This is a genomic window from Halomarina litorea, from assembly GCF_024227715.1.
GTDB classification, from domain to species: Archaea; Halobacteriota; Halobacteria; order Halobacteriales; family Haloarculaceae; genus Halomarina; species Halomarina litorea.
In genome coordinates this window covers 545,656-655,307 of the sequence record NZ_CP100448.1, presented here as the reverse complement: position 1 = coordinate 655,307, position 109,652 = coordinate 545,656, and the positions used below count along the sequence as shown (strand labels likewise).

118 protein-coding genes and 1 tRNA gene (2 of these 119 only partly in view) are annotated in these 109,652 nt (G+C 69.7%); 68 read left to right on the top strand and 51 right to left on the bottom strand.

What is annotated here, in order from left to right; translation table 11 throughout:
• Nucleotides 1–870 carry the 3' portion of a mechanosensitive ion channel family protein gene (locus NKG96_RS03605; RefSeq protein WP_254537093.1) on the top strand. The gene continues 141 nt to the left of window position 1, outside the view, so 870 of the gene's 1,011 nt are visible here — the last part of the coding sequence; the start codon falls outside the window, past its left edge; it ends in the stop codon at nt 868–870.
• Nucleotides 871–879: 9 nt separating this feature from the next.
• Here the strand turns inward: NKG96_RS03605 and NKG96_RS03600 are convergent, their stop codons facing one another.
• Nucleotides 880–1,848 (bottom strand): diacylglycerol/lipid kinase family protein, encoded by a 969-nt coding sequence (locus tag NKG96_RS03600; protein WP_254537092.1) that lies wholly within the window; start codon nt 1,846–1,848, stop codon nt 880–882.
• Nucleotides 1,849–1,951: 103 nt separating this feature from the next.
• Here NKG96_RS03600 and NKG96_RS03595 point away from each other — a divergent pair, with 103 nt between their 5' ends.
• Both NKG96_RS03595 and NKG96_RS03590 read left to right on the top strand, forming a co-directional pair.
• A complete protein-coding gene (locus tag NKG96_RS03595; protein WP_254537091.1) occupies nt 1,952–2,677 on the top strand; it encodes a profilin-fold protein in 726 nt (241 codons plus the stop codon).
• A gap of 74 nt (nt 2,678–2,751) precedes the next feature.
• Nucleotides 2,752–2,934 (top strand): hypothetical protein, encoded by a 183-nt coding sequence (locus NKG96_RS03590; protein WP_254537090.1) that lies wholly within the window; start codon nt 2,752–2,754, stop codon nt 2,932–2,934.
• Here NKG96_RS03590 and NKG96_RS03585 read toward each other — a convergent pair whose 3' ends face one another.
• Together NKG96_RS03585 and NKG96_RS03580 are read right to left on the bottom strand one after the other, a co-directional pair.
• Nucleotides 2,935–3,918: an mRNA 3'-end processing factor gene (locus NKG96_RS03585; protein WP_254537089.1), complete on the bottom strand. Its 984-nt coding sequence runs from the start codon at nt 3,916–3,918 to the stop codon at nt 2,935–2,937.
• Nucleotides 3,919–3,984: 66 nt separating this feature from the next.
• Nucleotides 3,985–5,709: an ATP-dependent DNA ligase gene (locus tag NKG96_RS03580; protein WP_254537088.1), complete on the bottom strand. Its 1,725-nt coding sequence runs from the start codon at nt 5,707–5,709 to the stop codon at nt 3,985–3,987.
• A gap of 177 nt (nt 5,710–5,886) precedes the next feature.
• On the opposite strand from NKG96_RS03580, the gene NKG96_RS03575 reads away from it, so the two are divergent.
• The 3 genes from NKG96_RS03575 to NKG96_RS03565 all read left to right on the top strand — a co-directional run bounded on the left by NKG96_RS03575 (nt 5,887) and on the right by NKG96_RS03565 (nt 7,520).
• On the top strand, nt 5,887–6,054 hold the full coding sequence (locus NKG96_RS03575) for a hypothetical protein (RefSeq protein ID WP_254537087.1): 168 nt from the start codon (nt 5,887–5,889) through the stop codon (nt 6,052–6,054).
• 225 nt (nt 6,055–6,279) lie between these two features.
• Nucleotides 6,280–7,044 carry a hypothetical protein gene (locus NKG96_RS03570; protein WP_254537086.1) on the top strand — a complete coding sequence of 255 codons (765 nt, stop codon included), beginning with the start codon at nt 6,280–6,282 and terminating at the stop codon, nt 7,042–7,044.
• Between the two features lie 71 nt (nt 7,045–7,115).
• The gene (locus NKG96_RS03565) at nt 7,116–7,520 is read left to right on the top strand and encodes a DUF2267 domain-containing protein (RefSeq protein WP_254537085.1); all 405 of its coding nucleotides are present in this window, start codon (nt 7,116–7,118) and stop codon (nt 7,518–7,520) included.
• Between the two features lie 46 nt (nt 7,521–7,566).
• Here the strand turns inward: NKG96_RS03565 and NKG96_RS03560 are convergent, their stop codons facing one another.
• Nucleotides 7,567–8,328, bottom strand: a complete 762-nt coding sequence (locus NKG96_RS03560; RefSeq protein ID WP_254537084.1) for a ferredoxin--NADP reductase — start codon at nt 8,326–8,328, stop codon at nt 7,567–7,569.
• A gap of 130 nt (nt 8,329–8,458) precedes the next feature.
• Here NKG96_RS03560 and NKG96_RS03555 point away from each other — a divergent pair, with 130 nt between their 5' ends.
• Nucleotides 8,459–9,667 carry a metal-dependent hydrolase family protein gene (locus NKG96_RS03555; protein ID WP_254537083.1) on the top strand — a complete coding sequence of 403 codons (1,209 nt, stop codon included), beginning with the start codon at nt 8,459–8,461 and terminating at the stop codon, nt 9,665–9,667.
• Between the two features lie 3 nt (nt 9,668–9,670).
• Here the strand turns inward: NKG96_RS03555 and NKG96_RS03550 are convergent, their stop codons facing one another.
• Nucleotides 9,671–10,423 carry an SDR family NAD(P)-dependent oxidoreductase gene (locus tag NKG96_RS03550; protein WP_254537082.1) on the bottom strand — a complete coding sequence of 251 codons (753 nt, stop codon included), beginning with the start codon at nt 10,421–10,423 and terminating at the stop codon, nt 9,671–9,673.
• Between the two features lie 85 nt (nt 10,424–10,508).
• On the opposite strand from NKG96_RS03550, the gene NKG96_RS03545 reads away from it, so the two are divergent.
• The gene (locus NKG96_RS03545) at nt 10,509–11,741 is read left to right on the top strand and encodes a DUF7537 family lipoprotein (RefSeq protein ID WP_254537081.1); all 1,233 of its coding nucleotides are present in this window, start codon (nt 10,509–10,511) and stop codon (nt 11,739–11,741) included.
• A gap of 12 nt (nt 11,742–11,753) precedes the next feature.
• On the opposite strand, the gene NKG96_RS03540 is transcribed toward NKG96_RS03545, so the two are convergent.
• On the bottom strand, nt 11,754–12,221 hold the full coding sequence (locus NKG96_RS03540; RefSeq protein ID WP_254537080.1) for a deoxyuridine 5'-triphosphate nucleotidohydrolase: 468 nt from the start codon (nt 12,219–12,221) through the stop codon (nt 11,754–11,756).
• A 215-nt stretch (nt 12,222–12,436) separates the two neighbouring features.
• Here NKG96_RS03540 and NKG96_RS03535 point away from each other — a divergent pair, with 215 nt between their 5' ends.
• Nucleotides 12,437–14,410, top strand: coding sequence for an aconitate hydratase (locus NKG96_RS03535; protein WP_254537079.1), 1,974 nt, complete (start codon nt 12,437–12,439; stop codon nt 14,408–14,410).
• A 63-nt stretch (nt 14,411–14,473) separates the two neighbouring features.
• The gene (locus tag NKG96_RS03530) at nt 14,474–15,019 is read left to right on the top strand and encodes a GNAT family N-acetyltransferase (protein ID WP_254537078.1); all 546 of its coding nucleotides are present in this window, start codon (nt 14,474–14,476) and stop codon (nt 15,017–15,019) included.
• Between the two features lies 1 nt (nt 15,020).
• On the opposite strand, the gene NKG96_RS03525 is transcribed toward NKG96_RS03530, so the two are convergent.
• Together NKG96_RS03525 and gdhB are read right to left on the bottom strand one after the other, a co-directional pair.
• Nucleotides 15,021–15,767, bottom strand: coding sequence for a class I SAM-dependent methyltransferase (locus NKG96_RS03525; protein WP_254537077.1), 747 nt, complete (start codon nt 15,765–15,767; stop codon nt 15,021–15,023).
• Between the two features lie 172 nt (nt 15,768–15,939).
• Nucleotides 15,940–17,235 carry a glutamate dehydrogenase GdhB gene (gene gdhB, locus NKG96_RS03520; RefSeq protein ID WP_254537076.1) on the bottom strand — a complete coding sequence of 432 codons (1,296 nt, stop codon included), beginning with the start codon at nt 17,233–17,235 and terminating at the stop codon, nt 15,940–15,942.
• A 234-nt stretch (nt 17,236–17,469) separates the two neighbouring features.
• On the opposite strand from gdhB, the gene NKG96_RS03515 reads away from it, so the two are divergent.
• From NKG96_RS03515 to NKG96_RS03485, 7 genes are all read left to right on the top strand, one after another.
• Nucleotides 17,470–17,946: a DUF5810 domain-containing protein gene (locus tag NKG96_RS03515; protein WP_254537075.1), complete on the top strand. Its 477-nt coding sequence runs from the start codon at nt 17,470–17,472 to the stop codon at nt 17,944–17,946.
• 62 nt (nt 17,947–18,008) lie between these two features.
• Nucleotides 18,009–18,431, top strand: a complete 423-nt coding sequence (locus NKG96_RS03510; protein ID WP_254537074.1) for a DUF5809 family protein — start codon at nt 18,009–18,011, stop codon at nt 18,429–18,431.
• A complete protein-coding gene (locus NKG96_RS03505; protein ID WP_254537073.1) occupies nt 18,432–18,854 on the top strand; it encodes a hypothetical protein in 423 nt (140 codons plus the stop codon).
• Nucleotides 18,844–19,425, top strand: a complete 582-nt coding sequence (locus NKG96_RS03500; protein WP_254537072.1) for an NUDIX hydrolase — start codon at nt 18,844–18,846, stop codon at nt 19,423–19,425. The genes NKG96_RS03505 and NKG96_RS03500 overlap by 11 nt, the downstream gene beginning before the upstream one ends.
• Before the next feature lie 37 nt (nt 19,426–19,462).
• Nucleotides 19,463–19,987 carry an NUDIX hydrolase gene (locus NKG96_RS03495; protein ID WP_254537071.1) on the top strand — a complete coding sequence of 175 codons (525 nt, stop codon included), beginning with the start codon at nt 19,463–19,465 and terminating at the stop codon, nt 19,985–19,987.
• Nucleotides 19,988–20,017: 30 nt separating this feature from the next.
• Nucleotides 20,018–20,548 (top strand): NUDIX hydrolase, encoded by a 531-nt coding sequence (locus NKG96_RS03490; RefSeq protein ID WP_254537070.1) that lies wholly within the window; start codon nt 20,018–20,020, stop codon nt 20,546–20,548.
• A gap of 58 nt (nt 20,549–20,606) precedes the next feature.
• On the top strand, nt 20,607–20,981 hold the full coding sequence (locus NKG96_RS03485) for a rhodanese-like domain-containing protein (protein ID WP_254537069.1): 375 nt from the start codon (nt 20,607–20,609) through the stop codon (nt 20,979–20,981).
• A 183-nt stretch (nt 20,982–21,164) separates the two neighbouring features.
• On the opposite strand, the gene yciH is transcribed toward NKG96_RS03485, so the two are convergent.
• From yciH to NKG96_RS03460, 5 genes are all read right to left on the bottom strand, one after another.
• A complete protein-coding gene (gene yciH / locus NKG96_RS03480) occupies nt 21,165–21,458 on the bottom strand; it encodes a stress response translation initiation inhibitor YciH (protein ID WP_254537068.1) in 294 nt (97 codons plus the stop codon).
• Between the two features lie 84 nt (nt 21,459–21,542).
• A complete protein-coding gene (locus NKG96_RS03475) occupies nt 21,543–23,720 on the bottom strand; it encodes a transglutaminase TgpA family protein (RefSeq protein ID WP_254537067.1) in 2,178 nt (725 codons plus the stop codon).
• The gene (locus NKG96_RS03470) at nt 23,717–24,706 is read right to left on the bottom strand and encodes a DUF58 domain-containing protein (RefSeq protein ID WP_254537066.1); all 990 of its coding nucleotides are present in this window, start codon (nt 24,704–24,706) and stop codon (nt 23,717–23,719) included. Before NKG96_RS03470 ends, NKG96_RS03475 begins: the two co-directional genes overlap by 4 nt.
• On the bottom strand, nt 24,703–25,668 hold the full coding sequence (locus NKG96_RS03465; RefSeq protein WP_254537065.1) for an AAA family ATPase: 966 nt from the start codon (nt 25,666–25,668) through the stop codon (nt 24,703–24,705). The genes NKG96_RS03470 and NKG96_RS03465 overlap by 4 nt, the downstream gene beginning before the upstream one ends.
• 144 nt (nt 25,669–25,812) lie before the next feature.
• The gene (locus NKG96_RS03460) at nt 25,813–26,121 is read right to left on the bottom strand and encodes a DUF7573 domain-containing protein (protein ID WP_254537064.1); all 309 of its coding nucleotides are present in this window, start codon (nt 26,119–26,121) and stop codon (nt 25,813–25,815) included.
• 78 nt (nt 26,122–26,199) lie between these two features.
• Here NKG96_RS03460 and NKG96_RS03455 point away from each other — a divergent pair, with 78 nt between their 5' ends.
• Nucleotides 26,200–26,442, top strand: coding sequence for a DUF8024 family protein (locus tag NKG96_RS03455; RefSeq protein ID WP_254537063.1), 243 nt, complete (start codon nt 26,200–26,202; stop codon nt 26,440–26,442).
• A gap of 10 nt (nt 26,443–26,452) precedes the next feature.
• Here NKG96_RS03455 and NKG96_RS03450 read toward each other — a convergent pair whose 3' ends face one another.
• Genes NKG96_RS03450 through NKG96_RS03440 form a run of 3 tightly spaced genes read right to left on the bottom strand, consistent with a single transcriptional unit; the run spans nt 26,453 to nt 28,804 of the window.
• Nucleotides 26,453–27,442 carry a 5,10-methylenetetrahydromethanopterin reductase gene (locus NKG96_RS03450; RefSeq protein WP_254537062.1) on the bottom strand — a complete coding sequence of 330 codons (990 nt, stop codon included), beginning with the start codon at nt 27,440–27,442 and terminating at the stop codon, nt 26,453–26,455.
• The gene (locus NKG96_RS03445) at nt 27,439–28,191 is read right to left on the bottom strand and encodes a coenzyme F420-0:L-glutamate ligase (RefSeq protein ID WP_254537061.1); all 753 of its coding nucleotides are present in this window, start codon (nt 28,189–28,191) and stop codon (nt 27,439–27,441) included. The genes NKG96_RS03450 and NKG96_RS03445 overlap by 4 nt, the downstream gene beginning before the upstream one ends.
• A gap of 55 nt (nt 28,192–28,246) precedes the next feature.
• Entirely contained in the window at nt 28,247–28,804 is a 558-nt protein-coding gene (locus NKG96_RS03440) for a metallophosphoesterase family protein (protein WP_254537060.1), read from the bottom strand.
• A 78-nt stretch (nt 28,805–28,882) separates the two neighbouring features.
• Between NKG96_RS03440 and NKG96_RS03435 the strand changes: the two genes are divergently transcribed.
• From NKG96_RS03435 to katG, 3 genes are all read left to right on the top strand, one after another.
• The gene (locus NKG96_RS03435; protein ID WP_254537059.1) at nt 28,883–30,187 is read left to right on the top strand and encodes an eIF2B alpha/beta/delta subunit family protein; all 1,305 of its coding nucleotides are present in this window, start codon (nt 28,883–28,885) and stop codon (nt 30,185–30,187) included.
• A 132-nt stretch (nt 30,188–30,319) separates the two neighbouring features.
• A complete protein-coding gene (gene ddh, locus NKG96_RS03430) occupies nt 30,320–31,243 on the top strand; it encodes a D-2-hydroxyacid dehydrogenase (protein ID WP_254537058.1) in 924 nt (307 codons plus the stop codon).
• Nucleotides 31,244–31,518: 275 nt separating this feature from the next.
• Nucleotides 31,519–33,663, top strand: coding sequence for a catalase/peroxidase HPI (gene katG, locus NKG96_RS03425; protein WP_254537057.1), 2,145 nt, complete (start codon nt 31,519–31,521; stop codon nt 33,661–33,663).
• A gap of 106 nt (nt 33,664–33,769) precedes the next feature.
• On the opposite strand, the gene NKG96_RS03420 is transcribed toward katG, so the two are convergent.
• The 5 genes from NKG96_RS03420 to NKG96_RS03400 form a co-directional block, all read right to left on the bottom strand.
• Nucleotides 33,770–34,723 carry a hypothetical protein gene (locus NKG96_RS03420; RefSeq protein WP_254537056.1) on the bottom strand — a complete coding sequence of 318 codons (954 nt, stop codon included), beginning with the start codon at nt 34,721–34,723 and terminating at the stop codon, nt 33,770–33,772.
• Between the two features lie 130 nt (nt 34,724–34,853).
• Entirely contained in the window at nt 34,854–36,353 is a 1,500-nt protein-coding gene (locus NKG96_RS03415; RefSeq protein WP_254537055.1) for a lipopolysaccharide biosynthesis protein, read from the bottom strand.
• A gap of 135 nt (nt 36,354–36,488) precedes the next feature.
• A complete protein-coding gene (locus tag NKG96_RS03410; protein ID WP_254537054.1) occupies nt 36,489–37,991 on the bottom strand; it encodes a carboxypeptidase M32 in 1,503 nt (500 codons plus the stop codon).
• Between the two features lie 180 nt (nt 37,992–38,171).
• Nucleotides 38,172–39,686 carry a carboxypeptidase M32 gene (locus NKG96_RS03405; protein ID WP_254537053.1) on the bottom strand — a complete coding sequence of 505 codons (1,515 nt, stop codon included), beginning with the start codon at nt 39,684–39,686 and terminating at the stop codon, nt 38,172–38,174.
• A 59-nt stretch (nt 39,687–39,745) separates the two neighbouring features.
• Nucleotides 39,746–40,843, bottom strand: coding sequence for a M20 family metallopeptidase (locus tag NKG96_RS03400; protein WP_254537052.1), 1,098 nt, complete (start codon nt 40,841–40,843; stop codon nt 39,746–39,748).
• Nucleotides 40,844–40,939: 96 nt separating this feature from the next.
• On the opposite strand from NKG96_RS03400, the gene NKG96_RS03395 reads away from it, so the two are divergent.
• Together NKG96_RS03395 and NKG96_RS03390 are read left to right on the top strand one after the other, a co-directional pair.
• Entirely contained in the window at nt 40,940–41,521 is a 582-nt protein-coding gene (locus NKG96_RS03395) for a cupredoxin domain-containing protein (protein ID WP_254537051.1), read from the top strand.
• 63 nt (nt 41,522–41,584) lie between these two features.
• A complete protein-coding gene (locus NKG96_RS03390; protein ID WP_254537050.1) occupies nt 41,585–43,453 on the top strand; it encodes a PINc/VapC family ATPase in 1,869 nt (622 codons plus the stop codon).
• Between the two features lie 255 nt (nt 43,454–43,708).
• On the opposite strand, the gene NKG96_RS03385 is transcribed toward NKG96_RS03390, so the two are convergent.
• The gene (locus NKG96_RS03385) at nt 43,709–44,137 is read right to left on the bottom strand and encodes a bifunctional nuclease family protein (protein WP_254537049.1); all 429 of its coding nucleotides are present in this window, start codon (nt 44,135–44,137) and stop codon (nt 43,709–43,711) included.
• A 71-nt stretch (nt 44,138–44,208) separates the two neighbouring features.
• Between NKG96_RS03385 and NKG96_RS03380 the strand changes: the two genes are divergently transcribed.
• From NKG96_RS03380 to NKG96_RS03365, 4 genes are all read left to right on the top strand, one after another.
• On the top strand, nt 44,209–44,502 hold the full coding sequence (locus tag NKG96_RS03380; protein ID WP_254537048.1) for a DUF8081 domain-containing protein: 294 nt from the start codon (nt 44,209–44,211) through the stop codon (nt 44,500–44,502).
• Between the two features lie 84 nt (nt 44,503–44,586).
• Entirely contained in the window at nt 44,587–44,874 is a 288-nt protein-coding gene (locus NKG96_RS03375) for a GYD domain-containing protein (RefSeq protein WP_254537047.1), read from the top strand.
• 51 nt (nt 44,875–44,925) lie between these two features.
• On the top strand, nt 44,926–45,159 hold the full coding sequence (locus tag NKG96_RS03370) for a DUF8142 family protein (RefSeq protein WP_254537046.1): 234 nt from the start codon (nt 44,926–44,928) through the stop codon (nt 45,157–45,159).
• 191 nt (nt 45,160–45,350) lie between these two features.
• Nucleotides 45,351–45,920 carry a GNAT family N-acetyltransferase gene (locus tag NKG96_RS03365; protein WP_254537045.1) on the top strand — a complete coding sequence of 190 codons (570 nt, stop codon included), beginning with the start codon at nt 45,351–45,353 and terminating at the stop codon, nt 45,918–45,920.
• Nucleotides 45,921–46,127: 207 nt separating this feature from the next.
• Here the strand turns inward: NKG96_RS03365 and NKG96_RS03360 are convergent.
• Nucleotides 46,128–46,212: transfer RNA gene (locus NKG96_RS03360), tRNA-Ser, on the bottom strand.
• A gap of 91 nt (nt 46,213–46,303) precedes the next feature.
• Here NKG96_RS03360 and NKG96_RS03355 point away from each other — a divergent pair.
• Nucleotides 46,304–47,251 carry an AAA family ATPase gene (locus NKG96_RS03355; RefSeq protein ID WP_254537044.1) on the top strand — a complete coding sequence of 316 codons (948 nt, stop codon included), beginning with the start codon at nt 46,304–46,306 and terminating at the stop codon, nt 47,249–47,251.
• Nucleotides 47,252–47,265: 14 nt separating this feature from the next.
• On the opposite strand, the gene NKG96_RS03350 is transcribed toward NKG96_RS03355, so the two are convergent.
• The 6 genes from NKG96_RS03350 to NKG96_RS03325 all read right to left on the bottom strand — a co-directional run bounded on the left by NKG96_RS03350 (nt 47,266) and on the right by NKG96_RS03325 (nt 51,844).
• Complete coding sequence (locus NKG96_RS03350) at nt 47,266–48,228, bottom strand: TIGR03557 family F420-dependent LLM class oxidoreductase (RefSeq protein ID WP_254537043.1); 963 nt, start codon at nt 48,226–48,228, stop codon at nt 47,266–47,268.
• A gap of 101 nt (nt 48,229–48,329) precedes the next feature.
• Nucleotides 48,330–48,851 (bottom strand): DUF7519 family protein, encoded by a 522-nt coding sequence (locus NKG96_RS03345; protein WP_254537042.1) that lies wholly within the window; start codon nt 48,849–48,851, stop codon nt 48,330–48,332.
• On the bottom strand, nt 48,848–50,125 hold the full coding sequence (locus NKG96_RS03340; RefSeq protein ID WP_254537041.1) for a DUF58 domain-containing protein: 1,278 nt from the start codon (nt 50,123–50,125) through the stop codon (nt 48,848–48,850). Before NKG96_RS03340 ends, NKG96_RS03345 begins: the two co-directional genes overlap by 4 nt.
• Nucleotides 50,125–50,676 carry a DUF7269 family protein gene (locus tag NKG96_RS03335; protein WP_254537040.1) on the bottom strand — a complete coding sequence of 184 codons (552 nt, stop codon included), beginning with the start codon at nt 50,674–50,676 and terminating at the stop codon, nt 50,125–50,127. Before NKG96_RS03335 ends, NKG96_RS03340 begins: the two co-directional genes overlap by 1 nt.
• Nucleotide 50,677: 1 nt before the next feature.
• Nucleotides 50,678–51,583, bottom strand: a complete 906-nt coding sequence (locus NKG96_RS03330) for a DUF4129 domain-containing protein (RefSeq protein WP_254537039.1) — start codon at nt 51,581–51,583, stop codon at nt 50,678–50,680.
• 42 nt (nt 51,584–51,625) lie between these two features.
• On the bottom strand, nt 51,626–51,844 hold the full coding sequence (locus tag NKG96_RS03325; RefSeq protein WP_254537038.1) for a DUF8015 family protein: 219 nt from the start codon (nt 51,842–51,844) through the stop codon (nt 51,626–51,628).
• Nucleotides 51,845–51,951: 107 nt separating this feature from the next.
• Here NKG96_RS03325 and NKG96_RS03320 point away from each other — a divergent pair, with 107 nt between their 5' ends.
• The gene (locus NKG96_RS03320) at nt 51,952–52,623 is read left to right on the top strand and encodes a metallophosphoesterase family protein (RefSeq protein ID WP_254537037.1); all 672 of its coding nucleotides are present in this window, start codon (nt 51,952–51,954) and stop codon (nt 52,621–52,623) included.
• A gap of 70 nt (nt 52,624–52,693) precedes the next feature.
• Here the strand turns inward: NKG96_RS03320 and NKG96_RS03315 are convergent, their stop codons facing one another.
• A complete protein-coding gene (locus NKG96_RS03315; RefSeq protein ID WP_254537036.1) occupies nt 52,694–53,044 on the bottom strand; it encodes a hypothetical protein in 351 nt (116 codons plus the stop codon).
• Nucleotides 53,045–53,246: 202 nt separating this feature from the next.
• Between NKG96_RS03315 and NKG96_RS03310 the strand changes: the two genes are divergently transcribed.
• Nucleotides 53,247–54,767: a helix-turn-helix transcriptional regulator gene (locus NKG96_RS03310; RefSeq protein ID WP_254537035.1), complete on the top strand. Its 1,521-nt coding sequence runs from the start codon at nt 53,247–53,249 to the stop codon at nt 54,765–54,767.
• Between the two features lie 14 nt (nt 54,768–54,781).
• On the opposite strand, the gene NKG96_RS03305 is transcribed toward NKG96_RS03310, so the two are convergent.
• Entirely contained in the window at nt 54,782–55,384 is a 603-nt protein-coding gene (locus tag NKG96_RS03305) for a DedA family protein (protein ID WP_254537034.1), read from the bottom strand.
• 238 nt (nt 55,385–55,622) lie between these two features.
• On the opposite strand from NKG96_RS03305, the gene NKG96_RS03300 reads away from it, so the two are divergent.
• The gene (locus tag NKG96_RS03300; protein ID WP_254537033.1) at nt 55,623–56,138 is read left to right on the top strand and encodes a DUF4097 family beta strand repeat-containing protein; all 516 of its coding nucleotides are present in this window, start codon (nt 55,623–55,625) and stop codon (nt 56,136–56,138) included.
• A 144-nt stretch (nt 56,139–56,282) separates the two neighbouring features.
• Here NKG96_RS03300 and NKG96_RS03295 read toward each other — a convergent pair whose 3' ends face one another.
• Nucleotides 56,283–57,770 (bottom strand): alpha,alpha-trehalose-phosphate synthase (UDP-forming), encoded by a 1,488-nt coding sequence (locus NKG96_RS03295; RefSeq protein WP_254537032.1) that lies wholly within the window; start codon nt 57,768–57,770, stop codon nt 56,283–56,285.
• 501 nt (nt 57,771–58,271) lie between these two features.
• Between NKG96_RS03295 and NKG96_RS03290 the strand changes: the two genes are divergently transcribed.
• From NKG96_RS03290 to NKG96_RS03275, 4 genes are all read left to right on the top strand, one after another.
• The gene (locus NKG96_RS03290; RefSeq protein WP_254537031.1) at nt 58,272–58,892 is read left to right on the top strand and encodes a hypothetical protein; all 621 of its coding nucleotides are present in this window, start codon (nt 58,272–58,274) and stop codon (nt 58,890–58,892) included.
• Between the two features lie 235 nt (nt 58,893–59,127).
• Entirely contained in the window at nt 59,128–59,793 is a 666-nt protein-coding gene (locus tag NKG96_RS03285; RefSeq protein WP_254537030.1) for a hypothetical protein, read from the top strand.
• Between the two features lie 273 nt (nt 59,794–60,066).
• Nucleotides 60,067–60,609 carry a hypothetical protein gene (locus NKG96_RS03280; RefSeq protein ID WP_254537029.1) on the top strand — a complete coding sequence of 181 codons (543 nt, stop codon included), beginning with the start codon at nt 60,067–60,069 and terminating at the stop codon, nt 60,607–60,609.
• A 335-nt stretch (nt 60,610–60,944) separates the two neighbouring features.
• Nucleotides 60,945–61,598 carry a helix-turn-helix domain-containing protein gene (locus tag NKG96_RS03275; RefSeq protein ID WP_254537028.1) on the top strand — a complete coding sequence of 218 codons (654 nt, stop codon included), beginning with the start codon at nt 60,945–60,947 and terminating at the stop codon, nt 61,596–61,598.
• A 10-nt stretch (nt 61,599–61,608) separates the two neighbouring features.
• Here the strand turns inward: NKG96_RS03275 and NKG96_RS03270 are convergent, their stop codons facing one another.
• Nucleotides 61,609–61,983, bottom strand: coding sequence for a hypothetical protein (locus NKG96_RS03270; protein ID WP_254537027.1), 375 nt, complete (start codon nt 61,981–61,983; stop codon nt 61,609–61,611).
• A gap of 7 nt (nt 61,984–61,990) precedes the next feature.
• A complete protein-coding gene (locus NKG96_RS03265) occupies nt 61,991–63,130 on the bottom strand; it encodes an aromatic ring-hydroxylating oxygenase subunit alpha (RefSeq protein WP_254537026.1) in 1,140 nt (379 codons plus the stop codon).
• Between the two features lie 187 nt (nt 63,131–63,317).
• On the opposite strand from NKG96_RS03265, the gene NKG96_RS03260 reads away from it, so the two are divergent.
• From NKG96_RS03260 to NKG96_RS03245, 4 genes are all read left to right on the top strand, one after another.
• Nucleotides 63,318–65,816 (top strand): GcvT family protein, encoded by a 2,499-nt coding sequence (locus NKG96_RS03260; RefSeq protein ID WP_254537025.1) that lies wholly within the window; start codon nt 63,318–63,320, stop codon nt 65,814–65,816.
• Nucleotides 65,817–65,828: 12 nt separating this feature from the next.
• Entirely contained in the window at nt 65,829–67,067 is a 1,239-nt protein-coding gene (ilvA, locus tag NKG96_RS03255; RefSeq protein ID WP_254537024.1) for a threonine ammonia-lyase, read from the top strand.
• 292 nt (nt 67,068–67,359) lie between these two features.
• Nucleotides 67,360–69,198 (top strand): BCCT family transporter, encoded by a 1,839-nt coding sequence (locus NKG96_RS03250; protein ID WP_254537023.1) that lies wholly within the window; start codon nt 67,360–67,362, stop codon nt 69,196–69,198.
• Between the two features lie 81 nt (nt 69,199–69,279).
• Nucleotides 69,280–69,543 carry a hypothetical protein gene (locus NKG96_RS03245; RefSeq protein ID WP_254537022.1) on the top strand — a complete coding sequence of 88 codons (264 nt, stop codon included), beginning with the start codon at nt 69,280–69,282 and terminating at the stop codon, nt 69,541–69,543.
• Here the strand turns inward: NKG96_RS03245 and NKG96_RS03240 are convergent.
• The 5 genes from NKG96_RS03240 to NKG96_RS03220 form a co-directional block, all read right to left on the bottom strand.
• Nucleotides 69,528–69,686: a hypothetical protein gene (locus tag NKG96_RS03240; protein WP_254537021.1), complete on the bottom strand. Its 159-nt coding sequence runs from the start codon at nt 69,684–69,686 to the stop codon at nt 69,528–69,530. The genes NKG96_RS03245 and NKG96_RS03240 overlap by 16 nt on opposite strands.
• A gap of 41 nt (nt 69,687–69,727) precedes the next feature.
• Nucleotides 69,728–70,168, bottom strand: coding sequence for a universal stress protein (locus NKG96_RS03235; protein ID WP_254537020.1), 441 nt, complete (start codon nt 70,166–70,168; stop codon nt 69,728–69,730).
• A 109-nt stretch (nt 70,169–70,277) separates the two neighbouring features.
• Entirely contained in the window at nt 70,278–71,414 is a 1,137-nt protein-coding gene (gene solA, locus NKG96_RS03230) for an N-methyl-L-tryptophan oxidase (protein ID WP_254537019.1), read from the bottom strand.
• Nucleotides 71,415–71,581: 167 nt separating this feature from the next.
• Nucleotides 71,582–71,947 carry a Cdc6/Cdc18 family protein gene (locus NKG96_RS03225; RefSeq protein WP_254537018.1) on the bottom strand — a complete coding sequence of 122 codons (366 nt, stop codon included), beginning with the start codon at nt 71,945–71,947 and terminating at the stop codon, nt 71,582–71,584.
• 46 nt (nt 71,948–71,993) lie between these two features.
• Nucleotides 71,994–72,968, bottom strand: a complete 975-nt coding sequence (locus tag NKG96_RS03220; RefSeq protein WP_254537017.1) for a terpene synthase family protein — start codon at nt 72,966–72,968, stop codon at nt 71,994–71,996.
• 176 nt (nt 72,969–73,144) lie between these two features.
• On the opposite strand from NKG96_RS03220, the gene NKG96_RS03215 reads away from it, so the two are divergent.
• The 5 genes from NKG96_RS03215 to NKG96_RS03195 all read left to right on the top strand — a co-directional run bounded on the left by NKG96_RS03215 (nt 73,145) and on the right by NKG96_RS03195 (nt 78,267).
• On the top strand, nt 73,145–75,049 hold the full coding sequence (locus tag NKG96_RS03215) for a diol dehydratase reactivase subunit alpha (RefSeq protein ID WP_254537016.1): 1,905 nt from the start codon (nt 73,145–73,147) through the stop codon (nt 75,047–75,049).
• Complete coding sequence (locus NKG96_RS03210; protein ID WP_254537015.1) at nt 75,049–75,411, top strand: glycerol dehydratase reactivase beta/small subunit family protein; 363 nt, start codon at nt 75,049–75,051, stop codon at nt 75,409–75,411. Before NKG96_RS03215 ends, NKG96_RS03210 begins: the two co-directional genes overlap by 1 nt.
• Before the next feature lie 164 nt (nt 75,412–75,575).
• A complete protein-coding gene (locus NKG96_RS03205) occupies nt 75,576–77,291 on the top strand; it encodes a propanediol/glycerol family dehydratase large subunit (protein WP_254537014.1) in 1,716 nt (571 codons plus the stop codon).
• Nucleotides 77,292–77,294: 3 nt separating this feature from the next.
• Nucleotides 77,295–77,864: a propanediol/glycerol family dehydratase medium subunit gene (locus NKG96_RS03200; protein ID WP_254537013.1), complete on the top strand. Its 570-nt coding sequence runs from the start codon at nt 77,295–77,297 to the stop codon at nt 77,862–77,864.
• 1 nt (nt 77,865) lies between these two features.
• Complete coding sequence (locus tag NKG96_RS03195) at nt 77,866–78,267, top strand: diol dehydratase small subunit (protein WP_254537012.1); 402 nt, start codon at nt 77,866–77,868, stop codon at nt 78,265–78,267.
• Here the strand turns inward: NKG96_RS03195 and NKG96_RS03190 are convergent.
• Entirely contained in the window at nt 78,264–78,560 is a 297-nt protein-coding gene (locus NKG96_RS03190) for a hypothetical protein (protein WP_254537011.1), read from the bottom strand. The genes NKG96_RS03195 and NKG96_RS03190 overlap by 4 nt on opposite strands.
• A gap of 102 nt (nt 78,561–78,662) precedes the next feature.
• Here NKG96_RS03190 and NKG96_RS03185 point away from each other — a divergent pair, with 102 nt between their 5' ends.
• From NKG96_RS03185 to NKG96_RS03175, 3 genes are all read left to right on the top strand, one after another.
• Nucleotides 78,663–79,076: a GlcG/HbpS family heme-binding protein gene (locus NKG96_RS03185; RefSeq protein ID WP_254537010.1), complete on the top strand. Its 414-nt coding sequence runs from the start codon at nt 78,663–78,665 to the stop codon at nt 79,074–79,076.
• Between the two features lie 88 nt (nt 79,077–79,164).
• Nucleotides 79,165–79,329 (top strand): C2H2-type zinc finger protein, encoded by a 165-nt coding sequence (locus NKG96_RS03180; protein WP_254537009.1) that lies wholly within the window; start codon nt 79,165–79,167, stop codon nt 79,327–79,329.
• Between the two features lie 125 nt (nt 79,330–79,454).
• Nucleotides 79,455–81,644 carry a type II/IV secretion system ATPase subunit gene (locus NKG96_RS03175; RefSeq protein WP_254537008.1) on the top strand — a complete coding sequence of 730 codons (2,190 nt, stop codon included), beginning with the start codon at nt 79,455–79,457 and terminating at the stop codon, nt 81,642–81,644.
• 4 nt (nt 81,645–81,648) lie between these two features.
• Here the strand turns inward: NKG96_RS03175 and NKG96_RS03170 are convergent, their stop codons facing one another.
• The gene (locus NKG96_RS03170; RefSeq protein ID WP_254537007.1) at nt 81,649–82,284 is read right to left on the bottom strand and encodes a DUF6517 family protein; all 636 of its coding nucleotides are present in this window, start codon (nt 82,282–82,284) and stop codon (nt 81,649–81,651) included.
• Nucleotides 82,285–82,388: 104 nt separating this feature from the next.
• On the opposite strand from NKG96_RS03170, the gene NKG96_RS03165 reads away from it, so the two are divergent.
• The 18 genes from NKG96_RS03165 to NKG96_RS03080 all read left to right on the top strand — a co-directional run bounded on the left by NKG96_RS03165 (nt 82,389) and on the right by NKG96_RS03080 (nt 98,821).
• Entirely contained in the window at nt 82,389–82,805 is a 417-nt protein-coding gene (locus NKG96_RS03165; protein ID WP_254537006.1) for an EamA family transporter, read from the top strand.
• A 290-nt stretch (nt 82,806–83,095) separates the two neighbouring features.
• Complete coding sequence (locus tag NKG96_RS03160) at nt 83,096–84,979, top strand: type II secretion system F family protein (RefSeq protein ID WP_254537005.1); 1,884 nt, start codon at nt 83,096–83,098, stop codon at nt 84,977–84,979.
• Complete coding sequence (locus tag NKG96_RS03155; protein WP_254537004.1) at nt 84,976–85,710, top strand: DUF7289 family protein; 735 nt, start codon at nt 84,976–84,978, stop codon at nt 85,708–85,710. The genes NKG96_RS03160 and NKG96_RS03155 overlap by 4 nt, the downstream gene beginning before the upstream one ends.
• Nucleotides 85,703–86,170, top strand: coding sequence for a DUF7266 family protein (locus NKG96_RS03150; protein ID WP_254537003.1), 468 nt, complete (start codon nt 85,703–85,705; stop codon nt 86,168–86,170). The genes NKG96_RS03155 and NKG96_RS03150 overlap by 8 nt, the downstream gene beginning before the upstream one ends.
• Nucleotides 86,167–86,859 carry a DUF7263 family protein gene (locus NKG96_RS03145; RefSeq protein ID WP_254537002.1) on the top strand — a complete coding sequence of 231 codons (693 nt, stop codon included), beginning with the start codon at nt 86,167–86,169 and terminating at the stop codon, nt 86,857–86,859. The genes NKG96_RS03150 and NKG96_RS03145 overlap by 4 nt, the downstream gene beginning before the upstream one ends.
• On the top strand, nt 86,852–87,307 hold the full coding sequence (locus NKG96_RS03140; RefSeq protein WP_254537001.1) for a DUF7262 family protein: 456 nt from the start codon (nt 86,852–86,854) through the stop codon (nt 87,305–87,307). Before NKG96_RS03145 ends, NKG96_RS03140 begins: the two co-directional genes overlap by 8 nt.
• Nucleotides 87,304–87,834 (top strand): DUF7261 family protein, encoded by a 531-nt coding sequence (locus NKG96_RS03135; RefSeq protein WP_254537000.1) that lies wholly within the window; start codon nt 87,304–87,306, stop codon nt 87,832–87,834. Before NKG96_RS03140 ends, NKG96_RS03135 begins: the two co-directional genes overlap by 4 nt.
• Before the next feature lie 86 nt (nt 87,835–87,920).
• The gene (locus NKG96_RS03130; RefSeq protein ID WP_254536999.1) at nt 87,921–89,183 is read left to right on the top strand and encodes a glycosyltransferase; all 1,263 of its coding nucleotides are present in this window, start codon (nt 87,921–87,923) and stop codon (nt 89,181–89,183) included.
• A gap of 97 nt (nt 89,184–89,280) precedes the next feature.
• Complete coding sequence (locus NKG96_RS03125; RefSeq protein ID WP_254536998.1) at nt 89,281–90,753, top strand: aldehyde dehydrogenase family protein; 1,473 nt, start codon at nt 89,281–89,283, stop codon at nt 90,751–90,753.
• Between the two features lie 250 nt (nt 90,754–91,003).
• Entirely contained in the window at nt 91,004–91,306 is a 303-nt protein-coding gene (locus NKG96_RS03120; protein WP_254536997.1) for a hypothetical protein, read from the top strand.
• Between the two features lie 159 nt (nt 91,307–91,465).
• Complete coding sequence (locus NKG96_RS03115; protein ID WP_254536996.1) at nt 91,466–92,221, top strand: SDR family NAD(P)-dependent oxidoreductase; 756 nt, start codon at nt 91,466–91,468, stop codon at nt 92,219–92,221.
• Between the two features lie 74 nt (nt 92,222–92,295).
• Nucleotides 92,296–93,627: an ABC transporter substrate-binding protein gene (locus NKG96_RS03110; RefSeq protein WP_254536995.1), complete on the top strand. Its 1,332-nt coding sequence runs from the start codon at nt 92,296–92,298 to the stop codon at nt 93,625–93,627.
• A gap of 33 nt (nt 93,628–93,660) precedes the next feature.
• Nucleotides 93,661–94,545, top strand: a complete 885-nt coding sequence (locus NKG96_RS03105; RefSeq protein WP_254536994.1) for a branched-chain amino acid ABC transporter permease — start codon at nt 93,661–93,663, stop codon at nt 94,543–94,545.
• Complete coding sequence (locus NKG96_RS03100) at nt 94,545–95,582, top strand: branched-chain amino acid ABC transporter permease (protein ID WP_254536993.1); 1,038 nt, start codon at nt 94,545–94,547, stop codon at nt 95,580–95,582. Before NKG96_RS03105 ends, NKG96_RS03100 begins: the two co-directional genes overlap by 1 nt.
• Nucleotides 95,579–96,409, top strand: a complete 831-nt coding sequence (locus NKG96_RS03095; RefSeq protein ID WP_254536992.1) for an ABC transporter ATP-binding protein — start codon at nt 95,579–95,581, stop codon at nt 96,407–96,409. The genes NKG96_RS03100 and NKG96_RS03095 overlap by 4 nt, the downstream gene beginning before the upstream one ends.
• Nucleotides 96,406–97,155: an ABC transporter ATP-binding protein gene (locus NKG96_RS03090; protein WP_254536991.1), complete on the top strand. Its 750-nt coding sequence runs from the start codon at nt 96,406–96,408 to the stop codon at nt 97,153–97,155. The genes NKG96_RS03095 and NKG96_RS03090 overlap by 4 nt, the downstream gene beginning before the upstream one ends.
• A 68-nt stretch (nt 97,156–97,223) precedes the next feature.
• Complete coding sequence (locus NKG96_RS03085; RefSeq protein WP_254536990.1) at nt 97,224–97,385, top strand: hypothetical protein; 162 nt, start codon at nt 97,224–97,226, stop codon at nt 97,383–97,385.
• A gap of 323 nt (nt 97,386–97,708) precedes the next feature.
• On the top strand, nt 97,709–98,821 hold the full coding sequence (locus NKG96_RS03080) for a DUF4397 domain-containing protein (protein WP_254536989.1): 1,113 nt from the start codon (nt 97,709–97,711) through the stop codon (nt 98,819–98,821).
• Between the two features lie 189 nt (nt 98,822–99,010).
• Here the strand turns inward: NKG96_RS03080 and NKG96_RS03075 are convergent, their stop codons facing one another.
• The 3 genes from NKG96_RS03075 to NKG96_RS03065 form a co-directional block, all read right to left on the bottom strand.
• Nucleotides 99,011–100,024: a TIGR04024 family LLM class F420-dependent oxidoreductase gene (locus NKG96_RS03075; protein WP_254536988.1), complete on the bottom strand. Its 1,014-nt coding sequence runs from the start codon at nt 100,022–100,024 to the stop codon at nt 99,011–99,013.
• Nucleotides 100,025–100,494: 470 nt separating this feature from the next.
• The gene (locus NKG96_RS03070) at nt 100,495–101,460 is read right to left on the bottom strand and encodes an ornithine cyclodeaminase family protein (RefSeq protein WP_254536987.1); all 966 of its coding nucleotides are present in this window, start codon (nt 101,458–101,460) and stop codon (nt 100,495–100,497) included.
• 40 nt (nt 101,461–101,500) lie between these two features.
• Nucleotides 101,501–102,202, bottom strand: a complete 702-nt coding sequence (locus NKG96_RS03065; protein ID WP_254536986.1) for a hypothetical protein — start codon at nt 102,200–102,202, stop codon at nt 101,501–101,503.
• 82 nt (nt 102,203–102,284) lie between these two features.
• Here NKG96_RS03065 and NKG96_RS03060 point away from each other — a divergent pair, with 82 nt between their 5' ends.
• The gene (locus NKG96_RS03060; RefSeq protein ID WP_254536985.1) at nt 102,285–103,433 is read left to right on the top strand and encodes an NAD(P)/FAD-dependent oxidoreductase; all 1,149 of its coding nucleotides are present in this window, start codon (nt 102,285–102,287) and stop codon (nt 103,431–103,433) included.
• A 516-nt stretch (nt 103,434–103,949) separates the two neighbouring features.
• Here NKG96_RS03060 and NKG96_RS03055 read toward each other — a convergent pair.
• The 5 genes from NKG96_RS03055 to NKG96_RS03035 form a co-directional block, all read right to left on the bottom strand.
• On the bottom strand, nt 103,950–104,930 hold the full coding sequence (locus tag NKG96_RS03055; RefSeq protein WP_254536984.1) for an oxidoreductase: 981 nt from the start codon (nt 104,928–104,930) through the stop codon (nt 103,950–103,952).
• 63 nt (nt 104,931–104,993) lie between these two features.
• Nucleotides 104,994–105,821, bottom strand: coding sequence for a hydroxyethylthiazole kinase (gene thiM, locus NKG96_RS03050; RefSeq protein ID WP_254536983.1), 828 nt, complete (start codon nt 105,819–105,821; stop codon nt 104,994–104,996).
• Nucleotides 105,811–106,458, bottom strand: a complete 648-nt coding sequence (gene thiE / locus NKG96_RS03045; RefSeq protein ID WP_254536982.1) for a thiamine phosphate synthase — start codon at nt 106,456–106,458, stop codon at nt 105,811–105,813. Before thiE ends, thiM begins: the two co-directional genes overlap by 11 nt.
• A gap of 54 nt (nt 106,459–106,512) precedes the next feature.
• Nucleotides 106,513–106,779 (bottom strand): hypothetical protein, encoded by a 267-nt coding sequence (locus NKG96_RS03040; protein WP_254536981.1) that lies wholly within the window; start codon nt 106,777–106,779, stop codon nt 106,513–106,515.
• Nucleotides 106,780–106,909: 130 nt separating this feature from the next.
• Nucleotides 106,910–107,200 (bottom strand): HalOD1 output domain-containing protein, encoded by a 291-nt coding sequence (locus tag NKG96_RS03035; protein WP_256558104.1) that lies wholly within the window; start codon nt 107,198–107,200, stop codon nt 106,910–106,912.
• Between the two features lie 209 nt (nt 107,201–107,409).
• On the opposite strand from NKG96_RS03035, the gene NKG96_RS03030 reads away from it, so the two are divergent.
• Nucleotides 107,410–108,576: a M24 family metallopeptidase gene (locus tag NKG96_RS03030; RefSeq protein ID WP_254536979.1), complete on the top strand. Its 1,167-nt coding sequence runs from the start codon at nt 107,410–107,412 to the stop codon at nt 108,574–108,576.
• Between the two features lie 28 nt (nt 108,577–108,604).
• On the opposite strand, the gene NKG96_RS03025 is transcribed toward NKG96_RS03030, so the two are convergent.
• Nucleotides 108,605–108,745, bottom strand: a complete 141-nt coding sequence (locus NKG96_RS03025; protein ID WP_254536978.1) for a hypothetical protein — start codon at nt 108,743–108,745, stop codon at nt 108,605–108,607.
• A 117-nt stretch (nt 108,746–108,862) separates the two neighbouring features.
• Here NKG96_RS03025 and NKG96_RS03020 point away from each other — a divergent pair, with 117 nt between their 5' ends.
• Nucleotides 108,863–109,000 carry a hypothetical protein gene (locus tag NKG96_RS03020; RefSeq protein ID WP_254536977.1) on the top strand — a complete coding sequence of 46 codons (138 nt, stop codon included), beginning with the start codon at nt 108,863–108,865 and terminating at the stop codon, nt 108,998–109,000.
• Nucleotides 109,001–109,003: 3 nt separating this feature from the next.
• Here the strand turns inward: NKG96_RS03020 and NKG96_RS03015 are convergent, their stop codons facing one another.
• A protein-coding gene (locus tag NKG96_RS03015; protein ID WP_254536976.1) for a manganese catalase family protein crosses the window boundary here: on the bottom strand, nt 109,004–109,652 show its 3' portion. 161 nt of this gene lie beyond the right edge of the window; the window shows 649 of its 810 coding nt (coding positions 162–810); the start codon falls outside the window, past its right edge; the stop codon is at nt 109,004–109,006.

Sequence of the window (109,652 nt, the reverse complement as noted above, 5' to 3'; positions counted from 1 at the left end):
GGCGAGTCCCTCCGTGACCTCGGCGTCCCGTACGCGGAGGCGGTCGGTGGGGTGGTCACGCTGGTCGTCGTCGCCGCCGTCGTCTACCTCCTCGGGCGGGCGGTCCTCGTCCCACTCGCCCGTCGCGGACTGGACGCCCGGGGGGTCGAGGGGGACGCCCAGCGACCCCTCCTCCGCATCCTCAGACTGGCTGTCGGCTTCCTCGCGTTCGCCGTCGGGTTCGCCGTCGGTGGGTACGGCAGCCTCCTCGCGTCGTTCACCACCGTCGGCGCGGCGGCGACGCTCGCGGTGGGCTTCGCCCTCCGGGACCTGCTGGCGAACTTCGTCGCCGGCGTGTTCATCTTCGTCGACCGCCCCTTCCGGGTGGGCCACTGGATCAAGTGGCCCGCGAGCGGTGACCTCCCGAACGAGGGCATCGTCACGGACATCTCGCTTCGCGTGACGCGCATCCGCACCTTCAACAACGAGATCATCACCGTCCCCAACTCGAAACTCACGCAGAACGAGGTGCTCAACCCCACGGCCCGCGACAAACTCCGCATCAGCTTCACCTTCGGTATCGGCTACGAGGACGACATCGAGCGGGCATCGGACATCATCGTCGAGGAGGCCATCGCGCACCCGGATATCCTCGAACACCCCGCCCCGGCGGTCCAACTGAGCGAGAACCCCCTCGCCGACTCCTACGTGGGCCTCGTCGCCCTGTTCTGGATTTCGAACCCCAACCGTCGGGACTACCTGACGGTCCAGAGCGAGTACGTCAGGGCGGTCAAGGAACGCTTCGACGAGGCGGGCATCGACATCCCCTACCCGCAGGTCGACCTCTCGGGGAGCGTGGCGACGCGACGCCTCCCCGACGAGGGTGTCTGAAAGGGACGGTCAGGTGTCGCCCACGAACGGGTCGTAGTCCGGGCCGACGCAGACGCGGAGGGCCGTGGGGTAGGTGTGCAAGTAGAGGCCGTCGTGCGAGCGCAGTTCTCCGTCGAGGCTGAAGTCGATGTCGTCGCCCTCTCGCGAGGCGATTTCGACCTGACTCGCCTGGAAGTGGTGAACGTGTTCGGTGTCCTGTCCCAGCAGTCGGTGGGCGATACCCTCGGCGACGACGTTGCTCGTCGGCATCTGCTCGATGACGACGACCTCGAACCGGCCGTCCTCGATGTTCGCCTGTCCGCCCTCGCCGGTGAACCGTCGGACGTTCCCGACGAGGGTACAGAGGGCGTCGCCGGACCACGTGCGCTCCTCGCCGTCGACGACCAGCGAGAGGTCGATGTGGAGTCCGTCGAAGGTCGCCATCTCCTGTATCCCGCTGATGACGAACGCGAGCGACCCGAAGCGCTCTTTCATCTCGTCGGTGGCGCCGACGCTCGCGTCGGCCGGGAGACCGGCGATACAGGACATCACGAACGGTTCGTCGTCGTCGGTGACACCCACGTCGAGGTAGCGGCGGGCGCCCGTCTCGACCACGCCGAAGGCCTGTTCGGCGTCGTGGATGCCGAGGTTCGACGCGAAGATGTTCTCCGTCCCGGTGGGGACGACGGCGAGCGTCGTCGTGTCGAGGGCGTCCGTCCGGGCGAGGCCCTGGACCACCTCGTGGACCGTGCCGTCGCCGCCCGCGGCGGCCACCACGTCGGCGCCCTCCTCGGCGGCGATTTCGGCGAGGTCGACGGCGTGGCCCGCCCACTCCGTCTCCTCGACGTGGTAGCCGTGTTCCTCCGCGAGCGCCCGGACGTGGTCGGTGTGGTCGGCGGTTCCGCTGGTCGGGTTGAGGACGAGCCACCGCTCGCGGTCTGCCTGCGGCGTCGTCATCGGGTCGAACAGGTCCGCCGACGGCCCGTTCGTCTCTCCCATACCCGTACTCCCACGTCGAGGGCAAAGAGTCTCGCCCTCGCCGGCGACCCGTCCGACCCCGCGTCCAGAGGCGTTATCCGCTCGCCACCCCTCGGTTCGAGGGATGACAGAGGGGACGGAGACGCCGGTGTCGGGGGCCGAGGACGCCGCCGCGGAACGCGACGAGGTGGTGGCACGGATGACCGAACACGCCGGGGAGATGGCCCGCGAACTCGCCTTGCTGGACGGCGGGGACTACGGCCAGCGGTCGTTCAGCACCGACCGGGGCAAGTGGACGCTCAAGTACGAGGCGGGGGCCGTCCAGTACCTCCGATTCGAGGGGAAGTCCGGGGGGGAGACGTACGTCGTCTCGACGCACCGCCCGCCGGACCCGGAGGCCCTCGCCCGGGCGAGGGCCGACTACGACGCGTTCGTCGAGGCGTTCAACGACTACGTCGAGTCCCTCGATGGACTCTTCGACGACGCGGCCGACGAGTTCCCCGAGGTGGCCTCCGCGGAGTCCGTCGTCGCGGAACGCGACCGCATCGCGGGTCGGATGCGCGAGGCGGCCGACGCGATGGCCGGCGAACTCCACCGCTTCGGGGGCGACGAGTACGGGACGTACGCGACGCGAGTGGGCGGGACCCGCTGGGAACTGAAGTGGGAGCGCGACCGGGCGTCGTACCTCCGGGTCGGCGGCGAGGGCGGCGTCTACCTCCTCTCGCAGTACGGCCCCGCCTCGGCCCCCGACGTGCGCGCACTCGCCGACGACTTCGCCGGGTTCGTCGACGCGTTCAACGCCCACGTCGACGCACTCGACGCGGACCTCTCGCGGGTCACCCTCGACTGAGCCGGAGCGGTGTGAGAAGACGAGGGCGTCCGAGGGGAACAGATAAGTTCTCGTACGAGAGAGTGTCACGTATCATGGGGCTCGCAGACGACATCGACGACATCCTGAGCGACGGCGCGCCCACCGGCGACGAAGGAGTGGTTGACGGGCGTCGGGTTCGGTGTACGGCCTGCGGGGCGGAGCGGACGACCACGGACCCACCCGCGGAAGTCGTCTGCGACGACTGCGGCGCGACGGCCTGCGAACCCGCAGAGTAGTCAGAAGTCGCCGAGCGAGGTCTGGTTTCGTTTGAGCGTCCGCGACGTGTACCCCTCGCGCGCCAGGTGGGTGGCGAACTCGTCGGCGAACCCGTGGTGGGTGTACACCACCTCCGGGTCGACGGCCCGGACGAGGTCGACCAGTTCGCGGAAGTCACAGTGGTCCGAGAGGACGAACGTCTCGTCGTAGTCGCCCCGGTACCGGAACGACTCCTCGACGGCCCACCCCGAGAAGCCCGCCTTCACCGCCCCCGTGTTCCGCGCGATGTGGTCGACGAAGCGCAGGTTGTTCGTCTGCGTGGGGAGGACGAGGGCGTCGCCCGGCCCCAGTTCCACGTCCTCCGTGTAGCGTTGCGCGCCGAAGTCCACGTCGAGGTGGGCCTCGACCACCTCGTTGATTCGCGCGACGGCCCGCGTGACGAACAGGCGAGACCGGTCGGAGCGCCCGACGAGCGACTGGAGTTTCTGGGCGCGCCCGAGCGAGTAGCCGAACAGGAGCACCGGGGCGTCCGTGTCGTCAAGCCAGTCGACGATTTCGGCCTCGAGCGCCGACTGCTCGGGGAAGACGTACTCCGGTTTCCCGTAGGTCGTCTCCACGACGAGGGCGTCGGCGGGGACGGGGTCGAACCCCGTCAGATAGTCCCGGTCGCGCGTGGAGACGTCGCCCGTGTAGAGCAGTCGCTCGCCCGTGGCCTCGTCGGTGACCAGCGCTGCCGTCGACCCGGCGACGTGCCCCGAGGGGAGGAGGTCGATCGCGGGGTGGCCCGCGACCGAGAACGCGGCGTCCTCGCGGCGGGCGCGCGCGAGGTCCGCCGTCAGGGGCGAACAGACCACCTCGTCGGGGGCTTCCCGGAAGAGGTGGTCGCCGTGGGCGTGGGTGAGCACGTTCACGTCGCCCGTCGGCCGGTTCGCGTCGGCCACCACCGTCTCGCCGGACGAGCGGTCGAACTGGATGCCGTCGCGGTATCGGACCGTCTCCTGCACCCGTGAACCGAGGGGCCGGAAGGGTATGGGCGTTGTCCGCGCGTCGGCGTGCCGTCCGGGGACGGCTCACGCCGACTGTGACTCGTAGCGGTCGGTGACTCGGTCGAGGGTGTCCGCGTCGGTGGGCGCGAGGTCCTCGCGCACTCGCAGGAACCGGGGGAAGCGCAGCGCGAACCCGGAGTCGTACTCGGTGGAGGCCTGTATCTCCTCGTACTCGATTTCGAGGACCACCTCGGGTCGCACGTCGAGGATGGGCCCCTCCCGCCCCTCGACCAGCGGTTCGAGGCGCGCGGTGAGGGCTTCGAGTTCCTCGTCGGTGTAGCCCGTCGAGAGGCGGCCCACCTCGCGGAAGGCGTCGGCCTCGGCGTCGTAGCACGCGAGGAAGAGGCGACCGAGGTAGTCGCTGCGCCGCCCGCTGGAACGCTGGGCGCGCGGGACGACGAGGTCCAGCGTCTCCATCGTCGGTTTCACCTTCATCATCGTCCCGACTCGCCGCCCGGGCTGGTAGGTCGCCTCCAGATTCTTGAGCATCACCCCTTCGTGGCCGGCGTCGACCGCCTCGCGGTAGAACGCCTCGGCGTCCGCCTCGCCCCCGGGCCGGACGTGGGCCGCCCGCTCGATGTCCCCCGGGACCGGGTCGAGGACCGCGTCCAGTCGGGCCAGTCGCTCGTCGAGGGGGGCGTCCAGCAGCGACTCGCCGTCGACGACGAGGCAGTCGAAACAGTAGAGCGCCACCGGTATCGCCTCGACCAGTTCCCGGACGTCGTGTTCGCGCTTGATGCGCCGGGAGAACTCCTGGAAGGGGACGGGCCGGCCGGTGTCGGGGTCGACGCCGACCGCCTCCCCGTCGAGGATGCAGGCGTCGGCGCTGACGCCCTCGCGGACCGCCGCCACGAGATCCGGGAACTGCGCGGTGACGTCGGCAAGGCGGCGGGTGAACACCCGCACCTCCTCGCCTCGCTTGTGAACCTGGACCCGCGCGCCGTCGTACTTGTGTTCGAGGAGGGCGCTCCCCGCCGGGGCGACGGCGTCGACACCCGCGGCGAGCGAGTCGGCCTTGCGCGCCAGCATCGCGCCGACGGGCCGGAACAGTTCGACGTCGAGGTCGGCGAGGCCCGTCTCGCCCGCGTCGCGGGCCGTGGTCGCGACGACGCGGAAGTCGTTGGTCACCTGGTGGGCGCGTTCGACCGACGCGACCGCCCCGTCGGGCAGGTCCGAGACCGAGTCCGGGTCCGTCGGGTCGAGGTCGGTGAGGAACGCCAGCGCGATGGCGTCGCGGACCGTCCCCTCACCGACGCCGACGCGCAGGTGGCCGAGGGTGGTGCGGACGACGTAGCGCGCCTCCTCGGGGTCGGCACGCGACAGCAGGTTGGCGACGGCGTCGACGCGCCGGCCCTGGCTCCCCGCGCCCTCGTAGCCCGCCGTCTCGCGGAACGTCTCGACCACCGACCGCACGTCAAGCGGGGTCGAGAAGAGCGTCTGCTGGGTGGCGTTCTCGGCGGCGCGGGCGGCGGCGTTCCCCAGGTCGCCGCTCGCCTCCTCCCACGCGGCGACCCGGTCCGCGTCCACGCCCGTCGCGCGCACGACGGCGTCGGTGGCCAGACTGGACGAGACGCCGAGTTCGTCCGGTTCCCACGCCGCGAACACGCTCCCGCGGACGAGCGTCACCAGCAGGGGAAGGTGGTCGGCGTCGGCGTCCGCGAACGTTCCCGCGAGGATGGCCGTCTTCTCGTTGTTCGACGCCGTCGCGTCGAGGCGGCGGTAGACGTCGACCAGCGCGGCGTACTCCATCGCCGGAGAGAGGAGCGCCACGGGGGAAAATCCCTTCCCGGCACCGTCCGGGACGACCGGGCGGAGGGCGCGCACGATCGATTCGGTGCTCGCGTGTGCGTCTTCGGCGAGGCCCGAACCGACCGTCCTGAAATACCGAACCGGGTATATCCGCTCGCGGGGCCTCATACGTACCCCATGTGGGAACGTGTCTTCGCTCGCTGTGTCGACTGTGCGCACCTCTACGTCGTGCGAGTCGACGGTGAGCGGTTCATCATCCCGACCAAAACCGGCGCGTGTGGCTGTGGCGGGCGGGCCTTCGAGCGCCTGGTCGCCCCGGTCGAGGCCGCAGCAGAGACTTCCTGAGCGGACACCGGGCCGTCCGCGGCCCGACGCCGCTCGCAATACACATAGCCGACAGCGGACGCCCGCGCTCTCAGTGTAGCTGTAATTCGGATAGTCACGTCGTCGGTACGGTAGTGCAAGCCCGGTGGCACGGGCGGTGGCACACATGGCACACGAACTGGAACACGACCGGACGGCGGACGCGGGACGCGGTCGGCTGGCACCCGACCGCGGTCGCAGTGGACGATGGCAGAGCTGACGCGGCGGTCGTTCGTCGCCTCGGTGGGCGCGCTCGGCTCGCTGGGGCTCGGCGGCGGCCGACTCCGCGGCCCCGAGACGCAGCTGAACGTCAAGGTCTGGCTGACCCCCGGGGCCGCCCGGTACGACGGCCTCTGGGACCGGGTCCGGGGCTACCTCGAACGGGCGTTCGAGGGGAGTCACGACGCGATGGTCCTCGAGTTCGGCGGGCGCGTCGACACCTCGACGGAGAACGCCTACGAACTCGTCGTCGGGGGCGAGTGGCCCCAACGGCTCCTCGAAGGGACCGTCCGCGGGTCCCCCTCGCCCAGCGACGACGTGAACCTCCTCGTGACCGACCGGAGCATGCAGGAGTTCCCGACGGGGGCCGGCGTCCCGCACGTCGCGGCCGTCGGCGGGGCGAAGGCGCTGTCGCGGCTCCCGCCGGTCGAGGAGACCGACCCGGTCGTCGAGCGCACGACGGCGACCTACGCCCTGCAGGTCCTCCTCCACGAGGTCGGACACGCCCTCGGGCTGGGCCACGACCACGGCTACATGGCGGGGGAGGGCGACTCCCTCGTCGTCAGTCCGATGGTCAGCGGCTACCCGTGGGAGACCGAGCAGGTGAAAGCCCAGGAGTTCGACCACGAGGAGAGCGTCTGTGGCTGTCGGTACGTCGAGCCGGAGGGTCGCTCCCCCCGGCTCATGCTCGTCTTCTCGGAGTGCGAGGCCGACCGCATCGCGAACTACCGGGGCGGCGTCACTCCCTGGTAGGCGGGGCGCGCCGACACCGCGCACGTGCGGGCCGAGCGCTGTTGTGGCTGACGCGAGTTCTCCCGGACGCTATGGACCACGACGAGTTCATCGGGACCGTCCAGCAGCGCGCCGACCTCGCCGGCCGTGGCGAGGCCGACAGCGCCACCCGCGCGGTCCTCACGACGCTCGGTCAGCGCATCACCGAAGAGGAAGCCGAGGACGTAGCCGCCCAGCTCCCCATGGAGATCGGGCGCTACCTGAACGACGACGTCGAACACGGCCAGCAGTTCGACTTCCCGACGTTCAAGCAGCGCGTGGCCGACACCGCCGAGGCGAGCGACGTTGAGGACGACCCCGAGACCGCCGCGCAGGCGGTCGCGAGCGTCGCCGTCGAGGCGACCGGCACGGGGCAGATACAGGACGTCGTCTCGCAGTTCCCGGAGAACGAGGGCTACGGCGGCCTGCTGGCCGGCGTCGAGGAAGCCGAGACGTAAGTCGAGGCCGGGGTCCTCCTCCGCCCGCTCTCGCTCGACAGCCGCGCTACTCCCCTTCGACGGCCCCGTCCTCCCAGCCCTCGGTGTGGACCCGGTCGTCGGGCGCGCCGAGGTCCGATAGTTCCTTCGCCGTCTCGACGACCATCTCGGGGACGCCACAGACGTAGAAGTCGCGGTCGTCGAACGTCTCGAACAGGGCGCTCAGGTGCTCCTGAACGTGGCCGGTCGGCCCGTTCCACGTGTGGTCGCTCTCCGAGAGGACGACGGTGAGGTCGAGGTTCTCGTGTTCGCTCGCCAGTTGTTCGAGCGTCTCGCGGTAGATGACGTGCTCCTCGCTCTTCTCGCCGTAGAGGAAGTGGACGTGGCCCTCGCCGCGTTCGAGGTACGCCTTCAGCATCGCCAGCATGGGCGTGATGCCCGTCCCCGTCGAGACGAAGGCGACGTCCTCCTCGAACGATTCGACGGCGAGGTTCCCCGCGAACTCGCCGAGTTCGACCTCGTCGCCCGGTCGGCGCTGGTGCATATACGCCGAGGCGAGGCCCTCGTCGTAGGCCTTGATGGCGAGGGTTATCTGGTCGGTCCCGGGCGTGTTCGTCGCCGTGTAGGGGCGGACGACGTGTTCGCCGGTCGGGTCGGCGTCGTCGTTCCCGCGGGCGGTGTCCTCCGGCCCCTGCCCCTCGAAGTCGAACTGGACGGTGGTGTGCTGGCCCGGGTCGAAGTCGAACTCGTGGCCCGGCACGCGCAGGCGGAACTGCTTGACCGTCGGGGTCAACTGGACCACGGAGACGACCTCGGCTGTGTGGGTCATGCGTTCGACGCGAGGGGCGTGAGGGGGAGAAAGGTTCGAGTGCCGGTTGGTGTCACCGCCTCCTCGGGAACCGAGCGGTCGCCGGTCACCGGTCGCGAGAGCTATGTCCCCACCACCCACAGGGGGTGACGTGACCACGTTCGACTGCGGCACGCTCATCGACGGGACCAGCGACGAACCGCGCCACGACGTCCGCCTCGTCGTCGACGAGGACGGGCGAATCGCCGAGGTGGGCGACCCCAATTCGACCGACGCCCACGACGAACACTACGAACACGATGTAGTGATCCCGGGCCTCGTCGACGCCCACGTCCACCTCTCGGGCATCCGGACGATGGACCCGATGCGCTGGGTCCGCGCCGACGAGTCGACGCTCGCAGTGCGGGCCACCGCCGACCTCCGGAAACTGCTCGCGGCGGGCTTCACGAGCGTCCGCGACGTGGGAAGTACGGCAGGACTGGCGCTCAAGCGCGGCGTCGAGGAGGGCGAGGTGCCCGGCCCCCGGGTCTACACCTCGGGGCGGAGCATCTCCCAGACGGCGGGCCACGGCGACTCCCATTTCCTCCCGCTGGAGTGGGTGGAGAACGGCACCTTCCTCTCGACGCTGGCCGACGGCGAGGACGAGTGCCGCAAGGAGGCCCGGCGACGCATCCGGCAGGGCGTCGACTGTCTGAAGATAATGACCACCGGCGGCGTCCTCTCGGAGAAGGACGCCCCCGACCAGAGCCAGTTTACGGACCGCGAGATTCGGGCGTTCACCGAGGAGGCCCACCGCGTGGGCATCCCCGTCGCCTCGCACGCGCAGGGCGCTCCGGGCATCAAGAGCGCACTGGAGAACGGCGTCGACACCATCGAACACGGCTTCTACGTGGACGACGAGGCCATCGCCCTCTTTCTGGAGACGGACGCCACCTTCGTCCCGACGCTCGCCATCATGCATCGCATCGTGGAGTACGGCGACGAGTACGACATGCCTGAGTGGGGCCTGCGGAAGGCCCGCGAGGCGCAGGCGGCGCACTTCGAGTCGGTCGAACGGGCCTACGACGCGGGCGTCCCTATCGCCCTCGGGACGGACTTCATCGGCCCAGCCCTCGTCCCGCACGGCGAGAACGCGCTGGAGGCGGAACTGCTCGTCTCCGAGGTGGGGGTGGACGAGATGGACGCGATACGGGCGGGAACGGGCGTCGCGGCCCGGACCGTCCCCGGCGACGACGTCGGCATCGTAGAGGAGGGACGGTTCGCCGACCTCGTCGCCCTTGAGTCGGACCCGCTGGCGGACATCGGGGCGCTCAGGGACGTCGAGGCGGTGTACAAGAGCGGCGAACTGGTGTCGCTGTAGGGGTCAGAACTCCTCGACGGACGGCCGGAGGTCGAGTTCCAGCGTCCACGCCGTCCGGTCCTGTTCGACGAGGTTCCAGTACTGCCTTGCCACCTCGTCCGGGTCGAGGTAGGCGTCCGCCTCGCGGTCGCCCATCGACTCGCGCGCACTCGGGGTGAGAATCTGGCCGTCGATGACGACGTGCGCGACGTGGATTCCCTCGGGGCCGAGTTCGCGGGCCATCGACTCGGCCATCCCCCGACAGGCGAACTTCGCCGCCGAGAAGGCGACGGCACCGCCACGGCCCCGGACGGAGGTGGTCGCGCCCGTGAAGACGACCGTCCCACCCTCGCTACCAGAACGCCCCGCGTTCTGGTCGCTCGCCGAGGTTTCCTCGGCGTAGTTGTCCAGCATGTCCCTGACCGCCTCCTGCGAGCAGTAGAGCGCACCCATCGGCCCGACCCGCAGGGCGTCCTCGAAGGCCTCCGGGGACACCTCCATCGTCCCCTTCCACGGGGCACCGCTCGCGTGGTTGACGAGGACGTCGACGGGGCCGAAGGCGTCGCGGACCGCCTCGAACCCGCGTCGGACCTCGGCGGGGTCGGTGAGGTCCGTCGGGACGGCGAGGGCGTCCGCGCCGAGGTCGTCCGCGAGGTCCTCCAGGTAGTCCGCCGACCGGGCGAACAACCCCACCCGACACCCCTCCTCGACGAAGCGACGGGCGAGCGACTCCCCGAGTCCCGGGCCGACGCCGGCGATGACCGCGGTTCGTGTCATGACCGGGAGACGCGGGCGACCGTCAAATGGTTTGGCGTGATAACAGCAAGAATGATAGTCTCTGAATAGATAATTTCTATCGGATATGGCACACACTCGCATCTTGTCGGTCGTCTTGCTCGCGGTCCTCGTGACGACCGCCGGCTGTTCCGGTCTGCTGGGCGACGCGTCCACCCCCGGGGAGACGCCCGCAGTCGACCGAACGACGGATACGAACGCGACGGACGCGACCGCGACGAACGACTCGACCGCGACGGCTACCCCCGCCGAGACCGACCTGTCGTCGCTCGCACCCGACGCCGTCCGCGCGCGCCACACCGAGGGGCTCCGTGAGGCGGGGTCGTTCAACGCGACCCGGTCGATAACCATCGCCTCGAACGACTCCACGAACCCGTTCAGCACGTTCTCGCTCACCAGCGAGTTCTCGGTCGACTTCGAGTCCAACCGGTCGATAGAGCGCTCCTCGTTCTTCGGGACGACGGTGACCTACACGGCCGCCAACGGGACGACCTACCGGCAGCAGATGCTCTCCGAGGACGCCTCGCCCGAGGACGCGTCGTACAGCGTGAGCGACCCCGACGACGACAGCCTGTTCGGCCTCGACCCCGTCAACGTCACGGAGGCCATCGGGACCGACGCCCTCGTCGTCGGCGAGAATGTCAGCTACGAGGCCGTCGGGACCGAGACGGTCGACGGCGTCACGGTCACGCGCTACGAGACCAGCGGCGTCGAGCAGTTGAGCGGCGAGAACCTGCTCGGCAACGGCACCATCGAGGGCGAGGACACGCGCGTCGAGAACTTCACCGCGACGCTCCTCGTGGACGGCGAGGGGATCGTCCGCCTCACCGACTGGCACATCGAGTTCGTCGACACCGCGAACGGGACGGCCTACGAACTCGGGGTGCGCCACGAGATTTCGGCGGTCGGCGAAGTCGTCGTGGAGGAACCCGGCTGGCTCCAGTACGTCGACGACAGCGGTCCCGGCTACGAGACGCCGACGAACTGCTCCGCACCGAGCGCCGAGGGCACCATCGGGCAGACGCCCGCCGGCGACGGCACGTACAACGTGACCTTCGAGGCCGCGTCCGTCGGCCAGGACACCGTCGTCCGCCTCACCTACGAGGGTGTGGGCTACGAGAACTACATCCAGCGGGCGGCGTACTTCTCGGACGACGTCGCCCGGACGAAGGGGCTCGAACCCGGCACCGTCGTGGAGGCCGTCGCGGAGAACAGCTGCGGGGGCACCGTCGTCCTCGCGACACACACCGTCGAGGCGGGCGCCGACTCGTCGGCGAACGCATCGAGTACCGCCTACTGACTGCCCGCGGACCTACTCCTCGACGTTCTCGCCCTGATAGGACCCCTCGTAGGTCCCCTCGTGGTCCGCACGCGCGAGGACCAACTGGGCGACGCGCGCGCCTGCCTCCAGTTCGACCGGGTGGTGGACCTGCAGGAGGCCCTCCCCCCGCCCCCGGTAGCCCGCGTCCCAGACGGCCGTGTTGAGCATACAGGAGTTGCGCATGAGCGACGACCGGGGGTAGATGAACCCGACGTGCTCGGCGGGGATGCCGACCGTCTCGGCGTACCGGAGGACGTACCCGCCCGACGGGAGCGTGAAGGTGTCGTCCTCGGCAGCGAGTTCGCGGCGCTCACCGATGTCTTTCCCTTCGCGGCCGATTCGACCGGGTGTGACCTGCTCGAAGACGGTGTCGAGCGTCAGGTCGAGACCGTTGGGCTGGACCTGGTCTTCGGACACCGGCGAACACTGCTCTGCGACGAACGCGCCGCTTCTGAACATGGGCAGGATGACGGGAGCGACCACATGACGCTTTCCGAACGCGCCCGCGGCACCGTCTGGCGGTTTTCCGGGGACGGAACCTTCGTTATCGTTCGTGGGGATTCGACGATTGTTCAGGGTCAGAACTGCCGAATTCAGGGGTTTTAGGCCATCCTAGCGCAAACGTGGCCGAACACGGGTGATTTATATCCGTGGGCAGTCGAGGTTCGCACGATATGGGACAGACGCTCACCGAGAAGATTCTCGCCGACCACCTCGTCGAGGGAGAACTCGAGACGGGAGAGGAGATCGGCATCGAGATCGACCAGGTGCTCACCCAGGACACGACCGGCACGCTGGTCTGGCTCCAGTTCGAGGCCCTCGGCCTCGACGAGGTCCAGACGGAACTCGCCGCGCAGTACTGTGACCACCAGACCTACCAGTTCGACTTCAAGAACACGGACGACCACCGCTTCCTCCGCTCTGCGGCCGGCACGTTCGGGGCGCACTTCTCTCGCCCCGGCAACGGTATCTGCCACAACGTCCACAAGGAGAACTTCGCCGCGCCCGGCAAGACGCTCCTCGGTTCGGACTCCCACACGCCGACGCCCGGCGGCCTCGGCCAGCTCGCCATCGGGTCCGGTGGGCTGGACGTCGCCGTCGCGATGGGCGGCGGCCCCTACTACATCGAGATGCCCGAGGTCGTCAACGTGCGACTCGAGGGCGAACTGCCCGAGTGGGCCACCGCGAAGGACGTCATCCTCGAGATGCTCCGTCGTCTCTCCGTGAAGGGCGGCGTCGGCAAGATCTTCGAGTACACCGGCCCCGGCGCGGAGAGCCTCTCCGTGCCCGAGCGGACGACCATCACGAACATGGGGACGGAACTCGGCGCGACCTCCTCGCTGTTCGGCACCGACGAGAAGACGAAGGAGTACCTCGCGAAGCAGGGCCGTGAGGACGAGTACGTCGAACTCTCGCCCGACGACGACGCCGAGTACGCCGACGAGATCACCATCGACCTCGCGGACCTCGAACCGCTCATCGCCAAGCCGTCGATGCCCGACAACGTGGTGCCCGTCCGCGAGGTCGCCGGCCAGTCCGTCGACCAGGTCATCATCGGCTCCTGTACGAACGGCGGCTACGAGGACATCCTCCCCGGCGCGAAGATGCTCGAGGGCCGCGAGATCAACAAGAAGACGGAGATGATCGTCGCGCCCGGCTCCAAGCAGGCCAGCGAACTGCTCGCCCGCGAGGGCTGGACGGCGGAGATGATGGCGGCCGGCGTCAACTTCTCCGAGGCGACGTGCGGTGCCTGCATCGGCATCGGCCACGTTCCCGCCTCCGACTCCGTCTCGCTGCGGACGTTCAACCGCAACTTCGAGGGTCGCTCCGGCATCGAGGACGACAACGTCTACCTCTGCTCGCCGGAAGTCGCGACCGCGGCCGCCCTCAAGGGCGAGATCGTCGACCCGCGCGACCTCGCCGACGAACTCGGCGACCTCGAGGCGCCCGGCCTCGAACTGCCAGAGCAGTACGACGGCTCGAAGGCGGACCTCATCGCGCCCGACGAGGCCGTCGACGACGACCTCGTCAAGGGCCCCAACATCGGCGACGTGCCGCTGAAGGACTCCCTCGAGTCCGACCTCGAGGGGCCGGCCCTCCTCAAGATGGAGGACAACATCACGACCGACCACATCATCCCTGCCACGCAGGACATCCTGATGTACCGGTCGAACATCCCCAAACTGAGCGAGTTCACGCTCTCGCGCGTCGACGACACGTTCGCGGAGCGCGCACTGGAGAGCGACGGCGGCTTCCTCGTCGCCGGCGAGAACTACGGGCAGGGCTCCTCGCGTGAGCACGCCGCCCTGTGTCCGATGTACCTCGGCATTCAGGGCGTCTTCGCCCAGAGCTTCGCCCGCATCCACAAGGCGAACCTCTTCAACTTCGGCCTGCTCCCCCTCGTCATCGACGAGGAGACCTACGAGCGCTTCGAGCAGGGCGACGACATCGAGATCGTCGACGACGTGAGCGAGGCCGTCGAGTCCGGCCAGGAGGAGTTCACCTTCCGCGTCAACGACGACTGGGAGGCCACCGGCCGGCTGGAGGCCTCCGAGCGCGAGCGCCGCATCCTCGCCGCCGGCGGCAAGCTGTCGCTGACCCGCCAGCAGTACGACGAGGAGGGCGGCGCGGCACCCGCCGACGACTGAGACCGCTCCCGATTTCTCCGATTTTTTCGCCTCACCGAGCGACCGCGCTCACCCCGACCACTCATGCCGGTCGACGTTCTACGGGGTGTCGTGACGACCACGCCCCGCGACGCGGACGCCACCCCTACGGTCCGGCAGGCGGAGCGCGGCGACCTGCTGGAGGTGTTTCGCATCGAGCGCCGGGTGTTCCCCCAGCCGTGGCCCTTCGAGGCGTTCGAGCGCTTCCTCGACGAACCGGGGTTCATGGTCGCCGAGTGCGCGGCCGACGGCGACAGCGACGGGTCGCGCGACTGGCGACGGGGCGAACGCGCCGTCGCGGGCTACGTCGTCGCGGACCTCACGCCCAACTTCGGGCGGGACATCGGCCACGTGAAGGACCTCGCGGTCGACCCCGAGTTCCAGGGGCGGGGCGTCGGGACCCTCCTCCTGAACCACGCGCTGGCGACGGTCGAAGCGCAGGGCGCCCACGCGACGAAACTCGAGGTGCGCGAGGACAACGACCCCGCGCTCGCGCTCTACCGGCGACACGGGTTCGAACACCGGCGGACCGTCCCCCGGTACTACGCCGACGGGACGAACGCGCTGGTGCTGGTCCGCACGCGCGAGTGAGTCAGGTCCGCTTCGCCAGTACCGCCTTGTAGTACGGCGCCTCCGGGTCCCTCCGCCGCACCTCCCGCACCGACCAGGGCGTCCCCACGCAGGCGTCCCGGAGGCGGGCCGGCGAGAACAGGACGAACGAGAGCGACGGCCCGACCAGTCGCTCACCCGCGCGGTCGTACTCGACGTGGAACGCCCGTCGGCAGACGCCCTCGCGGGGGTCGGGCCGGTGGCCGCCGAACTCGTCGGGGGCGTCGATGCGCGCCGGGTCGTAGCTGTCGGCGACGGCGACCCCGGACTCGTCCGTGACCCGCGCGAGGTCCGCGAGCAGTTCCGAGACGCCCGCGAGCGACCCGCCGAGGCCGAGTTGCGTCCCGTTGAGGAGGGCGGTCCGGAACGCCTCCCGCGGGAACTCCCCGGGCAGGTCGAACATGTCGGCCACGCGGGCGTCCTCGACGCCGCGTTCGCGGGCCGCCCGGACGGCGTTCGGCGAGACGTCGAAGGCCGTCACCTCCGTGCCCCGGTGCTGGAAGGTCAGGGCGTGTTGCCCCGCGCCACAGCCCACGTCGAGGACGGGACCGTCGAGCGAGTCGTACAGGACCCGGCTGTCGGGGTGCCAGTCCCTCGGGGAGCCGAAGTAGTTCTCCTCGATGTACGCCGGCCACACCTCGCCCCCGTCGCGGTGGACGGCCTCGCCGCGCAGGCCGCCGCGCTGGAAGTCGAGCATCGCCGTCCCGAGCGCGTCCTCGTCGGACTCCATACCACGACAGAGCGTATCATTTGTAATAAATTCGTAACGAATTGTGGTACCGAACCACGAACTGGGGTGCGATCCGGACCCCCGCAACCGTACGACATACTCCCGTCGGTCCCCGACCGACGACGGATGACGCTCGGCTAGCCCTGTACGAACCACACCCTCCGTCGCCCGCCTACGGCCAGAGGCCGCGGGCGGTGTGGGCGTCGACGACTCGCTGGAGGCCGACGACGTAGGCGGCGTCGCGCCACGAGAGGTCATCGCTGCGGTCGAACGTGGAGCGGACGTCGTCCCACGCGGCGAGCATCTCCGTCTCGAGTTCCTGGTTGACGCGTTCGAGCGACCACGACCGGCGGTTGATGTCCTGGAGCCACTCGAAGTAGCTCACGGTGACGCCGCCCGCGTTCGCGAGGATGTCCGGGATGACGGGGACGCCGCGGGACTCGAGAATCTCGTCGGCGGCGAACGTCGTCGGCCCGTTGGCGCCCTCCACGACCATGTCCGCCCGGACGTCGGCGACGTTCGATTCGGTGACGACGTTGCCGATGGCGGCGGGGATGAGGACGTCCACGTCGAGTTCGAGGAGCGCCTCGTTCGAGAGCGTCTCGGGGGCGTCGTAGCCCGACACCATGCCGGGGCGCTCGTCGTGGCCCATCACGTCGTTCGTGTCGAGGCCGTCGGGGTCGTAGATGGCCCCGTCGACGTCGCTCACGGCGACGACGGTGGCACCCCACTCGTCGAGGAGGCGGGCGGCGTTCGCGCCGACGCTCCCGAAGCCCTGTACGGCGACGGTGGTGTCGGTGAGGTCCCAGTCGTAGTAGTCGACGGCCTCGCGGGTGATGATGGCCACGGAGCGACCGGGGGCCTCCTCGCGGCCGTACGAGCCACCGATGACCGGCGGCTTGCCGGTGACGACGCCGGGGGTGGTCTCGCCCTCCTGCATGGAGTAGGCGTCCATAAACCAGCCCATCGTCTCGGGGTCGGTGCCCATGTCGGGGGCGGGGATGTCGGTCATGGGGCCGACGTCGGCGCGCAGTTCCTGTGCGAACCGACGGGTCAGCCGTTCCTTCTCGCCCGACGAGAGGTCCTTCGGGTCGACGACGACGCCGCCCTTCGCGCCGCCGAAGGGGAGGTCCATCACGGCGCACTTCCAGGTCATCCACATCGCGAGGCCGACGCACTCGTCCTCGCTGACCTCGGGGTGGTACCGGAGGCCGCCCTTGTAGGGGCCGCGGACGCTGTCGTGCTGTGCGCGGTAGCCCGTGTACACCGTCACGCTCCCGTCGTCGCGTTCGAGGGGCAGCGAGACGCGTGAGACGCGCCGGGGGTGTTTGAGGCGCTCGACGACGTTGCCGTCGATGTCGAGGTGCGCGGCGGCCCGCTCCAGCTGGCGGCGGGCCGTCGCGACGGCCGACTCGGGTTCCGCGTCCGGTTCCTCGGGACGCTCGGCCGTCTCTGGTGCGGTGGCCATCTCAGCGCCACCCCGCAGGTCCGTCGGTGGTCCGTCGGTTGCGATTCGCGCCCTCGCCGACCGCCCTCGCGACCCGCATCGGTGTCATGTGCACCGCTATTCCGACGATACATATAATATTAATCTATATATGCTATATTAACACAGTTGCGGGGGAGAGATGAGCACGGTTGTTCATCACAAACTCGTGCCGACAGCGCCACCGCTTTCCCGCTGGCGGCGCTCTCGGGGTGTATGGGATACGCCTGTCCGGTCTGTGGGACGCCGCAGGCGGACGCGACGCACCTCGCGAACCACCTCGCGTTCACGGCGCTCATCAGGAACGACGACCACGAGGCGTGGCTGGACGACCACGTTCCGGGATGGGGCGAACGGGGCGAGGCCGAACTCGCCGAGGCCGTCGTCGAGTACGCCGAGGAGGAGGAGTTCCCGCAGGTGTTCGAGGATACGGTGAACGAGGCCGGGGAACACCAGCACGACGACGAGCGCTCCGGGCGACTGTTCGAGGACGCCGGCCACGCCCACGACCACAGCCCCACACACGGCCACGGTACCCCGACCCCCCCGCCGGCCCCGATGGACGAGGAGACGGAGGCCATCGTGGAGGAGGCCCGCGAACTGACCGAGCGGATGCTCGCAGACGAGGAGGAAGGCGAGGAGAGCGAAGCGACGGACGCGACCACGGACGACGCCGAGCGCGACGAGGAGTAGGTCCCCCGCCCCCACGACCCGCTTTCACGACTACTAACTACCGCCCCCGCGTACCCCCGGGTATGCACACGGAGGGGTTCTTGGCCCCCGAGACGACCGAGGCGGCCCGCGAGAAGTACGACGCGATGGGCCCCGCCGCCCAGACCGTCGTCCGCGAGGTCACGAAGCGGATGGACTTCGACCGCGAGGAGTACGCCGACCGCGTCACGGGCGACGTCGTCGAGACGGCACGCGACGCCCTGTTCGCCTCCCTCCTCCGGGTCCACGTCGGCACCGACGAGGAGTTCGAGTCGTGGTGCGACTCGCATCCGGAGTACGAACGCCACGTCGAGGGGAGCGACAACGTCGAGCACGTCGTCTGGCACGCCGTCGACCACGATTCGAGCGTCGTCGCCGCGACGTTCCAGAAGCAGGAGGACGCCGCCGTCGCCACCCTGCGCCGCATCGCCTTCGGGCGGTTCTATCGGCCCGCGCTGGAGGGGTAGATGCGCGCCGTCACGCAGAATTTCCTGCTCGGCCTGCTCGCCGTCGTCGTCCTCCTGCTGGCGCTCGGGGCGCTCCCGAGCCTCCTCGCCAGTGGCGACCCGTACTACCTCGTCGCCACCGAGGTGGACGACGGCGACCGGACCGCCGTCGACGTGGGGAACTTCTCGGAGCGGCGCTTCCCGTACACGACGCGGGCCATCGAGACGGGGCGCTCGGAGGCGTACTACGACGGGCCGGTCGGCATCAAGGAGTCGTTCACCCACTCACCGTTCGACGAACTGGACGCCCTCGAACAGCGCGACCGAGACGCTGACAACCGAGACGCCGGGGCGGTGAACGGATCGACGGCGTTCGTCCGGAAGAGCGACACCGTCTACCGACTCGAACTCGTCCGTGGGGGTGAGACACCCAATGGTTCCTGAGGACTGGGAGCGCGTCGAGAGCGTCGCGGAGTACGAGACGGGGTGGTACACGGGCGGGTACGACCTGCTCAGACAGCCCGACGGCACGGAGAAGAAGTACTACTGGGCGGAACTCCCGCCCGCCGTCGTCGTCGTCGCCCGCGAGGGCGACCACCTCGTGATGGTCCAGCAGTACCGCCCGGCCATCCGCGAGTACTGTCTCGAACTGCCCGCGGGCATCGTCGAAGACGTCGACTCGCCGGACGGCGAACTGGCCGCCGGGAGCGACGTCGCACCCGAGGCCTACGAGTCGGCGGCCGCCCGCGAACTCGCCGAGGAGACGGGCCGCCACCCGGAGACGACCGTCTTCCTCTCGGACTTCTGGGTGTCGACGGGCGTCCTCCGCCACCGTCGGGGTCTCGTCTTCGCAACCGACCTCGCGGGGACCGACCGGGAACTCGACTCCAACGAGTTCATCGAGGTGACGCGCGTGCCCGTCGAGGACGCCTTCGACCGCGCCCGCGAGGACCCGGCCAACGACGCCACCATCGAGGGCGTCCTCTTCGCCGAGCGCGAGGGCCTGCTCTCCTGAGCGGGCGGGAGAGCTATGGCCCGCCCGCCCCCGCGGCATGGAGTGGCCCCACCACGAGTCCGTCACCGAGTACGAGAACCCCTTCTTCACCGTCGGCTACGACCGCGTCGAGCGACCGGACGGCGAGCGGGCGGATTACTTCTGGGTCGACCCGCCCGACGCCGTCGCGGTCGTGGCCCACGGGGACGGGGAGGTGGTCCTCGTCGAACAGTACCGGCCCCGCCAGCGCGCGCGGACCCTCGAGTGTCCGAGCGGGGCCATCGACCCCGGCGAGTCGCCCGAGGCGGCCGCCGTCCGGGAACTCGAAGAGGAGACCGGCTATCGAACCCACGAGACTCGCCGCCTCGCCAGCTACCGCCCCTCGGGGTGGGACCGCTACACCCGCCACGTCGTCTTCGCCACCGACCTCGCGCCGGGCGAGCAGTCACTCGACCCGGGGGAGGCGGGCCTCGTGGTCCACCGACTGCCCGTCGCCGAGGCGTTCGACCGCGCTCGCGAGGCGGGCGCGGTGGGGTGGCTCCTCACCCCGCTGCTCGTCGCGCGGGACGCGGACCTGCTATAGGGTTATCCGTCCCGCCCCGGTGGCTCCCACATGGACGAGTGGCCGGTCGTCGACACCCGCGTCGAGTACGAGAACCCCTACTTCCGGGTGTGTCGCGAGACGGTCCGCCGCCCCGACGGGACGGCCGGCGAGTACTACTGGCTGGACCAGACCGACGACGTCTGCGTGGTGGCGCTGACCGACGAGGGCGACCTCGCCCTCGTCGAACAGTACCGCCCGCGCCTCCGGGGGACGTTCCTCGAGTGTCCCTCGGGCAAGTGCGAGTCGGGGGAGTCCCCGGAACGGGCCGCCGCCCGCGAACTCGAAGAGGAGACGGGCTACCGGGCCGGCCGCCTCGACGTCCTCAGGAGCTACCACGTCTCCGGGTGGGAACGGAACCGCAAGCACGTCGTCTTCGCCACCGACCTCGCGCCGGGCGAGCAGTCACTCGACGCCGGCGAGGGCGACATCGCCGTCCGGCACCTCGCCCCCGAGGACGCCCTCGCACGCGCCCGCGAGTCGCCCGTCGTCGGCTGGTTGCTCACCCCGCTGCTCGTGGCGCGCGACGCGGGCCTGCTGTGATTGGTGTCGCCGGGAGGCGGGCTGGAGGGTTTATCCGTCCCGACCGGCAGGTACGAGTATGGACGACGAGATCAGCGTCGAGGAACTGAAGGCGCTCATCGACGAGGGCGAGGCGGTCCGACTGGTCGACATCCGCTCGCGGGCCGCCTTCGAGCGCGGTCACATCCCCAGCAGCGAGAACATCCCCTTCGCGGAACTCCCCCGCCGGGTCGAAGAACTCGACGGCGCGGACCGCGTCGTCACCATCTGCCCGATGGGCGAGTCCTCCATCCAGGCCGCCCGCCTCATCAAGTCCTACGAGGGGGCGGGCGAGGCGCGAGTCGAGAGCCTCCGCGAGGGTCTGCAGGGCTGGGAGTACGGCTTCGAGAGCGGGGCGGGCGGCGAACAGGCCGAGGCCGACGGCGGGAGCGAGGGCCCGGACGCGCCGTTCTGACGCGCTCGTCCATTCTCGAAGACACGACCGTTCGCAGGCGAGTGTATCCCGACCATCTCCACCGCGAACGTCGAGAACGACGGGTCGCAGATAACGCGGGAACTGTAGTCACAAGAGCCGACGGACTCGACGCCGTCGCTCGTCGGGCGAGAAAGACGGAAGGAAGTGGAGACCGACGGGAGGTCAGGCGACGTTGAAGCCCTTGTCGCGGAGGAAGTCCTCCACGCGGCCGCGGTGGTTGCCCTGTAGTTCGATGGAGCCGTCCTCGACGGTCCCGCCACAGGCGAACTTGGACTTCAGGTCCGACGACAGCGAGTCCATGTCCACGTCACGCGGGTCGAACCCGTCGATGACCGTTACCTCCTTCCCGTATCGGCGCTCGTCGATGCGGATGTGTATCTCCTGGGACTCTTTGGCGACGTCCTCGCAGACGCAGAGTTCCTGGGGCAATCCACACGTCGAGCAGACTTCCGACATTACAATGTGGGCCTACTCGATGGGCCTATTAAACATTGTCGGGAGGTGAAACCGGCACGCGCGGGCCTCGTCGCCCGCGGCCGGTCAGAACCGGGCGTACTTGTCCACCAGGTCGTCGACGAGCGCACACGCCTCGTCGGCGTCGGCGCGCGTCGCCCGCCCCGCGTAGGTCGCCCGCTCGTACAGTTCCCCCACGCGGCGGGCGTCCGGGTCCCCGAGCGACCGGAGGTACCGCCGGGGCGTCTCCCCCGGGGCGCGTGCCCTGCGGTGACGTGAGAGCAGGTACTCCATGCGGTCGAACGCCCCCTTGATGTCGGCGGCGGGGTCGTCGGTCCGCGGCTGACGGCGGAGCCACACCTCGCGGTAGGCCCGCTGGCCGGCCCCGGACCGCCTGACGACGGCCGCGACGCCGAGGAAGACGACGAATCCGAGGACCGTCTCCTCGCGCGAGGGCATCGTCAACTGGAACCCCCCGTCGCCGTCACCGCCACCGCCGCCGCCGACGGCCCCGTCACCGAGTTCGGGACCGGTCGGTGGCGTCGTCGGGTCGATGGTCCCGTCGCCGCCCGAGCCGTTGGCGTCCGTCCCGTTCGCGTCCGTCCCGTTCGCGTCCGTCCCGTTGGGCGTCGGTTCGGGCGTCGGTGTCGGCGTCGACCCCGCCACGTCCACGTCGGGGTTGCCCGCGCTTCGCGCGTCGTCGAGCGACTGCCGTTCGGCGTCCTGTCGGGGGCCGGCGGGCGTCGGGTCGAACTGCTGCCAGCCGTGGCCGGGGAAGTACACCTCGACCCACATGTGGGCGTTCAGCCCGCGAACGACCCACTCGTTGGCCCCCACCTGCTGGCCGGGGGTGTAGCCCACCGCGACGCGCGAGGGGATGCCCTGCGAGCGGAGCATCGACACCATCGTCGTCGCGAAGTAGGTGCAGTAACCGGCCTCCATCTCGAAGAGGAACGAACTGGCGATATCTCCGCTGGGTCGGTTCACGTCGAGGGAGTACTCCTTCTCCTCCTCCAGGTGGACCTCGACGATGCGCGCCACGTCGTACGCGTTGTCGGCGTTCGCGGTCAACTGGCCCGTGTACTCGCCCAACTGGTCGGGCGTGCTGGAGGGCAACTGGGTGTAGCGCTCGACGTCGATGGCCGAGTAGTCGTCCCCGGCCTCGCGCAACTGGGCGGGCCGGGCGTTCGACACCCGACTCAGCACCTCGTACTCGTCGCCCTCGGCCATCGGACTCGCCGGCAGGACGCTCCCGAACCCGGTCACACGCGTCGAGTAGCCGTCGACGCCGACGGGTTTCCACGCCGCGGGCATCACCGTCGTCCGACTCTCGACGGTGACGCGCTGTTCGACCGGGCGGCTGTCGCCGGGCGGCCCGGACTGTCCCTCGAACGACCCGGTGGACGCGGTCCGGACCCAGCCGTCGCCGCTGTAGCGGTCGTAGGACCCGACCTTCCAGTAGCGGCCCTCGTCGCTCTCGATACGGAAGCGCACCTCGGGGCTGAGGCTGATGGACCCCTGGATGGCGAGTTCGCCGTCGGTTCCCGTCAGACTCGCCTCGATGGTCTCGGCGTTCGCGGTCCCGCCGGTGTTCAACAGCGGTTCGCCCGCGCCGGTCGGCACGAGCGTCACCGACGCCGTCAGGACGACCATCGCGGCGACGACGACGGCCACCCCATCGGCGTCGACGAGTCGCCCGTCGCGCCGGTCCACGTCGCCGACGCCGACAGCGGCGGCCGCGGCGATGACGCCGAACAGCGCCGTCTGCGGGCTGACGTCGCCCGTCAGGACGAAGAAGACGAGCGCCGTCAGCCCCACGGCCGCCGCCAGCGAGTAGCGTCGGCGGGCCGCGAGGAACCACGAGAGGAAGACGGGGACCGGGGCGAACGCCGTCGCCCACACCCCCGCGTTGATGATCCGGAGGATGCTCAGCCCCGTCAGCAGGGCGACGACGTCCCCCCACAGCAGGTCGAACTGGCCGAGCAGTTCCCAGCCGTTCGGGACCGTCGGGAGGTAGAGCACCATCCCCCCCGCGGCGACGGCGAGCGTCAGCGGCAGGGAGAGGGCGTCGGGGAGGACGCGGCCGAGGACGAGGCCACCCACCAGCGCGCCGACGACGACGCCCGCGAACAGCGCCGGGTCGCCGGCCACGTCCACGACGCGGTACAGCACCGCGAGGTACGTCGCCGTGAGCGCGGCCAGCGCGCCCGCGGTGACTGCCCGCGGGCCGAGCGCCGCCGCCCCCTCGCGGAGTCGCCGCCTCATGCGGGCACCTCCCGACCGAGACGGACGCTCCCGTCGGCGACGTGGTCGAACGGGACGCGCTGGCCGCCGACGGAGACGGTCGTCTCGCCGTCGGCGACGATACGCACGTCCGCCCCCTCTAGCGTCTCGCTGTCGACGCGACCGGGGGGCGTGCGCGCGAGCAGTTCGAAGGCGGCCCGCCGCTGGCGCTCGCCGATGCCGGGGTCGAGTCGCCCGCCGGGAGCGACGAGCGACACCTCCACGCCGGCGTCCAGCAGGTGGGCGACGACGCTCGCGGCGGCCGTCGCCATCGCGTCGGCGTTGGTCCCGTCGGGACCGGGCGTCGCCTCCGCGACGACGCTCACCGCCCCCTCGTCCTCCGCGGCGAACTCGACGACGACGATGTCGTCGCGCTTCGCGCTCGACTTCCAGTGGATGTCGCGCAGGGCGTCGCCGGGGACGTACTCGCGGAGGCTGTCGAACGCCGTGCGTTCGGGCGACCCCGCCCGCTCGACGAGGCCGGCGAACACGCCGCCCGCGGTGACCGGCTGGACCGAGGGGTAGACGAGGACGTCGTCGGTGTTCCGGTAGACGTAGTCGTGCGTGAAGAGGCCGAGCGCGTCGCGGAGGGTAACGGTCGTGGGACCGACTTCGTGGACCCCCCGGCGGGCGAACTCGAGGTCGTACTCGACGCGGCCGCCCCCGCCGAGGGAGGCGACGTGGGCGGTCGGACGGAGGCCGTCGCCGAGGCGGTCACGGACGGTGACGGGGCCACTCGCGGTCACGTCGAGGCGCATCGTCCGGACGTCGCCGGGGAAGCCCGCGGTGGGGGCGATACGTTCGACGGTGGGGCGGTCGGCGCGCCAGACCTGTACGAAGCCGACCAGCAGGCCGATGAGCGCCGGGGCGGCCACCGCGTTGAGACCCGGTTGCCCGAACATCGTCCCGACGGCGAACGCGCCGACGGCCGCGAGGGCGACGACGATGCCACGGGGAGTCAGCATCATACGTCGACGGTGTCGAGCGCCCGCTGGACGAGGTCGCGGGCCGAGAGGTCGCCGCCTGCGGCCGGGCGGATTCGGTGCGCGAGCGTCACGACGGCCTCGCGTTGCACGTCGTCGGGGACGACGTAGTCGCGGCCGTCGAGGGCCGCCCGGGCCTGTGCGGCCCGGAGGAGGGCGATAGACCCGCGGGGACTCACGCCGAGTTCGGCGTGTTCGCGGGTGTAGCGGGCGAGTCGGGTGACGTACTCGCGGACGGCGTCCTCGACGCGGACGTTGGCGACGGTGCGGCGCGCCGCGACGAGGTCGGCCGCCGTCGTGACGGGTTCGAGCGACTCGATGGGGTGTTCGCCGACGACGCGGGCGAGCACCCGCGACTCGTCGGCCTCGCTCGGGTAGCCGAGGTGGAGCTTCTTCGTAAAGCGGTCGAGTTCCGCGGCGGGCAGTTCGTACGTCCGGTCGCGCTCGACGGAGTTCTGCGTCGCGATGACGGTGAAGGGGTCGGGGACCCGACGGGTCGTCCCGTCGACGGTGACCTGCTCTTCTTCCATCGCTTCGAGGAGCGCGGACTGGGTCTTGGGGGGCGCGCGGTTGATCTCGTCGGCGAGGACCACGTTGGCGAAGATGGGACCGGGCCGGAAGTCGAACTCGCGGGTCTTCTGGTTGAACACGTTGACGCCCGTCACGTCGGTGGGGAGGAGGTCCGGGGTGAACTGGACGCGCTTGAACGAACAGTCCACGGAGCGGGAGACCGCACGAGCGAGCATCGTCTTGCCCACGCCGGGGACGTCCTCGAGGAGCACGTGGCCGCGAGCCAGAACCGCCGTCACGAGGTGCTCGACGACCACGTGGTGGCCGACGATGACGCGTTCGACGTTCTCCGTGACCCGTCGGGCGAGGTCGCCCGCCGCCTCGACGTCGGCGGGGTCGACGTCCCCGCCAGCCTCGGCGGTGAGATTGTCACTCATCGTTACAGGATCTTCCGGAGAGCCGTATATCTCTTCTGTCGGGCATATCGAGCGTGGCAGTCTCTCACACGAGGAACACGGCCCGCGGATTAGTAACTTTGCTGGGTTCGTGCGGTCGTGAGAACAGGTGTCGAGGCGCGCGACCTACCACTCCTTGCAGTCGGCACAGACCAGTCGGTCGCCGTCGCGCCAGCGGCGGTCGGCGGACGCGCCGCAGGCCTCGCAGGGGGCACCGCCCGGCGTCCAGTCCATCGTGGACCGTGCCGGGCGCACGACGAGTTCGGCGGGGGCGTCGGCCTCCGGCGCGCCGGACTCGGTCGGGTCGGTTCCGGTCGGGTCGCCCGATTCCGCGACCGGGTCGGAGTCCTCCGTCGTCTCGTCGCCCCCGCCATCGTCCGTGCCGTCGTCCTCGCCGGGGCCGAGGAAGTCGTCGAGCGAGCGGTCGGGACTCATCGTCCGCACTCGCGGCGCGCGACGTATAGCCGTGACGGACGGACACACACAAGTACCGGCCCGCCTGTACCGTGAGATATGCAGAGTCTACCCGTGGAACTGGTCCAGAGCGTCGTCGACCTCGTCGTCAACTTCGGCGAGATCGCGGGAGGGAGCGTCATGCAGAGCGCCATGCTCCTCTCGGGGGCCATCTTCCTCGTCGTCGCCAGCGTCGTCTTCGGCTACCTCGTCTTCGGTGCGCTCGTCCGCCCCGCCGGCAACCTCCCGACGCCGGGCAAGGGCCACCGCGAGCGCCGCGAACAGGAGTTCCGCGGCCGGTAATCTCGGACCCTCACTCCGCGCCCGCGTCGTCCAGCGCACGCGCCGCGAGGTCCACCGCCGCTTCCAGGTCGGGACCGAGCGGCGACCCCACCACCACGCTGTCGGCGTGGTCGAGGATGTCCGCCACCCGTTCGGCCACCGTCTCGACCGTCCCCGTCGCACAGAACGCCTCCAGCATCGCGGGCGTCACGCGCTCGAACGCCTCGGAGAACGCCCCGGCGCTGATGGCGTCGCCGATTTCACTCGCTCGCTCCCGGTCGATGCCGTGTCTGTCCAGGACGGGGGGAGCCGCCCCCGCCGCGATGAACGCCGCCGGGGGACGGGCCGCTTCACGGGCCTCGTCGGCGTCCTCGGCCACGCTGACGCTCGCGTAGGCCGCGAGGTCGAAGTCGCCCCGCCCCGCGGGTCGCTCGTCGAGCCCCTGCTCGACCTGCGCGCGCGCCCACGCGAGGTCGTCGGGGTGCGACCCGTTGAACAGCAACCCGTCGGCGTGTTTCGCGGCCATCCGACACATGTGGGGGCCCTCGCCGCCGACGTACACCGGAATCGACTCGCCGCTCGGGGGGTCGTAGTTCAGGCCCGCGTCCGTCGCCGCGAAGGTCCCTTCGTGGCTCACGCGCTCGCCGGCCCAGAGGTCCCGTGCGGTCTCGAACGCCTCCAGCGTCGCGCTCAGCCCCCGCTCGCGGTCGATGCCGAGGTTGCGGAGCGTCGAGGGGTCGCCGGGGCCGACGCCGAACACCGCCCGCCCGCCGCTGGCCTCGTCGAGGGTCGCCACCTGCGAGGCGAGGCGGACGGGGTGGGTCTCGTAGGGGTTCGCGACGCCCGGTCCCAGCCTGACCGACTCGGTGGCGTCGGCGATTCGCGTCAGCGCGACGAACGGGTCGCGGTTGTTGTAGTGACACGTCGCGAACACGGTGTCGAAGCCCGCGTCCTCGGCGCGGACCGCGAGGCCCGCGATTCGCTCCGTCGGGTGCTCGGGGGTGAGTTCGATACCTCTCATCCGTCGAACTCCCACTCCTGGAGGGCCTGCCGGACGAGGTCGTCCTCGTAGCTCCTGAACAGTTCGTCGCTGCCGGCGTGGTCGCCGAACTCGAAGCCGCGGACGACGACGACGGGCGTGCCGCCGTCGCCCTCGCCCGAGAGGAGGTTCGCGGCGGCGGCGAGTTCGTCCACCACCGACTCGACGGTGACGTCGAGTTCCCGGCCGTCGCGGTCGGTCTCGCCGCGCCAGTCTCGCGAGGCGGGCATCCCGGCCCACCCGATGGCGACCCCGCGCTGTCCGTGCCGGAAGGGCCGCCCGCAGGTGTCGGTCACGACGGCGGGGACGCCCCACTCCTCGTGGAGTCGCGCAGCACTCGCCGTCGGGTCCGCCGGGAGCAAGAGGAGGTCCGCGCCGGGGACGTTCGAGCGGTCGATGCCCGCGTTGACGGTGATGTGCCCGAAGCGCGTCTCCGTGAGGAGGAACGGGGCCTCCATCACGAGGTCGCTCGACTCCTCGATGACGACCTGCGCGAACCGGGGGTCCTTCTCCTCGCCGGTGATGCGTTCGAGGCGGGCGGCGACCGAGCGTGCGCGCTCGCCCGCCGTCACGTCCGCGAGGTCGACGGTGCGCCCCTCGGCCTTCGAGACGACCGTACTCGCTACGCAGACCACGTCGCCCGCCCGCAGGTCGACGCGGTCCGCGACCAGCGACGCGAGGTCGTCGCCCGACCGTATCTCGGGCAGGTCGGGGACGGCGAACAGTTCCATACCGGGAGGTCGGAATCCGCCCGTATAAACAGGTCCGGTACCGGAGAGGCCTACCTCACTCGTGCTTCTCGACGTGCACCTCGAGGTCGCCGTCTTCCACCTCGACGAGGTACATCGAGGGGAACTCGGCGGGGTCCGCACCCGTCGCGCTCCCGGGGTTGAGCAGGCGCACCGTCGGCGCGAAGGGCGTCTGTCGGGCGGAGTCGCCCCGGTCTTCCGACTCGACTGTCTCGTCGACGAGGTGGTGGGTGTGCCCCGAGACGCCGACGAGAGGCAGGTCGTCGTCGGTGTCCGCCACCACCTCGCGGACGATACCGACGACGCGGTCGTGGTTGTCCTCGATGGGGCCGGTCCCGTGGGTGACGACGAACCGGACGCCGCCGAGTTCGACCGTCGTCGTCTCGGGGAGTTCCGGGTCCAGTTCGGGGTCCATGTTCCCCCGAACGGCGGTGAGTTCCGCCGAGAGGTCGGCTATCTGGTCGTAGGTCTCCTGCGAGTCGAAGTCACCGGCGTGGACGACGTGGTCTGCCGCCCGGACGGCCTCGCGGACCCAGTCGGGGATGGCGTCGGCGCGCGACGGGACGTGCGTGTCGGCGAGGATGGCTAGCTGCATACCCCGCATCTCACCCCACTGGGGCTTAAGCGATGACCCGGTCGTCGGGTTCTTGCCCCCGCGACGCGACCACGGCGCATGACCGACCCCGAGGGAACCCCCGTCGTCACCTGCTTCCTGCGGAACGGGACCGACGTGCTCCTCCTGCGGCGCTCCGACGCGGTCGGCTCCTACCCCGGCCGGTGGGGCGGCGTCGCGGGCCACGTCGAACCGGGCGACGGCGAGGACGGAGTCGCGGGCCGCGAACCCGCCGACGCCGCCCGCGCCGAGATTCGACAGGAGACGGGCCTCGGCGACCGCGTCAGCCTCGTCCGCGTGGGCGACCCGTTCCCCGCCCACGACGACGACCACGGCACGTGGGTCGTCCACCCCTTCCTCTTCGAGTGCGACTCGCGGGCCGTCGAGACGAACCGGGAGACGAGCGAGTTCGAGTGGGCCCCGCCGACGGCGATGCTGGACCGCGAGACGGTCCCCGACCTCTGGCGCTCCTACGAGGCCGTCGCGCCCACCGTCGAGACGGTCCGGGAGGACCGCGACCACGGCGCGGCCTACCTGTCGGTGCGCGCGCTCGAAGTCCTCCGTGACCGGGCGGCGCGAGACGCACACGAGGGGGATGCTGAGTGGGACTCGCTGGCCGAACTCGCCCGCGACCTGCGTGAGGCCAGACCGAGCATGACCGTCGTCGTGACGCGAATCGACCGCGCCATGCACGCCGCCGACGGCGACCCGTCCGCGGTTCGGAACCGGGCCGAGGAGGTCATCGAGGACGCACTCGCTGCGGACGAAGCGGCCGCGGACCGGGCCGTCGAGGAACTGGCCGGCGCGGAACGGGTCCTGACGCTCTCGCGGTCGGGGACGGTGGCCGAGACGCTGGACCGCCTCGCCCCAGACCGAGTCTTCGTCGCCGAGTCACGTCCCGGTGGCGAGGGGCGCGGGGTGGCCGAGTCGCTCGCCGACTCGACGGCCGTGACGCTCCTCACCGATTCGACCGTCGCGCACGCCCTCGCCACCGAACCCATCGACGCGGTCCTCGTCGGCGCGGATACCGTCCTCCCGGACGGGCGCGTGGTGAACAAGGTCGGGACGCGGGGGGCGGCGCTGGCGGCGGCCCACGAGGGGGTGCCGACGGTCGTCGTCACGGCCCGAGACAAGATACGACCCGAGGGCGAGTCGGGGGACCCCGACCTCGAACCCCGCCCGGCGAGCGAAGTGTACGACGGCGACGCTTCGCTGGAGGTACTCGCCCCGACGTTCGACGTGACGCCGGGGGAGGTGGTCTCGCTGGTGACCGAGGTGGGTGTCCTCGACGCGGCAGGCGTGGCGCGGGTCGCCCGCGATGCGCGTGAGCGGGCGGGGTGGGTAGCGGGGACCGGAAACCAGTAAGCGGATACCGGGCGCGGGTCAACCACCGCCGGGCGGCGGTGACGAGGGTTACCCCCACCGAGCCCCTTGTGACGAGGAGTCAACCCGAGCCGCCCACTTCACATTCATACCTCCTCGCCCGGAGTAACGACCATGACCACTTCGGGAACTCGCATCGCCGTCCACTCCTCAGTCGAGCCTGTCTTCGACCCGCAGTACCTCGTCGACGCCCTCGCGGAGCGGGGCGTCGAGAGCCAGACGACCGACGACCCGGCCGGCTTCGACGGCGTCGTCGCCTTCGACCACGACGAGTCGTTCCTCGACGCGCCGTGGGTCCACGCCATCACCGCGGGGTACGACGACTACCCCGTCGAGTCCTACCGCGAGTACGGCGTGACGTTCACCAACTCGACGGGCATCCACGGCGAGAGCGTCGGCGAGACGGTCTGCGGGATGTGTCTGGCCTTCGCGCGCCGCCTGCACCGCTACCGGGACCGACAGCGGGGTTCGGAGTGGGACCGCGAACCCTACGAGGCGGCGTTCACGCTGGGCGGGGAACGCGCCTGCGTCGTCGGACTGGGGACGCTCGGCCGGGGCGTCGCCACCCGACTGGACGCCCTCGGGATGGACGTGGTGGGCGTCCGGCGGACTCCCACGCCCGTCCCCGGCGTGCGGGAGGTGTACACCCCCGACGAACTCCACGAGGCCGTCTCGGACGCCCGGTTCGTCGTCCTCACCGTCCCCCTCACGGCGGAGACGCGAGGGATGGTCGGGGAGGCGGAACTCGACGCCATGCCCGCCGACTCGTACCTCGTCAACGTCGCGCGAGGCGAGGTGGTCGAGCAGTCGGCGCTGGTCGCGGCCCTCGAATCGGGGAGCATCGCGGGCGCGGGCCTGGACGCGCTGGACCCCGAACCGCTCCCCGAGGACTCGCCGCTGTGGGGGATGGACGAGGTGCTCCTCACGCCGCACGTCGCCGCGATGACGAACGACTACCACGAGGCCGTCGCGGACCTCGTGGCGACGAACGCCGACCGACTGGCCGGTGGAGAGGGGCCGGTCAATCGGGTCGTCTGAGTCCACTTACTCGCTACCGTGACGTCTCGGGGTCGATCAGTTCCGGGAACTCCGTCGAGCGCTCCGCGACCCCGTGTGTGACCGCGCTCCGGCGCGAGGACCCGACGACCGGCGACCCGACAGGGGGCGAAGGGGGCTGCACCATTGTCCCGTGGGTAATGTACACGACCCGCGCGCCAACAGAAGTTCGCGAAACCGATGATTCGTTTGGCCCACAGCGAACCCTCGGCCCGGAGTAGTCAATCTTAACTTTCGAACGCGATAACTGCCGAGTCATGAGTAAGTCCAACCAGGACTGGTGGCCGAATCAGTTGAACCTGGACGTCCTCGACAACAACACTCGCCCGAGCGACCCGATGGGCGAGGAGTTCGACTACGCGGAGGCGTTCGAGTCCCTCGACTTCGAGGAGGTCAAGGCGGACATCGAGGAGGTGCTGACGACGTCACAGGACTGGTGGCCGGCGGACTACGGCCACTACGGGCCCTTGATGATCCGCATGGCGTGGCACAGCGCCGGCACGTACCGCACCGCCGACGGCCGCGGCGGCGCGAGTCGGGGCGGCCAGCGGTTCGCCCCCCTCAACAGTTGGCCCGACAACGCGAACCTCGACAAGGCGCGACGACTGCTCTGGCCGGTCAAGCAGAAGTACGGCAAGAGCCTCTCGTGGGCCGACCTGCTGGTCCTGACGGGGAACGTCGCCCTGGAGTCGATGGGCTTCGAGACGTTCGGCTTCGGCGGCGGGCGCGAGGACGCTTACAGACCCGACGAGGCCGTCGACTGGGGGCCCGAAGACGAGATGGAGGCCTCTTCCCCGGAGCGCTTCGACGAGGAGGGCAACCTCAAGAACCCGCTCGGCAACTCCGTCATGGGGCTCATCTACGTGAACCCGGAGGGGCCGAACGGCGAACCGGACCTCGAGGGGTCGGCGCACAACATCCGCGAGACGTTCAGCCAGATGGCGATGAACGACGAGGAGACCGTCGCGCTCATCGCCGGCGGCCACACCTTCGGGAAGGTCCACGGCGCGGACGACCCGGACGCGCTCGGACCCGAACCCGAGGCGGCCCCCATGGAGTCGCAGGGCCTCGGCTGGGAGAGCGACTACGAGTCGGGCCAGGGCGCCGACACCATCACCAGCGGCATCGAGGGCCCGTGGACGCAGGCGCCCGTCAAGTGGGACATGGGCTACCTCGACAACCTGCTGAACTACGAGTGGGAGGCCCACAAGGGCCCCGGCGGCGCGTGGCAGTGGCGGCCCGTGGACGAGGACCTCGACGGGACCGTCCCGGACGCCCACGACTCCTCGGAGAAGCAGACGCCGATGATGCTGACGACGGACGTCGCGCTGAAGCACGACCCCGACTACCGGGAGGTCGTCGAGCGCTTCCAGGAGAACCCCGGCGAGTTCCAGAAGGCCTTCGCGAAGGCGTGGTACAAGCTCATTCACCGTGACATGGGTCCGCCGTCACGGATGCTCGGCCCCGAGGTCCCCGACGAGGAGATGCTGTGGCAGGACCCCATCCCGAACGCCGACTACGACCTCGTCGGCGAGGAGGACGTCGCCGAACTCGAACAGACGATTCTCGACTCGGACCTGTCGGTCTCCCAGCTGGTCAGGACCGCCTGGGCGTCGGCGTCGACGTACCGCGACAGCGACAAGCGCGGCGGCGCGAACGGTGCCCGCATCCGCCTCCGCCCGCAGCGCGACTGGGAGGTCAACAACCCCGACGAGCTGGCGACCGTCCTCGACACGCTCCGGGGTATCAAGGAGGACTTCAACAGCTCACGGGACGACGGCGTGCAGATCTCGCTCGCCGACCTCGTCGTGCTGGGCGGGAACGTGGCCGTCGAGCAGGCGGCGGCGGACGCCGGCTACGACGTGGACGTGCCGTTCGAGCCGGGGCGGACGGACGCCTCGCAGGAGCAGACCGACATCGAGTCCTTCGAGGCGCTCAAGCCGACGGCCGACGGCTTCCGGAACTACTACTCCGACGAGGCCGACCGGTCGGCCGAGGAGCTGCTGGTCGACCGCTCGGAGCTGCTGGACCTGACGATTCCCCAGATGACGGTGCTGGTCGGCGGCATGCGCGCGCTGGACGCGAACTACGACGGGTCCGACCTCGGCGTGCTCACCGACCGGCCGGGCACGCTGACCAACGACTTCTTCGTGAACCTGCTGAGCATGGAGACGGAGTGGCAGGAGGTCCCGGACGCCGACAACCTGTTCGAGGCGCGCGACCGCGACACGGGCGACGTCGAGTGGCGGGGCACCCGCGCGGACCTCGTCTTCGGGTCGAACGCCCGACTCCGCGCCGTCGCGGAGGTGTACGGCGGCGACGACGCGGAGGAGACGTTCGTCCACGACTTCGTGGAGACGTGGCACAAGGTGATGACACTCGACCGCTTCGACCTCGAGTAACCGCACCGACCGTCCCGCGTTTTTCCGTGGTCGGCCTCGACGGGGCAGCCGACGGCTCGTCGACCGTCCTCCAGTCGGTCCCGTTCGCGGGATCGACGGTCTCGACTCAGTCGTCCGCGCGCGTCGCGGTGAGGTTCGGGGCGGCGCGGGGGGACTCGGCCGTGCGCAACCCGCCGGCGACGTCGACCATGTCGGGGTGGTCGAGGTGGCGGCGCGCCCGGTCGCTCAACTCGTCGACGCTCGTCGCGTTCGCGATCTCGTCGCGCAGGGCCTGCCACTCCTCGTGGCGGACGATGACGCAGACGGGAATCTCGTCGAGGCCGAGGTGCTGGGCCATCCAGAGCCGGTGGCGGCCGTTGTGCTGGAGTATCTCGCCGTCGCGCCCGATGTCCACCTGGATATCGGCGATCCAGTCGAAGATGGTCACGTCGTCGGTGTCGCCGAGGAGCATCGACTCGTTGGCGACGGGGCGGAAGCGGTCGGCGAGCGAGTCGAACTCCTCGCTCGCGGCCTCCTCGAAGGAGATACCGTGGAGTTCGCGCGCGGAGCGGTAGCCGTCGCGCTGGATGCTGTCGTAGACCTCGTCGAGGCGTTCGACCCAGTCCCACACCTCCTCGCCCGTGGCGAAGCGCCAGCGTCGCTCGCCGGCGAGCACCTGCTGGACGAGGGGGACGTCCTCCCAGTCGCGGCCCTCGGCGTACCGGGCGTCGAGGGCGTCCCAGATGTAGTCGAAGCGCTCGGCGAGCAGTTCGCAGTCGCGGTCCCAGTCACCGCCCCGGACGGCACCGAACTTCCGGAAGCAGAACAGCGTCTCGAAGGGCGAGGTGTACAGTATCTCCGCGGGGTTCACGTACCGCAGTTGGCGCGGGTCGGCGGCGGCATCGACTCCGCGTCGGTTCCGCCAGACGGTGTACTCGAACCACTGTCGGTCGGTCAGGGCGGCACGCTCGAGGGCGAACAGCGCGTGTTCGGCGCTGAAGACTGCCTGGTCCCGCATCTTGGACAGGAGTCGGGGGAGTCCCCCCTTGCGGTAGTGCCGGATAGCACGGTCGACGACCATACTGTATCGGTATCGTAACAGACGGGCATAGTTATATCCGTGTTACCTATCGGTATATGGAGTAATTTACTCCTATCGAGCGGTGGTGCGGCCTGCGAGGGCCGGGACATCCGGAGGGGCCGTCGCTCGCTCAGAAGCTCCCCTTGACCTGCCCGACGAACTCGGAGAGGCCGATGTCGAAGCGCTGTTCGAACGCGAGCATGACCAGTCCGTAGACGACCGCGCCGGTGACGACGGTCGCCACGAAACCCGCCAGCACGCCGAACAGCGGGGTCACGGACTCCCGGACGGTGTACGCGCACGCACCCATGGTGAGGCTGCCGACGGCGGGGAAGGCGACGATGCCGACCAGCGAGCGCACGTCGGTGTCGACGAGTCGAATCGCCAGGGCCGTCGCGATGGGGATGCCCACGGCGCTCGTGAGCAGGACCGACAGGGCGGTCCCGGCGAGGCCGAAGGCATCGGTTAACGGGTAGATGGCCGCGGCCATGACCGCCAGTCGGATCGCGTGTATCTTCGCGACGTAGTCGGGACGGCCCACCGCGCGGAACAGCGGCGAGGTACAGGTGCGCACCGAGCGCAACACGCCGAAGGTGGCGAGCACCTGCATCGGGACGACCATCTGCTCCCAGCCGTCGCCGAGCACCGTCGGGACGAACACCGGCGCGACGACGGCGATGCCGACGCCGATGGGGAGCGAGACGAGCGAGGAGAGGCGGAGGACGCGGTGGAACCCCTCGCGGAGGGCCGCGGTGTCGTCTTGCACCTTCGAGTAGGCGGGCATGGCCACCCGCGAGATGGTGTGGGCCACCTCCGTCGCGGGCGCGTTCGAGAGGCGGTAGGCCACCTGGTACACGCCGAGGGCGCCCGACCCGAGGAACCACCCGACGAAGACGTCGTCACCCTCGCTGTAGAGGAAGGAGACGGCAGAGGAGCCGAATATCCACTTCCCGTAGTCAACCATCCCGCGAGCCTTCGGCACGTCCAACCCGGGACGCGGGCGGTAGTCGTGGATGACGTAGGAGACGACCAGTTGGGCGAAGTTGCCGACGACGAGGCCGGCGACCAGCGCCCACACCGTCGGCGAGACGAGCGCGTAGCCGATGGAGACGGCGACGCGCGTGGACGTCCCGGTGACGGTGAGCACGAACTGCTTGTGGAACTCGAGGGACTTCTGGAAGTAGACCGTCCCGGGGTTGTACAGCGCCCGGAACAGCGTCGCGAGCGCGACCACCTGCAACAGGAGCCGTGCGCGCGGTTCGCCGAAGAACTCCGCTACGTACGGGGCCGCGACGAACGCCACCGCGGCGACCAGCGCCCCCCGGAGTATCTGGAGGGTGAACGCCGTGTCGAGGTAGTCGTCGACGTTCTCTTCTTTCCGCTGGACGAGGGCGGTGTCGAGACCGAGTCGGGAGAAACGCTGGAGCGCCGAGAGCGCGACCAGCGCGATGCCGAACAGCCCGAAGTCGGCCGGCGAGAGCAGGCGCGCCAGCACGACGAGCATCAGCAGTTCGAGGACCCGGTTGCCGCCGTTGGTGAACGCGACCCACAGCCCGCCGACGACCGTCCGCGAGGTGAGGTCGCCACTCGGTGAGAGCGTCCGTCTGAGCGCGCGGAGGAGTCGGCGCATCTACGGGAACCGTCGCGGGGCGGTCTGAGTTCGATTCGTCACGCGGGTCGATACACGGGACGGGTCCAATACTATGGTGGTCTTAACCGGCGCGCCGACTCGCGTGCGGCCACCTCGGCCCGTCGTCGACCTGCCTCAGAGGTCGTAGAGGTCGGTGAACTTCTCGCGGGCGTACTCGACGAAGTGATCGGCGGTGAGCGGTTCGCCCGTCGCCGCCTCCACGAGTTCGTCCGTCTCGTAGCGCTGGCCGTGGCGATGGACGTTCTCGGTCATCCACTCGCGGATGGGCGCGAACTCGCCCTCGCGGACCAGCGAGTCCACGTCGAGGTCCTCGCGCACCGCGGCGTCGAGTTGGGCGGCCAGCACCGACCCGACGGTGTAGTTCTGGAAGCCCGCGAAGCCGTACGACCAGTGGATGTCCTGCAGACAGCCCTCGCGGTCGGTGTCGGGGGTGACGCCGAGGTACTCCTCCATCTTCTCGTCCCACACCTGCGGGATGTCGTCGGCCTCGACGTCGCCCTCCACGAACGCGCGGTCGATCTCGCTGCGCAGGATGATGTGGAAGTGGTAGGTGAGTTCGTCCGCCTCCACCCGGATGAGGTTGTCCGGGTAGATGCGGTTGGCCGCCTCGTACAGCGTCTCCGCCGAGAGGTCCGTCCCGAGGTGGTCGTTGAACGTCGGCGCGAAGTACTCCCAGAACGCGCGGGTGCGCCCGACGTGATTCTCCCAGAACCGGGACTGGGACTCGTGGACCCCCGACGACCGGGGCTGACCGAGGGGCGTCGCGTACTCGTCCTGCCGGAGGCCGAGCTGGTAGGTGGCGTGGCCGAACTCGTGAATGGTGGCCGTGAGGGCGTCCAGCGGGTCCTCGGGTTTGAAGCGCGTCGTCACCCGGGCGTCGAACTGGTTGCCGGACATGAACGGGTGCGGGGCGGTGTCGAGGCGGCCCCGCGAGCGGTCGTACCCCAGTTCGTCGAGGGCGGCCTGACAGAGGGCTAGCTGGTCCTCGTCGGAGTAGCTCCCCTCGAACGGTCGCGGTAGCGGTTCGCCCTCCTCCCGGATGTCGGCGATGAGCGGGACGAGTTCCTCGCGCAGGGTGTCGAAGACCCGTTCGACCGTGTCGAGGGGAAGATAGGGTTCGCCGTCCTCGAACATGACGACGTACGGTGAGACGTCGTCGTCGATGTGCTCGGCGCGTTCGCGGTGGAGGTCACGCAGGTCTTCGAGCGTGGGCGCGAAGACGTCGAAGTCGTCGTTGGCCTTCGCCTCCTGCCACGTCTGCTGGGCCTCGGTCTGGAGCCGCGAGAGGCGTTCGACGAGGTCCCCGGGCACGTCGCGCTCCCGGTCGTACTCGCGGCGCACCTCGCGGACGACGGCCTGTCGCTCCTCGCTCAGGTCGGCGTCGCGGAGCTGTCCCAGCCACGCGCCCACCCGTCCGTCGGTCGCGAGGTCGTGGGTCACCGCCGAGAGCGCCGACAACTGGCCGGCGCGGGCGGGCGTCCCCCCCTCGGGCATCGTCACCTGCTGGTCCCAGTTGAGGACGCCCGCGGCCTCCCGGAGGTTGGAGACGCGCTTCGTGTGGTCGAGCAACTCGTCGTAGGCGTCGGGCGTGTCGGCGTCGGAGGACTCCGAAGACATGGACGGTAGGGCGTCGTGACTCCTGTTAACTGTACTGGGTGTCGCCCCGGTCGAGCGAACTACCCGGAGTGGATAGGACGGCCGCCCAACGACCGGCATGGCCGAGTAAGTCGCAGAACAGGGGGAGCGGACCGCAGGAGTGGAACGTGGTGTCGTGTCCGCGCTGGAGGCGCGGTCCTGTTAGAGGTCGTATAACTCGCCGTACTTCGCCTTCGCGTACTCGACGAAGTAGTCGGCCGTGTACGGCTGGCCCGTCGCCACCTCGACCAGTTCGTCGGTCGTGTAGCGCTGGCCGTGGCGGTGGACGTTCTCGGTCAACCACTCGTGGAGGGGTTCGAACTCGCCGGCCATCGTCTTCGCGTTCAGGTCCGGGACGTCGGCCTCGGCGGCGGCGTACAGTTGGGCCGCCAGCACCGACCCGAGCGAGTAGGTGGGGAAGTAGCCGAAGTTGCCGTGGCTCCAGTGGATGTCCTGCAGACACCCTTCCGAGTCCGTCTCGGGGCGCACCCCGAGGTACTCCTCCATCTTGTCGTTCCACGCCTCGGGCACGTCTGCCACGTCGAGGTCCCCGCTGATGAGGTCGCGCTCGATCTCGAAGCGGAGGATGATGTGCATGTGGTAGGTGAGTTCGTCCGCCTCCACCCGGATGAGGTTGTCAGTGAACACCTGGTTGGCGGCCTCGTACACCGCGTCGACGCCGAGGTCGGTCGTCGAGGGGAAGTGGTCGTGGAGCGTCGGGAGGAACTGCTCCCACCACGCGCGGGTGCGCCCGACGTGGTTCTCCCAGAGGCGCGACTGGGACTCGTGGACCGAGAGGTTCCGGTGGGAGCCGAGCGGCGTCCCGTAGTGCTCGTCGGGCAGGCCGAGGGTGTAGGTGGCGTGGCCGAACTCGTGGATGGTGGAGGTGAGCGCGTCCAGCGGGTCTGCCTCGTCGAAGCGCGTCGTCACCCGGGCGTCGAACTGGTTGCCCGTCGAGAAGGGGTGGGGCGCGGTGTCGAGGCGGCCGCGGTCCCACGGGTAGCCGAGCGTCGTCAGCGCCTCCCTCACCATCGCCTCCTGTGTCTCCGCGTCGTAGGTGTCGGGGAACGCCTCGCGTCGGGTGGTCAGGTCGGCGTCGCTCGCCTGTATCTCCTCGACGAGCGGGACGAGTTCGTCGCGCAGGCGTTCGAGGACCCGTTCTGCGGTGTCCAGATCGAGGTAGGGTTCGTAGTCCGCGAACAGCACCGCGTAGGGGTCGGCGTCCGGGTCGACGTGTTCCGCGTACTCGCGTTTGAGTTCGACGAGGCGTTCGAGGGTGGGCGCGAAGTGCTCGAAGTCGTCGTTGGCCTTCGCCTCCTTCCAGACGGGAAGGGCCTCGCTCGCCGCCTCCGAGATCTGCTCGACGAGGTCGCTCGGGACGCTGTCGGCCCGGTCGTACTGCCGTCGGACCTCACGGACGACCGCCGACTGCTCGTCGTCCATCTCGGCCCCCTCGAACGCGTCGAGGGAAGCGCCCATCTCGTCGCTCGTCAGCAGGTCGTGCGAGAGCGTCGAGAGCGTCGAGAGCTGTTTCGAGCGGGCGGGCGTGCCGCCCTCGGGCATCATCACCTGCTGGTCCCACGAGAGGGCCATCCCAGCCTGTTCGACGTTCGTGATGCGCCGCACCTCGTCGAGGAAGGCGTCGTAGTCCGCGTCGGAGGTCTGCTCTGTCGCCATACGCGAGACGACGCCGCGCCGGGGTATCAAACCACGCCTCCGGGGGAGGGTCGAAGAGGTCAGTCGAGGTCGGCGACCCGTCCGACCGCCTCGCGGTATATCTCGTAACAGCGGTCCAGCACCGCGAGCGAGACGCTCTCGTCCGCGGTGTGTGCCTCGCCCCGTTCGGAGGCCCCGCAGACGACACACGCCGTGCCCGCACCCGCGAGCCACCCCGCGTCGGTCGCGTGTGGCTTGGCGACCCTCTGTGGGGTGTCGTCCTGTGCGTCCCCGGCCGCCCCGAGGACCGCCTCCGCGAACGCCTCGTCCTCGCACGCCATCGGCGGGAGGTCCTGGTCGACGGTCCACGAGACGCCCTCGCGCTCCTCGACTCGCTCCAGTTCCGCGCGTTCGCCGGGGACGGTTCGCTCGTCGACGGTGAACGAACAGCGCTCGGGGACGACGTTCCACGCGCTCCCGCCCTCGATTTCGGTGACGACGACGCTCCCCGATAGCGACTGGCCGAGGACCTCCGCGCTCGGTGCGTCGAGGCCGCGGACCACGCTCACCGCGTCCGCGGCCCGGTAGATGGCGTTCTCGCCCGCCTCGGGTTCGCTCGCGTGCGCGCTCGCGCCGCGCGCGGTGACGGTGCTCCCCCGGCGACCCTTGTGCGCGACGACGACGTCGGTGACGCCGGGTGCGGAGTACCCCGTCGACCCCTCGCCGACGATGGCGTACTCGGGCGTGAACCCCGCGTCGATGGCGGCGCGCGCCCCGATGCCACCTCGCTCCTCGCCGCGGAAGGAGGCGAACGTACAGGGCGCGTCCGCGTCGCGGAAGGCGCACATCGCGGCCGCCACCGACCCCTTCATGTCGGCGCTCCCGCGCCCGTAGAGGCGGCCGTCCCGTTCCTCGACGACGTACTCGCCGCCCTCGTCGACCTGCGGGTCGTCCGGCGGCACCACGTCGTGGTGGCCGACGAGGGCGATGCGGTCGGCGGCGTCCGGGTCGCCGCGACGGGCGACGACGCCCGCCTCGCCGTGGTCGACGCTCGCGTCGGTGTGCTCGCGGAGCCATCCGGCGATGAACTCCCCCGCCTCGGTCTCGTCTTCGTGGCTCGGAATCGCGACCAGCGCGCGGGCGAGGCCGCGCACCGTCCCGACGTCGGCTCGGTCCATGCGTCGGGGTTCGGGGGGAGGGGGGTAAGCGTTCGCCCGCCCGAACCATCGCGCCCGTGGAATTACTTTAATACGGAGAAGTTCCACCGTCATCACATGGTACGTGACGACGGCGTTTCGAGTGCGGGTGGCCTCGGCAGACGGCGACTGCTGGCGGCGACGGGCGCGGGACTGGCGGCCGCGCTCGCGGGGTGCTCCGGCGACGACTCGGACGGCGGGGGGACGACCGGGGGCGCGACGACCGACGGGACCGATGGGACCGACGGAGAGACGACCCGACCGACCGACGAGGGGACGACAGAGGCGACGGAGGCGACGGAGGCGACGGACAGTCCCACACGGACCGCCGCGCAGGTGCTGCCGGGAGGGACCGAGATACGGATGGACGCGGACTCGGCGGCGTGGGCCGGGCAGGCCCCGTCGAGCATCGCCGAGCGCCTGAACCCCACGCTCCGACTGGAGGCGGGCGCACAGTACACGTTCGTCTGGGAGAACGTAGACGGGGTCGAACACGAACTGTACATCGCCACGGAGTCGGACGACGTCCTCGTCGAGAGCGAGTCCGCGGAGGACGAAGGCGAGACGGTCCGGACGACGTTCACGGCCCGGTCGTCGATGACGACGTACTACTGCGAATACCACCCGCAGGCGATGCGCGGGAATATGGTCGTCGAGTAGTCGAAAGCGGGGGGTGTCGGGGGGTTGAACACGCTTATACGGCGCGACGGCGCACTTCACTGTATGAACGTTGTTCCGGACACGAGCGTGGTCGTCGACGGCCGCGTGTCCGACAAAGTCGAGGACGGCGAGTTCGCCGACGCCGTGGTCTACGTGCCGGAGGCAGTCGTCAGCGAACTGGAGGCGCAGGCCAACTCGGGGCGCGAAATCGGGTGGCGAGGGCTGGAGGAACTCCAGCGACTCGCCGACCTCGCCGACGAGGGGCGCATCGAGGTGAACTACGTGGGCCGACGCCCCAACGACGACGAGATTCGCCGCGCGAGCGCGGGCGAAATCGACGCCATCATCCGCGACGTGGCGGGCGAGTACGACGCCACGTTCGTCACCAGCGACATCGTCCAGAGCGAGGTGGCGAAGGCGAAGGGCCTCGACGTGCAGTACCTCGAACCGCACGACGACGAGGTGGGCGACCTCGAGATAGAGCACTACTTCGACGAGGGGACGATGAGCGTCCACCTGAAGGCGGGGGTCCGCCCGATGGCGAAGCGCGGGTCGGTCGGCGAGGTGCGCTACGAGGCCATCGGCGACGAGGAACTCGACGACGAGGTCCTCCGGGAGTACGTCGGCGAGATTCGCAACGCCGCCGACGCCAGCGACGAGGGCTTCACCGAGCTCTCGGAACCGGGGATGACTATCGTCCAGTTCCGCAACTACCGCATCGCCATCGCGGAACCGCCGTTCTCGGACGGCCTGGAGATAACCGCCGTCCGGCCGATGGTGAAGACCGACATCGAGGACTACAACCACGCCGACGAACTGAAAGAGCGACTGCTCGACCAGCAACGCGGCGTCCTCGTCGCCGGGGCACCCGGTGCCGGGAAGTCGACGCTCGGACAGGCCGTCGCGGAGTTCCTCTCCGGGTCGGGCTACTCGGTCAAGACGATGGAGAAACCGCGCGACCTGCAGGTCGGCGACGAGATAACGCAGTACACGGAACTCGACGGCCAGATGGAGAAGACGGCCGACGCCCTCCTGATGGTCCGGCCCGACTACACCATCTACGACGAGGTCCGGAAGACAAGGGACTTCCGCACGTTCGCGGACATGCGCCTCGCCGGCGTCGGGATGGTCGGCGTCGTCCACGCCACGCGGGCCATCGACGCCCTCCAGCGACTCGTCGGCCGGGTCGAACTCGGCATGATTCCGCAGGTGGTCGACACCGTCGCCTACGTGAAGGCCGGCGACATCGAGACGGTGTACGACGTCTCGACGGAGGTGAAGGTCCCCCACGGCCTGATGGAGGAGGACCTCGCGCGCCCGGTCATCGTCGTCAGCGACTTCGATACGGGCAAGCCCGCCTTCGAGATCTACACCTTCAACCGGCAGGTCGTCACCGTCCCCCTCGGCGACGAGGACGAGGAGGGCGATACGGGCGTCAACCGCATCGCGAAACAGGAGATAGAGCGCGAGGTTCGCTCCGTCGCGCGCGGGCACGTGCAGGTCGAACTGCAGGGGTCCAACCGCGCCGTCGTCTACGTCGAGGACGACGACATCTCCTACGTCATCGGGAAGGGCGGCGGCCGCATCGACCAGATAGAGGACCGCCTCGGTATCAGCATCGACGTGCGCACCCTCGACGAGCGACCCGACCACCTGAAGCAGGGCGGCGGGTCCGGCGGGTCGGGGAGATCAGCCGGCGGAAACGAACAGGCGGGCGAGCCCGTCACGCCGGAGATCACGGGCCGGCACATCATCGTCCCCCTCGACGGCTACGCGGGCGAGACCGTCGAGGTCCGCGCGGGCGGTGAGTACCTCTTTACGGCCACCGTCTCCCGTAGCGGCGAGGTGCAGGTCTCCCGCGGGAGCGCCATCGCCGAGGAGATGGAACAGGCCATCGACCGCAAGAAACCCATCACCGTCGTCCGGTCCTGAGCGGCGGGTTTCGAGGGACCGATTTGGGTCGGCTCTTTCTACTCACGTCGATAGCGTCCGCGTGAGCGAGCGAAGTGAGCGAGCGCGGTTCACCGAGTCCGAACGAGCACAGCGAGTGAGGACTCGACTTTTTTTGGTCCTCTCAGAACCGCTTCGCGGTTCTGGGAGCCTGCGAGACGCGGAGCGTCTCGCAATGCAGATTTCTGCGACGAGTGGTGGCGCTTCGCGCCCCCCGAGGCGGAAAAAGGTGGGGTCCTAGATGGACGAGGGGGGCCGGCCCGCCCGTTCGACCACGTCGTCCGCGACTTCGATGGGGACGTTCAGGCGGAGGGCGATGGCGATGGCGTCGCTCGGGCGGGCGTCGAACGAGAGGCGACGGCGCTCCCCGTCGCGGTACTGTTCGGTCTCGATCTTCGCGTAGAAGGTGACCTCCGAGAGGTCGTCGATGAGGACGCGGTCGATGGCCGCGCCGAACTCCGCGGTCATCTCCACGAGCAGGTCGTGCGTGAGCGGGCGGTCGAAACTGCGCTCGTCGAGGGCGAGACGGATGGACTCCGCCTGGTCCTCGCTGACGAAGATGGGGACGACGTGGTCCGCCACGTCCAGCATCACGACGGGGGTCCCCTCGCCGCCTTCATCGCCGACGCTCACCCCCACGCCGCGGACTGTGGCAGTCGGTGACATGGAACCCTATTCATCGAGCGAGTATGTAAGCGTACCCCTGCACCGAAGGACGTGGGTCACGGACGGGAACCATGGCCTACGTCGTGGCGGTCAAGCCCTCCGCGCGTCGGACCAGTGCCACCGTCGGACGGTGGGTGCGCGACCACGGGTCGCGCCGGACGTTCGCGTCGAAAGCGCTCGCTCGCGAGTGGGCGCGGGCCGCGAGCGCTCCCCGGGGGCGCGTCTGGGTTCAGGACGCCGTCCCGAACGACTCGAGCGACGCCGACGGCTACCTCGTCGGGCGACGCCGCCCCCGGCGACGGACGGCACGAGGCGGAACGTCTGTCTCACCCACCCGCCAGCAGGCGCGGTTGGACGGGCGATAGCGTCGGGACGGTCCACCGTTGCACTCCCCGGGAGAGTGAAACAATCGGTGGCGATTTACGGCGAGCGCGCGTTACGAGCTACCGATGCACACGTACATGGCCCTCGTCGACGTGGTAGACGCGGAGGTACAGAACGCACAGGTCTTGGCCAGCGTCTGGGGCGACCTCCGCAACGACGTTCAGGAACTTGGCGGCGAGATGCGCGACGCCTACGCCATCCTCGGCGAGCACGACTTCCTCGTTCTGTTCGACGCCCCCGACCGGGACCGGGCGCTCCAGATATCGCTCGTCATCGAACGACGCGGTCTGGACATGCAGACGATGGAGATCGTCCCCGTCGAGCGATTCGGCGAACTGGTCAACGACCTCTGAGCGGAGCGCGGCGAACGCGGGGCTTTTGCCCCCCGCGCCCCGAGGACGGGTATGGACATCGGGGAGACCACGCTGACGCGCAAGCGGGCCGCACTCGCCATCCTCCCGTTTCTCCTGCTGGGGCTCGCCGACATCGCTCTCCTGCTCCTCTGGGGGCTGGAACCGCTCTGGGGCTTCCTCATCCTCCCGCCCATCCTCTTCATCTCCGCCATCGGCTACATCGCCTTCCGGACGGGGTTCGCCGACGACCACCTCGACGACCCGCGCGACGAGGAGACGGCCTGAGCGCTCCCCGGACGCCGCTTCCTCAACGCTGTGCCCGAACCGCCGGGGCTTTGTGCCCACGCTCGAACACAGCCGACAGAGCTGACCGATGACCGTTCCTCACTGCTTCTGAACTGACCCCCCATCGGCACGGGTCCCGTCAGTCCCACCTCGCATCACCCACCAGCCACCCCGACAGCCCACAGCACGTCATGTCACGACCGACGTTCATCGACTGCGACCGCGTCGCCCTGAAACCGCCCGACGAGGAGGACGTCCAGTTCCTCCGGGAGGGCGTGAACCACCCAGCGGTCCGCCGGTACATCAGTTCGTTCGACACGCCCTACACCGAGAGCCGGTTCCGGGAGGAACTCTGGCCCGCAGAACACGACGGCGACGGCGTCTCCCTCCTCGTCGTCCCGACGGAAGGCGAGTTCGAGGGCGACCCGGTCGGGTCAGTCCAACTTCTCCCCGTGGTCGACCGGGACGGCTACGCCAACTTCGGCGTCTGGTTCCACCCCGGCGCGTGGGGCCGGGGGTACGCCCTCGACGCGGGCGCACACCTCCTCGACTACGGCTTCAGCGAACTCCGTCTGCACCGCGTGAGCGCGACGGTGATGGCCCCGAACGACGCCTCCGTCGCGCTCTGTGAACGCCTCGGGTTCGTCCACGAGGGGACCGCCCGCGAAGCGCAGTTCGCCGACGGCGAGTTCGTCGACGTCGAACGGTTCGGCCTCCTCGAAGACGAGTGGGACGGGCCCGGAGCGGTACTGGAGCGCTGACCGGCGGCCGGCGCACATCACGAACGGTCGCACGGCGACGAGACGCCGCGCTCGTCGCGTTGCATCTCGAGAAGCGCCGAGGGAGAGAGTTGAATTACGCCCGCTCGCTGGTGCTCGCGGTCTAGTTCAAATTGTCTCGTCTCGGACACGATAGCTGGGAGGATGAGAGAGCCATAGACGGCTCTCGCGGATTGTCAACAGCAGAAGCGCCGAGGGAGAGATTTGAACTCCCGAGTCCGTGAGGACAGCAGATTTCGAATCTGCCGCCTTGGCCAGGCTAGGCTACCTCGGCTCACCACCATCTACCGCCCGCCCCATTTAGTCCGTTTCGGTTCGTCGGAGGGACCCGACAGCACTAAATCGAGCCCTGACACGTTCGGGGTATGGACATCGACGAGGCGGCCAGCGAGTGCGCCGCCGTCACCGACGCCGTCCGGTCCGGCGTCGTCGCAGACCGGACGTTCGTCGAGCGAATCCTGCTCGGCGTCCTCGCCCGCGGCCACGTCCTGCTGGAGGACGTGCCGGGGACCGGGAAGACCCTCACCGCACGCAGCGTCGCCACCGCCCTCGGCCTCTCCTTTTCGCGCGTCCAGTTCACCCCGGACCTCCTCCCCTCGGACGTGACAGGCACCCACATCTTCAACGAGAAGGACCGGGAGTTCGAGTTCCAGCGAGGCCCCATCTTCGCGAACATCGTCCTCGCCGACGAGATCAACCGCGCGCCCCCCAAGACCCAGTCCGCCCTCCTCGAAGCGATGGAGGAAGGGCAGGTGACGGTGGACGGCGAGACGCGCGAGTTGCCGAAACCGTTCTTCGTCATCGCGACGCAGAACCCCGTCGAGCACGAGGGGACCTTCCCGCTCCCCGAGGCACAGGTGGACCGCTTCGTCGTCAAGACCAGCATCGGCTACCCGGACCGCGACGGCGAGGTGGAGCTACTCAGGCGACGGGCGGGCCGCGAGACGCGCAGCCCCCACGTCGAGACGGTGCTCACCCCCGAACGGGTCTCGGACCTTCGGTCCGTCCCCGAGGGCGTCCGCGTCGAGGACGACCTGCTGGGGTACATGGCGGACATCGCGCGGGCGACCCGCGAGGACCGCCGCGTGGAGGTGGGGGTGTCCCCGCGTGGTACCCAGCGCCTGTTCGAGGCGGCCCGCGCACAGGCAGTCCTCTACGGACGAGCGTTCGTCACGCCCGACGACATCAAGGACGTCGCCCACCCCGTCCTCGCCCACCGCATCGTCCTCACGCCGGACGCGAAGGTCGAGAACGTCCGGAAGGCGGCAGTCGTCGCGGACGCCCTCGACTCCGTGCCCGTCCCGACCGTCTGAACGCCGGACCCCGCCTACCGGAACGAGGGGAGCACCTCGGACTCGTAGAACTCGATGGCCACCTCCTGGTCGTCCCCGATCTGGTGGACGTAGACGTGGTCGTAGCCCGCGTCGACGCTCTCCTGGATGCTCTCGATGTGCTCGTCGGCGTCCCGACCGAGCGTGATGCTCCCCTCGCGGACGTCCTCCTCGCTCACCATCTCGCAGGCCTGCTCGAAGTGCGCCGTCGTGGGGAGTTCCGCGGCCAGTTCGCCGGGGAGTGCGGAGTTGGGCCACCGCTCGTGGACCGTCGCCGCCGCCTCGTCCACGCTGCTGGCGACGCAGGCGTGCAGTTGCGTGTAGCGCGGCCCCTCGCCGCCGGCCTCCTCCCACGTCTCGACGACGTCCTGCGGTCCGACGGACCAGATGCCGTCCCCGAAGTCGGCGGCGGCCTGCGCGGCACGCTCGCCGAACGCCGAGACGACGATGGGCGGGTTCTCGTCGGGCAGGGTGAACAGGCGGGCGTTCTGGACGTCGTAGAACTCGCCGTGGAAACTGGTCTGCTCGCCGGTCCACAGTTCGCGGATGACCTCCACCGCCTCCTTCAGCATCGACAGGCGGACGGCGTGTTCGGGCCACTGCTCGGCGGTGACGTGTTCGTTCAGCAGTTCGCCGGTGCCGACGCCGAAGGTGAACCGCCCGTCGAACATGTCGGCGACCGTCGCGGTGGCCTGCGCGACGTTCACCGGGTGGATGCGCATGATGGGCGCGGTGACGCCGACGCCCACGTCGATATCCTCCGTGGCGGTGGCGACGCCCCCGAGCGTGCTCCAGACGAACGGCGACTCGCCCTGTGCGCTCACCCACGGGTGGAAGTGGTCCGAGATGGAGAGGAAGTCGAAGCCAGCCTCCTCCGCCCGCCGTGCCTGGTCGACCAGTTCGTTCGGGCCGTGTTCCTCACAGGAGAGGGTGTAGCCCAGTTCGAGTTCGTCGGTCATGACGGTCGCCCCGCTGGAGAGTGGTATCGCATCGCGCGGGGGTTCGTAGGGGCGGGGGGAAAGTCGTCGGCAGGCCAGTGAAAGGCCCCGGTGGGGGCGCGCTACGCCCGGAGCGTGGCGGCCAGCACGACGCCCCCGAGGAGGAGGAGGACGAGCGCCGTCACCGGGCGACCCCCCTCGACCACGCGGAAGGCGGCGTAGCCGAACGCCGAGACGAGGGCGGCGACGCCCGCCGTCGCCGCGACGTGGACTGTGTGCGCCCGGCGCGTCGACGCCTCCCGGCCGAGCATCCGACCGAGGTCGATGGCCTGCACGGCGGCGTCCCACGCGACCAGCGCGGCGGCCGTCGCCACCAGCACGAACCCGGGAGTGACGCCGGCCAGCCCCGCGAGGACGACGCCGACGAGCAGGCCGAGCAGGCCCGCCGTCGCCACCCGGTCGGAGCCGACGGCAGTCCCGCCGACGAGGAGGACCGTCCCGAGGCCGCCCGCGACGACCGCGGTCGGTGCGAGGACGAGCGGGAGGAGGGCGACGAGCGCCAGCGTCCCGGTGAGGACGACGCTCGCTCGCCCGGGTCGCCGGTCGATGGCGTCCTCGGTCGCGGGGGCCGACGCGCCGTTCATCGCGACCACCGCCGGACGGCGTTCGCCACCGTCGACTGCAGAGAACCGTCGCGCCAGTCGACCACCGGGATGCCGGACTCGCGGAGCGTCGAGCAGCGAAGCGAGCGCTCGACTCGCGCGAGTCGCCGCCCGGGCGTCCCGCCCGTCGTCGGGTCGGGCGAGACGACGGTGACGCGGTTGCCGGCGGCGTCGAGCCGTCGGGCGACCCGGACGGCGTAGTCGTCGGCCAGCGGACTGCAGAACACCACCTGCGCGCCCGCGGGGAGTCGCCTGCGGAGCTTCGAGAGGCGGATGGTCCCGAAGTAGGGTTCCTCCGGCGCGGTGGGCGCGAGCGCCGGGTGCGTCGCGAGCAACTCGCGTGCGCGCAGACGGTGGTCCTCGCCCGTCGTCGGAGCGAGCCAGCACTCCTCGGGTGCGAGCGCCGCCAGCCCGACTCGGTCGCCCGCGAGGCGGCGACCCTCGAACACCGCCCCGGCGGCCTCGACACAGCGTTCGACCGCGGTCCGGTCGTCCGCGGCGGGCGCGACGTAGGCCTCCGCGCGGGCGTCGACGACGACGGCGACGCTCGCCGACCGCTCGCGCTGGAACTCCACCGTCGAGAGGCGCCCCGTCCGCGCCGCGCGGTTCCAGTCGATGCGGTTCAGCGGGTCGCCGCGGCGGTACTCCCGGACGGCGTAGAAGGCGCTGCCCGGTCCGCCCTCGGCCACCGCCGTCTCGCCCGTGATACCCGTCGCGGCTGCCCGCAGGGGGACGCCGGCGGGGTCAGGGAGCGGCGGGACACACCGAACCTCGTCGTCGCACCGAACCGCGACCCGCCGCTCGCTCGCGCCGCTGGAATCGCGGGCGACGACGGTGGCGGGGTCGAAGCGGTGGACGCCGCGTTCGGCCCGGAGGGTGTAGGAGAAGCGTGCGGTCTTGCCCGGTCGGAGCGCCGTCCCGTGGCGCGGTGAACCCTCCTCGACGGCCAGGCCCGTGGGGACGCCGTCGACGACTCGCAGGTCCGGAAGGAGCGACTCGCCCTCGTTCGTCACCGCGACGCGCACCTCGACATCTTCGTCGCGGTCGGGGCGGGTCGTCGAGAGGGTGCGTTCGACCCGGAGGGAGACGGCGGGTGGCGTGCCGGCGCTCGCGTAGGCGACGAGGCCGACGGCGACGCACCCCGCGAGGACGAGTCCCGACCGCCCGAGGAGGACGCCCGCACCCGCGACGACGAGTGCGGCGGCGTTGACCCCCGTCCAGTGGCCGGTCCGTCTCGTGAACGGCAGGCCAGCCATCACCGTCCCCCGGCGACGCGCCCGTCGAGGGCCGCGACGGCGTGTGTGGCCTGCCGACGGAACGCCGAGTCGCTGGTGACGGCGAAGCGGACCCGGTCGGTCAGCGGCAGTTCCACCGGTTCGGCGGCGAAGAACGCCGCCGCGTGACGGTCATCGGTCCACGTCCCCGCCGCGAGGCGGTCGGCGGCCTCCGCCGGCGAGTTCCCGTCGTACCGGACGAGCACCTCCACGGCGGTGGCGTGCAGGTCGTCGCGCAACCGGTCCCGGTCGGTGGCCCCGCCGACCCGTCCGTGCCGGGAGGCGCGCCCGAGGTCGACGTCGAAGCCGTCGCCGGGAACCGACGCCGACTGCCGCCGCTCGGGCGTCGGGAGGACCGGTTCCGACCCGTTCGCGTAGCGCGACAGGCCGACCCGGACGCCCCCGAGGAGGGCGGCGGCGCCGACGAGGGAGACCAACACCGAAGGGAGGGGGTTGCCGAGCAGTGACGGGACGAACGCGACGGCCAACCCGAGCAGGGCCAGCAGCGCACCGAGGACGGCGAGGCGCCGCATCTCACTTCCCCCCGTACTCGCGTTCGATGCGTCGGAGCGCCTCCACGGCGCGCCGTTCGCGGGTCTCGTCGGCCGAGACGCCGCCGTAACGGGTCGCCTCGAACAGGTCCGTCAGTTCGCGCACGTCCTCGCGGCCCATCCCCGCGGCGACGGCGGCGGCGGCGAACTCGCCGGGCGTGCTCGTCTCACGGGGCAGGTCGAGCGGGTCGGTCATCTCCCGCCAGGCGCGGTAGACGGCGTTCGCGAACGTCGTCTCGCCCTCGATGCGGTCTGCGGCCCGCCCCGCCGCCTCGCCGATGGCCGCGACTTCTGTCGTCCGGTCGTCCGGCTCCGGGTCGGCGACCGGTTCGACCGCGTCGTCACCCGTCGCCCGGACGACGACGAGGAGGACGGCGACGAGGACGGCCGCCAGCAGCGCCGCGACGACCACCGGCGGCGAGGACGAGACGGCCGCCGACGCCCCGCCGCTCGACCCGCCGCCGGGGAACTGCGGGAGACGACTCCCGAACGCTCCCGCGATTCCCGACGCCCCGCCGAGGTTCGCCAGAAAGACCAGATACAGGAGGACGAGGAGGACGGCGACGGGGACGACGAGCGCCACGAGCTGTTTGAGCGCGTCGACGCCCTCGCGGTAGACCCAGACGGCGGCGGCGACGAGGCTGACGAGGACGGCTCCGGCGAAGACGAGAGCGAGGAGGTGCGGGTACGCGGGTGCGGTGACGGGCGTTTCGGGGGGCGGCGGGTTCCCGAAGTCGACCTCGCGGGCGTCGCTGTCACCGAAACCGGTGCCCGCGCCGTCGCCGGCGAGTGACCCGCTTCGCGCGGAGTCCAGCGTCGCCGCGGCGCCAGCCAGCGCCAGGACCGCGAGGAGGGCGAGGAGGACCGGCGTGAGGCGTTCGCGGTTCACACACGCGGTAGCAGGCCGTTCCGTTTAAGCGTTGATTCCCGCTCAGTCGAGCGCATCGACCTCGTCGGCGAGGTCGGCGAACTCGTCGACCGGCCCGTTGACGAACAGGCCGTGCCCGACGAGGGCCGCCGCGAACAGGCAGGCGACGATGACCGCCGTCGTGAGCGGGACGGCCGTGAGGACGCCCACGGCCCCGCCGACGGTGATACTCAGGGCGATTCCCAGCAGGACGAGGTCGTAGTACTGCCACGTGTAGCCCACGGGTCGTCGTCGGGCCCGGCGTCTGAAAAGTCCTAGACCCGGTCCCGGTGAGCGACCCGGTTCGACGCCCCCGTAGGCTGATTGTCCCCCCGGCGGTACCCCCGGCCATGCGAATCGGACTCCTCTCCGACGTCCACGCGAACGCCGTCGCACTCGCGGCCGTCCGCGAGGCCATGCCGGACGTCGAGGCCGTGGTCTGTGCGGGCGACGTCGTGGGCTACAACCCCCACCCCGCCGAGTGCGTCGAGGCGGTCCGCGAGGCGGGGTGGCCGACCGTGCAGGGCAACCACGACCGGGTGGTCGCCACGCCCGACCGCTACCGACACAACGAGATGGCCCACGCCGGCCTGCGCTACGCGTACGAACACCTCGATTCGGCCCAGTTGTCGTGGCTGGCCGACCTGCCCGAGTCTCGGACGCTGTTCGACGGGCAGGTCCGGGTCGTCCACAGCCACCCCACGGAGCGCGACCGGTACGTCATGCCCCGCGGGTTCGCCGCCCTCGAACCACACCTCGGGGACGAACGGGTGCTGGTCCTCGGTCACACCCACGTCCAGCACCACGAGCGGGTGGACGGGACGCTCGTCGTCAACCCGGGCAGCGTCGGCCAGCCGCGCGACGGCGATCCCCGCGCGGCGTTCGCGGTGCTCGACCTCGAGGCGTCGTCCGTGAGCGTCACGGCCCACCGCGTCGAGTACGACGTCGAGCGGGTTCGTGCGGACGTGGCGGCCGCCGACCTCCCCGAGCGGACGGGGGCGCGACTCGCGCGCGGCGAGTGAGTGCGGTCAGCGCTGCCGCTGTCGGGGAAGCGTCGCAAAAAACGGATTCCGCGTCGGTGCGTGAAGCGCCTCAGGCCGAGGCGTTCGTGGACGTGTCGTTGCCGACCGTCGAGTTACCGTCGGTCAGGTTGCCGTCGGTACCGTTGCCGATGGAGCCGTTCTCGCCGGTCTCGTTACCGGTACCGTTGCCGATGGAGCCGTTCTCGCCGGTCTCGTTACCGGTGCCGGCTTCCGTGGTGGTCTCCTCCTCGGTCGTCTCTTCTGCGGCCGTGGTCTCTTCTGCGGCCGTGGTCTCCTCGCCACCCGCAGCGTCCGTGGCGTTCGTCGTGTTGTTACCACCGCTCGGGCCCGCACAGCCAGCTACGACGAGCAGTCCTGCCACGAGTAGCGTGGCGAGAACCGTCCGTGTGGTCGATCTCATGTGCATCTGGGCCGAGTCGGGGGAGACGAATAAAGCCGGAGAGTCGTCCCGACGATTGCGACCGGTCGCAGCCACCGTTGCAGACCGTTTCACGAGTGGGATTCGGGTTAGTCGCCGATAGTCGGCAGGTTCGACGCCCCTACTCTCTCGGCGAGCGACAAAAAAGGACTATGATGGGGGACGATTAAGGGAGGGTTACAGCATGTCTCGCCCTCCTATCCGGACGGCCGGCCGCCTATTGGTCGTCGTCGTCTGTCTGCTCCTCTGTGCGGCCGGCGTCGGGGTCGCTGCCCAGGGCGCCACCATTCAGGGAGTGTCGTTCTCCGGCGGCGGCGTCGTCGGGACCGACCAGGGTGTCACCTTCCTCGCCGGGTGGCAGTCCCAGCAACTCGCCGTGGAACTCGACGCGAGCGAGGGCAACTACGAGGTGTGTGCGCAGGTGGGAAGCGGGCCGAACGCCGCCGACCTCGGCTGTCGGACGGTCACCGCCACCGCGGGCGCGCAGACGGTGACGTTCACGCTGGCGGAGTGGCCCACCAACGCCACCGGCCAGCAGACGCTCTCGGTGAGCGTCTCCAACGGGTCGGGGGCACCGCTCGACACCGTGACGAGGCAACTGCACGTCCTCCCCGCCGGCGGTGACTTCGACGACGACGGCCTCGGCAACCAGGACGAGCGCCAGCGGGGCACCAACATCCGGGTCACAGACACCGACGGCGACGGCCTCAGCGACGGCCGGGAGGTCAACCAGTTGGGAACGAACGCCACCCGGACCGACACGGACGGCGACGGTCTCGGCGACGGGGTCGAACTCAGCACCGACGACGGCTACGAGACCAGCCCGACGGAACCCGACACGGACGGCGACGGCCTCAGCGACGGGGCCGAACAGACCTCCTACGGGACGGACCCCACCGCCAAGGACACAGACGGCGACGGTCTGGAGGACGGTGTGGAGGTGAGCGGGACCAACAGCTTCGAGACGGACCCGAACAAGGCAGACTCCGACGGTGACGGCCTCAGCGACGGGCAGGAGGTGAACGTCTACGGCACCGACCCGACCACGACCGACACCGACAGCGACGGCCTCACGGACAGTCAGGAGATACACGGGGAGACGGGCTACGAGACGAACGCGAGCAACGCCGACACCGACGCCGACACGCTCAGCGACGGCGCCGAGGTCAACGAGTACGGCACCGACCCGACCACCAAGGACACCGACGAGGACGGCGTCAACGACGCAGAGGAGATCGAGGCGGGCACGGACCCGAGCGAGGGTCGCGTCCCGCCCGGGAGCGGGGGGCTCCAGCTCGACGACGCGGCCCTCGTCGGCGGGCTCCTCGCCCTCTACGCCCTCGTCATCGGGGCTGTCATCTGGGTCGGGCGCTCGCGGACGGACACGGGGGAAGACGAGTCGATGGGCCACGGCGGCGACGACGACGGGCCGCCCGCCGGCGGTGCCACGACCGACCAGCCCTCGCCGATGACCAACGAGGACCGCGTCCGCCAGATGCTCGACGAGAGCGGCGGTCGCCTCAAGCAGTCCGACATCGTCGCCCAGACCGACTGGTCGAAGTCGAAGGTGTCGCGACTCCTCTCGAAGATGGAGTCCGACGGCGAGATTCGCAAGATCAGCATCGGGCGCGAGAACCTCATCACGCGCCCCGGCGACGAACCCGAGAGCGCCCGCCCGCCCTTCGAGGAACAGGGCGGGGGCTGACCGGCGGGGCGCTTCTACTCCACGTAGTACCAGACGCCAGTACCGATTGCTGCGAGGACGGCGAACGCTCCCCCCGCGGCGACCGGGTGGGAACGGCCCCACTCGGTGGCGACGTGGTACACCGACCGCTGGCGTCCGGCATACACCACCGCACCGACAGCGGCGTTGAACGCCAGTCCGCCCACCGCCGAGTACAGCGCGAACCGTCGCACGTCCATCCGGGCGATTCCCGCCGGAATGGAGACGATAGACCGCAGGACAGGCAGGAGCCGCCCCCACAGCACGGAGTGGTCGCCCCAGCGGCGGAACCACCGCCGCCCGCGTTCGACGTCCTCGCGGTCGACCCGGAGGAACGACCAGCGAGAGAGCGCGCGCTCCCCGCCCCGGGCGAAGGCGACGAAGAGGACGAGGCTCCCGACGGTCACCCCCGCCGTCGCGGTTCCGGCGAACAGCGCCAGCGAGAGGGGGTCGACGACGAGCACAGCGGCGGCAGCCGGGAGCACCACCTCGCTGGGCAGGAGGGGGAACAGCATCGACGACTCGAGAAACGTAAACAGGAACACGCCGAGATACCCGTAGGTGCGCACGAGGTCGACCGCTGTCTGTGTCAGGTCCACGTTCCCCAGTACACGGGGGTCGTACATCACCGCTCGGTCCGAGGCCTGCCTTCGAAGGGGACCGTTCGGCGGAGGGCGGGAGGGCAGACCGTCACGCTGAAAGACACCTCGTCCGACAGTTCGCGGCGTGACGCACGCGGCGCGGCACGATTTCCGGTTTGACATCTCCGAGGGACGTATCCCCCGAGAAACGTACTACGCTATTCCCGTAGAGCGCCAATAGGTATCGGTGATAGATATGGCGCGATACACCCGACGGCGGTATCTCCTGACTGCGGGAGCCGCGTTCGCGGTACTCTCGGTCGGGCCGGGCGTGGCGAGGGCGGACTTCGAGTTCGAGAGCGACGACGGCGACGTGGAGGTCAGCGACGACGGCTTCGAGTTCGAGAGCGACGGCTGTGCCGGCGAACTGGAACTGGAGAGCACGGGTAGCGACCTCGAGTTCGAGAGCGACGGCTGCAGCGTCGAAGTGAGCGACGGCGACTTCGAGTTCGAGAGCGACGACGGCGACGTCGAGTACCGGAGCGACGACGGCGACGTGGACTTCGAGTTCGAGAGCGACGGCGACGTGGAGGTCAGCGGCGACGACCTCCGTATCGACATCGACGACGACGACGTCGAGGTCCGTGGCCTCAGTGGCCGACGTATCAGGTACGAACGCGACGGTGACGACGACGACGTCGAGATAGACGTCGGCGACGGCGACTTCGAGTTCGAGGACGATGACGGGAGAATCGAGATTCGCTTCGGCTGACCCGTCCGGTGGACGGCGGAGCCCCGGGCGTACCCGTCTCCGCGGACGACGTGGACGAATCGGCTTTTGTGACGGCGACGACGAAGGAGCCATCGGTACGGTCGAGCGGCGGGGGTCGGTGGGTCGCCGTTCCGACCGGCGCGGTCAGGACCAGTCGCCGTCGCGTCCCTCGTCGCGCAGTTCGCTCGCGACTGCGAAGATGTCGTTCATCCACGCGTAGAGGTCGTTCCCCGCGACCATCCCCCGAAGGCCCCGCATGCGCGCGCGGACCTCCTGGGAGTCCATCGTGAGCGCGCGGTGGATGGTCTCGGCGAAGCCGTCGGTGTCGTAGGGGTTGAACGAGACGGCGAAGTCGCCGAGTTCGTCGTGTGCGCCTACCTGGTCCGAGAGGACGAGGACGCCGTCGTCGTCGATCTGGGCGGCGACGTACTCCTTGGCGACGAGGTTCATCCCGTCGCGCAACGCGCTCACGAGCATCGCGTCGCTGTGGCGATAGAGGTCACACAGTTCCTCCTGTGTGAACCAGTCGGTGGTGTACACCACGGGCACCCAGTCGTCCGTGCCGAAGCGTTCGTCGATGCGTTCGACGGCCTTCGCCACGTTCTGCTGGAGGTTCTGGTACTCGGGGATGAGCGAACGGCTCTCGTCGGCCTTCTGGACGTAGACGAGGTTCCCCTGCCACTCGGGGTGAATCTCGAAGAGGCGTTCGAGGGCCTCGAGACGCTCGACGATACCCTTCGTGTAGTCGAGGCGGTCCACGCCGAGGACGACGCGGGTTTCGGGGGCGATGTCTCGGTCCTCGCAGAACGCCCGCCAGTGCTCGCCGTCGGCGCGCCGGGTGGCGGCCTCGGTGGCCTCGGCGTCGATACCCATCGGGAAGGCGGCGACGTGGGTGGTGTGGTCCCTGAACCTGACGCGACCGCCCTCGCGGTCGATGAAGGCGTCGTCGAACGTGTCCTCCACGCAGTCGAGGAAGTTCCGGCAGTAGCGCTCGACGTGGAACCCGAGGAGGTCGTTTCCGAGGAGACCGTCGAGGAGCGCCTCCCGCTGTGGGCACGCGCGGAAGGTGTCGGCGCCGGGCCACGTGATGTGCCAGAAGTGCATGAGGAAGGCGTCGGTGGCCTCGCGGACCCGCCGGGGGGCGAGCGCGAAGTGGTAGTCCTGGAACCACACCGTCGTGTCCGCGTCAGCGCGGTCGATGACCGCGTCGGCGAACTGTTCGTTGACCGACTGGTAGCAGTCCCAGTACTGCTGGGCGTACTCGGTGAGCCACGTCCCGCCGTGGCAGAGCGGCCAGAGCACGCGGTTCGAATAGCCGTAGTAGTAGCCCTCGATAGCCTCGTCGGAGAGCCAGACGCGCTTGAGCGTGTACGATTCGTCCTCGGGGGGGAGGCGAACCTCGCCGTCCTCGTTCGCGGCCGCCCTGTCGGCCTCGCCGTCGCCCCACGCGACCCACGTCCCGTCGGTCCGCTGCATCACCGGGTCCAGTCCGGCGGTCAACCCGCCAGCGGGCCGGTCGACGGCGACTTCGTCGCCCTCGTAGTAGTGGCGGTAGGGCTGGCGGTTCGAGACGACGAGGAGGTCGCCGAGCGACCCGGGGGCCTCTGCCGTCGTGTCGGAACTGGGCGTCATCGTCGTTCGTGCCCGAGGCAGGAACCGGACACCATTGGGGTTTGCCCCTGCGAGACGCGTCGCCGACCCGCGATTCGATTCCGGGGCCTCACCCGAGTGGTCGGACCGCAGGTGCGACGCACGTCGGTCCCGTCGTCGGGCAGGAGTATCGTCACTGCGAATCAGGTCGTGCCACGCCATACTGAAGAGTCCGACAAGCGATACATACAAAAATATATGTAATAGAAAATATTTTATATTTCGAAGCGGGTGACCCACCGGCCCGGTACCTGCCCGGGGTCGCTGGCCGTCCGACGCGTCCCGGAACCGGCCGGCCGCGCCCGCGTCACCCCCGTCGGCGCCCGGAACGTCGTCTCGTCCGCCGGAACCTGTCAGACTGTCGTTTCCCGTAGAGCGCATTTCCGGGCGTCAAGACTGCCGAATTCAGGGAGTTACCGTATTACCTCTCAGTTACGAACCAGTATTTGCCCCGAGCGAGCGAATACAGTAGCGGTGAATGATATGGCAGGCTTCAGCAGACGGCGATACCTGTTCGTCGCCGGGTCGACGTTGACCGCTCTCGCGATCGGCGTCCCCGGGGCGGCAGCGCAGACCGGCGATAGACTGGACTACGAACGCAACGGGCGTGACGTCGACTTCGACTTCGAAGGGCTCACCTTCGAGACGGACAGCGACGACGTCGAACTGCAGGACGGGTTCGTCGACTTCGAGCGCACCTCGAGCGACGAGATCGAACTGTCCGTCGACAGCGGCTCGACGAGCGTCGACTTCGAGACCGACGGCGACGACTTCGAACTGTCCGTCGACGCGGGCGGGGCTCAACTGGACGTGGAACGGGACGACGACGAGTTCGAGGTGAACACGGACGGTAGCGTCGACCGCTTCGAGGCGGAAGACGAGGACTCCGTCGAGTTCACGGCGGGCGACATCGACTTCGAAGTGAACGAGGACGAAGTCGAGATCAGCGGCGACGTCACCCTCGAATGGGACGGCGAGGACTTCGAATACGCGGACTCGGACATCAGCCTCGAGTTCGACGACGACGACCTCGAGTACACGAGCCCCGACCTCACCCTGGAGTGGAACGAGGACGGTCGCGACTTCGAGGCCCGCCGGCGCTGAGTCGGCCCGGGACTCCGGTCCCGAACCCACCGCGGGTCGAACCGATACTTGACTGTTCTCCGTCATATTCTGGAACCGCTACGCGACGACCGGGCGGCGACGACGGGGGGCTGGAAAGGCGATATCTGTCCGCGCCAAATGACACGTGAAATTCTAATCGAGAAACATCGTTTCACCCGTCAGTTACCCCCTATGGTCGAGGTTACGTTATTACGTTTCAGTTACTCGACACTATATGGCTACACGCGCCAATGACTGTATGGAGGCAAGTAATATGGCACTCTTTAGCAGAAGGCGCTACCTGTTCGTCGCCGGTTCTACGTTGACGGCCCTCGCGGTCGGCATCCCCGGGACCGCTGCGGCCCAGAGAGCGGACGACGGCATCGACTACGAACGCGACGGCGACGACATCGAACTCGACTTCAACGGACTCTCGTTCGAGACGGACGGCGACGCCCTCGAACTGGACGACGAGACCGTCAGCTTCGAACGCGACGGTGACGACGACATCGAGCTCACCGTCGACAACGGGGGCACCCAGGTCGACTTCGAGTCCAGCGACGGCGACTTCGAGTTGACCGTCGAATCCGGCGGCGACCGCGTCGACGTCGAGGGCGACGACGGGGAACTCGAAGTCACCGTCGACGGCAACGTCGACCGCTTCGAGGCCGACAGCGAGGAGGAAGTCGAGTTCGCCACCGACAACCTGACCGTCGAACGCGACGACGAGGAGATCGAGATCTCCGGCGACATCGACCTCGAGTACGACGGCGAGGACTTCGAGTACTCCGACGACGAGGTCGACATCGACTTCGACGGCGAGGAACTCGACTACTCGAACGCCGACGTCTCGCTCGAGTGGGACGAGGACGGCCGCGACTTCGAGGTCCGCCGCCGCTGAGCCCCCACCCTCACCGCCGACCCTTTTCTGTGACCGACCGACCAGCGACAGTGACCGTAGCGACGGCGGGCGACACCGTCGCCGGAACGACCCGTCGGAGGCGGCAGATTCGGGAGCGGGCCATTGGCGTCCACCCCGTGGTCCCACCCTGTTTGCACGTTCGTCTGAACGTCCACGGCCTTCGAACGGTGAACCGATGGTAACCGGGTAACTTGAACATCACTCGACCACTTATCCGTGGCGTCCCCCGATCATCGTGCACAGGTGTAACTCATGTCACGGTCCACGCACCGGCGATCGTTCCTCACCGGCCTCGCGGCGGCGTTCGCCCTCGCGGGGGCCGGGTCGGCGCGGGCGTCGGAACCGGCACCGGCACAGTTCGAAGGTCCCCTCCTCGGTCCCGACGCCACCGGCGTCGTCCTCGACGGGGGTACAGTCCACGTCGTCCTCGACGGCGACGCTCTCGGGTTCAGCGCGGACGACGACGCGACGGTCAGACTCGTCGGGAGCGCCGACCGGTACGACCTCGCGGTGGCGGTCGAGGACGAGCGGGTGGACGTGCGCGTCGAGGACGGCGAGGCGGAACTCTCCGGGACCGGAGCGGCGGCGGGCGTCGTCGAGCAGGGTGCGGAGGTCGCCTACGGGAGCGACCACCTGGCGCTCTCGGTGGTCGGCGGCGTGCTGGACGTCACGTGGCCCGTCGGCGTGGAGTACGACGGCACCGCCCTGAAGTTCGTCGGGAGGGAGGCCATCGTCCGCTACGACGGGTCGGAACTGGCCTACACGGACGACGTGCTGACGCTCGTCGAGTCCTGAGGTGGCAGAGCGGGGGGACGGGTGCCCGTGACAGCCCGACGGTCCCGGCACGGCCGCATCTCATCGTACAAACTCAATGATCATATTTCTTTCTAATCTAGTGTAATTTATTTCCTCCGAGGTTGTGTCCGGCGCTCGCGGCCGAACGCGCCGTCAGGCGTGGCCGGCGAGTGGCGACACAATACTTACCTTGACGTGGAGATCACACTGATAGCAATGCACACACCTCGCGCGTCCCGTCGGTGTCGTCCGCGGGACGCCGCACGTGCCGGGAGTCGCGACCGCGAGTCCCCCGACCACGGTGGTCGGGGCGAACGACGGGGACGGCCGGGCCGATGAACGTCATCGCGGAGGTGGGTATCACGGGCCCGGACCTCGCGCTCGCACCCACCATCGAGGCCGTGCCGTCGGCGGCGATACAGGTCGTCCCGCAGTCGGGGACCGACGCCGAGACGGGGATGTTCTTCTTCCTCGTGGAGACGGACAACGAGGGGTTCGATGCGTTCGACGCGGCACTGGCGGACGACCACACCGTCGACGAGTGGCTGCTGGTCTCCGAGTCCGAGACGGCACGCATCTACCGGATCTGTCACACCTCCGAGGCGAAGGTCCTCGCGCCGAAGACGGCGGAGGTGGGCGGCCTGATGCTGGAGGCGACGAGCGAACCGCGCGGCTGGTCGGTCCGCCTCCAACTGCCCGACCGGGCGGCGCTCACCGACATCTGGGAGTACTGCAAGGACGAGGGGATCACCTTCGAACTCCGACAGCTCTACCGGCAGGACGACTGGACCATCGGCGGCGTCACCGGCCTCACCGACGCCCAGAAGGTGGCGCTGACGACGGCCTACGAACGGGGCTACTTCAGCGAACCGCGCGAGACGTCGCTGGAGGAACTCGCGGCGGAACTCGGCATCTCGCCGACGGCCGTCGGCGGACGCATCCGTCGCGGGACCGAGCGACTCGTGGAGTCGACCCTGCACGAGGAGTGAACGCGACGGCTCAGAACGGGCGGAGGTGGTCGTCGCGGGGTTCGTACAGCCCCCCGGTCATCCGGAGGTCGTGGACCGCCTCGAACGTCTCGGCCATCGTCGCCCCACGCTCGCCCATCGCGGCGGCGACGACGCCCAGCGGGACGCCGCCCTCGTAGGCCCCGTCTAGCGCGCGGACGACCGCCGCGAGGTCCGCATCCGCGGGCACGTCTAGTCCGTCGAGTGCGGCGGCGTCCGCCCCTTCCCAGACCACGTCGTGGCCCGTCGCCGACCGGTGGCGGCGGTAGAACGCCACCGTCTCGTTGGGGTCGTCGGTGCGCGTCTCCACCGCGCAGTCCTCGCAGGTGACGACGAACGCCTCCGCGTCCCGCTGGCTCCGGCTCATGGGCGCATCAGGCGTTGTACGCCTCCTGTGCCAGCCGATGGAGCTTGTGGACCGTGTGCTCGTTCGGCCCGAGTTGCGCCTGCGCGAGCGCACCCATCTTCTGGCCCTCGTACTGGCGCTCGACGAGTTCGAAGTCCTCCTCCTGGAGCTGGCGGCTCGTGCGGATGAACTCCCGTTCCTCCCCGGTCAGGTCGGCGTCCCGGAAGTAGTAGTCCGCGACGAGCTGGAAGCGCCCCTCGTCGATCGGGTCGATGATGTACGTCCCGTAGCCGTCGGCGGTGCCGTACATGTTGACCGTGAAGTTCGGCCAGAGGTAGTAGAACTGCGCCTCGTGTTCCTCGTGGATGCGCATCTCGTCGTCCACGTCCTCGTCGTGCGTGTAGTGGAGCACCCAGTGGTAGTCCTGAACCTCCAGTTCGGACTCGTCGAGCGAGATGCCCTTGATCCAGTCCTGGTGGTTGGCCTGGCAGTGGTCGCACTCCGAGTAGTTCCCGCCGAAGGTCTTCCAGTTGCACTCCACCTCCGAGACGATGCGCTGGGCGTGTTCGTACTCGCCGAGCGGGAGCGCCTCCAGTTCCTCCTTCATCTTCCCGGCCTGCTCCTCGAAGGGCATCGGGTCGTCCGAGAAGTTCACGAACACCAGCGGGCCGATGGTGGCCGTGGGGACGGTGAGCAGACCGTTGCGTTCCGGGTCCGGCGGGCGCACGTCCCCGCCCTCGAGGTCCGGGTTCAGGCCTGGTTCCTCGAAGCTCTTGGGCGTGCTCGCGAGGTCACCGTCGAGGTCGTACGTCCAGAGGTGGTACGGACAACGGATGCGACTCATGTGGCCGGGGTCGCTCATCGGCGTGTCGTCGACCATCTTCGACCCGCGGTGGGCACAGACGTTGTAGAACGCAGTCACCTCGCCGTCGTGGTCCCGGAGGACGATTATCTGTCGGTCACCGACGGTCCGGGTGAAGAAGTCACCCTCCTCGGGGATGCAGTTGGCGTGGCCCGCGTACACCCAGTACTCCCCGAAGACCTTCTCCTTCTCCATCTCGTGGACCTCCGGGTCGGTGAAGTACCGGTTGGGCAGGGCGTTCGTCTCCTCCGTGATGTCGGGGCTGACGGTGCTCACTTCGTCGACCCCGTCGTTCCAGCGAGTCATATGCGAACGGTGCACATGTCACGGAAAAAGGGTTGGTCGCAGGTGACACGTGCATATAAGTGCCGGCGAGTCGGCGGGCGCTCGGATCGGTCAGAACCGCCCGCAGACGGCGGGTTCGAGGGGAGTACATGAAGGGCTTAGCTGAACCACCCCGTGACTTATGCGGGACTGACGGGCAGCACGTAGCATGACAGCAGAGCGCACGCTTCCGTCGGAAGCGGGCACCGTCATCGTGGGCGCGGGGTGCGTCGGCTGTAGCGCCGCCTACCACCTGGCAGAGCGCGGCCGCGAGGACATCGTCGTCGTCGACCAGGGACCGCTGTTCGAGACGGGCGGGTCAACCTCCCACGCCCCGGGTCTCGTCTTCCAGACCGCCGGGAACAAGCTGATGAGCCGGATGGCCCAGTACACGCAGGATCTGTACACGGAACTCGACAGCTACCGGCAGTGTGGCGGCATCGAGGTGGCCTACACCCCCGAACGGATGGACTTCCTGAAGCGAAAGCGCGAGTGGGGGCAATCGTACGGCATCGAGGGCGGCCAACTCCTCTCGCCCGAGGAGGTCGAAGCCGAGATACCCCAGTTCGACAGCGAGGCCATCCACGGCGGCTACTACGTCCCCACGGACGGGAAGGCCGACGCCGTGAGCGCCAGCGAGGCGATGGCCCAGCACGCGATGGACCGCGGCGCGGCCGAGTTCTACGGCCACACCACCGTCGAGGACATCGAACGCGAGGGCGGCGAAGTGCAGGCCGTCGTCACCGACGCCGGCCGTATCGAGGCCGACGAGGTGCTCGTCGCCACGAACATCTGGGGGCCGCTGTTCGGCGAGATGGTCGACTTCGACGTTCCGCTGGTGCCCTGCGCCCACCAGTACCTCGTCTCCGACGAACTGGACGAACTGGCGGGCGCGGACCGCGAACTCGAACAGCCCATCCTCCGCCACCAGGACTACTCCCTCTACTTCCGGCAGCACGGCGAGTGCTACGGCATCGGGTCGTACAACCACGAACCGCTGCTCGTCGACCCGGAGGACATCGAGGACCCGGCAGAGGCCGAAGAGATGCCCTCGGTCCGAGAGTTCACCGAGGAGCACTTCTACGAGAACACCCACCCCGACCACGACCGGTCGGCCTACGACGCCGCGCGGGAACTCGTTCCCGCGCTCGGCGACTGCGAGTTCGACTACCGCATCAACGGGATGTTCTCCTTCACCCCCGACGGGATGCCGGTTCTGGGGGAGGCCGAGGACACGGAGGGCCTCTGGTGGGCGCTCGCCATCTGGGTCACTCAGTCGGGTGGCGCGGGGAACGTCGTCGCCGAGTGGATGACGGAGGGCACGCCGCGACTCGACGGCGACCCCGTCGACGTGACCGGCGCACACGTGAGCCGGTTCCAGTCTCACGCGGGCGCACGCGAGTACGCCCGGGCGCGGGGCGGCCAGCAGTACCGCGAAGTCTACCAACTGATTCACCCGCGCGAGCAACCGGGGGACCACCGCGGCCTGCGGCGCAGTCCCTTCTATCACCATCAGGAGAATCTCGACGCCGAGTTCTTCGACTCCGGCGGGTGGGAGGTGCCCCAGTGGTACGAGTGCAACGAGGAACTGGCCGACGAGTACGACGTGCCCGACCGGGAGGGCTGGCGGGGCGAGGGCTGGTCGAAGGCGCAGGGCGTCGAACACCTCGCCGTCCGCGACGGCGTCGCGATGGTTGACATGACCACCTTCACCGGCATCGAGGTGGCGGGCGAGGGGGCCTGCGAGTTCCTGCAGGGACTCCTCACGAACGACGTTGACGTCTCTCCCGGGAAGATGCGCTACGCCGCCATGCTGAACGAGGACGGCGGGGTGCTGGCGGACCTGACCGTCTCCCGACTGGGTGACGAACGTTTCCTCCTCTTTACGGGGGGTGGCTCCTCCGCGACCCTCCACTCGCGGTGGGTCCGGGAACACGCCCCCGACGACGGGTCCGTCTCGATTACCGTCCACGACTCGGGGCTGAGCGGCGTCGGCGTCTTCGGCCCCGACTCCCGCGATGTCCTCCAACCCCTCGTGGAGACGGGCCTCTCGAACGACGCCTTCCCGTTCTACTCGGTGCGGGAGACGTACCTGAACGGCATCCCCGTCACGATGCTGCGCCTCTCCTACGCCGGGGAACTGGGGTGGGAGGTGTACACCCCGATGGAGTACGGCGCGCAACTGTGGGAGGAAATCGAGGAGGCCGGGGCCGACCACGACATCGTCCCGATGGGGTGGAAGGCGCTCGACTCCGCGAGCATGGAGAAGGGCTACCGCCTGTGGGGGACGGACCTCACGCCCGAGTACACCCCCTTCGAGGCGGGTATCGGCTTCGCCGTCGACATGGACACCGACTTCGTGGGGAAGGCGGCCCTCGAACGCCAGCGGGAGGCGGGCATCGACCGGCAGTTGGTCCCCATCACCCTCGACGAGTCCGGCGAGGTGGTCGACACTGGCGCGCCGGTCGTCGTCGACGAGGTGGTGGGCTACGCCGCGCGGGCGGACTACGGCTACACCGTCGACGCCGGCATCGTCTACGCCTACCTGCCGACCGAGTACGCCGAGGCGGGGTGTTCGGTGACGATACGCTACGAGGGCGAGGAGTATCCCGCGACGGTCAGGGACGAACCGCTGTTCGACGCCGACATGGAGAAGATGCTCCGCTGACGAGGCCCACCCATGAACACCGAACCCCACGCGACGGTGGCGTTCGAGGACATCGAGGCGGCCCGGGAACGCCTCGACGACGAGTCGGTGGTCAAACACACCCCTGTCGAACGCAGCACGTCGCTCGACGGGATGACTGGCGGCGAGGTGTACCTGAAGATGGAGCACCTCCAGTGGACGGGGTCGTTCAAGACCCGCGGCGCGTACAACAAGATCCGCCAGTGCGTCGAGGACGGCGGCTGCGAGTCCGTCGTCGCGGCCAGCGCCGGCAACCACGCGCAGGGCGTCGCCCTCGCCGCGACCACCCTCGGCGTGGAGTCGACCATCGTGATGCCGAAGGCCGCCCCGCAGGCGAAGGTGGACGCGACCCGCGGGTACGGCGCGACGGTCGAACTCGTCGGGCAGGACTTCCGCGAGGCGATGGCCCACGCCCAGTCGCTCGTCGAGGAGGGCGACGCCGAGTTCGTCCACGCCTACGACGACCCGGACATCGTCGCCGGGCAGGGCACCCTCGGCGTCGAGATGTACGAGGACTGCCCGGACGTCGAGACGGTGGTCGTCCCCATCGGCGGCGGCGGTCTCGTCTCCGGTATCGCCACGGCGTTCGCCCACCTCTCGCCGGAGACCAGAATCGTCGGCGTGCAGGCCGACGGCGCGGCGACGGTGCCCGACAGCCTCGACAAGGGCGGGCCGCAGACGCTCGACTCGGTGAACACCATCGCCGACGGCATCGCCACGGGCGGTATCTCGCAACTGACCTACGGCCTCATCGAGGAACACGTCGACGAGGTGGTCACCGTCACGGACGGCGACATCGCCCGCGCGGTGCTCCTCCTGATGGAGCGGGCGAAACAGGTCGTCGAGGGGGCGGGCGCGGCGTCCGTCGCGGCGCTCCTCTCCGACCAGCTAGACGTCACCGGCGAGACGGTCATGCCCCTGCTCTGTGGCGGCAACCTCGACATGACGATGCTCCAGACGGTGCTGGTCCACGCGCTGACCGAACGCGAGCAGATTCTCCGCCTCCGGGTGCGCATCGACGACCGACCCGGCAAGATGGAGGAGGTATCGGGCATCATCGGCAGTCACAACGCCAACATCCAGACCATCCGCCACGACCGCTCGGCCCCAGAACTCGACGTGGGCGAGGCGTACCTCGTCTTCCAGATCGAGACCAGCGGGGCGGGCCACGCGCGCAACATCATCCGGTCCATCCGCAGCCAGAACTACGAAGTCCGACACGTCAACGCCTGAGACGGGCGCGACCGGCGCCGCACGCCGCGCGACCATATAAACACCTCAGTCGTTTGTCGTCAACCCTTATCCGACGCCATATGACAATAGACAGCAGGCGTCACGGAACCGGGCGGACGAGCGACTCCGCAACCCCAACAGGCATACGCGGTGGCCGAGATGACACAGGATACGACCCCAGACGGCGGCGGAACCGGGCGGGACAGCACGGCGACCGACGGTTCGAGTACCAGTACGCACCGGCGGCTACGAGTTCACATGAACGACTCACGCACGGACGGAGGGGCGGCGCATGGCTAAGAGCGACGAAGCGACCGGCGAGATGTCGGACGGACTCCAGGTGGAACTGTTCCACCCCGAGTCCGACCGCGAACCGGGCGATACGAACATCCAGCGGTTCGGCTTCGACATCCACCCGAAGGTGTTCCCCATCTCCGGGGCCATCATCGCGCTGTTCATCCTCGTGACGCTGTTCTTCGAGCGTATCTCGAGCGTCTTCGGCCTCCGCACGGCCGAGGGCGAACTGATGGCGGCGAACGACGCCTACACCGTCGTCTTCGACTTCATCAACGGGACGTTCGGCTGGTTCTACATCCTCGCTGTGAACATCTTCATCGTCACGGTGCTGTTCTTCGCGTTCAGCAAGTACGGGAAGATACGGCTGGGCGGCGTCGAGGCCGAACCCGAGTTCAGCCGATTCTCGTGGATGGCGATGCTGTTCAGCGCCGGGATGGGCATCGGCCTGATGTTCTTCAGCGTCGCCGAACCCATGTGGCACTTCGGGAGCGATGCCTCCGAGTTCATGGTCGTCCCGCCCACCTTCAGCGCCGAGGGCGGAACGGCCGCCGCAGCGGACGCCTCGCTGGCACAGACGTTCTTCCACTGGGGTATCCACCCGTGGGCGATATACGCCCTCGTAGGACTCGGACTCGCGTTCTTCTCGTTCAACCGCGGCCTTCCACTGACGTTCCGCTCCATCTTCTGGCCGCTCCTCGGCGAACGCATCTACGGGTGGCCCGGCCACATCATCGACCTCGTGACGGTGTTCGCGACGCTGTTCGGCCTCTCGACGTCGCTCGGCCTCGGCGTGAAACAGATCAACAAGGGCGTACAGGTCGTCGGGGGCGAGTACCTCGGCGTGGCCGTCCCGAACACGCCGGTCATGCAGATACTGCTCATCGCCGGCATCACGCTCGTCGCCACGGCGTCCGTCGCGGCGGGCCTCGACGGCGGCGTCAAGCGTCTCAGCACGCTCAACGTCTACCTCATGGTCGGGATGCTCGGCTTCCTGTTGCTCGTCGGGCCGACCATCTTCATCCTCGGGGCACTCGTCGGGAGCCTCGGCACCTACCTCGGTAACATCGCGACGCTGAGTTTCTTCACGGGCGTCGTCGGCGGCAGCCAGTCGCTCGGCGGCTACACCGTCGGTGGATGGATGGGGAGTTGGACCGTCTTCTACTGGGGCTGGTGGATCGCGTGGTCGCCGTTCGTCGGCATGTTCATCGCGCGCATCTCGAAGGGCCGGACCGTCCGCGAGTTCGTCCTCGGCGTGTTGTTCCTGCCGTCGCTGTTCTCGTTCCTCTGGCTGGCGACGTTCGGCGGGAGCGCCCTGTTCGTCGAACTGCGGGGCGCGGGCGGCATCGCGACGGCGGTGGCAGAACAGAGCCAGACCGTCGCGATGTTCGCCATGCTGTCGAACTTCCCACTGGGAGCGCTCTCGTCGGTACTCGCCATCTTCCTTGTGGCGACGTTCTTCATCACGTCCTCGGACTCGGGGTCGCTGGTCATCGATCACCTGACCTCTGGCGGGAAACACGACGTACCCCGCGTCCAGCGCATCTTCTGGGCGGTCACCGAGGGCGCGGTCGCCGCCGTCCTCCTCTGGGGTGGAGGGCTGCAGGCCCTCCAGACGGCCGCCATCACGACGGGGCTCCCGTTCGCCATCATCCTACTGTTGATGTGCTACACCGTCTACCTCGGTCTCAGGAACGAACGCGAGATACTGCAGTCCGAGGAGTTCAGAGAGCGCATCGAGTCCATCACCTCGGACGACGGGATGGTGGTCCAGCGCTCGGGACGCGACGTCGTCGTGGACGTGAGCGACGGGGAGTCCTCTCCCTCCGACGACTGAGCGGGGGACGAGACCACGTCCCGCGACCACGCACACGAAGCCGAGACATTCTTTTCGGTCGTTCCCCTAGCGCCGACCGTAATGAGTACGCTCCACCACGCCCCCGGGCCGGACGCCGACGCGGCGTTCCGACTCGGACTCGCCGTCGCGACGACTGGAGCGCTCGCCGCACTCGCGCTGTCGGTCTGGGCCGGGTCGGTGACGCTCCTCGGCGCGACGCTGTTCGCGCTGTTCGGCCTGCCCGTCCTGCTGGTCGTCGTCGCGTCCGTCCTCAGCGTCTGGCTCGGCTACGACAAACGTGCGGTCGACGTGACGGTCGCCTCCCGCACCTACACCGAGAAGTAGGTCTCGGCCGCGTACAGCGTCATGCTCGCGGTGAGGAAGAGGACGCCCGCGACGAACAGCCGTCCGGCCGCCATCGACAGCACCGCGACGCCCATCAGTGCCGCCGCGAGACCCATCACCAGCGTCCGCTTCGTCGGAGCCATCTACCGCACCCGCCCGACGGTCGGCGTGTCCCCGGCTGGCATCAGGCGTCCTCGGCCATCCGGATGGAGGTCACCGGGACGGTGGCCGTTCGGACGACCCGTTCGGTGGTGCCGCCGAGGAGCGCACCGAACTTCCCGCGGTAGGCCGTCCCCATCACGACGAGGTCCATCCCGCGGTCCTTGGCGTAGTCGGTGATCTCCTCGTGGACCGACCCGGTCCTGACGACGCCGACGGCGTCGACGCCCACCTCGCTCGCGGTGTCCGCCACCTCCTCGGTGACCGTCTCGCCGTACTCGCGGTACTCCCGGCGCATCGTCACCTCGTCCTCGCGGATGGACGGGGCGCGCACCGACCCCGGGAGGTCGATGACGTAGAGGGCGTGGACGGTGGCGTCGAACGCCGCCGCGAGTTCGATGGCGTGTTCCGTTGCCGTCGCCGCCTCGGCGCTGCCGTCAGTGGGGACGAGGATGTCGTCGTACATGGCTGGTGTGTGGTCGGGCCGCCGTCGGCGCCGTGAGACGCCCTGTTCTCGGCGTGTCGGAATAAAAACGCTGGTGACGGGTGGGACAGCCCTTGAAGTGCGACGGGGGCTACTCGAAGCGGTCGAGCGAGAACATGTCGATGGGGTGGTCGCTCTCGCCGTCGGCCGCGAGATCCGCGAGCACCTCCCCGATGACGCTGGCGAACTTGAACCCGTGGCCCGAGAAGCCCGCGCCGACGGCCACCTGCGGGTGCTCGGGCAGGGTGTCGAGGATGAAGTGTTCGTCCGGCGAGTTCGTGAACATGCACGTCGCGAGGCGCATCGTCGGCCCCGCGCCGTTCGGGAAGTACTTCTCGGTGAAGTCGCGCAGGAGGCGTTCGTCGGCTGGACCCGGGTCGCGGTTCCAGTCGTCGGGGTCGACCTGCTCGTCGAAGTGGTGGTACTTCCCGAGTTTGAACCCCGGCACGTCGTACACCGGGAGCCCGTAGAACCGGCCCTCGGGGACCGAGAGGTTCCAGACGGGGAAGTTTTCGGGGGCGAACTGCTCGCGCACCGCGGGCTGGAACCACGCGAGCACCTGCCGTTCGGGCACCGCCAGTCCCTCCAGTGCGTCGGTGAGCTTGTAGTTCCACGACCCGGCGGCGAGCACCAGTTTGTCGGCGCGGTAGGTGCCCTTGTCCGTCTCGACGCGGACGCCCCCGTCGGGGGTCTCGGTCCAATCGCGGACCTGCTCGCGGGCGCGGACCGTCGCGCCGGCACGCTGTGCGGCCCGCGTGTGGCCGACGATGGCCTGTTCGGGGACGACGAAGCCGCCGTCCTCCTGGTAGAGTCCCCGGTAGTCCTCGGGCAGGTCGTAGCCGGGGAAGCGCTCGTTCAGTTCCGCGCCCGTCAGCACCTCGTGGGGGATGTCGTGTTCCTCGCAGGAGCGAAGCGACCCCTCGAAGACGACGTCCCCCTCGGGGCCGGCGTCGATGGAACCGGTCCGGTGGATGACCGGGCGGCCCGTCTCCTCCTTCAGGTCGTCCCAGAGGTCGTACGCTCGCTCGATGAGCGGGATGTACGAGGGGTGTTCGTAGTACGCCCGGCGGATGATGCGCGTGATACCGTGCGAGGAACCCATCGCGTGGGGCACGTCGTATCGCTCCAGACCGAGCACGTCGAGTCCGCGCTCTGCGAGGTGGTAGACCGTCGCGCTCCCCATGCCGCCGACGCCGACGACGACGACGTCGTACTCGCCGTCGGTCATGGTGCGGTCGAGTCGGCGGTCCGGTCGGTCCCGTCCCGGGGCGGTCGCTGGTGCCGGGCGGGGTGGCCGTCCCCGCCCGACGCGGCGTGCGAACTCATCACGTAGATGCGTGGCCGCCGGGCGTTTAAACCCCGCTCACACGTCGTGAAGGCGTTGAAGAGGAAGGCTCACGCGCCGCCGTCGCGAACGCCCTCGACGAGACGGGCGACCCGGCCGTCCTCGGCCAGCGTCTCGAGGACGCGGTCGGGGTCCGCCGACAGTTCGTAGGTGGGACGGCCCTTCCCGACCGGCGAGGGGTCCTCGACGGTGACGCGGGCGATGAGGCCCTCGCCCTCCAGTCGGTTGAGCGCCCGGACCACGTCGGACTCCGAGAGGCTCCCGACGACGTCGCCGTCCACCTCGCCGAGGCGGTCGACGCAGGCGCGCTTGACGGAACTGGAGTGGATGGGCGTCTGCCCGCGTTCGGTCAGTTCCGTCACGCCCAGCAGCACCACTCGCTCGGACAGCGTCGTCGACTCGATGGCCTCGACCATGGCCCAACAGGGGGACCGGTGAGGGATAAAGCCCACTGCGTGGCGGTTACTTGCGGCCCTCGCTCTCGACGTGGTACTGCATCACCCGGCGCATCCCCCGACGGAACCGGTCGATGTCGACCGAGTCGAGGTCGGCGGCCACCGCCAGTTCCTCGTAGTACGCCCGCCACTGCTCTAAGAGCAGTGCGGGGACGGCCTCGCGGTCGATTCGCTCGCGGAGGGTCGCCACGAACGCCTCGTCGGGGTCCTCGCGGAGTCGCTGGAGGTCGCCCTCGGAGACGATGTCCTGCTCGGCGGCACAGACGAGGACGCCCGACGTGAGGTCGCCGGAGGCGAGTTCGCGCTTCCACGTGCTCACCCAGTTGCCGATGCGGGCCATCCGCTGGGCCGTCCAGATACAGGACCTGACGCCGCGGAGTTCCCGGCGCTCGAACGACGGCGAGTGCATGAGGTCGACGTCCGCGAAGGAGAACATCGCCATGTTGTGCGAGGCGTAGTCGTATGACTCCCGGAGCGTCGTCCCCTGCGGGTAGCGGTTGGTGATGTGGCCGTAGCGGACGGCGTTGACCGCCTGCTGGAGGTCGTACCGGAGGAGGTCGACGAACTCCCCGAACCGGGGGGCGCAGCGGGCCGACCGCTCGAAGGCGTCCCACACCTCCTCGGCGAGCGACAGCACCCGGCGGTCCACCCCCCGACGGTCGGCCTCGGCGCGACAGTGGTCGAAGGGGACCTTCGCCGCCTCCTGAAACGTCGCGAGGTCGTCGCGTTCGTCGACCAGGTCGTCGAGGAGCGTCACGTAGAACGTGAGGAGGCTCTTGTCGGTCCGGACCTTCCGCTCGTGGGCGGGAGCCACCGACGAGAGCCGGAAGGCGGGGTTGAGGTGGTGGAACCACTTCCAGAGGAAGCGGTCCCGGACCCCGACGGCCGCGTCGTACCGGTCCGCGATGGCGGCGAGACGCGGCGGCAGCCGGTGGGCTTCGACCTCGCTGACGGTCGAGTGGGGGTCAGGACGGTCGACCACGTGTTATTTCTATCCAATGAGCTACCTCAATTAAGGATTGTGACTTATTGATGAGGGGTCGTCGCTCGTGACACTCGGTTCACCGGGTGGGTTCGGGGTCGGCATCGTCCCGCGCCGAGGAGAGCCGCAGTGTGTGACGGGAGAACACTCATCGCGCCTGCGACACACCGACCGGTATGGAGTACATCGCGGGTGTGGATATCGGAAACTCCAGCACCGAAGTCGCACTCGTTCGCCGAGACGACGAGGGGACGGTGACGTTCGTGGCGGCCAGTCTCTCCCGGACGACGGGACTGAAAGGGACGGAGAAGAACGTCCCCGGCGTGGTGCGGGCGCTCGAACGGGCGGCCGAGGAGGCCGACATCGAGGCCCGGGACGTGGACCGTGTCCTCCTCAACGAGGCGGCCCCGGTCATCGGTGACGTCGCCATGGAGACCATCACGGAGACGGTCATCACGGAGTCCACGATGATCGGCCACGACCCCTCGACGCCCGGCGGGGAGGGCCTTGGGATGGGGACGACGGTAGACGTCACGGCGGACATGGACGACTACGACCCGGGCGAGTCGCTCGTCTTCCTCGTGCCCGGCGAGGTGGACTTCGCCGTCGCCGCCGAGCGCATCAACGAGTGGGCCGACGCGGGGGTCGAGGTAGCCGGCGCCGTCGTCCAGAACGACGACGCGGTCCTCATCGACAACCGCATCGACGCCGACGTCCCCATCGTCGACGAGGTGTCGCGTCTGGAGGCCATCCCACGGGGGCAACCGGCGGCAGTCGAGGTGGCCCCATCGCGGACGGGACGGACCATCGACGAACTGTCGAACCCCTACGGTATCGCGACGGCGTTCGACCTCTCGCCCGAGGAGACCCGGAAGGTCATCCCCGTCGCGCGGGCGCTGGTGGGCAACAAGTCTGCGGTGGTCGTCAAGACGCCGAAGGGCGACGTCGAGGAGCGGACCATCCCGGCGGGCGACCTCCGAATCGTCGACGAACGGGGCAACACCGTCGAGGTGCCCGTCGACGAGGGGGCCGGCCGCATCATGGACGCCGTGATGCGCAGTTGGCCCGTCTCGGACGTCCGCGGGGAGAGCGGGTCGAACATCGGCGGGATGCTCAACCGGGCGCGCGACAGCATGGCGGAGGTGACCGGACAGGCCGTCGAGGACATCGAGATACGCGACGTGATGGCCGTCGACACTCTCGTCCCGCAGAACGTCCAGGGGTCGGTGGCCGACGAGTACAGCATGGAGAACGCAGTGGGGCTCGCGGCGATGGTCAAGACCCAGCGCCTCCCGATGCGACAGATAGCCGACGGCGTCGGGGCGGAGCTGGGCTGTGAGGTGCTCATCCAGGGCGTCGAGGCGAACATGGCCGTCCTCGGGTCGCTGACGACGCCGGGGACCGACCGCCCCGTCGCCATTCTCGACATGGGCGGGGGGTCGACGGACGCCGCCTACATGGGCGAGGACCTCGCCATCGACTCCATCCATCTCTCGGGGGCCGGCGACATGGTGACGATGCTCATCGACTCGGAACTCGGCCTCGACGACCGGGACCAGGCGGAGGCCATCAAGAAGTTCCCCGCCGCGAAGGTCGAGACGCTGTTCAGCATCAGACAGGAGGACGGGACGGTGACGTTCTTCGACGAGGCGGTGGACCCCGAGCTGTTCGGGCGGACGGTGCTCATCGAGGACGAGGGCGGGTTGCGCCCGGTGACGGCCGACGCCTCCGTCGAGGAGATACGGCGGACCCGCCGCGAGGCCAAGCGAAAGGTGTTCGTGACGAACGCCGAACGGGCACTCAACCTCGTGACCCCGACGGACAGCATCCGGCACCTCCCCTTCGTCGTGATGGTCGGCCGGTCGGCGCTCGACTTCGAGATACCCGAACTGGTCTCGGACGCCCTCGCGGAGTACGGCATCGTCTGCGGGCGGGCGAACGTCAGAGGCGAGATGGGCCCACGAAACGCCGTGGCGACGGGTCTCGTCCTCTCGCACGTCGGGGACGGCGGCTACCTCGACTTCGCCCTCCCGGAGGAACTGACCGCCTCGCTGGACCGGGCGGCCGCGGGGGACGACTGATGGGAGGCGACCCGCGACCCGACGGCGGGGGCGACGACGTGCCCCGGATCCTCGTCCGGTGTGGCGACGAATCGCGTCTCGTCTCCCACGTCGAACACGGCATCGAGGAGGACGGCGTCCCGTGGGCCGTCGAGTCGGGGGCGACCGGCGACGGCGTGTCGGTAGCATTCGAGGCGGCGCGGGCGTCGTCGCTGAAAATCGGCGTGAGCGTCCTCGGCGACCGGGTCGTCGTCCACCACAAGCAGCTGCCCGACGACGACCCCCTGTTCGACGTTCGGGAGGTTTCGACGGCGACCGCGCGGAAACTCGGGTCGAACGCGGCGCGCCTGGCGAAGGGGACGCCGCTGAAGCCCCTCGATTGAACCCGTCGTTCGGGGACCTGGAACCGCCGACGATAGACAGGAACGCCGAATAGTGCCAGATAGTGAGATGACAAGCTCACTTTCGTTATTCATTGTTCACTTTTTTACAACAGTGGTAGAAACGGTGAAAGTATATCCGGGGTCCTCCCCTGCGTGCATCCGTAATGACAGAGGGGAACACACCCCACAGCGACGCCGAGGAGGACAGGGGGGGTACGCGGCGGTCGAAACGCTTCGAGGCCCTCGACGAACGGGCGATAACCGAGGACGGCTTCGTCAACGAGTGGCCCGAGGTGGGGTTCGTCGCGATGGAGAGCCCCAACGACCCGGACCCGAGCATCGAGGTCGAGGACGGGCGCATCGTCGAGATGGACGGGAAGGAGCGCGACGAGTTCGACTTCATCGACCGGTTCATCGCGGACTACGCCATCGACGTCGAACGGGCGGAGGAGGCCATGGCGACGGACTCCCTCGAGTTCGCCCGCGACCTCGTGGACATCAACGTCCCGCGCTCGGAGGTAGTGGAACTCTCGACGGCGATGACGCCCGCGAAACTGGCGGAGGTGGTCAACCACCTCGACATCGCCGAGATAATCATGGCGATGAAAAAGATGCGCACGCGCCAGACGCCGGGTAACCAGTGTCACGTCACGAGCGTCAAGGACAACCCGGTCCAGATCGCGGCGGACGCGGCGGAGGCCGCCCTCCGGGGGTTCTACGAGGCGGAGAACACCGTCGGCGTCGCCCGGATGGCCCCGCTGACGGCGCTCGCCCAGCAGATCGGCGCGCAGTGTGGCCGGGGCGGCGTCATCACGCAGTGTGCCGTCGAGGAGGCGACAGAACTCGAACTCGGGATGCGCGGGATGACCGGCTACGCCGAGACGGTGTCGGTGTACGGCACCGAGGACGTGTTCAAGGACGGCGACGACACGCCGTGGTCGAAGGCCTTCCTCGCCTCGGGGTACGCCTCCCGAGGCCTGAAGATGCGCTACACCTCCGGGGCCGGCTCCGAACTGAACATGGGTCAGGCCGAGGGCAAGTCGATGCTCTACCTCGAAATCCGGTGCATCCTCGTCACCAAGGGGTGTGGCGTGCAGGGGCTCCAGAACGGCGGTATCAGCTGTATCGCCATCCCAACGTCCGTCCCGGGCGGGGTCAAGGAGGTAGCCGCGGAGAACCTCGTGACGATGATGGCCGACCTCGAAGTCGCCTCCGGGAACGATCAGACGTTCACCCACTCGGAGAAGCGCCGCACGGCCCGGATGATGCCCCAGTTCCTCGCGGGGACGGACTTCATCTTCTCGGGGTACAGCGCCGTCCCGAACTACGACAACATGTTCGCCGGGTCGACGTTCGACTCCTACGACTTCGACGAGTACAACGTGATGCAACGGGACCTGCAGGTCGAGGGGGGGACGAGACCCGTCGACGAGGAGACGGTCGTCGAACACCGCAACCGGGCGGCGCGCGCACTCCAGACCGTCTTCGAGGAACTGGGCTTCCCGCCCATCACCGACGAGGAGGTGGAGGCCGCCACCTACGCCGACGGCAGCGAGGACATGCCCGACCGCAAGCAGGCCGAGGACATCAAGGCCGCGGGGGAGATGATGGAGGAGGGCGTCACGGGCGCGGACGTGACGAAGATACTCGCACAGAACGGCTTCGAAGACATCGCCGAGAACTTACTGGGGATTCTCAAGGGCCGCGTCGCCGGCGACTACATCCAGACGGCGGCCGTGTTCGACGAGGACTTCAACGTCATCAGCGCCGTCAACGACCCCAACGAGTACCAGGGGCCGGGCACCGGCCACCGCCTCGAGGGCGAGGAGTGGGAGGAGAAGAAGAACATCCGCTTCGCGGTGGACCCGGAGGACATCTGACCCATGGCACAGACCCAGCAGCGAGAGCGGACGCTCGTACTGACCGAACGCGGCCCCGCCGAGGAGGGCACCGACACCGACGAGGTGGTCATCGCCATCAGCGCGGGGTTCAACGACCTGAAAGACGAGACGCTCGCGGGCGTCAAGCACGCCGAGATGATCCGCGAGATGCTCGCTGGCATCGAGGAGGAGGGCGTCACGGCCCGCATCGTGCGCTTCTTCGACAGCCTCGACCTCGGCGTCATCGGCCTGCGGGGGGCGAAACTCAGCGGGTCGGGGATCTCCATCGGTATCCAGACCCGGGGGACGACGCTCATCCACCAGCGCGACCTGGTGCCCCTGAACAACCTCGAACTGTTCCCACAGGCGCCGCTCATCGACGCCGAGACGTGCAGGGCCATCGGGAAGAACGCGGCGCTCTACGCGAAAGGCGAGACGCCCGCGCCGGTGCCCGTCTCGAACGACCCGATGGCACGACCGAAGTACCAAGCGCTGGCGGCGCTCTGGCACATCAAGGAGATGGACTACCGCGACGACCGCGACCCGGTCGAACTGGACGTGAGTTTCGAGTGATATGACCGACGACGAGATACAGTACCCACTGGCTGACGACCCGGAGAACGTAACGACACCCGACGGCACGAAGCTCTCGGAGATAACCTTAGAGAAGGTCGTCGAGGGGGAGATAGACGGCGACCAGCTCGCCATCACCCCCGAGACCTTGGAGAAGCAGGCGCGCATCGCCGAGGACCGCGGCCGACCGCAGGTCGCCCGGAACTTCCGGCGGGCCGCCGAACTCACCGAGGTGCCCGACGACCGCATCCTCGAGATATACAACGCCCTGCGCCCGAGCGGTGCCGAGAAGGAGACGCTCCACGACATCGCCGACGAACTCGAATCGGAGTACGGCGCGGAGGTCAACGCCGCGTTCGTCCGCGAGGCGGCGGAGGTGTACGAGGAGCGAGGTCTCTTCTAGAGGAAGGGGTGGGCGTCGACGGCACGCATGTGCCGGCAGGACCGTCCCCTCGAGGGGGCGGGTCGGCGAGCGGAGAAGCAATCGCAGGCCGCCGCCCGACCCCCCTCCAGTTCGACGACGTGGTCCACCTCACGGTCCTCGTCGGGACGGGCGACCCGAACCCGGCTCTCGCCGACGACGGTGAACTCGAAGGCCGCCCGGTAGTCGGCCCACTCGCGGTCGCTGTTGCGGTCGATGGTCTCGAACAGCACCTCGATGTCCGGGCGTTCCCCCGGCGGTCGCTCGTCGACCATGAAGACACCACGCGAATCGCTCGCTTAGCTGTTGTGCCGACGGCCTAGCCCGACCGTGGCAACTGTTATTAATACTCAGTCAGAGACTCACCCGGAGACCAGATGACAGGACCACAGCTAGAGGACGCGAAGGCGATGATAGCGGCCGCGGAGGAGGAAGCCGAGGACGTCGGCGTGCCGATGTGTATCGCGGTGGCCGACGGCGGGGGCAACCTCGTCGGGTTCCACCGGATGGACGACGCCCTCATCGCGAGCATCGACATCGCGCGGAACAAGGCCTACACGTCGGTGAGCCTGAAGCTCTCGACGGAGGCGGTCGGCGAGGCGGCCCAACCGGGCGAGGACCTCTACGGCATCGAGACGACCAACGGCGGGCGCATCGTCACCTTCGGGGGCGGGTTCCCCATCGAGGTGGACGGGGACGTCGTCGGCGCCATCGGCGTCAGCGGGGGGTCGCCCGAGGAGGACATGACCGTCGCGCGCGCCGGCCTCGACGCCTTCGAGAGCGGGGAGTAGACACGGCGACGGGAACAGGGAGCGACTGTCAGGCCACCGGCCCGTGCAAGCAGGAGAGACTACGGGAGTCGCGTGCGACCGTCCGACCATGCCAACGACAGCGCACTTCGTCTGCAAGACCTGCGACCACGAGTTCGACTCGCCGGCCGGCCTCGGTCAGCACGTCGGTATCGCCCACCAGGAGTGTGCCGTCTGCGGCGAGACCTTCGAGGAGACCGAAGGGCTCGACGAACACACGCAGAACGCCCACTGAGCGCGCACCGATAGGACCGGTCGGGCGACGCACACCCCGGAGCGGCGCGCCCGACCGTCGAAGTGACCGCTTCTGACGTTCTCCAAATGCGAACGTTTATTTTCGAGAACTGGTGGAGACTCCCCATGAGCGAGTCGTCCACCGTCCCGACCGTCCCCGCACCCGTCCCGCCCGACGCGCCGGGCGCGTGGTACGCCCCCGACGTCCACCGACAGGAGGCAGTCCATCCCGGCGTGGTCGTCACCGTCCGCGGCGACCGGGAGTCGTTCCGCTACGAGGTGCGCGAACCGTCGCTGTCGACCGAGGGCCGGCGGGCGCTGGAGACGGTCCGCGAGTACTTCGACGGCGCGAGCGTCGAGCGTCCGCTCACCCGCGAGGGCGCACGCGAGCGCATGGCCCGCGGGTTCGACCCGAAGTACGAGCGCGCCGTCGGTCGGTTGACGAGCGTCTCGCCCGCGACGCGTCGCCGCGTCGACTACCACGCCCTCTCGCGGGTGCGCTGTCTCGGTGCGCTGACGCCACACGCCCTCGACGACCGCATCGAGGTGGCGGAGGAACGCGACGGCGAGGTGGTCGTCCACACCGACGACTTCGCGCCGGCCCGAACGGGCGTCGAGGACACCGAGCACCTCACCCGGTTCGCCAGCGAGCGACTCGCGCGCTACACCGTCCCCTTTCTCGACTTCGACGTCCCCGTGGTGCGCTACCGGGAGCACGTCCTCGGGGCGGACCCGTTCACGACGAAGTACGCCGTCCGCGAACCGGACCTCCTGCCCGGGGACCGGGAACTCGTCGCCGAGTGCAAGGAACGCATCTGGGAGACGCGCGTCGAGGGGGTGGTCGACAGGGAGGACCGTGCCGACTTCGTCCGCGAACGCGCCGAAGCGCTCCTCTCGCGGCGACTGACCGCCGACGACACGCGGGCGTGGCTCGACGCCCTCTCCTACCGCGTCCGGGACGCCCTCGCGGAGTACGACCTCGCGGTGCCGCCCGTCGGTGGGCGGTACGCCCCCGACCGACTGGACGACCTCGTCTACTACGTCCTCCGGGACTACGTGGGCTACGGCCAACTCACGGTGCCCATCCGCGACGGCAGGTTGGAGGACGTGGAGGCAAACCGCGTCGGCGAACGGGTGAAGGTCGTCCCCCGCGGGGCGTCGGGGCGCGTCCCGACGAACCTCGCCTTCGAGGACGAGACGGCGTTCGTCAACGTCGTCACGCAGCTGGCGGCCGCCGACGGCGTGGAGGTCAACGCCTCCACCCCGAGCGCGAAGGTGAACCTCTCGCCCGAGGGTGTCGACGAGACCATCCGGTGTGCCGTCGCCCTCCCGACCATCAGCGCCGAGGGCCCGCACATCTCCATCCGCAAGCAGTCGCCGGACCCCCTCACCCCCGTCGACCTCGTGCGGGGCGGGAGCCTCCCGACCGAACTCGTCGCCCTCCTCTGGGTGCTGTACGAACACCACGGCGTCGTCCTCTTCGCGGGGCCGACCGGGGTGGGCAAGACCACCCTCATGAACGCCCACACGCCCTTCATCCCCTACGACGAGCGACCCGTCAGCATCGACGAGGGCTCGCGCGAGGTGCGCCTTCCCCACGAGACGGGCGTCTCGCTCACCACCCGGGACCACGAGTCCGACTACAAGCGGGTGACGATGGCCGACCTGATGACCGAGACCAACTACCTCAACCCCGACGTGGAGGTCATCGCGGAGATAAACACGCCCGCCTCCTTCGCCACCTTCGGCGAGGTGCTCTCGACGGGCCACGGCGTCCTCGGGACGACGCACGCCGAGGACGTGGAGAAACTGGTCAACCGCGTGGTCGAACAGGGCCTTCCCACCCACCTCCTCGACGAGATCGACCTCGTCGTGTTCCCGCGCCGGTCCGGGGGCGACCGGTACGTCGGCGAGGCCGTCGAACTCGTCGAGTCGGGCGGCGAGTGCGTCGAACGCGAGGACGTGACCGTCCGCTACGACACGGTGTGCGAGCGGACCATCGACGGCGGGTTCGCCTTCGCCCACGACGCCGAGGGGACCGAGACCGACCCCCTTCCCGGTCGCGTCCGGGCGTTCGAGCGAATCGCCGACCGGACCGACCGCGCCGTCGAAGCGGTCGAGGCGGAGTTCGACCGAAAGCACCGCTACGTGCAGTATCTGGTTGAGGAGGGCGTCGACGACGCCGACGACCTCTTCGCGTTTCTTTCGGACCTCCGGACGAACGAGACGGCGACGGTCGAACGGGTCGCGGCCGACAGGCGCGCCTCGCGTGTAGGCGACGGCGGAGAGCGGATGGAGCCGGCGGAGTTCGACTGACTCGCTACTCCGTCCCGGGACGCTCGCTGTGTTCGAGGGCGGCCATCAGGTCGAGGAGGGTCGCCCCCTCGCCCGCGCCCGCAGGTTGCGTCCCGACGACGACCACGAGGTCCTCGCCGACGACGACCCGCGCGACGGACAGTTCGAGCACCTCGCCCGAGGCGGCGCGCGCCTCGTAGGTCGTCACGGTGCGCGTCTCGCCCGCGACGCTGACCGACCGCGACCCGACGGCCTCGAAGGACTCCATGTCCGTCGGGAGGTGGGGCACGACGAACTCGAAGGCGCGTTCGACGGGGACGTGCGCGAGGGGGTTCGTCGCGACGCCCGCGACGCGCGCAGCGGGGAGCGTGGCCGTCATCAACCCCGCCGGGCCGCGGTCGGGGTCAGTCGTCGTCGTGGCGGCGACGTACATCGAGACGTTCACCCGTTTCGTGACACCCCCCGCCCGGACCGCCTCGTCGACCCGGACGTGTTCGACCCGCATCGGACTGTAGCCGTGGGCGGCGAGCGTCTCGTCCGTGACCGTCGCCGCGCCCGACGCCTCGGCGACGAGTGGGCCGCCCGCCACGAGCCACCCGCTGGTGGCGACCGAGGCGAGCATCACGGCGAGGACGACGCCGGCGAGGAGTCGACGGAGCATACAACCAGATGTGAGAACTTCTTCGTCTTAAACTATTCCACAATACGGATGACCCGGCGGGTTGGGAACCAGCCTTTTGCCCCGCCCGCGAGTCTCCCCGAACGATGGTCGACCTGTCGAGCGCGTACAGTTACGCCGTCGGCGCGTTGCTCCTCTGGGGCGTCTGGGGAATCGCCGCGAACTACTCCGTCGAGCGGATGCCGAACATGGCCGTCGTCCTCGTCACCTACGTCGTGGGTATCGGCGTCGTCTTCGCACTCGACCCGGGCGTCCTCGGGGACGTCACCTACGACGCGGGGTTCGCCTTCTCGGCGCTGGCGGGCCTCTCGATGAGCCTCGGCACCGTCCTGTTCTACCGGGCGCTCGACATGGGGGCACTCTCGGGGGTGACGGCGATTCCGGCGCTGTACTTCGTCGTCGCATTCGCCTACGGCGTCGTCGTCCTCGGGGAACCCGTGAACGTCCAGCAGGTGGCGGGCGTGGGTCTGGCGTGCGTGGCGGTGGCGTTGCTGGTGCAGTAGTCCGAACGAGTGGGCGTCGACACCATCCACACGGCGACTGGCAACGGAACCGAGGAGAGTTCCTCGGGGTCGCGGTGTGCGGACCCGTGGGGAACCTCGTCGAGAGATACACCCACGACTACCAGCGGACCTCCGCCAATCAGGAGTGAGCGCGGACGCAATTCTCCTTTCGAGTACTTTCTTCAATTCCTAAATTTTAAGTCCGGGAAGGAGTCGAATCACGGTCGTGAACCAGAACGACGCGGCCGAGGGTCCGGCGCCCCCCACCGGGCCCCAGACGGGGGTGGCCGGTGGCCGACGCTGAGGGGGCCGGGGGCGCCCTCGACCGGGGGTTGTACGCGCTGTTCTCCCGGCACGCCGACCACCACCGCCACGACCGGGATCGGCGGCGCTACCGGGGTGCCGGCGTCGGCCCGAGTTTCGACGTGTTCCTCGCGCGGGTGTACGGCCTCTCGTGGGTCGGGTTCCTCCTCGCCACCGTCGGCGCGGCGGTCCTCGCTCTCGCCGTCCCCGCCGCTGTTCTCGACACGGCGAGCGACGTCCTCCAGCGGGCGATACCCGTCCTGAACCGCCTCACCGTGCCGGACGTGTCACGGACGACGGCGGCCGTCGTCCTCGCCGGGGGAGCGGGAATCGCCGCGAAGCGGGGGGTCGTCTGGGGCGGCGGGCAGTACCTCCGGTGGGTCGCGTCGGCCCGCCGCGCGAGCATCGAGCGGACGCTCCCCGGCGCGGTCCGCTACCTCCGGGCGCTGGGGGCCGGCAGCGACGGCCACCGCGCGATGCTCCGGAAGGTGGCCGAACAGGACGCCTACGGCGAGACGGCCCGCGCCTTCCAGACCGCGCTCAACCGAGCGGCCCTCACCGGGAGCCTCGACTCGGGCCTGCGGATGGTCGCCCGCGACACCCCCTCGCGGGACCTGCTCTCGCCGTTCCTGTTGAAGTTCCGCGAACACGCCGCGCAGGGCGAGGACGCCCTCGCCGGCTACCTCTCGCTCGAATCCCGGATGCTCTCACACCGGCAGGCGCGCACCCGCCAGCGGGCGGCGGACTTCCTCGAACTGCTCGCGGAACTGTTCATCGTGATGCTCGTCCTCCCGGCCCTGCTGGTCATCATCCTCACCGTGATGGCCGTCCTCGCGCCGGGGCTGAGCGCGCCCGTCGCCACGCCGCTCGGCGAAACGACGGTCCGCGCGCTCGTCGTCTACGCCAGCGCCGGGTTCGTCCTCCTCGTCGGCGCGGGGGCCGCGTGGCTGGTGGGGGCGCTCCGCCCGCCCGACCAGGCCCCGCCGACGTACTCGGCGGCACGGTCGCTCGGTGGCGTCCTAGAGGAGGTGACGACCAACCCGGCGAGCGCGGCGACGGTCTGTCTCCCCCTCGCGTTCCTCGTCGCCGCCGGGTGCTGGTCGCTCAGCTACCGGGTCGCGAACGTCGCGCTGTTCAGCTACGTCGCCTTCGCCCTCCCCGTCGGCGTCGTGGCCGTCCGGCGCGCCCGCCGCGACGACGCGAAGGACCGCGAGATGAAAGACGTCGTCCACGCCGTCGCGGGGCACGTCAGCCTCGGCCGGCCGTTCGCCGAGGCCGTCGAACGGGTCGCCCGCGAGGTGGACTCGGGGGCGTTGCAGGCCGACGTGGACGCGCTGGCGTTCAACCTCACGCTGGTCACCCACGACGGCGAGGACGTGCGGACCGCCGCCCTCGACCGATTCGTCGAGGAGGTCGGGACCCCCCTCGCGGCACAGACGATGGGCCTCGTGACGGGCGCGCTCGACGTGGGGAGCGACGCCGAGGACGTCTTCGAGACGCTCCAGACGGAGGTGGGCCGGCTCTACCACGAGCGCAAGGCCCTCCGGTCGTCGCTCATGGTGTACGTCGCCGTCGGCTGGACCACCGCGCTCCTCGTCGTCGGCATCATGGTGGCGGTGAACCTCTACGTCCTCGACGGCTTCGCACAGCTCTCGACGGTCGCCAGCACGAACGCCGGCACCGCTCTCGACCCCGATGCCGTGGACCCCGAGCGCGACCGCTTCCGGTTCTACCTCGTCACGCAGGCGACGATGCTCGCCTGCGGCTGGTTCGCCGGGAGCGCGAGTCGCGGGCGCTACGAGGCGCTGCTCCACTCCGCGCTACTCGTGACCGTCGGCTACGCCGTCTTCGCGGGGGCGGGCCTGCTGTGACCCCCTCCGACGCCTCCGGGGACCGGGCGCAGTCCCACGTCGTCGGTGTCGCCCTCCTCCTCGGTATCGCCGTCGTCTCGATGGCCGGCCTCACCGCCAGCGTCGGGACGCTGGTCCAGGAGAACGCGGCGGGGGCCGACGCCGCCCGCGTCGCAGACGGGTTCGACGCGGCGCTCGAACCGGTCGAGGCCACCGGCGTCCACCGCGGCGAGGTGGCGTTCGCCGACGGGACACTGCGCAGCGAGTCCCGCGAACTGCGCGTCCTCGACCGCGGGGGCGTCGACCGGGAGGTCGAAATCGGCGCGCTGGTGTTCGAGGCAGGGGACCGCCGCGTCACGTACCTCGCGGGCGCGGTCCTCCGGGGCACCGGCGACGGCGCGCGGATGGTCGAGCGCCCCCCGTTCACCGCCTCACGGGCCGCCGACGGCGTCCTCGTCGTCGGCGCACCCCGCGTCGGCGACCCCGCCACCGTGTCCGGCCGGGAGGTGTCGCTCACCTTGCGGACGAACGTGAGCCACGAACGGGTCGAACTCGGCGACGGCGAGTACCGCCTCGGGGTCGAGACGCGGACGCCCGCCGCGTGGGAACGCTACTTCTCGGAGCGCGGGCGGGAGACCACTCGTCGCGATTTCGACGACGACGGCGTCGAGAGCGTCGTCGCCGCCTACGACGGCACCCGGACCGCCTACCTCGTGGTCCACGACCTGCGGACGGAGGTGGAGGATGCGTAGACGAGGGCGACTCGACGAACGCGGCGTGACGCCCGTCGTTGCCAAGACGCTGGAGGCGGGCCTCGTCGTCCTGTTCATCGCCCTCCTGACCACCACGCTGTTCGGGGGAGCCGTTCCTCAGTACCGGGCTACCGCGGGCGACGCCGTCGCCGACCGGACGCTCGCCGCCGCCGTGGAACGGGTCCAGCAGGCCGTCCCGCCCGTCTCGCGGGAGGTGTCCGTCCGCCTGCGCGTCGCGCTCCCCGAGACGATTCGGGGGGCGGGCTACGAGGTGCGCGCCGAGGGGCGGACGCTCGTCCTCGTCCACCCCGACGCGGCCATCGGTGGACGCGTCCCCCTGACCCTCCCCGACAGCGTGGTCCGCGTCGAGGGGTCGTGGACGAGTACGAGCGAGGCCGTCGTCCGCGTGGAGTCGACGCCCGGCGGTCTGGTCGTCCGCCTCGCGGAGGTGGAGGCGTGACCCCGGCTGCGAGTGTCGACGGCCAGCGCGCGCAGGCGAACCTCCCCGCCCTCGCCGTCGCCCTCGTGCTCGTGACCGTCACCGCCGGACTGGGCCTCTCGCTGGCGGACGGGGCGTTCGCGGACGCCCGCCGCGAACCCGCCGAGCGCGCCGCGGCCGTCGGCCTCTCGGAGCGACTGGTGAGCGATGCGTCGCCGCTCACCACCCGCGGGAACGTGCTGAACGGGTCCGAGGTGGACCGACTGAGCGACGACCGCTTCGTCGCCCTGTTCCCCGCGAGCGAGGGGCGGGCGGTGCGCGTCCGCCTCGACGGCGAGACACTCGTAGAGCGGGGCGACCCCGCCGGCGGGACGACGATGCGGCGGGTCGTCCTCGTCGAGCGCCGCCAGTCGGTCACCGTCTCCCGGGTTCCGGGGGACCGTATCGCCCTGCCCCGGCGGACGCCGCGTGCGACGCTCGGCCTCACCCCGCCGCCCGCGACGAACCTCACCACCGTCCGTGCGAACGGGCGCGTCGTCCTCCACGACCCCTCGGGTCTGCGCGGGACGTTCGACGTGACCCTCTCGCGCTACGAGACGACCCACCTCGCGTTCGAGCACGCGGGACCGCTCCCGCCGAACGCCGTCGAACTCACCTACTACCCGGCGCGGACGACCAAGGCCGAACTGGTGGTGACGGTCGATGCGTGAGGGGGGCGACTGGGACGGGTGCGACCGGCGAGGCAGTCGCGCGGGGGCGAGAGGGCAGCTCTCGCTGTCGGTCGTCGAGGCGGGCGTAGGCGTCGTCCTCGTGCTGGCGGTGGCGACGGGGTTCCTCCTCGGCGTCCCGTCGCCCGACACCCGCGAGCCACAGCTAGACGCCTACGCGGACGACGCCGCGACCGTGCTGGCGACCGAACCGCCGCGCCACCGCGGGGCGACCCGGCTCTCGGAGGTCGCGCGCTCGGCGGCGGCCTTCGAGCGCGAGCGGACCGCCCTCGACCGGCGCGTCGACCGACTCCTCCCGGACAACCTCATGTACCGCGTGGAGACGCCACACGGCGCGGTGGGCTACGAGCGACCCGCGGGCGTCGCCGTCGGCGTCGCGACGGTGGCGACGACGGCGGGCGACGTGACGATACGAGTGTGGTACGTGTGACGGGTCGACGCGACCGCGCGCAACTCGTCCTCGCGGCGGCGGCCGTCGTCGCCGTCGCCCTCGTGCCGGCGGTGCTGGCATACCAGCAACTGGGCTACCACCCCGACGTGACCGCCAGCGCGGAGTACGACGCCCCCCTCGCGAACGCCGAGCGAGTCCTCGAACGGGCCGTCCACGAGGCGGGCGCGAACGTCACCGGCGAGTACGACTGGGAGCACAGGGAGCGGGCGGTCGAGGCGACGGCCGACCGACTCGGGCCGCCGACGGACGCGCTGGAGGCGTCGAGCGTCGCCGCGGGCACCGCCTACGAGGTGGGGACGAACGACTCCGCCGCACGCGCGTGGGCGAGCGAGCACTGCCTCGCTGGCCCGGGACGACAGTTCGGGACCTGCCGGGCGGTCGACGGCGTCGTCGTTCAGGAGCGGGCGGGCGAGACGACGGTCCTCGCCGTCGCGTTCGACGTACGGGCGACGACCGACCGCGGGAGCTACGAGGCGACGCTGGTCGTGCGGGTCCTCGGAGCCTGAGTCGCCGTGTCGGGCGCCGGTCCGGAGCAGTCGCCGCAGGCCCGGCCGAACCGTAGTTTCACGTACAGTGGCACCTACCCTCGGGTATGCAGACACCGGCGACAAACGCCCGGTCGATGGCGGCGTACGCCGAGTTCGTCGCGGAGGACAGACTGACTCGGATGCGTTCTCGGGCGGCGGCCCTCGAAGACCGGCGGGTGGCCCACGTCAACTCGACGGCGGCGGGCGGCGGGGTCGTCGAACTCCTGCGCTCGCTGGTCCCCCTGTTGAACGACCTCGGCGTCCCGACCGACTGGCTGGTCATGGACGCCGACGGACCGTTCTTCGATGTGACGAAGGCCATCCACAACGGCCTGCAGGGCGACGACGCGCCGTTCACCGACGAGATGTGGCGGACCTACCGGGACGTGAACGAGCGCAACGCCGACGCGATGGACGAGTACGACGTCGTCGTCCTCCACGACCCGCAACCGCTGGGGATGGTCGAGGGACTCCGCGAGCGGTTCCCCGAAGCGACGCTCGTCTGGCGGTGTCACATCGACCTCACCGACGCGAACCCGGCGGTCCTCGACGCCCTCGAACCCTACGTCGAGCGGATCGACCACGCCGTCTTCAGCAGGGAGCAGTACGGTCGGGGCGTCGAGGGCGTCCCGAAGACGGTCATCCACCCCGCCATCGACCCGCTGACCGACAAGAACCGGGAACTGGACCCGGCGGACGTCGACGCGGTTCGCGGGGAACTCCCCACCGTCCTCTTCGACCCAGAGGTTCCCGTGGTGACGCAGGTGTCGCGGTTCGACCCGTGGAAGGACCCCATTGGCGTCTTGCGGACCCACCGGCGGGTGACCGAGAGCGTACTCGACGCCCACCTCGTCCTCGCTGGCGGGATGGCCGACGACGACCCCGAGGGGCAGGCGGTGTACGACCGGGTCGTCGCGGCGGCGGAGGCGGACGCGGGCGTCACCCTCCTCACCGACCTCTCGGACGTCGCCGTGAACGTCCTCCAGAGGGAGGCAAGCGTGGTCCTCCAGAAGTCCCTGCGCGAGGGGTTCGCGCTGACCGTCTCCGAGGCGCTCTGGAAGCGAACGCCCGTCGTCGGGTCGAACGTCGGCGGCATCCCCCTGCAGGTGGCCGACGGTGAGTGCGGCTTCCTCGTCGAACCCGAGGACATCGAGACGGCGGCCGACCGGGTGCGGACTCTCCTGACCGACGACGAGCGCCGCACCGAGATGGGCGAGAACGGTCGGGAGCGGGTCCGTGAGCGGTTCTTGCTCCCCCGACTCGCGCACGACTACCTCGACTTGCTCGCCGAGGCGACGGGCGTGACCGACGCGGCGGCCGACGACTGACGCGACGGCCGCCGGTCGAGGGACCCGGATGGGTGTCGTGGGCGAGGAGTTCGCCGCGGTAGTAAGCTATACAGGTGCGGTCACACACCACACGGACATGAGCCACCAGTCCGCGACCGACCGCCACGACTTGCTGGTCGACGGCGAGCGCCGCCCTCCGGCGGACGGCGAGTACCTGACCACCCGCGACCCGGCGACGGGCGAGGCCATCGCGGAGGTGGCGGCGGGCACCGCCGAGGACGTGGACGCCGCCGTCGCCGTCGCCCGCGAGGCCTCCCCCGCGTGGCGCGACACCGACCCCGTCGAACGCGGCGAGACGGTCCGGCGCGTCGCGGAGTTGGTCCGCGAGAACGTCGAGGACCTCGCCGAACTGGAGTGTCTCGATCAGGGGAAACCCCTCTCGCAGGCGCGGAGCGACGTCGAGAGCGCCGCGCGCTACTTCGCGTACTATGCGGGGGCCGCCGACAAACTGGAGGGGACCTCCGTCCCGGTCGGGACGGGACAGGTCGACTACACCGTCCGGGAGCCGTACGGTGTGAGCGCGCAGATACTCCCGTGGAACTTCCCCGGGAACCTGTTCGCGCGGGGGGTCGCCCCCGCTCTCGTCGCCGGGAACAGCGTCGTCGTGAAACCCGCGCCGACGACGCCCCTCTCCGCCCTCCGCCTCGCCGAACTCTGCCACGAGGCGGGCGTCCCCGCGGGCGCGGTGAACGTCGTCACCGGCGGCGGCGAACCGGGCGCGGCGCTGACGGGTCACGAGGGCGTCGACACCGTCACGTTCACCGGGTCGGTGCCGACCGGTCAGGCGGTGATGAAGGCCGCCGCAGACACGATTACGCCCGTCACGCTCGAGCTCGGCGGGAAGAACCCCGCGATCGTCTACCCCGACGCCGACGTCGAGGAGGCGGTCGAGTGGGTGGACACGGGCATCTTCACCAACGCGGGGCAGATCTGCTCGGCCGCCGACCGCGCCATCGTCCACGAGTCGGTGTACGAGGAGTTCGTGGAGGGCATCGTCGCCGCCGCCGAGTCCTACCAGTTGGGACCGGGGAGCGAGGACCCCGACATGGGTCCGCTGAACCACGCCGACCACCAGGAGAAGGTCCTCGACTACGTCGACGTGGGTGAACGCGAGGGTGCGACGCTGGCGACGGGCGGCGGCGTCCCCGACGGGATGGACGAGGGCTACTTCGTCGAACCGACGGTGTTCACCGACGTCGAGAACGACATGCGCATCGCACAGGAGGAGGTGTTCGGGCCGGTGCTGGCGGTCATCCCCTACGGCGACGACGAGGACCCCATCGAACTCGCCAACGACGTGCAGTACGGCCTCGTCGCGGGCGTGTTCACGCAGGACGTCAGGCGGGCGATGAACGCGACTCGTCGGCTGGAGGCCGGCAACGTCTACGTCAACAAGTGGTTCGGCGACACCAACCAGACGCCCTTCGGCGGGTACAAGCACTCGGGCATCGGCCGCGAGAAGGGACTGGCGGCGCTTGACTCCTACCTTCAGACGAAGAACGTCGCCGTCAACCTCGAACAGGGCGGGTCGGACCTGCCGGGTGCGTGAGCGGGGAAGTCGGGGGCGTTCCCCGCGACGGCCCGTCGCGACGACGGGGGTGGAGCCGGCGAGTGAGACGCGTGCCGCGGACGGACCAGCGGTCCGCGTGGTCCGTGTCTCCGCGTCCCGTGAGACATCCTATCGTTCACGGACGTACAACTCAACAATTATATACTTCTGGTGCCGAGTCGAGGTATCGCGGCCCGGTTTCGCTTCCTCTCGGTTCGGTGGTATCTGGGTGCAGCGAGGTTCGATATCAATGTGGCAAGAGTACATCATCACGGCAGTGACGCTCGTTCTGACGGTCTCGGTCCTCCCGACGATTCGCGACCGACACGCACACGTCCCGTTGGCGACGACGGGGTTGACCACGGTAGGACTCTTGGTGAAGGCGCTGATGTTCGGTTCGATGGGGATGGTGTATCCGGCCGCGGGTGCCGGGCTGGGCTGTCTGATGTGGGCGTTGCTCGCCTACCTGCGTTCGGGCGTACGCGACCGACTCGTCGGTACCACCCCGTCGTCGAAGTCGACGGTCGCCGAGTTCTCCGTCGGTGACGACTGAACGCGACCGGGCAGATACCGACCGGCGGCGCGCCGACTTCGACCCCCTCGACTCGGCCTTCTGGGAGACGGTCGCGTCCCGTCTCCCAGTAGCGTCCTCGGTCCCCGACGCGACCGACGCGACCGAACTGTTTTCCCCACCCCCACGCCAGCGAGGGGTATGACCGGAGCACTCGACGGGAAATCCGCAGTAATCACCGGCGCGGGGGCCGGGATGGGTCGCGCGACGGCAGAACTGTTCGCGGAACGCGGCGCGTCGGTCACCGTCGTCGACCTCGACGCCGAGGCCGCCGAGGAGACGGTCGAACGCATCGAATCGGCTGGTGGGGACGCCATCGCCGTCGCGGCGGACGTCTCCGACGCCGAGGCGGTCGAGGGGTTCGTCGCTGAGGCGGTCGAAACGTGGGGCGGACTCGACGTGTTGCACAACAACGCCGGAGTCCCGATGGCCTCCACGCCCGTCGAGGACGTCGACGAGGGGACGTGGGACCGGGTGCTCGACGTGAACCTCAAGTCGGCGTTTCTCGGCACCAAGTGCGCCGTCCCGCACCTCCGGGAGTCCGAGGACGGCGTCGTCCTCAACACCGCCTCCACGTCCGGCATCCGACCACGGACCGGCCTCTCGGCGTACGCCGCCTCCAAGGGCGGGATGATTACCCTCACGAAGCAACTCGCCTCGGAACTCGCGGGCGACGGCGTCCGGGTGAACGCCATCTGCCCGGTGGCGACGGACACCGAGATGCTCCCCGAGTTCACGAGCGAGGGCCTCTCGATGGACGACATCGCCGACACCATCCCCCTCGGGCGACTGGCCGACCCGATGGACATCGCACAGGCGGCGGCCTTCCTCGCCAGCGACGAGGCGTCGATGATTACGGGCACCGCCCTCGAAGTCGACGGCGGGCGCGACATCTAACGGGCGAGCGGCACCTGTTGTCAAGTACCGTTTCTTTCTACAGTTTTAAGCCCCCACGCAGGAGAGAAGAGGCCATGAACGTCCGCAGACGCCGGTTTCTGCAGGCGACGGGGGCCGCGACGGTGGCGGCGCTCGCCGGCTGTACCGGCGACGACGGTGACGGCAACGACAGTGACGGGAACGGCGGAGGCGGTGGTGGCGGTGGAAACGGCAGTGGCGGTGGCGGCGGCTCCGGGTCGCTGAAACTCGGCGTCCTCGTCCCGTTCTCCGGCGAGTACGCGTGGGTGGGCGAGAACGTCCTCCCCGTCGCGCGACTCGTCGCTCAGGAGATCAACGACGACGGCGGTATCGGGGGCGAGCAGGTGTCGCTCGTGCAGGGCGACACCGAGGCGTCGCCGGACGCCTCGCTCTCGGCGGCGAAGAAACTCGTCAACGTCGACGGTGTGGCGGGCATCATCGGCCCGACGAGTCTCACGTTCTCTGCGGTCTCGGACTTCTTCCGGGAGAACCAGGTGCCCGTCGTCTCCCCCACGGCGGGGACGACGGCACTCAACGACGTGGGCGGCGAGTACATCTTCCGGACCGTCCCCTCCGACACCCTCGGGGGGCGGGCCATCGCGAAGGCCGCCCGGCAGAAGGAGTTCAACACGGTGCAGTCCTACGAGCAGATGGGCCTCATGGTCGGCAACGCGCAGGCCCTCCAGTCGTTCAAGCAGCCCATCTCCTCCTCCTTCGAGGAGTTCGGCGGGACCATCACGGAGTCCCTCGACTTCAAGACGGGGAAGGCGGCCTACCAGTCGGAGGTCCAGACGATGCTCGACAGCGACCCCGAGATAATCACGCTCGTCGCCTCGCCCGAGGACTCGGTGAAGATCATGCAGGCGGCGTTCCAGGCGGGCTACGAGGGCAACTGGTTCGTCACGCAGGACCAGACCAATCAGGACTTCCTCGAACAGACCTCCGAGAAGGTGACGCAGGGCATCCTCGGCCTGCAGGAGGCCGACAACCCCGATGCCGCCGAGTCCGGGCGCGTCGAGGAGTTCGTCTCGGCGTACAAGGAGGCCAACGACGGCTCCGAACCGGGCCTGTTCGCGAAGAACACCTACGACGCGATGGTCGTGATGGGCCTCGCGATGACCGCCACCGCACAGGCGGGTGAGGACTTCACGGGGTCGAACCTCGCGCCGCACATCCCCGAAGTCGCGAACCCGCCCGAGCAGACGGTGACGACGTACGCCGACGGCGCGGCCGCCATCCGGGAGGGCACCGACGTGAACTACGAGGGTCTCGTCGGCCCCATCGACTTCGACGACGTGGGCGACATCCAGTCGCCGTTCGCAGTCATGAAGTCCGACAGCAACGCCTGGGAGCAGGTGGCGGTCCTCCCCGCCGACCAGCTCACGTAGTACCTCACACCCGCCATCTCCGTGTTCTCTCCAATGCAGTTCGACCCCACACAGTTCGTCCAGACGGTCATCTACGGGCTCACGACCGGGAGCGTCATCGCCGTCGGGGCGGTCGGCCTGACGCTCTCGTACGGCGTGACCCGCTTCATCAACTTCGCGTTCGGCGAGTTCCTCACCTACGGCGTCTACCTCACGCTCTTTCTCGCGGGGGCGGGGCTGGGCGTCTCCCTCCCCCTCCCCCTCGCCGCCCTCGTCGCCATCGGCGTCGTCGGCGTCCTCGGTGTCGCCGTTTCACGGGCGTTCTTCGACCCGCTCTCGGACAGGGGCGCACTCCCTCTGCTCATCACCTCGATAGGGGTGGCGTTCCTCCTGCGGAACCTGCTGACGGCGGCCGTCGGCGTGCAGGCCAAACAGCTCCCGGTCCCGCTGATGCGCCCGGTGCAGGTCGCGGGCGTCGGGATGACGCCCCTCGAAGCGGGCGTGCTCGTCGTCTCGGTGCTGACGATGCTCGCCGTCCACCTGCTGCTCTCGCGGACGATGCTCGGCAAGAAGATGCGCGCGACCAGCGGGAACCGCGCGCTGGCGACGGTCGCGGGTATCGACACCGACAGCGTGGTCCGGCGGACGTGGTTCGTCTCGGCGGCGGCGGGTGCACTCGCCGGCATCCTCTATGGTATCCTGTTCGCCCCCTTCCGCCCCACGGTCGGGTGGGACTTCCTCATCGTCGTCTTCGCCGCGACGTTGCTGGGCGGTATCGGCAAGCCCTACGGCGCGATGGCCGGCGCGTTCGTCGTCGGCCTCGCGATGAACCTCGGCACGGCCTACCTCTCGGCGGACTACACGATGGGCTACGCCTTCGCCATCCTCGTCCTCGTCCTCCTGTTCAAGCCGGAGGGCATCGCCGGGGGTGAGCTCTGATGGCCCTCCTGACTGGGTGGCTCTCGTTCGGCGTGACCGTCGCCACCATCGCCTGCATCTACGGCCTGCTCGCAATCGGCCTGAACGTCCACTTCGGCTACACCGGCCTGTTGAACTTCGGGCACGTCGCCTTCTTCGCGGCGGGGGCGTACACCTCCGCCCTGCTGACGATGCCCCCGCCGGGAGCGGGCGCGGACTACGTCGTCGGCCTCGGCCTCCCGATGCCGTGGGGCTTACCACTGAGCATCGCAGGGGCCGCACTCGTCGGCGGTCTGCTGGCGGCGCTCATCGGCCTGACGAGCGTCCGCCTCGGGAGTCACTACCTCGCCGTCGCCACGTTCGCCCTCGCGGGCATCTTCGGCGACGTCCTCGTCAACGAGTCGTGGCTGACGCGGGGCACCTTCGGCCTGAACGACGTGCCCAAGCCCCTCCGGACGACCCTCGGCGCGGACGGCTGGCAGGTGTTCTACCTGCTGTTCGCGGCGGGGTTGCTCCTCGCCACCTACCTCGTGGTCGAACGCCTCGCCGACGCCCCCTTCGGCCGCCTGCTGAAGGGCGTCCGCGAGAGCGAGGACGCCGCCCGGACCCTCGGGAAGGACACGACGCGCGTGAAACTCAAGTCGTTCGCCATCGGCGGGGCCGTCGCCGGCCTCGCGGGCGGCGTCTACGCCCACTACCTCGGGAGCGTCGTCACCCAGCAGTTCCTCCCCATCGTCACCTTCCTCGTCTGGACCGCCGTCCTCCTCGGGGGCGTCGCGTCGAACGAGGGCGTCGTCGCCGGTGCGTTCCTGCTCGTGTTCTTCCGGGAGTCGACCCGGTTCCTGACGAACGCCTACGACGGCCTACTGGAACTCCTGCCGGGCGTCCTCGCGGGGATTCTCCAGAGTCTCGTCGCACCCCTCCCCGACCACCCCTCGTTCGTCCCCAGCATCCGTTTTGCCGTCATCGGCCTGCTGTTGATACTGGTCATTCGGTACCGCCCGCAGGGACTGCTGGGCGAGGAACACGAGGTCGTCGCCATGGGGGAGGAGGAATGAGCGCCGACGCTGACGCCGGAGGCGAATCCACAACGAGCGGAGACGAGTCGGCCAGCGACGCAGGGGACACCCTCCTCGCCGTCGAGGACGTCGTCAAGACGTTCGGCGGCCTCACCGCCGTCGACGGCGCGACGTTCGACGTCGAACGGGGGTCCATCACGGGCCTCATCGGGCCGAACGGCGCGGGAAAGTCTACGCTGTTCGACTGCATCACGGGCGTCCACACGCCCGATTCGGGGCGCGTCGTCCTGAACGGCGAGGAGATACAGGGCCTCGCGCCGAACGCCGTCGCCGACCGTGGGGTGGGACGAACCTACCAGACGCCGAAGATTTTTCGGGGGATGACGGTGCGCGAGAACCTCGCGTTCGCCGCGCGGGACCAGACCGGCGAGAACGCGCTGGGAGCGCTCTTCCGAGGTGGGACGGTGAGCGAGGAGGAGGAGCGAATCCAGCGCACCGCCGACGAAACCCTCGAGTTCCTCTCGCTCGACCACCTCGCCGAGGACTACGCGAGCGGACTCTCGGGCGGCCAGCGCAAACTGCTGGAACTCGGGCGTGTGCTGATGATGGACCCGGACCTCGTGATGCTGGACGAACCCGTCGCGGGCGTCAACCCGGCGCTCGTGGACGACTTGCTGAAGCGCATCCACGAACTCAACGACCGGGGCCGCACCGTCCTACTCATCGAACACGACATGGACCTCGTGATGAACCACTGCGACCGCGTCGTCGTATTGCACAACGGCGCGACGCTGGCGACGGGACCGCCCTCCGTCGTACAGGAGGACGAACGGGTCGTCGAGGCGTACCTCGGGGGGTTCGAATGAGTTCGACCCCCTCGGCGGACCTCGAGGAGATACCCAACTACGACGACGCCCTGTTCTCGGCGCGGGGCGTCGAGACGGGCTACGGCGACCTGCAGGTGCTCTACGGCGTCGACCTCGACGTGCGTCCCGACGAGATCGTGCTGGTGTTCGGCCCGAACGGGGCCGGGAAGTCCACGCTCATGCGGGCGCTGTTCAAACAGCTCCCCCTCTGGAGCGGGTCCATCGAACTCGCCGGGCATGACCTCTCGGCGCTCGCGGCCAACCAGATGGTCGCCAACGGCGTCGCCTACGTCCCGCAGACGGAGAACGTCTTCCCGAACCTCACCGTCGCGGAGAACCTCGACATCGGGACCATCCACGCCGACGATCCCGAGACGCGCCGCGAGGCCATGTTCGACCTCTTCCCCCGACTGGCCGAACGGCAGGAACAGGACGCGAGTACGCTCTCGGGCGGCGAGCGACAGATGCTCGCGATGGCGCGGGCGCTCCTTCCCGACCCGGACCTCCTGCTCATCGACGAACCGTCGGCGGGACTGGCCCCGCAACTCATCGAGCGCACGTTCGAGCACGTCGACCGGGTCCGGAAGGCGGGCACGGCGGTCCTCGTCGTCGAGCAGAACGTGAAGGCCGCCCTCACCGTCGCGGACCGGGGGTACGTCCTCGACATGGGCGAGAACCGCTTCGAGGCGGACGCCGCCACCATCCGGGACTCCGAGCGCATCCGGGACCTCTACCTCGGGAAGTAGGGCCGGTCCTGTCGGCCCCCGTGGCGGTCTGCGAGAGGTGGATAGCCGCCGACGTACTACGTACATCCATGACTGGGAAACACCACTACCGCTGTAACCTGTGTGGGAAGGACGTCGACTCGCGGGCGGTGCTCGACAGGCACCACGAACGTCGTCACCCCAAGGCGGACGTGCGCTGGTGGATGGTCGCCGAGCGTCCGGACGTGGAACTCCCGTTCGAGGCGCGGTAGGTCCGCCGACGGTCGCCGACAGTCACCGTTCGGTGAGCTTTCCCGAACGAGAACGAGTAACGCACGGCGTACAGCGCGCCTGTGGACCTCCCGAACGCCGTGTTCCCGTCCCCAGCGACCGGTTTTCGGCCTCGACGGCCGGTCCGGGGTGAGTCACAGTGCGGACGCGACGGGCGGAGGCCCCCTCGGGATACACCGTCCCCTTCCCTCGTCTTAACCCGGAGGTAGCACCGCGAGGGCGGGTGGGAGCGTCGAAACAGTCCCGGTTGCCGGGTGCGACGGTCACCGCCGTTCAAGTGGGCGTGTGGCGTCGGACCCGACGCATGACAGCAGATAGATATTCTATCTTCGGTGATAGTTCCGCGAGGCGGGTCCTCCTCGTCCTGGTCGTCGCCGCGATGGTCGCCGTCGCCGGCTGTGGCGGTCCGAGCGACAACGCGACGAACGGCACGAACGACTCGGGCGGCGTCACGACGGTCGACTCGACGGCCACGACCGACGGCGGGACCGGCAACGGGACCGACGACGGCACGGGGACGGACGACGGGACGGCCGGTCCCGGCGACAACGGCACGGATAACGGCACAGACAACGGGTCGAACGCGAGCGCGAACGCCTCGCTCCGCGTCGCCCACCTCTCGCCCGACGCGCCCAGCGTGGACGTGCAGGTGAACGGCGAACCGTTCGCCGAGAACGTCTCCTTCGGGAACGTCACGAACTACACGGAGGTGGCACCCGGCGAGTACAACGTGACCGTCTCCGTCGCGAACAACAGCAGCGCGGTAGTGTTCAACGACAACGTGACGCTGGAGGCGGGCGCGTACACCGCGGCCGCACTCGGCGAGGTAGGCGAGAACGCGACCGAGGAGTTCGAAGTGCGGGTCCTCGAGGACCGGAGCGAGCAGGCCGCCGGGAGTGCGGCGGCACGACTCGTCCACGCCTCGCCCGGCGCGGGGCCGGTCGACGTGACGCTCAACACGAGCGGCGAGGGCAACGCCACCGGGAACGACACCAACGGCACCGACGGCACGAACGGGAGCGACGGCCCGACGGTGCTCTTCGACGACGTGGCGTTCGGTGACGTGACGGAGTACGTCGAGGTCCCCGGCGGGAGCTACAGCCTCGACGTCCGGCCCGCGACGCCCGGCAACGACGGTCAGGTGCTCACCACCATCGACGTGACCGTCGAGAACGGGACGGCCTACACGGCGTTCGCCGCGGGCTACGTCCTGCCCGACCAGGCGCCGGCAGACACGCCCTTCGAGGTCGTCCTCGCAGTCGACGGGACGACCGGCGAGACGGGAGTGCCGGGCGGGAACGGGACGAACGGTAACGCGACCGACGGTAACACGACCGATGGCAACGCGACTGCCGGGAACTCCACCGACGGCAACGCCAGCGACTCGGCGAGCGTCGGTGCGGTTCCCCTCGCGTAGGCGGAGCGACCGACTCACTCCCCGCCGTCCGGCGGGCGAACGGCACCTTCGGGCGCGAACAGTTCGGGAGCGACGTCCATCGAGGCGTGCTGTCGTCGCTCGCGGGCCATCAGTCGTCCGACTCCGAGGCCGGCGGTGGCCGTCGTCCCGGCGAGCGTCGGGTCCGACGAGGGAGGGAGCGCGCGCCGGTTAGTGGCCCGTCACCGCCCGCATCGTCGCCTCCTTGTCGTCCTGGCTCATCCCGCGGACGAACCCGACGCGGACCGCGTCCACGCCGTCGACCGCGCCGAAGCGTTCTATCTGTTCGTGGACCTCCTCGGGCGTTCCGCAGGCGGCGAGGTCGTCGAGCAACTCGTCGGGGAGGGCGGCGGCCATGGCGTCCGTGTCCCGCTCTTCCCACGCCGCGCGGACCTCCTCGACGACGTCCTCGTAGCCCTGCTGTGCGACGGACTTCCCGTAGAAGGGACCGTACGCGCCCATCAGGAAGGCAACCATCGAGCGCGTCGTTTCGCGTGCCCGGTCGCGGTCCTCGCTCGCGAAACAGCGGACGAGGGGGGCGACCCGGAGGCCCTCGGGGTCGCGGTCGCCGAGGCCCGCCCCACGGTGGAGATCCTCCATCCGGTCTCCGAGGCCGTCGGGCGTGAACAGCTGTGGGACCCAGCCGTCCGCGAACCGACCCGTGAGTTCGACGGCCTTCGGGCCGAGGGCGGCCACGTCGATGGGCGGCGGAGTCTCGGGCACGTCGCGTTCGTAGGAGAGGCCGCCCAACTCGAAGATGTCGCCGTCGTACTCGACGCGTCCCCCCTCGTACACCTCGCGGACGATGTCGATGGTCTCGCGGAGGCGGCGAAGCGGACGGTCGAACTCCGCGCCGTGCCAGCGCTCCGCGATGGCGGGCGAACTCGTCCCGAGGCCGAGGCGGAACCGCCCGCCGGTGGCCTCGTGCATGGTGAGCGCCGTCTGGGCGAGGACGGTCGGCGCGCGCCCGAACGGCGAGAGCACGTCGTTCGAGATACCGATGGAATCGGTCCGCTCGCCGACGACGGCGAACGTCGAGACCATGTCCCAGCCGGTCGTCTCGCCCGCCGAGACGCGCTCGAAGCCGTGTTCCTCGGCCAACTGCGCCTGGTCGGCGATGCCGTCCAGCGAGTCGTGGTCCGACACCATCAACACGAGGTCCACCGGCACGTCGTGACCTGTCATGGGCGGGAGTGGGAGCGACGGGGGTTAAGCGTTCGGCGCGTGCGATTTTTGCCACCCGACACCGACGGCCCGATATGCGGGCGTACGCCCCCGGCAGCGTCACGACGCTGTTCGGCCCGAGCGAGGCCCCCCGCGGTGAACGCGGTGTGGCTGCCGCCGCCCTGGCAGGCGACGGTGACACGGCGGGGTGCCGTCGAGTTCATGTGTGCTCCCGTACCTGAAGCGCCCCCGACACGATAGCCGCGCGCTCCACGTGAGTCGGGTCTCCCCGTGGAACCGGCTCTAGTCGGTGACGGTCACGGTGTGAGGGATGTGCACGCGTGCGACACAGCGCACCACGGTTTATATCCGGTCGTTCGTAAGGGCGGACGTCGCGGCTGAAGTGTCCGACCCGACACGCTCTCATCCTGCGCCCGCGACGAGGGGCGGTCCCCGCTGACGCGGGCCGTCCCGTACCCCTACTCGACGCCTCAGAGCGGGCAGTCCGTCCCGCGGTCGGCCGCGCGTGCCGCCTCGTAGAGGTGCGTGGCGGCCGCCGCGTCCAGCACCGCCGATCCGACGCTGGCGACGACGACGATCCCCTCCGGTCGCTCGACCCGCCCGGCGAGAACGTCGCCGAGTGCGACGAGGTCCGCGACCGCCAGACCGGACTCCCGCAGGTCGCCCGTCTCGACGGCCTCCTCGGGGACGTCCGCGACGACGCGGACGGCCCGTTCTATCGTCCGCGCGTCGAGTTCGCGCATCGCCGCGGTGTAGGCCCCGACGGCGACGACGAGGGCGTCCGGTTCGAGGGCGTCCCCCGGGAACACCGGTTCCGTACTCGTGGTGGCCGTCACCACCACCGAGGCCCCCTCGACCGCCGCTTTCGGGGAGGTGACGGCCTCGACGGGGAGGTCCAGTTCAGCGCGGAGGTCGGCCGCACACGCCTCGCGCGAGTCGCTCGGCGAGTAGACTCTGACGCGCTCGACGTCGGCCGCGGCCGCGATGGCGCGGGTCTGCCAGCGGGCCTGCGTCCCCGCGCCGACGACGGCGAGGTCCACGGGGTCTGGGGCGAGCGCCCGGACAGCGAGACCACCGATACAGCCCGTTCGGGCGTTCGTGACGCGCGTGCCGGCCATGTACGCCACCGGTTGCCCCGTCACGGCGTCCGTGAGCGCTATCTGGGCGTTGACGGTCGGCAGGTCCCGGTCGGCGTTGCCCTCGTGGACGCTCGCCAGTTTGGTGGCGTAGTAGGGTGCACCGTGGATGTACGCCGGCATCGTCAGGCCCGTCCCGAGCGGGCCGTTCTCGATGCCCTCGCCGACCGGGAAGTGCGGGCGGTCGGGGCGTTCGACCCGGCCCTCCGCCTGCGCGACGAAGGCCTCAGCGAGGACGTCGAGCAGGTCCGGGAGGTCGAGGAGCGCGGCGACGTCGTCGTCGGAGAGGACACGGACCATACCGACAGGGACGGGCGCGACGACAAGAAGCTACGCCAGTCTACTGGTCGAGGACGGCCAGCAGGCGCAGGACCCACTGGAGGACGTGGACGAACACGCCCATGACGGCGATGTAGACGCCGAGCGCGCTCCGGAGGGTGCCGTAGCGCCCCTCGCGGATGGCCCATATCTCGTAGACGAGGTCGACGACGAACCCGAGGAAGAACAGGAGGCCGGCGACGACCACGAGGACGGGTGCGACGAAGACGCCGAGTGCGCCGACGGCGATGCCCCCGATGAACAGGCCGCCCGCGTAGCGGCTCCACCCGACGAACGAGCGGTCCGTCCGGTAGACGACCACCGTGACGAGGGCGGTGATGAGACCGGTGACGACGGCCGAGATGCCGAGGGCGGGTGCCCGGAGTGCAGGCGACGCGAACGAGAGTGCCGTCGCGCCGAACAGGCCGTACCCCACCTGCGTGAGCGCCACGCCCGCGACGGCGAGCGACGTGGTGCCCCGCCGGATGCCCCGGTCGGCGAGCCAGTAGCCGCCCCCGACCGAGACGGCGAACGCCGCGACGCCGAGGAAGAAACTGGAGAACAGCGCCCGCCCGACACTCACGACGGGCGTGTACGACAGCGCCAGCATCAGGAGGACGTTCAGCGCGACGAGTGCCGTCCCGAGGCCGGCGATGCGGCCCACGTTCCCCGTCCCGGTGCTCGTCTCGCTGTGTCGTCGGTAGCCGCCTGCGGAATCACTCATGTTCGGTTGACACTCCGTTTTCGGGGTATATATGACCGGCGACGCCGGAGCGGTTTTCTCCCCCGTCACGGTATCTCGTGGCATGCACGTCGTCGTGGTGGGTGGCGGCATCGTCGGCCTCGCCAGCGCCCACGCACTCGCAACGCGGGACGTCGAGGTCACCGTCTGTGAACAGGGGTCGCTCGGCAACGGGAGCACCGAACGCTCCGTCGGGGGTATCCGCTCGCAGTTCTCGACGCCGGTGAACGTCGCCCTCTCGCGGGCCAGCGTCGAGGTGTGGGAGCGCTTCGAGAACGAGTTCGGCGTGGACATCGCCTACCGACGGCCGGGGTACCTCTTCCTCGCGCGCGAGGAGTCGACCGCGGCGGGGTTCGAAGAGCAGGTCGCCATGCAGCGAGGGCAGGGCGTCGAGAGCGAACTGCTCACGCCCGAGGAGGCCCGGGAGCGCTGTCCGGAACTCCACGCGGGGCGCTACCGAGCGGCGACGTACTGCCCGACGGACGGCTTCGCGGACCCCCATCTCGCCCTGCAGGGGTACGCCGACGCCTGCCGGGAGGCGGGCGTCGAGGTGCGGACGAAGACGGCGGTGACGGACGTTCGACTGGCAGACGGGGCCGCGGTGGGCGTCGAGACGGACGGCGGGCGCGTCGACGCCGACTTCGTGGTGAACGCGGCGGGGCCGTGGGCGGCCCGTGTGGGCGCGATGGCGGGTCTCGACCTGCCCGTCTCCCCCCGGCGGCGGCAGGTGCTCGTCACCGACCCGGACCCGCCCGTGCCCGAGTCCGTCCCGCTGACCGTCGACCTCGACTCGGGCGTCTACTTCCGGCCCGAACGAGAGGGGAGCGCCCTCGTCGGGGGCCATCTCGAGGACTCCGACGACGAACAGGACCCCGGCGCGTACACGAAGTCGATGGACCTCGACTGGGCGACGACGGCCGTCGAACGCGCGGCGGAGACGGCGGGCTACTTCGGCCCAGACACCGAGTTGAAACGGGGGTGGGCGGGGCTGTATGCCGTCACGCCCGACCACCACCCGGTCGTCGAGGAATCCCTGCCGGGGTTCGTGAACGCCGTCGGGTTCTCCGGCCACGGCTTCCAGCACGCGCCCGCGACGGGTCGCCTCGTCGCCGAACTCGTCTGCGACGGGGCGATATCGCTCGTGGACCCGGTCCCCCTGTCGAGCGACCGGTTCGACCGCGGCGAGGGCGTCGTCGAACGCAACGTGGCGTGAGAGTCGGGGTCGCGCGACTGTCCGACCGACAGGGATGCGGTAAGGGGTAACATATACCAAAGAATTATGCTGGACGGAGGCGTACGGGAGAGTGCCAGCGGGAATCGCTGGGAGCAAATCGGACGTCGCGGCACGGTACGGCGGTACGTATGTCGTGCAGTGTCGTGATAGCGGTCACAACCGAAGCGTCGTTGATACGGCGCCGAGGTCACGACCTCGGAGGAAGACCGCATCGGACCAGTGTCCGACCACCATGGTGGTCGGAGGCGAAGACCAAGTACCGGAGTACGTGTAAACGGACTTCGGGAACACCGAGCGCCACACTGAACGACAACCGCTGGTTGAAATCCAGCTAAAGCCGGTATCACGCCGGCAAGCGTCGGTGCAAGCCCGACTAACGTCGATGCAGTGCGGTGCCGAGATGGACGTGAGGTCCGAGGAAAACGTTTCCCGTCCGAGCTTAGACCGCGATTCTCGTCGTGTTCCTGTCGCAACTCACCTTCGAGCGACCGCTTTTCACGCCGACGGGAGGTCGTACGTCACGCCCGTCAGCTCCTCCGACACCGCCCAGAGCCGCCTCGCCGTCGCGTGGTCGTGTGACCGTTCGTTCGAGGCGACGTGGACCGGGTAGCCGCGCATCTCGAACGGCCCGCCCGGTCCGATGTAGTCGCTGCCGTCGACGTTCTCGGCCGTCGCGGCGTACAGCAGGGGCAACGTCCCCATCCGCGCGCTCTGTGCCACGAGGCGGTTGGCCACCTCCATGGCCCGCCCCCGAAGCGAGGACTCGCCCTCGCCCATCGTCGGCCCCGACGTCTGGAGTTCCGTGGCCGCCCACCCGGGGTGGGCCGCGACGGCCTTCATCTCGCCCGCCAGCGCCGGGTCCTCGCGGACGGCGCGGTCGAGTCTGCGCTGGAGTTCGTAGGTGAACAGGAGGTTGGCGAGTTTCGACTGGCCGTAGGCCCGCCACCGCGAGTACGAGCGCTCGCTCTGCAGGTCCTCGAAGTCGATACCGCCCATCTTGTGTGCGCCGCTGCTGGTCGTCACGACGCGCGTCTCGCCGTCGGCCATCCGGAGGCGGTCCAGCAGGAGGCCCGTCAGCGCGAAGTGCCCGAGGTGGTTGACGCCGAACTGGAGTTCGAAGCCGTCGGCCGTCTCCCGGCGGGGCGGGGCCATCACGCCCGCGTTGTTCATCAGGACGTGGAGGGCGTCGTACTCCGCCGCGAACCCCTCCGCGAACGCGCGGACCGACGAGAGGTCCGCGAGGTCCAGTTCGCGCACGTCGAGGGAGGCGTCGCGGACGGCGCGTTCCGCCCGCTCGCGGGCGTCCTCGGCCCGCTCCGGGTTCCGACAGGCCATGACGACGTGTGCACCCGCCCGCGCGAGTTCCTTCGTCGCCTCGAAGCCGAGGCCGCTGTTCGCGCCCGTCACGACCACCGTCCGGTCGGTCATGTCTGGCATCCGGACCGCCGTCCACCGCTCGCTCGCGTTGGTGCTCATTCGTTTCGACGGAGGGGCGTCGGGCGAATCATCCTTTCCCCCGTTGTGGAAGCGAGGTGACGGTCAGTCGGCGCGTCGGACCCGTTCGGCGAGGGCCTCGGGGGCCGGGAGGTCCTCGGGCGAGAGGGCGGCCACCGCGTCGAGGAAGGCGACCTTGAAGCTCGCGGGGCCGGCCACGTCCGAGGCGGCGGCGCGTTCCGCCGCGACGCCGAAGGCCACGCAGGCGTCCAGACTCGCCCGGAGGGGGTCGTCCGTGACGCCACAGAACGTGGCGGCACTCACGCCGAGCAGACACCCGGTCCCGACGACCCGCGTCAGGAGGCCGTCACCGCCGTCGACGGTGTAGACGGCCTCCTCGCCCGCGACCACGTCCGCCTCGCCGGAGGCGACGACGACCGCGCCCGTCTCGCGGGACAGTCGTCGCGCGGAGGCGGCGATGTCGGCGTACTCGCCCATCGACTCCACGCCCCGCACCTCGCCCTCGTCCCCGGCGAGGGCGCTCACCTCGCCGTAGTTGCCCTTCACGACGGCGAGGTCGACCTCCTCGCAGAGTCGCGCCGCGACCCGGTCGCGGGTGGGCGTCGCGCCCGCCCCGACGGGGTCGAAGACGACCGGCACGCCGCGTTCGTTGGCGGCCTGCCCCGCCGCGACCATCGTCTCCTCGCCGTCCTCGCTCACGGTGCCCATGTTGAGGTGGAGCGCCGACGCCCCGGCGACCATCTCCGCCACCTCCCGGCGGTCGTCGGCCATCACCGGGAGGCCGCCCCAGAGGAGGGTGACGTTGGCCACCTCGTTGACGGTCACGTCGTTCGTGATGGAGTGGACGAGGGGGCTGTTCGCCTCCAGCGCCCGCAGCGACCCGGCCACGTCCAGCGGCGCGTCACTGGACATCGGCCACCCCCCGGACTTCTCGCCCGAGCGCACGGGTCGCCGCCTCCGGGTCGTCCGCCCCCGTGATGGCGCTGATGACGGCCACGCCGTCCGCGCCCGCCTCGACGACCTCCCGCGCGTTCTCGACGGTCACACCGCCGATGGCGACGATGGGGACGTCCACCGCGTCCGCGATGGCCCGGAGCGCGTCGAGACCGATTTCCGCGTCCTCGTCGGCCACGTCCTTCGACCCCGTCGCGTAGATGGCACCGACGCCGAGGTGGTCCGCGCCCGCCGCGACGGCGTTCTCGGCGGCGTCGACGCTGGAGACCGAGCGCCCGACGATGGCGTCGGGGCCGAGCAACTCGCGGGCGACTGCGACAGGGAGGTCCTCCTCGCCGAGGTGGACGCCGTCGGCGTCGACGGCCTGCGCGAGGTCCACCCGATCGTTCACGACGAGGGGGACGCCCGCCTCGGCGGTCAGTTCGCGCAGTTCGAGACCCAGTTGGTAGCGCTCGCGGGCGGTCGCGTCCTTCTCGCGCAACTGGACGACGTCGACGCCGCCCGCGAGGGCCGCACCGACGACGTCCGTCGTCGACCGCCCCGCGGAGAGCGTCTCCTGCGTGACGAGGTACACCCCGTAGTCCGGCTGATTCATGAGTTGTATCGAGTGGTGGTCGGCAGGGCGATGAGCGTTGCGGTCGGTCGCCCGTCAGTCGGGTCCGTCGTCCCAGTAGCGGAGCCACTCCACGAGCGTCGCGCGCATCCCCTCGGTGCGGACGGTGACGGACCCGTCGAAGCGCCACGAGTAGTGGTCCGTCCCCTCGCCGAGCGAGGCGGGGACGTCGACAGTGAGGTCCTCGAAGGTGGCCGCTATCTCCTCGTCCTCGCCGATGTTCGAGTCGAGCACCTCCTCCATCACGTCGAGCCACGAGGGGACGTCGTCGGATGCGCGCTCCAGCGCCTGATCGGGAGCCATGAGAGAACAGTGACGCCCCGGGCAGATAGATTTCACCCGGTCGGAACGGTCAAGCCGGACCCACCGCGCGAGACGAGCGCCGCCGCTCTCGGGCGTGGACGGACGGAAGATGGAGGGGCCGACCGCGGGTTCAGTCGGACGCCGCGCTCGCCGCCGGGGTCTGGTCGGCACCCGAGGCCGGGACGTGCGCCCGTTCCTCGAGGGAGACGTCGCCGTCGGTGGTGACGGTAACCAGATAACCGCAGTACGAGAAGGCGACGTGGCCGGCGGAGTCCGTGCCGGTACAGAGACGGTCCAGCGCGTCGGGGTCGATGACGTCGTGGAGCGGTGGCGAGAGTTCGAGTGGGTCGGTCCCCTCGTGGTCGGCTACGTGTTCTATCACGGCTACACTCGGAGATATCTGGTCGGTCCCCTGGTTCATAGTCGGCTACAGGGGATTCGTGTAATAAGTACCACGGTAATATACATTGAGAACTGCAGGGAGCGCCATCGAAACCCGTATAGAGCCGGCCGGAACGTTATCTTCGAGCCGATATATCGGGGATGATTCCGGTCGATCGGCGGCGCGTGCCACCCGCGGCCAGCGGGGGTCGGCGACGCCTATTAGCCCCGGCGCGGGCAACCCCCGGTGTGTCCAGCCCAACCCCCGCCGAGAGGCGCACGCGCGCCTGTCAGGAGCGCCTGCGGTCGGCCGACGCCGACCTCGTCCTGTTCCCCAGCCACAACCTCACCTACCTGAGCGGGTTCGCCGAGACGCCCGGCGAGCGTCACCTCCTGTTGTTCGTCACGTGGGAGGGCGACCCCATCTTCCTCGTCCCGGAACTCTACGGCGACCAGGTCCGGGAGGCGTCGTGGGTCCCCGACGTGCGGACGTGGGCCGACGAGGAGGACCCCCGCGAACTGCTGGCCGAGGTGGTCGCGGACCGCGGCCTCGGCGGCGACCGACTGCTCGTCGACGACACGATGCACGCGCGCTTCACGCAGGACCTCCGGGCCGCCGCCGGTCCCGGCTGCGAGTTCGGCCTCGCGAGCGAGGTGCTCGCCCCACTCAGGGTTCACAAGGACGCGGCGGAACTCGACGCCCTCCGGCGGGCCGGACGCGTGGCCGACGCCGTCGTCGAGGACCTCCGGGCGCTCGGACCGGACGTGGTCGGGACGACCGAACGCGAACTCGCCGCGGACGTCGAACGTCGGCTGAGCGAGGCGGGCGGCGAGGGCGTTCCCTTCGAGGTCATCGTCGGCGCGGGCGAGAACGGCGCGAAGCCACACCACGCACACGGCGACCGGGAGATCGAGGCGGGCGACCCCGTCGTCCTCGACTTCGGCACACGAGTCGGCTCACGGGTGACACCCGCTCGCTCGTCCGGCCAGACGCAGTCTGGCCCGCGCTACCCGAGCGACCAGACGCGCACCCTCGTCTTCGCGGGCGACCCGCCCGAGGAGTTCGAGACGGTCCACGATGTCGTCCGGGAGGCACAGCAGGCCGCCGTCGACGCCGTCGCGCCGGGCGTCCCCGCCGAGGACGTGGACGCCGCCGCCCGCGAGGTCATCGAGGCGGCGGGCTACGGCGACCGGTTCATCCACCGGACGGGCCACGGCGTCGGCCTCGACGTCCACGAGGAACCGTACATCGTCGCCGGGAACGACCGGCCGCTCGAACCGGGGATGGTGTTCTCCGTCGAACCCGGCGTCTACCTCCCCGGCGCGTTCGGCGTCCGCATCGAGGACCTCGTCGTCGTCACCGACGAGGGCTGTGAACGCCTGAATCACGCCGACCGGGGCTGGCGCTGTCCGTAGGACCGCGAGAGAAGCGTCGGGGGGCCGCTCAGAGGTACTGTCCGGGCGAGTCCTCGAACTCGTCCTCACAGGTCGGACAGCAGACGTACCCGCTGTTCCCCTCGTGCTCGACTTCGCTCTCCATCTGTGCCTCGTCGAGTTCCTTGTCGCAGACCACGCATTCTACCATTGCGTCCTCCGTGACTCGCGGTCGCCACCTGAGTGCGGTGCCGTCGCGTGCAGGCCCCGGCAGTCGCAGGGGATTCGCAGGCCGACAGGGGAAGTAGCCGGCCGCCCTCTCTCCGGTATGGCAGACACGCTCGGCTGGTCGCTCGTCTCCTCCGGCATCGTCACCCTCCTGCTCGTCTGGCTCCCCGGCGACTCGCTGTACTGGGGCATCGGCCTCCTCGTCGTCGGCGCCCTCCTGCTGGCGCGACGGCTCTGAGGGTCAGTTCACCTCGTTGTACATCTCCTCGACCATCGCCTCGACGTCGGCGTACCCCGACCCGGGCTGGCGACCGGAGGAGAACTCCCCCTTGCCGTCGGGGGCGTCGCCGCTCGTCCACGGCGTCTCGGGGTCCTCGCGTTCCTCGCGCGTCGTGGACATGAACGTGTAGTTGACGTCCCCGTTCTCCTTCTCCTGTGGGAAGCTCGCCGGGACGGGCAGGTGTTCCCCGAGGGAGTCGATGGCCGCGTGCCACTGGTTCTGGTGCATCGTGTCGCGCGCGATGAGATACGAGAGCATGTCCTTCATGCCGGGGTCGTCGGTCATCTCGTAGAGGCGGGTGGCGAGCAACCGACCGGTGGACTCGGCCATGACGTTCGCGTAGAGGTCCGCCGCGAGGTTGCCGCTGGCGACGACGTAGTTGCCCGTGAAGGGGACGCCGTTGCTGTCGACGGGCATGGCGTGCAGGCCCGCCGAGAGCGCCTGTCGAGGCTGGCCGCTGTCCATCATCTCGTCGATGACGGCGTCCTCGCGGGCGGCCTCACGCTGTGCGCGCGAGGCACCCTCCAGATTCTTCGTCACGGCGGTGGCCAGCATCTCGATGTGGCCCAGTTCCTCGACGGCCGTCTCCATCAGCAGCGTCCGGTACTCC

Coding starts and splice junctions, on each gene's coding strand:
- NKG96_RS03600 (WP_254537092.1), bottom strand. CDS start 1,848: ATGGGAGAGACGAACGGGCCGTCGGCGGACCTGTTCGACCCGATGACG.
- NKG96_RS03595 (WP_254537091.1), top strand. CDS start 1,952: ATGACAGAGGGGACGGAGACGCCGGTGTCGGGGGCCGAGGACGCCGCC.
- NKG96_RS03590 (WP_254537090.1), top strand. CDS start 2,752: ATGGGGCTCGCAGACGACATCGACGACATCCTGAGCGACGGCGCGCCC.
- NKG96_RS03580 (WP_254537088.1), bottom strand. CDS start 5,709: ATGGAGTACGCCGCGCTGGTCGACGTCTACCGCCGCCTCGACGCGACG.
- NKG96_RS03575 (WP_254537087.1), top strand. CDS start 5,887: ATGTGGGAACGTGTCTTCGCTCGCTGTGTCGACTGTGCGCACCTCTAC.
- NKG96_RS03570 (WP_254537086.1), top strand. CDS start 6,280: ATGGCAGAGCTGACGCGGCGGTCGTTCGTCGCCTCGGTGGGCGCGCTC.
- NKG96_RS03565 (WP_254537085.1), top strand. CDS start 7,116: ATGGACCACGACGAGTTCATCGGGACCGTCCAGCAGCGCGCCGACCTC.
- NKG96_RS03560 (WP_254537084.1), bottom strand. CDS start 8,328: ATGACCCACACAGCCGAGGTCGTCTCCGTGGTCCAGTTGACCCCGACG.
- NKG96_RS03550 (WP_254537082.1), bottom strand. CDS start 10,423: ATGACACGAACCGCGGTCATCGCCGGCGTCGGCCCGGGACTCGGGGAG.
- NKG96_RS03545 (WP_254537081.1), top strand. CDS start 10,509: ATGGCACACACTCGCATCTTGTCGGTCGTCTTGCTCGCGGTCCTCGTG.
- NKG96_RS03540 (WP_254537080.1), bottom strand. CDS start 12,221: ATGTTCAGAAGCGGCGCGTTCGTCGCAGAGCAGTGTTCGCCGGTGTCC.
- NKG96_RS03535 (WP_254537079.1), top strand. CDS start 12,437: ATGGGACAGACGCTCACCGAGAAGATTCTCGCCGACCACCTCGTCGAG.
- NKG96_RS03530 (WP_254537078.1), top strand. CDS start 14,474: ATGCCGGTCGACGTTCTACGGGGTGTCGTGACGACCACGCCCCGCGAC.
- NKG96_RS03525 (WP_254537077.1), bottom strand. CDS start 15,767: ATGGAGTCCGACGAGGACGCGCTCGGGACGGCGATGCTCGACTTCCAG.
- gdhB (WP_254537076.1), bottom strand. CDS start 17,235: ATGGCCACCGCACCAGAGACGGCCGAGCGTCCCGAGGAACCGGACGCG.
- NKG96_RS03515 (WP_254537075.1), top strand. CDS start 17,470: ATGGGATACGCCTGTCCGGTCTGTGGGACGCCGCAGGCGGACGCGACG.
- NKG96_RS03510 (WP_254537074.1), top strand. CDS start 18,009: ATGCACACGGAGGGGTTCTTGGCCCCCGAGACGACCGAGGCGGCCCGC.
- NKG96_RS03505 (WP_254537073.1), top strand. CDS start 18,432: ATGCGCGCCGTCACGCAGAATTTCCTGCTCGGCCTGCTCGCCGTCGTC.
- NKG96_RS03500 (WP_254537072.1), top strand. CDS start 18,844: ATGGTTCCTGAGGACTGGGAGCGCGTCGAGAGCGTCGCGGAGTACGAG.
- NKG96_RS03495 (WP_254537071.1), top strand. CDS start 19,463: ATGGAGTGGCCCCACCACGAGTCCGTCACCGAGTACGAGAACCCCTTC.
- NKG96_RS03490 (WP_254537070.1), top strand. CDS start 20,018: ATGGACGAGTGGCCGGTCGTCGACACCCGCGTCGAGTACGAGAACCCC.
- NKG96_RS03485 (WP_254537069.1), top strand. CDS start 20,607: ATGGACGACGAGATCAGCGTCGAGGAACTGAAGGCGCTCATCGACGAG.
- yciH (WP_254537068.1), bottom strand. CDS start 21,458: ATGTCGGAAGTCTGCTCGACGTGTGGATTGCCCCAGGAACTCTGCGTC.
- NKG96_RS03475 (WP_254537067.1), bottom strand. CDS start 23,720: ATGAGGCGGCGACTCCGCGAGGGGGCGGCGGCGCTCGGCCCGCGGGCA.
- NKG96_RS03470 (WP_254537066.1), bottom strand. CDS start 24,706: ATGATGCTGACTCCCCGTGGCATCGTCGTCGCCCTCGCGGCCGTCGGC.
- NKG96_RS03465 (WP_254537065.1), bottom strand. CDS start 25,668: ATGAGTGACAATCTCACCGCCGAGGCTGGCGGGGACGTCGACCCCGCC.
- NKG96_RS03460 (WP_254537064.1), bottom strand. CDS start 26,121: ATGAGTCCCGACCGCTCGCTCGACGACTTCCTCGGCCCCGGCGAGGAC.
- NKG96_RS03455 (WP_254537063.1), top strand. CDS start 26,200: ATGCAGAGTCTACCCGTGGAACTGGTCCAGAGCGTCGTCGACCTCGTC.
- NKG96_RS03450 (WP_254537062.1), bottom strand. CDS start 27,442: ATGAGAGGTATCGAACTCACCCCCGAGCACCCGACGGAGCGAATCGCG.
- NKG96_RS03445 (WP_254537061.1), bottom strand. CDS start 28,191: ATGGAACTGTTCGCCGTCCCCGACCTGCCCGAGATACGGTCGGGCGAC.
- NKG96_RS03440 (WP_254537060.1), bottom strand. CDS start 28,804: ATGCAGCTAGCCATCCTCGCCGACACGCACGTCCCGTCGCGCGCCGAC.
- NKG96_RS03435 (WP_254537059.1), top strand. CDS start 28,883: ATGACCGACCCCGAGGGAACCCCCGTCGTCACCTGCTTCCTGCGGAAC.
- ddh (WP_254537058.1), top strand. CDS start 30,320: ATGACCACTTCGGGAACTCGCATCGCCGTCCACTCCTCAGTCGAGCCT.
- katG (WP_254537057.1), top strand. CDS start 31,519: ATGAGTAAGTCCAACCAGGACTGGTGGCCGAATCAGTTGAACCTGGAC.
- NKG96_RS03420 (WP_254537056.1), bottom strand. CDS start 34,723: ATGGTCGTCGACCGTGCTATCCGGCACTACCGCAAGGGGGGACTCCCC.
- NKG96_RS03415 (WP_254537055.1), bottom strand. CDS start 36,353: ATGCGCCGACTCCTCCGCGCGCTCAGACGGACGCTCTCACCGAGTGGC.
- NKG96_RS03410 (WP_254537054.1), bottom strand. CDS start 37,991: ATGTCTTCGGAGTCCTCCGACGCCGACACGCCCGACGCCTACGACGAG.
- NKG96_RS03405 (WP_254537053.1), bottom strand. CDS start 39,686: ATGGCGACAGAGCAGACCTCCGACGCGGACTACGACGCCTTCCTCGAC.
- NKG96_RS03400 (WP_254537052.1), bottom strand. CDS start 40,843: ATGGACCGAGCCGACGTCGGGACGGTGCGCGGCCTCGCCCGCGCGCTG.
- NKG96_RS03395 (WP_254537051.1), top strand. CDS start 40,940: ATGGTACGTGACGACGGCGTTTCGAGTGCGGGTGGCCTCGGCAGACGG.
- NKG96_RS03390 (WP_254537050.1), top strand. CDS start 41,585: ATGAACGTTGTTCCGGACACGAGCGTGGTCGTCGACGGCCGCGTGTCC.
- NKG96_RS03385 (WP_254537049.1), bottom strand. CDS start 44,137: ATGTCACCGACTGCCACAGTCCGCGGCGTGGGGGTGAGCGTCGGCGAT.
- NKG96_RS03380 (WP_254537048.1), top strand. CDS start 44,209: ATGGCCTACGTCGTGGCGGTCAAGCCCTCCGCGCGTCGGACCAGTGCC.
- NKG96_RS03375 (WP_254537047.1), top strand. CDS start 44,587: ATGCACACGTACATGGCCCTCGTCGACGTGGTAGACGCGGAGGTACAG.
- NKG96_RS03370 (WP_254537046.1), top strand. CDS start 44,926: ATGGACATCGGGGAGACCACGCTGACGCGCAAGCGGGCCGCACTCGCC.
- NKG96_RS03365 (WP_254537045.1), top strand. CDS start 45,351: ATGTCACGACCGACGTTCATCGACTGCGACCGCGTCGCCCTGAAACCG.
- NKG96_RS03355 (WP_254537044.1), top strand. CDS start 46,304: ATGGACATCGACGAGGCGGCCAGCGAGTGCGCCGCCGTCACCGACGCC.
- NKG96_RS03350 (WP_254537043.1), bottom strand. CDS start 48,228: ATGACCGACGAACTCGAACTGGGCTACACCCTCTCCTGTGAGGAACAC.
- NKG96_RS03345 (WP_254537042.1), bottom strand. CDS start 48,851: ATGAACGGCGCGTCGGCCCCCGCGACCGAGGACGCCATCGACCGGCGA.
- NKG96_RS03340 (WP_254537041.1), bottom strand. CDS start 50,125: ATGGCTGGCCTGCCGTTCACGAGACGGACCGGCCACTGGACGGGGGTC.
- NKG96_RS03335 (WP_254537040.1), bottom strand. CDS start 50,676: ATGCGGCGCCTCGCCGTCCTCGGTGCGCTGCTGGCCCTGCTCGGGTTG.
- NKG96_RS03320 (WP_254537037.1), top strand. CDS start 51,952: ATGCGAATCGGACTCCTCTCCGACGTCCACGCGAACGCCGTCGCACTC.
- NKG96_RS03315 (WP_254537036.1), bottom strand. CDS start 53,044: ATGAGATCGACCACACGGACGGTTCTCGCCACGCTACTCGTGGCAGGA.
- NKG96_RS03310 (WP_254537035.1), top strand. CDS start 53,247: ATGTCTCGCCCTCCTATCCGGACGGCCGGCCGCCTATTGGTCGTCGTC.
- NKG96_RS03300 (WP_254537033.1), top strand. CDS start 55,623: ATGGCGCGATACACCCGACGGCGGTATCTCCTGACTGCGGGAGCCGCG.
- NKG96_RS03295 (WP_254537032.1), bottom strand. CDS start 57,770: ATGACGCCCAGTTCCGACACGACGGCAGAGGCCCCCGGGTCGCTCGGC.
- NKG96_RS03290 (WP_254537031.1), top strand. CDS start 58,272: ATGGCAGGCTTCAGCAGACGGCGATACCTGTTCGTCGCCGGGTCGACG.
- NKG96_RS03285 (WP_254537030.1), top strand. CDS start 59,128: ATGGCTACACGCGCCAATGACTGTATGGAGGCAAGTAATATGGCACTC.
- NKG96_RS03280 (WP_254537029.1), top strand. CDS start 60,067: ATGTCACGGTCCACGCACCGGCGATCGTTCCTCACCGGCCTCGCGGCG.
- NKG96_RS03275 (WP_254537028.1), top strand. CDS start 60,945: ATGAACGTCATCGCGGAGGTGGGTATCACGGGCCCGGACCTCGCGCTC.
- NKG96_RS03270 (WP_254537027.1), bottom strand. CDS start 61,983: ATGAGCCGGAGCCAGCGGGACGCGGAGGCGTTCGTCGTCACCTGCGAG.
- NKG96_RS03265 (WP_254537026.1), bottom strand. CDS start 63,130: ATGACTCGCTGGAACGACGGGGTCGACGAAGTGAGCACCGTCAGCCCC.
- NKG96_RS03260 (WP_254537025.1), top strand. CDS start 63,318: ATGACAGCAGAGCGCACGCTTCCGTCGGAAGCGGGCACCGTCATCGTG.
- ilvA (WP_254537024.1), top strand. CDS start 65,829: ATGAACACCGAACCCCACGCGACGGTGGCGTTCGAGGACATCGAGGCG.
- NKG96_RS03250 (WP_254537023.1), top strand. CDS start 67,360: ATGGCTAAGAGCGACGAAGCGACCGGCGAGATGTCGGACGGACTCCAG.
- NKG96_RS03245 (WP_254537022.1), top strand. CDS start 69,280: ATGAGTACGCTCCACCACGCCCCCGGGCCGGACGCCGACGCGGCGTTC.
- NKG96_RS03240 (WP_254537021.1), bottom strand. CDS start 69,686: ATGGCTCCGACGAAGCGGACGCTGGTGATGGGTCTCGCGGCGGCACTG.
- NKG96_RS03235 (WP_254537020.1), bottom strand. CDS start 70,168: ATGTACGACGACATCCTCGTCCCCACTGACGGCAGCGCCGAGGCGGCG.
- solA (WP_254537019.1), bottom strand. CDS start 71,414: ATGACCGACGGCGAGTACGACGTCGTCGTCGTCGGCGTCGGCGGCATG.
- NKG96_RS03225 (WP_254537018.1), bottom strand. CDS start 71,947: ATGGTCGAGGCCATCGAGTCGACGACGCTGTCCGAGCGAGTGGTGCTG.
- NKG96_RS03215 (WP_254537016.1), top strand. CDS start 73,145: ATGGAGTACATCGCGGGTGTGGATATCGGAAACTCCAGCACCGAAGTC.
- NKG96_RS03210 (WP_254537015.1), top strand. CDS start 75,049: ATGGGAGGCGACCCGCGACCCGACGGCGGGGGCGACGACGTGCCCCGG.
- NKG96_RS03205 (WP_254537014.1), top strand. CDS start 75,576: ATGACAGAGGGGAACACACCCCACAGCGACGCCGAGGAGGACAGGGGG.
- NKG96_RS03200 (WP_254537013.1), top strand. CDS start 77,295: ATGGCACAGACCCAGCAGCGAGAGCGGACGCTCGTACTGACCGAACGC.
- NKG96_RS03195 (WP_254537012.1), top strand. CDS start 77,866: ATGACCGACGACGAGATACAGTACCCACTGGCTGACGACCCGGAGAAC.
- NKG96_RS03190 (WP_254537011.1), bottom strand. CDS start 78,560: ATGGTCGACGAGCGACCGCCGGGGGAACGCCCGGACATCGAGGTGCTG.
- NKG96_RS03185 (WP_254537010.1), top strand. CDS start 78,663: ATGACAGGACCACAGCTAGAGGACGCGAAGGCGATGATAGCGGCCGCG.
- NKG96_RS03180 (WP_254537009.1), top strand. CDS start 79,165: ATGCCAACGACAGCGCACTTCGTCTGCAAGACCTGCGACCACGAGTTC.
- NKG96_RS03175 (WP_254537008.1), top strand. CDS start 79,455: ATGAGCGAGTCGTCCACCGTCCCGACCGTCCCCGCACCCGTCCCGCCC.
- NKG96_RS03170 (WP_254537007.1), bottom strand. CDS start 82,284: ATGCTCCGTCGACTCCTCGCCGGCGTCGTCCTCGCCGTGATGCTCGCC.
- NKG96_RS03165 (WP_254537006.1), top strand. CDS start 82,389: ATGGTCGACCTGTCGAGCGCGTACAGTTACGCCGTCGGCGCGTTGCTC.
- NKG96_RS03150 (WP_254537003.1), top strand. CDS start 85,703: ATGCGTAGACGAGGGCGACTCGACGAACGCGGCGTGACGCCCGTCGTT.
- NKG96_RS03140 (WP_254537001.1), top strand. CDS start 86,852: ATGCGTGAGGGGGGCGACTGGGACGGGTGCGACCGGCGAGGCAGTCGC.
- NKG96_RS03130 (WP_254536999.1), top strand. CDS start 87,921: ATGCAGACACCGGCGACAAACGCCCGGTCGATGGCGGCGTACGCCGAG.
- NKG96_RS03125 (WP_254536998.1), top strand. CDS start 89,281: ATGAGCCACCAGTCCGCGACCGACCGCCACGACTTGCTGGTCGACGGC.
- NKG96_RS03120 (WP_254536997.1), top strand. CDS start 91,004: ATGTGGCAAGAGTACATCATCACGGCAGTGACGCTCGTTCTGACGGTC.
- NKG96_RS03115 (WP_254536996.1), top strand. CDS start 91,466: ATGACCGGAGCACTCGACGGGAAATCCGCAGTAATCACCGGCGCGGGG.
- NKG96_RS03110 (WP_254536995.1), top strand. CDS start 92,296: ATGAACGTCCGCAGACGCCGGTTTCTGCAGGCGACGGGGGCCGCGACG.
- NKG96_RS03105 (WP_254536994.1), top strand. CDS start 93,661: ATGCAGTTCGACCCCACACAGTTCGTCCAGACGGTCATCTACGGGCTC.
- NKG96_RS03100 (WP_254536993.1), top strand. CDS start 94,545: ATGGCCCTCCTGACTGGGTGGCTCTCGTTCGGCGTGACCGTCGCCACC.
- NKG96_RS03095 (WP_254536992.1), top strand. CDS start 95,579: ATGAGCGCCGACGCTGACGCCGGAGGCGAATCCACAACGAGCGGAGAC.
- NKG96_RS03090 (WP_254536991.1), top strand. CDS start 96,406: ATGAGTTCGACCCCCTCGGCGGACCTCGAGGAGATACCCAACTACGAC.
- NKG96_RS03085 (WP_254536990.1), top strand. CDS start 97,224: ATGACTGGGAAACACCACTACCGCTGTAACCTGTGTGGGAAGGACGTC.
- NKG96_RS03080 (WP_254536989.1), top strand. CDS start 97,709: ATGACAGCAGATAGATATTCTATCTTCGGTGATAGTTCCGCGAGGCGG.
- NKG96_RS03075 (WP_254536988.1), bottom strand. CDS start 100,024: ATGACAGGTCACGACGTGCCGGTGGACCTCGTGTTGATGGTGTCGGAC.
- NKG96_RS03070 (WP_254536987.1), bottom strand. CDS start 101,460: ATGGTCCGTGTCCTCTCCGACGACGACGTCGCCGCGCTCCTCGACCTC.
- NKG96_RS03065 (WP_254536986.1), bottom strand. CDS start 102,202: ATGAGTGATTCCGCAGGCGGCTACCGACGACACAGCGAGACGAGCACC.
- NKG96_RS03060 (WP_254536985.1), top strand. CDS start 102,285: ATGCACGTCGTCGTGGTGGGTGGCGGCATCGTCGGCCTCGCCAGCGCC.
- NKG96_RS03055 (WP_254536984.1), bottom strand. CDS start 104,930: ATGAGCACCAACGCGAGCGAGCGGTGGACGGCGGTCCGGATGCCAGAC.
- thiM (WP_254536983.1), bottom strand. CDS start 105,821: ATGTCCAGTGACGCGCCGCTGGACGTGGCCGGGTCGCTGCGGGCGCTG.
- thiE (WP_254536982.1), bottom strand. CDS start 106,458: ATGAATCAGCCGGACTACGGGGTGTACCTCGTCACGCAGGAGACGCTC.
- NKG96_RS03040 (WP_254536981.1), bottom strand. CDS start 106,779: ATGGCTCCCGATCAGGCGCTGGAGCGCGCATCCGACGACGTCCCCTCG.
- NKG96_RS03035 (WP_256558104.1), bottom strand. CDS start 107,200: ATGAACCAGGGGACCGACCAGATATCTCCGAGTGTAGCCGTGATAGAA.
- NKG96_RS03025 (WP_254536978.1), bottom strand. CDS start 108,745: ATGGTAGAATGCGTGGTCTGCGACAAGGAACTCGACGAGGCACAGATG.
- NKG96_RS03020 (WP_254536977.1), top strand. CDS start 108,863: ATGGCAGACACGCTCGGCTGGTCGCTCGTCTCCTCCGGCATCGTCACC.